The sequence below is a fragment of the Amphibacillus cookii genome, assembly GCF_016908375.1.
GTDB lineage: Bacteria > Bacillota > Bacilli > Bacillales > Amphibacillaceae > Amphibacillus_C > Amphibacillus_C cookii.
The window spans coordinates 461,372-576,714 of sequence record NZ_JAFBDS010000001.1 but is presented as its reverse complement, the minus strand read 5'-3'; the positions used below and the strand labels follow the sequence as shown (position 1 = coordinate 576,714).

Here is a 115,343-nt window from a genome sequence, read left to right as displayed (position 1 = left end):
AAATTGTTCCCGTAAATGCTTGTCCCGTTGTTGTTTCAATTTGGCAATACTCACCTTCAATCGCATTATAACGAAAACCACCGATTAAATCCATTTTCAACCGGCCATTTGCCTTAATCTCTTTAACCATCGCTCCTAATGTGTCAACGTGAGCAGTGAGCATACGATGTTGCGTATCATCTTTACCACGTATAGTAGCGATTAAGCCGCCTTTTCGATTGCGTTTTGTCTGTACACCTAATGAATCAAAGAATTGCTCTACAAATTCAATCACTTTTGTTGTATGGCCAGACGGACTTGGTATACGAACCAATTGCTTAATAAGTTCCACTTTTCGATTTGTCATATGTCTCCTCTTTTCTTATATTAATTTTAGCGTGAAACAGCCATCGTCACAAGACTATGCTATAATAAAACGAATCTTAAATCAGCGGACGAGGGGGCTACAGGATGTAGGTCGTACAGGACGTAGCGGTTTTAGTCTACGATCTTACCCAACCACTGATTGCAGGTTCGTTAAGTGAATCAGGCATTAGCGTCCGTTATTACCCACCTCAATTGATTTGCTCTACGCTCTATTTTGAAGAGGGTTTTACGGACGGTTATCTGTGATAGACACCAAATCTATCATATAGTCAAAAAAACAAACGATGGAAGGAGTGCTATTCTTGAACCAATCACTTGATATCCACTCTACGTGGAAAACAGCCCTTAGTAGCGCTGATTACCAAGAACTAAATGCCCTTTTTTTACACTATCAAAATAACCGACTCCGTTCAACAGCTACAATGACAAGCGACTTAAACATTACATTTCTGCCTTTATTTCGTGCAATAAATCATAAAAACGAGTTATTAGTTACTGCTTTTGTGACAAACAACGCATCACAAATAATTTGCTTTAAGAATGTTGAGATTTTGTATCATGAATCAAATATGGAACCGATCAAGGCTACAGGTACCATTCATAATTTTGATCTCCAACCTTTCAAAACAACCGTTTGGTCATTTATTTTTCCTAACCATTGTATAAAGGAAGCTAAGCGTATTTACTTAATTGATCAAGCCATATAAATAAACGCGCTTTGTTAGTAGTTGGGATTGGCCTTTGTAAAATTTGTTCAGCTGATTGCGTGTACGGTGAGCCATCAAGAAAAGCTGAATCTTTATCTACTAGTGCCTTAATGCTTGTCGCATTTGACTCAAAGTGAAATTGCAAAGCTAATACATGACGGTGGTAGCGAAAACCTTGATTAGGACAAACAGCACTGCTATACAATAGCTCAGCTCCTTTAGGTAACTCAAATTGATCCTGATGCCAGTGAAACACGATCATCTCTTCTCTTAGATCCGTGCTCGTCACCGGAAACCAACCCGCTTCACGATCTTTGCCTTTAAAGATAGTAGCTCCCAATGCTTTGGCGATCTGTTGAGCACCAAGGCAAATACCTAATACAGGAACCCCTTTTTCTATGACTTGCTTGATTAGTAAACGTTCGTGTTCAAGCCAAGCTGGCCCTTGATCATTGGCAGACATAGGCCCTCCTAAAACGATTAAAAAGTTAAGCTCTGATAAATGTGGAAGGGAGACCCCTTGATCCAATCGATGGATAACCATATGATGATGATTCTGATCAACCCAATCTTTGATCACAGCAGGCCCTTCGAAGTCTACATGCTGTAATATATCGATTCTCATTTGATCACCTCTAAAAATAGCTTAGCACATTGTATGATAGGATCAAGCCGATATGTTAGATAACCTAACCCTTCAAGCAAATTCTTAATAATGAGCCAATAGACCTCTTTTCATCGCATAGTTCTCACAATAAAGATAGAAGCCCAATCCTACTCCAACATAGATAAGCGCATTTCCTATCAATAGTGTAAAATCAAGCATAGTGAAATCTGTTAATACATCGCCTTCTATCATAATCGCACGAATCATCGATAATCCTTTAGTTAGCGGCAAAAAAAGAAAGAAAGGTAGGGACGGTAATGCAATAAAGGTCAAACCGGCTAATACAAATTGAAAGATTTGAAGAAAAGCTTGAATTTGTTTAAATATGATTGTTAATCCAGCAATAATAAACGCTAAACCATACATGCTAAGACAAGCAAATAGAAAAATAGGTATAATAGATATAAAATCGACGTTAAGCCATTGATTAGTCGTTATCATCGATAAATACAGAAGAAAAATAACCATAAGAGAATGAAGGATGCTATCAGCCAATAACCGCACGGTTAGAATACGCCAAATACCACTTGGTGACATGCCGAGTTGTTCAAAGGTTCCTCTTGTCGTTTCAGTTATGATTTCATAACCAACGCCGTTAACAATAATCATAGCCAAGTACCAAAAGATATAATTAACCATCGTGTGTTGAACGGCCACCCCCTGTGTAACCGGATTTCCAATCATTTTAATTCCAGCAAATATTGCCATGAAAATAATATAAACCGTGAGTACCATCGCAATCGTATTTGGGGCATAACGCTTAAGTTCAATGGCTTGTTTACGCAAGTTCGCTTGAAACAGATGTATGATTGCCATGGTTATAGCCCTCCTTAACTATTTTCATAAAGATTTCTTCAAAATTAATGGTATTTCGATCGATGCTTTCAACAGGGGTCTGCTCTTGCTTTAAGATATCAAACAACTGATAAATATGCTCGGGACTGGGTAATTCGATATTAATCATCGGTTTTATTTGATTCGTTATGTAATCATAACTCGAAAATGCCGATTCAATAGCCATTTGTTGTGCTTCTGTTAAGGGTTGACCTAATGTGACAGTATAAGCACGTACTTCAAATAATGTTAGTAATCGATCCACACGCTCATTGGTAATCATTTTTCCATTGTTAATAATAATCGTCCGTTCACAAACCGATTGAATAACATCCATATCATGGGAACTAATAATAATGGTACATTGCTCCTTCTCAACAATTTCTTTTAAGATCGTGCGTACTTCATAGCTTGTTTCTACATCCAAACCTAGTGTGGGTTCATCCAGCAAAATAACATCAGTATTCGCTAACATCGCTACCGCAATAGCTAATTTCTGTTGCATACCCCGCGACAGACGATTAACTAATTCATGTTCTTTATCTTTTAATCTAAAGGTATTCAACAATGATTCAATCCGATTCGTCACCGCTTTTTTCGATTGTCCTCTATTCCCTGCAAAATATTCTAAGTTTTCTCTAACCGTTAAGCGCCAATATAAATTACGATTGCCTTCCAGAACGGCACTAATATGTTGGAGTGCCTTTAACCGATGTTTGGCATTATTTATGCCATTAATCGTAATCACACCTTGATCTGGCTTAAGTAACCCACAAATCATCTTAATCGTTGTGGTTTTTCCTGCCCCATTTGGTCCGAGCAGGCCAACAATTTCACCTTTTCCTATCTGAAATGAAATATCATCAACCGCTGTAATGACTTCTTTCTGTTTTCGTTTCATGTACGTCTTTTTCAGATGCGATACATTTATAATCGTTTCCACTCGGTCACCTTCTTTTCATTGATAAAACAAGACTTCAATCCATAGGCTTTCTTGTTCTTCCCCCGAGATTATTAGTTGAATGATTCAGGACATTACTCCACCTAAATCGATCAGCTCAATCCCATTTTGTGGTGGTCGCTTTACCGACGGTTAGCTACTATAAAATTAGCATATATAATTTTATAGCATATGCAAACCGCCCCTTGACTTATTCTCTGTCATCCTTTTGACCGATCATCGAATCTGTCTTAGGCCTGATAATTAATGTGTCGAAGCCAGATAGCAGTAAAAAAATCATTTTTATATACTTCATCCTTAAAATCCGCTATAATTTCTTAGATAAATTAATCTGATTTGATCGGAGGGATAGCTTTGTTTGAGCCTATTCAAGAACCTGTCATCATCTTTGCAATTGCTGTTATTATCTTTTTAGTTACACCTTTTATAATGACCAAACTTAAAATGCCTGGTATTGTGGGACCCATTGTTGCGGGTATTATTATTGGTCCGTACGGCCTAAATATTTTAGCCCGTGATAGCACCATCGAATTACTAGGTACGGTTGGTTTATTGTTTATTATATTTATCGCAGGCCTTGAACTTGACATTGACGGATTCAAAAAATATAAGAATCGCAGCTTATTATTTGGACTATTGTCATTTAACATTCCACTACTTATTGGTTCATTGCTTGGTATAGTTGCTGGGTTTTCAATACCTGCTTCTCTGTTGTTAGGATCAATATTGGGTTCCCACACCTTACTTGCCTACCCGATTGCCAGTAAAATTGGGGTGAATAAAAATAAAGCCGTAATCACCACAATAGGGGGAACGTTAGTAACCGATTCCTTTGCGATGATCTTTTTAGCAGTCATTTCTGGCATGGCGATAGGTGAGGTTAATGCACAATTCTGGTTTGAACTGATTATTTCTACAGCTGTTTATGCGGCTATTATACTTGGAGCTGTTCCTTATTTATCAAAATCGTTTTTTAAAATCTCAGGGATTGATGGAGCCAATGAATTTAACTATGTACTGGTTGTCCTATTTGTTTCAGGATGGATGGCTCTATATGCCGGATTACAACCTATTATTGGGGCATTTCTTGCTGGACTTAGCTTAAACCGCTATATTTTCCAACATGGGTCATTAATGAATCGTATCAACTTTACCGCGAATGCTTTATTTATTCCATTTTTCTTGCTATCGGTTGGGATGTTAATGGATTTATCAGTGCTATTTACCAGTATTGAAGCTTGGCTATTAACCATTGGCATTGTTCTATCTCTACTAGCAGGTAAATATTTAGCGAGTTGGATAACAGCAAAAGTCTATCATTATCACGCTAACGAACGTTATTTAATGTTTGGTTTATCAACTCCACAAGCTGCTGCAACTTTAGCCGCGACCCTTGTTGGATTTGACTTAGGCTTACTCAACCAAGCTACCGTTAACGCGATTATTATTATGATCTTAGTTTCTTGTGTGATTGGTCCTTATCTAACCGAAAAATTCGCTCGAAAATTGGCGCGGTCATCCGCAAAACCTATTGAAGATACAACAGAAAAAAAGCCCGAGCGTATTTTAATTCCTGTTGCCAACCCGGATACAATGGAGGCTTTAATGGATCTTGGTTTTCTTGTCCGCATCGCAAGCAAATCAACCGAACCTATATACCCATTAAAGGTCATTGATAAAGATGCTAAAGTAGCTGAAAGTGATGTTGCGACAGCAGAGAAAATGCTCGGTCACGCAATCTTTTACGCTGCTGGAGCAGAAATTCCGGTTCGACCGCTTACACGCGTTGACCATAGTATCGGCTGGGGCATTGAACGCGCAGTGACTGAAGAACGGATCACAACTATTATAACGGGGTGGAACGGGGCAAAAACAAACACAGAGAAAGTTTTTGGTGGGATCATTGATAATGTTCTTGACCATACTTATATTCGATCAATGATTGTCAAACAAGTCCAACCGATCCAAACGACAGAGCGAATGATTGTCGTCTTACCAAAGGGTATTACCGCTAAACCAGGTTTTAAAGACGCTCTGCAAATTGTTAAGCATATTGTAAAACAATTATCATGTAAATTAATGTTCATTATAATGGATGATGATTTTGAAGCGATGGAAAGCTATATTCGTCAAATCAAACCCCATCACAGCGCATCATTTTCTCATTTTCCGGATTGGGAGATGCTTGAACGCTATTGCTTAAAATTAGGCAGAGATGATCTAGTTGTCGCGATAAGCGCTCGCAAAGGCACCGTTGCTTGGCATCCGAGTCTAGAAGCATTACCACAAAAGTTATCTGAAAAAGTAACTCAAAATTTTATTATTTTCTATCCATACGAAAATAAAGAAATTGATGTACGTGGAGCGCGTGGCACAAGCCTGCCACATATTCATACGGAATGGCCATCCTAAAACGGGAAGATTGATATAAAACGAAACTTCAATCAGTGTTTAATGGGGAGTAGGAGTGGATCAGGTGCGATTTGCTCTCACCTGTGGTAAATTTTTTATCGTTCGTGCGATATTTTCTCTTTTCGTGCGAGCGCATGATTCTTTCATGCGATATTTCTATTTTTCGTGCGAACGCATGAGAAGAAGTGCGTTCGCACGAAAAAAAACTGAGACAGCTATATTCTAAAAAGCAAGCTGTACAACCAAAAACAGAGCCAACATTACAACTGAAAGCAATATTTTTAGCCTTCTAAATGTCGTTTCATACTTCCTTGATTTTAATTCTCCTAACACGCATGTGAGCCATAAAATGATTAATCCAATTGGGATTAACAGATAAACAAAAGGCTCAGGTACAAAAAGTAATATACCAATCCCATATAACAAATTTATTCCTAAAACCACAATACCAGTAAGGATATTCGTTATCATCATAAGTCCCCTTTTCTGCTTTATATTTGGTTAGAAATAGCCAATGATCAACGGTCAATCAATCTTCATCTTTTACATATAGACTTTCAGGGATGGGTTGATTGAGAATTTCTTGCATCATCGCTCGATATTGTTCGATTTGCTTGAGATGGGTATCGAATTGTGCTGTATTGACAAGATAGTCTTTTCCATCATAGATGGCACGAATCTTTTTTTGAAAAATTAGCTGTCTCATTTGTTTCTCTGAACACTCTAAATAATCAGCGGCTTCACTTAACGTCACATACATCGTTCTACACCTCAGTTCAAGTTAAAAGATTTAGGGGGAGCTACTTCAAAAGTCATTACTTCATACTTGGTAGGATGTTTAAATGAAAGCACCGCAGCATGTAACCCTAATCGACCAACCGGATTTGCATTTGCACCATATTTTTTGTCTCCAACGACTGGATGGCCAATCGATGATAGCTGAACGCGTATTTGATTCTTCCTACCTGTCTCCAGATTAATCTTTAATAACGTGTATTTACCCGTTGCATTGATCACCTGATAATGAAGAATTGCCTTTTTCGCTTGATAAGATGAAGAACTAACATACATTAAATGGGTTTTCGTCTCTTTTAACCATGATTTTATCATACCATGGTCCGGCTTTACTTTTCCTTGGACTAAAGCAATATAAGTGCGTTCAATCACTACTTCTTTCCATCTATCTTGAAGCAGGTGTTTGGTTTCTTCATTTTTAGCAAACAGCATTACACCTGACGTGTCACGATCTAACCGATGAACAATAAAAATGCGATTTTTAGGATCAGATTGTTTAACATAAGCCATGACTTCTCTGTAAGCCGTTTGTTGCTTATCTTCTGGCTTACTTGCCATCGTTAATAAACCTGCTTGTTTATTGATAACAATAAGATCATCATCTTCATACAAGACCTTCACACCGCTGAGCTGTGATTTTACTGGGGCTGTCTTTGAAATTTCAACGATTTGGCCTGGAGAAACAACTGCATTATAGCGTGTTTCTTGGTGACCATCAAGGTAGACTTGTCCCCTTGTTAATATCCCCTTAATATGATTCCGCCCTTTATCAACATGTTTTAACAAAAAGGCTAACAGTTCGCTGGACTCTGTTACATTAAACCTGTGTGTCTTCATTTCTAGCCAACTTCCTCATCCTGTATTGTTTTAATTTTGTTGATCAAGCCAGTCTTGTTTGAGCAAACCATAAACGACATGATCAACAAAGTGATCATGCAACCATTCCGCCTCTCGTATGACCCCTTCTTGGACAAAGCCTAACTTTTCAGCGACACCTCGACTCGCTTTATTGAAAAAAGCAGCTCGAATATCAATCCGGTTAAGATCTAATTCAGCAAAACCATAATCAATGATCGCGCGTACAGCTTTTGTCATTATGCCTTTACGGACAAAGGCTTCACCTATCCAATAACCAAATTCTGCTCTCTTATTTGACCAATTGATCTTATTAAAACCGACTAAGCCTGCCACCTGCTCATCCACCACAATAACAGCAACAAACGATTGTTGTTTAGCATTACTAATAACCGTTGACTCTACAAATGCTTTTGTATCGTCCTGTTTTTTGGTATCATCAACAAAGCCTAAAAATGTTCGCAAGTGCTCACGTGAGTGTGTAATCAACTGATACAAACTTTCCGTATCACGATGTTCAAGTGGCTTTAATTTGATTCCGGGTTCAATCTCATAACTAAACATAACGATCTCCTCCAAAGCTTTTTTTTACATTATAATGAACTTTGGCAATTTACGCCATCCTTTTTATAAGATGACTTCAATCAGTGGCGGTTTCGTTATCGTTAGTTGAGTGAAGCAGTAAATTAGCGTCCGTTAGCACCACCTTACTCTATTGTAGTGGATGGCTTTACGGACGCTTATCTGTGCCAGAATTAAATTATTATTCCCCTTTATTTAATAGACGTGGTGCAGACAGCTTAATTCCAATGGCTCCAATTGGCGCTGTTATTATAATAGATAAAACAGCAATTGCTAAAATAACCCCACCCGTTTCTACGCCAGCTGCCAAAGGTAATGATCCTATTGCAGCTTGAACAGTTGCTTTTGGCAGATAGGCAATCATACAAAACAAGCGTTCTTTCGTATTAAAATTAGTGCCGATCGTTGCCAACCAAACACCTAAACTACGCCCGAGCAAACCACAAATAATAATGACAATGCCCAATAGCCCTGCTTCAAGGGCAACACCAATATTCACTTCAGCTCCAACAAGCGTAAACAAAATAATTTGGGCAAACACCCACACCCCTGCTAATTTTTCAGAAAAATGATTAGCAATCGTCGGCTGGCGTTCTAATAAAATAAAGCCTAGCGTCATTACCCCAAGCAGACTAGCTACTCCAATCCATTCTCCGAATTCAAAGTATAAAATCGCTAAGGCAAGCACAAGGAGCAGTTGTTCTGTATACTTTGGTGCGAAACCACGCCACTTGAACAGACCTAGGAGTAAAAGAGCAACAAGGAGGCCACCCAAGACTCCACCACCAATACTGAGTGGTATTTTGGCTAATTCCAGTACAATATTGGTATCACCCGCGGTACCTAAACCTAGGAAGAAAGTGAACAGTGTAATTGCAAACACATCATCAATGGATGTTCCTGCTAACAAAAGGGTTGGGATTTGTTTATCATCTCCATAACCATCTTCTTTTAAGTCTAACATGCTAGGTACCACAACTGCTGGTGAAACAGCAGCTAATACAAAGCCGAGCATCCCTGCTTCTGCAAAGTTAAAACCTAAAATAAAGTACGCTGCTATCGTGACCGTTAACCCTTCAAGAAGACAAGGGATACTACTAATTCGTACAGCAACTCCCCCAACTTGCTTTAATTGATCACGTTTTAAACCGAGTCCGGCGCGTATTAAAATAACAATTAATGCAAATGCACGCCAATCTTGAGAAACGGCTAGTAGCTCTCCGTCAAGCCAGCCAAACACATAAGGACCAAACAACACCCCAACGATCAGCATACCTAGTAACCCAGGCAACCTTAATAACCCTACCAACTTCGCGGCTATGTAACCAAATAATAATAATAACGCTATGCCTTCTAACATTAAGCATCCCTCCAACTCATAGTCTAACCACTGTCATCATCCGCTATTACCCATCCTATATAGTAACGCCACACAAAAAAATAGCTACTACAAAAGACAGGCTTAATAACCCTTTTTTGTAGAAGCTATTGGCTCAATTGCGGTTTGGGAACGTCCCTGGCGAGCTTCACCGCCATTTTTAATTAATTATAGCATAACAGGTTGCTAACCACCCGTCAAATCGATCTATTCTACATCTTTGAGGAGTAGCCATTTATGTTTATGTTGATGATAAAGCATTGCCATCGTGTTAATCGCGCGTTTTATTTGTTCAGTATTACTATACGTATAACAGAGGCGAACATGATTATATTCCTGGTTTTCAAAATAGAAAGATTCACTTGAAAGGATGGCAACACCCTTTTCTAAACAGAGCGTTTGAAGATAGGTCGTGTTAATAGGATTAAGAAAGGTTAGCCAAATAAAAAAGCCTCCTTTAGGGATATAATAGCTTACTTCTGTTCCAAAACATTGATCAATCGTTTCCATCATCACTTGGCAACGTTGGCGGTATAACGTCACAATCTTATCAAGATGTTGCTGAAAATGAACCTGTTCAAAAAAATTAGCGACCACTTCTTGAACAAATACATTTGTTGTCCCATCTGGCTTTAAACTTGTCATTTGGTCAATGACTTCTTGAGCAGCAACTGCCCATCCTAAACGCACACCCGGTGCAACAATTTTAGAAAAAGTGCTTAAATAAATCGTCCTTTCTGGAGCAAAGTGATAAATCGCTGGTTGCTGAATATTCGAGAAGTTTAAATCAACATAAGCATCATCTTCTAAAATAAAAAAATTGTAACGATAAGCCAGTTCCGCTAAATGCTTGCGACGACTGATCGATAAACTAATCCCTGTCGGATTATGATAATTTGGCATAACATAGATCATTTTAGGCAATGGTTCACCACACGAGATAGCTGAAAGCAAGGCCTGTTCAATCCGGTCAACATTAATCCCCTCATCATCAACCTGAAATGTTTTCATATGCACACGAGCCGTTTGAAATATACGAACAGCACCAAAAAAAGTCGGTGCTTCTAGCCAAATGTGATCACCTTCATTGGTCAATGTTCGCACTGCTAAATCAATGGCTTGCATCGATCCATTTGTTACTAACACTTGCTGAGCCTGTACGTTTATTTTACGCAATCGTGATCGATTAACAATCCATTCTGCTAAGCGCGTTTTTCCAGTCGATCCTGTATATTGCAAGGTCTGTTCACCATCTTTAATCATCGCTTTTTCCGTTGCCTCGCGCAACAAATCTGTTGGAAATGTCTCAGGAGCTGGGAAGCCGTAAGCTAATGACAGCATATGTTCAGTTCCTTTATTAAATGCCGAGCCTACAGTGGGTATAGTAGGTGGTACACGCTTTGAATATTCAAATGATCTAGAAACTTCCATGCCAATCACATCCTCTCGTATTATCCATTTAAAAATAAGCCTCAAGCACCTATATTAAGGAGCTTGAGGCTAGACACAAAAATCTTTTTTTGGGATGAGAAAGATTACTCTCTCTTACACTATAACTTGTTTAGAAATGGTTTCAATTGCTTTGTTAAATGATCTAACGTGCTATTTATTAAGTACTTTTTTAATAAAACAGCACAGAAATGTAATAACAAGATTGTTAGCTTTTCTAACGAAAAACTTGGCTTATAAACAGAGTTCGTTGTTCTAACACGTATAGGTTTATAATCGGAACTATTATGAAAACAGAAGAAGTATTTCTTTATCTAGAGCGAATACATGAACTAGTTAGGACGCGAAAGAACTTTTGATAATCACGTCAGGTTTTTCTTTGAGAGAAGAGCGGAAAATGGTAAGATGAGGTTATTCCTTGCAGAAAACGTACGCACTTATAAAGCTTCTGTTACAAGAAACAGAGGTTACTAAACTTTCTGTTTAACCGTTTTTTTAATATGGTTAAATAACACGTGCTTTAATTCCTCTATGACCCTTGATGTGGTATGATCGTGGTAAAATACAGCTAAATGTCCATGTTGTCTGCAACGTTTTCAGGGAATCGTCCGATTATAATTAGATAACATGAACAGATCATTACATGATGATCGACATGCAATAAGAAAGCAGGTGATTCATATCCAAGAAAAGTATAAAAAAAAGTTTCATAAGTTAACCAATCGTGTCGGGGCAGCTATTATGGCAATTGAAGTGTTTTTAGCTATGTTAATTATTATTGCGGTGCTTATCAGTGGAGTCGCTCTTGTTATTTCCGTGGTTCAACAAGGTTCCCTGACGCATTTACTCGATTATGATAATTTCCAAAGTTTACTTTCCTATTTACTTATGCTTATTATAGGTCTAGAGCTTGCTTTAATGCTTATTAAGCATAAACCAAGTAATGTGATAGATGTCATGATTTATGCAATAGCCAGAAAGATGCTTATCTATTCAACGGCAACCATTGAGATGTTAGTAGGTGTCATCGCATTAGGCATTCTATTTATCATAAAGGTTTCATTAAAGAAAGCAAAAGTAGAAGAAGATCAGGATATAGCGAATAATTAGTAGAGCCGAGCATTTTTAATTAAAAGATTGAAGAACATTCATTTGATCGTTAATTACTTAAATCATTATTCGCTATTTTAATTTATCCATAATCATGTTCGAACAGTTGTGCGATTTACAACTAGGTAGATTAAATGCTTTATTTAGTTGCTGAAGTTGTGTTATGATCTATAACCATTCCCTTATAGAAAGTCTTGCGCTTACCACGACGCAATATGGCCATCTGTTCGTGATTCTGTCCCACCTTGTAGTACACCCGTTTTAGGGTCGCGCCAAATAATTTGCCCCCTTCCAAAGCTAATCGATTCTAATGCCACTTCTATTTGGTGGCCTTTGCGGGCAAGTGCTTGAGCGATATCTGTTGGAAAATGCGGTTCAACATGAATCTTTTTTTCTTCAATCCATTGCCATCGTGGAGCGTCTAGTGCAGCCTGTGGATTAAGGTTAAAATCAATCGTATTCATAATCACTTGTAGGTGTCCTTGAGGTTGCATATAGCCCCCCATCACACCAAAAGGACCGACCGCTTGATTGTCTTTCGTTAAAAATCCTGGAATGATGGTATGATAGCTCTTCTTACCACCAGCTAGCGCATTTTGATGATGCGAATCTAATGAAAAATCAGCCCCTCGATTTTGCAGTGAAATGCCCGTACCTTCCACAACAATCCCCGAGCCAAAGCCCATGTAATTACTTTGGATAAATGAAACCATGTTGCCCTCCTGATCAGCTGTAGCTAAATAAACCGTTCCCCCTTGAGGAGGTGTACCCGGTTCTGGCGTTAAAGCTTCTTCTCCAATAAGGCCCCGGCGCTCGATTGCATATGTATCGCTTAATAGCCCATCAATATGAGTCGTCATCTTATCCAGATCGGTAATGTGTTTTTTACCATCGATAAATGCAAGTTTCATTGCTTCAATTTGCTTATGATAACGCTCAACAGAAGAAGGATTGTCAAACGTATAACCTTTTAACATGTTTAAGCCAAGCAGGGCAACGATCCCTTGTCCATTGGGCGGGATCTCCCAAACTTTATAACCACGATAATTAACAGAGATCGGATCGACCCATTCCGGCTGATAACTTGCTAAATCAGCTTGGGTAATAAAACCACCATACCGACTAGCCTCTCCAGCAATTTGTTCAGCTAACTTCCCTCGATAAAAACTCTCTGCCTTTGTTTCTGCAATTTCTCTTAAGGTCTGCGCATGATCCGGTGCACGCCACATTTGACCAATTTGTGGTGGTAATCCATTTGGAGCAAAGGTGTTAAACCAATTGGCATACTCTGCGCCAGTCAGTGTGTCTTTAAAACGACGATACGCACGATTCCACATATCACCTAGTATAGGACTAATCGGATAACCCTCTTCAGCATATCGAATCGCTGGTGCTAATAAATCAGCAAACGGTAAGCGACCAAACGTTTCAGATAGCTTAGCCCAAGCTCCAGGTGCACCTGGAACAGTGACTGGTATCCAGCCATACGTTGGCATTTCATCATGCCCTTTTGCTTTAACCGCTTCTATTGAAATCGATTGAGGTGACTTACCACTTGCATTAAGACCATGTAACTTATTGTTGATCCAGACTAGCGCAAAGGCATCACTACCCATTCCATTTGAAGTGGGTTCAAGGACAGTTAATGCTGCAGCTGTTGCAATTGCAGCATCAACTGCATTTCCACCTTGCTTAAGGATATCTCGACCTATTTCAGCGGCTAAAGGTTGACTTGTTGCAACCATTCCTTTTTTTGCAAATGTCGTCATGCGTTTTGACGGGTTAGGATAATTTAAGTAATCTGTATTATTCACGTTGCTTCACTCCCCAGTATTTTCACTGCGATTTAATGAATCGATTTTAGATGAAATCGATATTATCTTGTTGTAACAACCATTTAGGTAGAACAAATCGTGCCGTTACTAGTGGATCAACGACTTGACAGATTTCTGTCTGACCGATAGCACTAAACAACATCGTTAGTGTTGCAAAGTCAAGTGCCAACTTATCTTTGAGGAGACTAACCATATCTTGAACGGATTGTTGGACGGCTTCATCTAATGTATGTGCAGATGCAATGGTGCTAATAAATTGGTCGTTTTCTAGCGCTGGATTATTTATTGGCTTTGCTTTAATAAGCTCTAAAGTTACTGTCACTTCACCAGCAATTTCAACGCCTGTTACCGATATTTCCCCATCACCCATTGCAGCATGTAAATCTCCTAATGCGAATAAGCCACCTTCGACTTGAACGGGTAAGTATAAGATTGCACCTTCAGTTATCATGGTGTTATCCATATTGCCACCGTGCGAATCTGGAGTGCCACAGGGGATCGGTTCACCTTTAGGTGCGACGCCAATTACACCAATCATCGGACGTAAGGGAAATTGAATTCGCTCATTAAAAATAACCTTATCGTCTTTAATTGGCATGATCTTTGTCATCGGTTGCTTAATTTGATCACCAAGTACACCTGAATTTGGAATAACCGCCATTACCCCTTGATCAGCGAGCTTCATCCGATCGATCGTTACTTTTAGTACATCACCAGCACAAGCGTCTTCTACATAAATGGGGCCCGTTGCCGGATTGACCTGATCCCAATTGAGTTTATCAACACGATCAGTTGGTGATGTCAGTTGATTTTTAAAACAATCGTACGTTTCTATAGTAACCGTCTCACCAGAATGTATCTTTAACACCGGTTGGTGATGTTGATCAAACGTATATATTGGGTTGTGTTTTGCTAAATATGTTGTCACTTTAGATAACCTCCTTTAATCTGCGAAATGGCAAGCCACTTAATAGTTTCTGCACATCGGTTAAAATCTCCTTCCTTGGAACAAAGTTATGGGGTTTCACAATCTTATTCAACATCGTGTCCACCGTCATTGTCATCCGCTAGTTTAAAGAACCAAAAGGATCTTGGAAAATAATTTGAATTTCTTTTCTTAAATCACGCAACTGTTTTGTGTTTAATAGAGTCGTAAACAAAAAAGAGAACATATTAACATGTCCTCTTTAAGTAGTGCTTATATTTACTTTGAACCATCAAATTTCTTTGCATAAGCGAAATAAACAATCGATTGAACTAACCAAATTAGCCCAATCACTAGTATCGGCGCGTTACCCGTATTAAAAATGGTTTTAGTAAAAAAAATAACACCAAATATTACTATTAAAGCAAATTCCATAAATTTAAACGTGTGGTAACCTGTCTTATAAATGATTAATTTTTCCGCTTCATCTAAACTTTCCAATAATTCTTTGTCATATTTAAAGGATATTGGATCACCTTTTTTCATCGGGTCTTTCTTTTGAACCATTCTTACCGCCTTAACTTCATTTAAGGAACTAGCCACGCAGAAAATTACAAAAATAAGAATAGAACCATTTATCGATTGATTACGACCATCAATCGATAAACCAAACAATGTGAAGTTAAATACATAAAACAATCGATTAAATAGCAACGAGCGATAAATCATTTGTTCGACGCGTTTATCGAAGGTATCATCTTCTAAATCAAGATCAGTGTTTATTCTATTCATCCATTTTTTCGCACGCACGCCCAAAAATAAGGCTGGTAAATAAAAGATAATGACTAAACCCACTTGCAGCCAAAAGATTTGTTCAATCAAAACATCTGTATATGGGACAATGATATACCATAAGCTCGCTAAAGCTTCAAACACAAAAACAAGTAGGAAGCCTGCTACCCCACCTAACACTAACCAAAGTAATAATTTCCCGAAATCACGCATCCCCTTCATCATTGTCCTCCTCATAATAAAATATCTCTTCTACTGAAACATCACATGCTTTAGCAATTTTCAATGCCAGTGTGACAGATGGTGAGTAGTCACCGCGTTCAATCAAGCTAATCGTTTGCCGTGAAACCCCTATTCGCTTACCCATTTCAGCTTGATTCAAACCCAGTTTGGCCCGATGTACTTTTAATGTATTTTTCAGCGGCATCGTTATCCTCCTATACCGACAATCATATTGGTCATAATGACAACTTTGTTTGTCAAATTATAGTATAAAAAATGACAAGTATACTTGTCAAATAAAATTTATTTATTACATCACGATTATATTAATGATGGGAGGGTTTCATTCAATTACACTAGCTATGTTTGCCTAATTAAGCGAACGAAACTTTATTTTTCAGTTGTTTTTAGTCTCTTTATAAAGCGAATCACTTCACGTAAAACGATCAAGAAGAAAAGACCAAATAACACTTGATTAATCGTCTCTGTTAAATCACCAATTAGTAAAAAAGCGATTAAACCGAGTAAATAAAAGCCTATCATCGTTCCATGAAAAATCCGCCAATCCATTTTGTTACCCTTCATTTGCTGCATCCTCCGCTCGTTGCTTTTTACGATGCTTCCGTTTGTAAAACCAAAAATAGCCATAATTAATTAATGCGACCACAAGGTAAAGGTAAAACAATTGCGTAATCGTTTCTCGACCTTCTCTATGTAAACCTAGACGTGGTTCAAGTAAAACATATAACGCCGTTCCCGTTAACAAAATAGCAACAACGAGATAAATATAATAAGCATTGGCCTTAAAGAGATGCCACCCTTTTTTTAATAACAACATAATTACGCCATCCTCTATATCATTTGGTAACTAACCTAACATTATAAAACGAACCTTCAATCCATGGGGATGCCTTGATTGTTAGTTGAGTAAATCAAGACATTAGCGTCCGTTATCCCCCCCCTAAATAGATTGATCTCCATCCACTCATTTAGGTGGGGGTTTTATGGCCGATTATCTATGGTAAACTTACAGTGTAGAATTACATTCATTTTATCATATTAGCGATTTGATTCAACTCAAATGCCATTATTTAACCAATTAAAAAAGCCCTGTTTTGGGCTTTTAACTATAAAACGAACTTTCAATCACGGTGGGTGTTGAGTGAATCAGAGCATGAGTGCCCCCACCTTAATAGATTTACCTCTGCTCTCTATTTTGAGCTGAGTATTTTAGAGACGGTTATCTGTAATAAAATAATTATGATGGCGGTAAAGGCGTTTGATAATGTAATATAACCCGTTGCTCACGTAATGTCTCAACAATATCTCGATAACTGAAGACATCTTGACGCTGCATCACTTGAACTTCTGAAAACACTTGACTTGTTATAAATATTTTCCCCTTAGTTTCTTTTATAATTGTTTCTGCAACTTCTCCACTTTGTTTGTCCACTTCATCAATAATTAAATCTTTCAACTCAGTAAACTGATCATGTATTTCTTCTATCGAACGGTCTAAACGTTGCACTTTTTCAAGCATCGTATCATCTTGTAAAAAACGATACTTAGCTGCGATCATATCTATATTATATGTGAGTTGGTCCATCCTAACCTCCCATTTGAAAATCAAATAATTGAGAAACGTTATACTCTTCTTCAAATAGTTCTTCTACTTTTTCACGAACATGCGTTAAATAATTTCGATATACCGTGGTTTGTGCCTTCAGTTCCTTTGTAATCAGCTCATGCTCTGGTAGAGCGGGTGTCGGCATCTCTTCTTGCACATCGATTTTTACTAACTTGCCCAAACCATAAGCATAGTTACGGTTAGCAAAATATAAGCTAAAGTCGTTTTGGAAGAGGGAAGGATTCTCTTCCATATAGTCAATTTGTCGCTGAAGTGCTTGATTTTTTAAATCAAAATCTTCATTAATCTCACCTTCGTATTGGTTACCATACTTTTGAATCGATTCTTCCATTTCCTCCAGTTTCGCTAGTCCCTTTTGATAAAGACGAACGACTGATGTAATGTTCCATTTAATCTCTTGATCTGATGAACGTGACCCACCATAATGAAGGTCACCACCACTATAGCTCACACCAGTTTCTTCAGCTAATTGGTTTAAAATCGGCTCAATCTTGTGACCAGACTCAATCAGGTCGAGTGCGTCTGCTAATTCTTCGTGTATGACGTTTAATGAATCCCAGCTTTCCATAACGTTATCATAGATATCCAGCATAAGAGCAATGGCTATACCTTCTTGATTTGGACCTAAGTTTTCCAAATGGTCAATATTGGTCTCGATCTTCTCTAAATTTAATTTAATTGATTCGATTTCAGTTCGTAGTTTTTCACTTGTTTTTTGATCAATATAGCCATTCTCTAACAACCCATCAATGATCGTATCCGCATTGTCAACGACCACATTGGCAATCGCCAGAAAGCTAGGAATTTTTTCTACAACGGTATTGATCATAGTCATTAAATCATCAAAATTATTCCAGCCGATCGCTACACTTTCTTTCCATCCTTCAGCCTCAATAAATTGATTAATCAGCTCTATATCAATCCCCGTCATGGCTTTGAGAAAACCTTCAGGGCCATTAAGCTGATAATCGTCTCGATATTGGCGAAGGAACTGTTGGATTTTACGAACATCAGCTTCATCAAATTGATCGATAATCGTTCGTAGACCCTTCACTTCTGGATGGGTATCAATCAACATCGCTTCATCAAATCCAAATAAAACAAAGTTACCAATTCCCGAAACCCCATAAAGCGGATCATCTTCAGAAATCCGGTGAATGATATTGTCGGTAACGCCTTTGTTGTCGTAATACTCGATGATCGCACGGCGGAGGTCATTGATGGGGACGGAAGAAAAATTTGCACCGAATTTATTTTCTAAATGTTCACGTAACCGTTGGTCCATCTCTATAATTTGTGTTATTCCCACTTGTGCCCCATTAACACCATAAACCGCTTCAAATATACCTTCTGTAAGCTGTACCATTAAATTATTATTAAAAGCTTTTGAATGGCCTAAGGCAAAAGTTAATAAATCTTCATTATCTGGCACTTTTGAGTTAACTTTGTTAACAAAAACCCTAGTTGCATCTAGTTGTTTTCCATCAATTCCAAGAAAAATATTGAAAAAGTTGTCTAACCAATCTTCGGTTCCGACACTGCCTTGCGAAATAATATGGACTTGGTTGATTTGGTTATCAGGATCAGACACATAAATCGCCGTGCCATCATAACCTGATTGGCGAATATCCTCTGGTAGGTCATCATTATATTTGATTAACTCGCTTGACGGATAAATTTCAATATGATCCGGCAAATATTGGCGTGTTTCTTCAAGATATATTCGGCGTACATCTGCTTCGAAATCTACCTTGGCTTGATCAAGTTTAACTTTGTCAGTCGTATCAAACGCATTCCGGTAAGTATATTCTAGTTCAATGATTCTTAATTTAACAATTTCATTTTCTAAAAGATCCTTACTCATCGCGATCAACTTCCTCTTGATGAATAAAGGTTATTGAATCAATCATTTTCTCGACCTGTTTTTGTTTCGCATTTATCTCTTTCGAACATACATCTTCATCGTCATTAAAACATAAAATAGAGAAATTATAATCAATCGCTAAAAAATCTTTTTCTTTTGATTCTATGTAACCAACATGAGCATATGCTTCTGATATATAACCTTCCTCTTGAAACGTGCGCGGTTCACTTCCAAAAAAAATAATTTCATCTGATGTTTCTCTTCTTCGAAAATCACCTTCAAATCCGGTTCTCCCCCTCACAACAACTAGCATATCATTTAAATCGGCTAAATATGATTGATCTTGTTGATATCTTATCTGCCCCACTACCTTAACGTTGATCTCTTCATTAAAATCCTCAAATGTAAAAGTTTCCACATTTCCTTGATTAGTAATCGATGAAATGTCTTGAAGATATACACCACCTGCTGGAAACAACATCTGAAAACCTTCTACTTTAGATTCCATTAAATAAAAACCTGGCTCAACTTCCTCAGTCGATACGAGAAATGCACGGGTCGCTTCGTCTTGAAATGCGGGAACGTCTGGTAAATCTTCTGGATCGATATCTTTTGGGCGGACATCTTGGTTCATTTGGCAACCTCCTAACAGCAAATAAAATAAACCGATAAAAGCAATCATTTTCTTCATCTTGACCCTCCGTATATCTATGCAAATATAGCTTTCACTTAACATTGATTCTTATATTCTATACTATCGAACACATCAGATACATAGGGATAAAGACTAAATTTGGAAGGCGACAACTAAAAACTAGGTCTTTTTTAACAGGTCAATAAATCTATAAGCCAAATAAGCAATACTTTAAACAGTGATCTAACCAATCTTCCTGACCGACACTGCCTTGTGAAATTATATGGACTTGATTGATCTGATTATCAGAATCAGATAAGTAAATCGCCGTGCCATCATAACCTGATTGGCGAATAGTTTCAGATACGTCATCATTATATTTAATTAATTCACTAGACGGATAAATCTCAATACGATCCGGTAAGTGTTCCCGTGTTTCTTCAAGATAAATCCTACGTACATCTGCTTCAAACTCCGCCTTGGCTTGATCAAGTTTAACTTTATCAGTCGTATCAAACGCATTCCGGTAAGTATATTCTAATTCAATGATTCTTAATTTAACGATTTCATTTTCTAAAAGATCTTTACTCATCGCGATCAACTTCCTCTTGATAAATAAAGGTTATTGAATCGATCATTTTCTCGATCTGTTTTTGTTTCGCATTTATCTCTTTCGAACATATTTCTTCATTGTCATTAAAACATAAAATAAAGAAATTATAATCAATTGCCAAATATTTTTTTTCATTAGATTCTATATAACCAACATACCCGTAAGCTTCTGAAATATGCCCCTCCTCTTCAAAGGTGATAGGCTCTTCTCCATAATATATTACCTTATCGGCTCTCTCTCTTTTCTCAAAATCACCTTCATAACCGTTTCTTCCCCTTATTATATCTATCATGAATTCCGGATCAGATAAATCTGAATTCTCTAAATATGATTGATTTCTATGATATTTAACTTGACCGCTTATCTTAATTTCAATTTCCTCATCAAAATCCTCAAATGTAACAGTTTCCACATTCCCTTGATTCCTAATCGATGAAATATCTTGAAGATATCGACCACCTGCTGGAAACAACATCTGATAACCTTCTAATCTAGACTCCATTAAATAAAAACCCGGCTCAACTTCTTCAGTCGATACGAGAAATTCACGGGTCGCTTCGTCTTGAAATGCGGGAACGTCTGGTAAATCTTCTGGATCGATATCTTTGGGGCGGACATCTTGATTGAACTGACCAGTTGTTAATAACATTAAACAAAAAAGACCTATAATCGTTTGTTTCATAAAATACCTCCATTGCTTTATCTATAAAATGTAAGAAGGATTGCAATACCTCTTACATTTTATAGCATGAGATAATTAAGGAAAATAGGGATAAAGGCCAAAATATCAAAGATACACTACCTGTTATTTTTAATGCTATCATTTAATCAATAAGTAGTCCTCAATATGATGTTCACAACATGTTTGATTCAATCACTGTTTATCATAGATAGCCGTCCGTAAAAAGCCCACCTCAAAATAGAGAACAGAACGCTTCTATTTGGGTGGGAGCTAACGGACGCTAACATCTTAATTCACCTAACGACCAATCCTTTAAGAAAAGAACGATAACATCCCTTAATTGAACGTTCGTTTTATTTTGCTAACATTGCACTCTTTTTTTTAGTTCAATTACGTTTTTGCCAAGATACACTGCCTTACCATCATTCCTGCTTAAAAGTGAAAGGGAGAATTTAAACGGTTTTGCAGATCACTTGTTTTAACTTGTAATAATCGGAATGATTTTTTTCACTGCTTTTCGTTTCCAATGCTTAACGGCATTCGCCGTGACATGGCTATCTTGTCCAATTTGAACTAACGTCTTACCTTGTAAAATTGCACCTTGAAACCAAGTCCATTCCTTGGCTGTTAAACGTGATTTAATTTGGTTAAGAAGAATATAATCATGCTCATAGCCGCTTTCATAATAAATAGCGTTTGATTGTGTTTCATGATAGATTTTCTGGTCTTGTCGCTGTGTTCGGTGGTGTTTTCTAAACAAGTCCAACAAGCGATAACGCATCTTGTTGTAGACATATGTTGAGAATTTCGTTTTTCCTGGTTGATAGTGTATTGAGGCTAACCATAATGTGATGGTTAATTCTTGATAAAATTCATCGTCATGGTCACACACTTGATACTTGTTCAAAAGATGAAAGATCATCGGTTCAAAATCGTTTAATAGTTTGGTAAAGTCTCGCTCCATCATGTGCTCCTAAAAGCAGGTACCTGACATGTTATTCCGCGGTGAAGCTAGTATATCGTTAACTACCCATTAATACATATGATTAAAAGGGCAAGATTGGTAGGCCATTCGCTATCAGATCTTGTCGATTTTGACTTGAATGGTGGCGAATGCTAACGAATCAATCTCCATTACTTACTTTTTCGCTAATCAAGTCGTCGTTTTATTGGATGATTCGCTAAAAGCCCAAAAAAAGAAGACACTAATAGTGCCTTCGCTTGTTAATGATCTGCTTTAATGGTTTGGTAAACGCGACGTTTCCAAGCAAGAAAATCATCGGTCAATAATAACTCAGGCGCTCGTGGTCTTTCAAATTTCGGTTCGAATACAGCTTTTATTCGCGCAGGATTTGTACTTAAAATGACAATGCGATCAGATAAATATAGGGCTTCTTCGATACTATGAGTAATAAATAAAACAGACTTCCGATAGGTTTGCCAAATCGATAATAGCCAATTTTGCATATCTAATCGGGTAAATTCATCTAGTGCTGAGAAAGGTTCATCCAAACAAAGTAAATCCTGTGGACTTAACAAGGCGCGAATAAAAGCCGCCCGTTGTTTCATTCCACCAGAAAGCGCGCTTGGATAGGCATCGGCTACTTCAGTTAAACCCGCTTTCTTCAACATTTGCTCTGCTAAGGCTAAATCAGGCTTGCCTTTTAACTCTGCCCCTAACACGATATTTTCCCTTATCGTGCGCCAAGGAAACAGGGAGGGACTTTGTGGCATATAGCTCATTTGCCCCGCTTGACCAACAATAGACTTATTGTCGATTAAGATATCTCCTTGATCTGGAAGATAGCGTCCTCCGATAAGGTGGAATAAAGTGCTTTTACCACTTCCGGACGGTCCAAGAATCGAGACAAATTCTCCTAATTTGACATCAAAGCAAAGCTGATCAAGTACTATTTTGGAACCAAATGATTTTGATAATTGTTTAATAACTAAGTTACTCATACTCTGCCGATCCTTTCTTTGTCCCTTTCACTAATAGGTGCTCGATCGCTAAAATAATTGTGAAAAAGCATAAGCATAACAACATAATAAATACGATCGCTACAAAGACACGATCTGTTCGAAATGAGGATTGTGCGAGCGTCATATATAAACCAATACCGCGATTAGCACCTAGCCATTCAGAGATTACCGCTCCCATCACACTATATGTCGCCGCAATCTTTACTCCTGAAAATATAGCTGCTAAAGCGTGGGGAAATTCTAACTTAAAGAAAATCTGTTGCTTCGATGCACCAGCCATCTGCATATAATGCATTAACTCGTGATGCGTTTGTGCTAATCCATCTAATGTTGCAATCACAATTGGGAAAAAACAAACCAAAATAATCACTAAAATTTTCGGGAAAATACCGAACCCAAACCAAATCACAAGTAGTGGAGCTAATACGATGATCGGAATGTTTTGCGACATGATTAACAACGGATAAATAGTCGCCCTAATCCGGGGAAACATGTGTAACATAAGAGCAAGCAATAAGCCAAAGCTAACCCCTATGATAAAGCCGATCACCGCCAGTTGTGTCGTTGCAAAGAAATGCTGTTGAAACGTAGGCCAACTTGTGATCATTTCTTTACTAATTAAACTTGGCGCTGGTAATAACCAAGTTGGAATAGCTAACATACGTGTGGCAAGCTCCCAAATCACAAGCAATATGATGATAAATAGGAATGGGGCTAATGATTTTTTTATTGATAAACCCATCAATTCAGCTCCTAACACTCTGATTACTCAGGTAAAAATTGATTCGTAAAAGCTTTACTAACATCTGGATTATGCTCGATTAAACCATTATCATCTAACCAATTCGCATAGTTTTGCCATACCTCTAATTGTTGGATCCCCCACTGATCAGCTTCTGCTTGATACCAGTCAGCCAACCATGCTTGGCTAGCATAAACAAGTTCCTCATCCAAATCAGGGACGGCATCAAGTAAAATACCAGCCGCTTGATCTGGATCTTGAATCGCATCTTGGTAGCCTTTAGCAACTGCTGCGACAAATTTCTCTATCATTTCCGGATCTTCATCAATTAACTTTTCATTCGCGAAAAAGACCGGTGTATAATAATCCAGTTCTTCTGCATAATCGGTTAAATATAAGATATCTAAATCAATGCCGCGCACTTCAGCTTCAATTCCGGTCCATCCGTAGTAAATCCAGGCAAAATCCACTTCGCGCTCTACTGCAGTAAAGAAATCAGCTTGTCCAATGTTGATGATCTCTACTTGATCAATATCCGCTTGATCTCTCATCATCAACGCATCCAACATCGCTTCCTCAATGGGATCACCCCATCCACCATACGTCTTTCCTTCAAAATCACTTGGTGAGGCTATCGATCGATCTACAGGGGCAGCAAAGCCAGATGTATTGTGTTGAATAATCGCTGCAACAGATACAATCGGTACATCTTGGGCACGCGCCAACGTCACCGCTTGTTGTGACCCAATACCAATATCAGCTTGCCCTGAAGCAACCACTTGGTCGGCACCCGTTTGTCCAGGGAGCAATATTTCAACATCTAATCCTTCTGCTTCAAAGTAGCCCTGTTCTTGGGCAACATAAAGCCCTGTATGGTTCGTATTCGGTGTCCAATCAAGCATCACAGACAGTTGTGCACTTGCAGCTGTCTCTTGCGCTTGCTCACAGCCAACTAAGATAAGTAAAAACATCACTAGCCAAATTTTTCTCATAAAAAAAGTCCTCCTTTTTTGGTAGGGAGGAACATAATCGTATCACGACAAAGATAAACAATTGAAAAGCGCCTAAGCAAAGCCTAGGCGCATAAATTATCACATCATAATCGTGTTAACCTATGTTCCCTACGCTGGTCTCAACCAGATCAGGTTCAAAGGGTCAGTATCTTCTATGGATACTATCTCAACCGGCAACACCAGTCCCCCTACATCTTTTTAATTTAATTGTCATATCTATTGTGACTGAAAAAAGAAAAGGATTCAACCCTTTTTTTGAAAACTAAACGGTTTTCATTAGTTTCTGATAGAAAAAGAGTAGCCAAAGTCCACCTGTTAAACCGCCACCAATAAAGAGGAGCAACTTATTTTCAATTAAAAATAAATTTGCAGTCATCCCACTGGTCATCTGATAAATCAACGCGGAGACCCATGTGAATGGTAAGATGTAGGCAAAAATTGTCCATACCGATTCAATCATATAACAAATGATCGGTCCAGCCATGAAAATGGAAATAAGTTTTGCATAGGCCATACCCTCCACTTTATTTTTAGCTAGTACAGCTAAATACATTGTAATTAAGCTGCCGATTAACGAACTTAACATCAGCGCTAAAGCTAATCCCAGCCCATTCACATCATTTGAATGAAAGAAAAACATCGCTTGAAAAAGGGTGACGACAAAGGTTAGTAAGGCCGGAATCGTAATCCGATAAATAAGGTACCCCCATTTTTTAAAAGGGGTGATGGCAAAATAATCTAAGATGCCATCGTCTTTTTCATCAAGTAATAGCAAACCTATTACCATTCCCATCATTAATGGGGTCAGCACGACTACCATCGTTTTAATAAAGTGAAGATGATCAAGTATCGAAAATGTTAAAAATTCATGTAATTGTAAGTCTAACCAAGGCAAACCAAACCTAACTAGTAAATCCATAAAGACCGGAATCAGCAAAACGAGCCCAAGCATAGGATCACGATAAACATTTTTAAGATCTGCTTTTACAAATTCACCCCATTGTTTTTTCATAAAGATAGCTCCTTCCCATCACCTTGGTTCGGTAACATATGACGTTTGAAACGCTGAGAAGTTAAGAAAAAAGCAACCATATTCCAAACAAGTAGCAAACTCGTATGAATCAAGAAGGATTGATTCAAATATGGCCATCCTCCCTGTAAAGCACCTTGCAATAAAAATACCGCTGAATATGTAGGGAACACATGCATGAATGATAGGTCCCATATTTGAAAGTAACTGAACAATGGTAAATATAAACCAATCATTAATAGAATCGCTTGAAACAAAAAATGATTTAGCGTTTGAGCGGTTACCGCTAAGAATAAACCACATAATGTAAAAAAGCAGCTTGTTAATAACAACACACTTACTAATTGCAAATAAGAAGTGGTGGAACCGGTCACTACCATAACAATGATGACACTTGTTAATAGACTAATGAGAAAAAGTGAAAGTAATTTTGAAAAAAGGAACACGTTGATTCGAATGGGTGTAATAAAGATATAGGTTAATAAATGCTGGTTGCGTTCAAGCAATAGGATTGCGCCAACAAAAAAGAAACCCAAAGCTGCTGGATCAGTAAAGACAACCAGTAACGTAAGTGGCACTCTAAATGGATAGGGAAGTAATAATAAAAGGCCAATATATACGAGTGTCACAACAAGGTAGGCATAGTAAAAACCGTGCCTAAATTGAAATTTTATATCTTGGATAAGCAATTTATGAATCATTCCAATCCCCTCCCTGTCACCTCAATAAATAACTGCTCAAGACTTTGTTGTTCTGTTTCTATTGCAGTAATCGTATTCAAACTAAGAATCGCTAAAAAATCGTGATTATCTCCTAGGTTATTAAGTGGGAATGTTTTTGTTTTTTGTGTTCGATCTTGCCGATAAGTGATACGGATAGATTTATCATTTGTCTGATCAAGATCTACTTTCGGTTTAACAACCTCTTTTATTTCACCATCTACAATAAAAGCGACTCGATCACATAAATATTCAGCAACTTGCATGTTATGCGTATTGATGATCAGTGTTTTTCCTTCTGCTTGCTTTTGTTTAATCAAAGTCATGACATCTTTAGTATTAACAGGATCTAAGCCAGCAGTTGGCTCATCTAAAAAAATAAGATCCGGATCATGTAAAAAAGCCCGGCAAATATTTAGGCGCATTTTCATCCCCTTTGAGAGATTGCTAACACGTTGATCCTTAGCTTCAATGAGGTTGACCGCCTCGAGCAAGGTTATTATGTCAATCGTATGGTTTTGGTAAAAGGAACGAAAAAACGTCAAGTTCTCAATGACCGTAAACTTTTGATAAAAGTTGGGCACTTCAAATGATACGCCAAGTTGCTGATAGAAATCTGATGTTAACCGATTCGCATGCTGCCCCATCACCTCAACAGTACCACTATAACCCGGCAACACACCCAATAGAACCTTTTGCAGCGTGCTTTTACCAGCTCCCGAAGGACCTAAAATACCAAATATTTCTCCTTTGTTAACGGAAAAATTAAGATTTGTCAATGAAGGTTTGCTCGCCTTTGGATAAGTAAAGCTCAAATCACAAACATGTATCATTCCTTTTCAATCCCTTCGTTATTTATAAAACGACACTTCACAGCAGGGTGACGTTTCGTCCTTTCCCAATTAGTGCCCGTCTAAATAGATTCTCTAGTATCTATTTTATCGCGGGCGGTTTACGAACGGTTATCTGTGGTAAACAATCGACTTGCTAAACCTTCAATTAATAAATTTAATACCTCATCAAAAACAGCTTCGCCTATTTCTCGCTTATGCGCTAACAGAATAACAATTGAACGCATCGCTGCTGCAATGACGTTCGTCGTTAGTTGTCTATCAATAAGATTGTCATTTTTCCATTGTTCAAATACACGTGCAAAAAACATAGAATCTTTTTGAAAGTGTTCGGTTAAAACTTCACTTGGCAAACGACTTACTAGCGCTTGGAATTGATCTGTAAGCAGAATCTGTTTGACTAGTGGATATCCTTCGATTAAATCAATACCCGTTTTCAGGAGGGTACAGAAAGCCTGTTGATTTATAACGGGGGTACGAGCAAATTCATCTGCTAGTTTGTCATGAATCGCTTGTTCATCTTCCTCTAATAAACTGAAATATAAATGCTCTTTTGAACTGAAAAATTTATAAAATGAGCCTTGGGCGATGCCTGTTTGATCAGTCAAATCTTTTATGCTTGTCTTGTTTATCCCCACTGTTTCAAACAAATGACGACCCGTCTTTTTTAACGCCTGATCAATACGCTCACGTTCTTGCTCTGAAAAGCCTCTAGGTGACATGGTTAAATCCTCATTCCATTTATATGAATACATTATCATTTTATTCATATGTTCATAGATAGTCAATAGTTATATTTAGTGCGTACTGAAAAACGCTCTAATTAATCGTTCTTTTCTCAACCGAGGGTGTTTTATCTTTTAAAGATATTGATATAATATATGAAAAAGACTCCTTAACACCTAAACCTTTATAACAAACCAAGAAAATCATCAAAAAAGATGCGGCGGTGCTTTAACAATCAACGACTCAGTAAAATTAATATTAGGTTCATCTTCTCCACGACGCCAAGACATATTAAAAATTGTTCAATTACCATTTGAGCTCCGTATTCCAGACGTTGACGAATCGCAAGTTCAATTACAAGATCCCATTGAAAAAGTAGCGACACTTGCTAAATTGAAAAACGACGATCTACAAATTTTAGATAAACAAGAAGTTATTTTAACTGCCGATACAGTGGTTTCGTTCAATCATAGGATATTTGAAAAACCAAACAGTAAGACGGAAGCATTCACGATGTTAAAGGCTTTAAGTGGAACCGTACACACGGTTTACACAGGGGTCATGTTACGATCAATGCAGTTTGAAAGTGGCTTTGTAGAAAAAACAGTTGTTGAGTTCTGGCCACTTAACGACCAAGAAATTAATAGCTATCTTGAATCCAATGATGCGTATGATAAAGCAGGGGGCTATGGCATCCAAAGTCTTGGTGCTCAATTTGTTAGGAAAATTGATGGTGATTACTACAATGTGATGGGCTTACCTATATCACATATTTTACAAAAACTAAAAGCCTTCTAGTCCCTTTCCAACATTGGTTATCGCAGATGTGGTGTGCTTCATCTACTGTAAAAGCAAAGTAATAAAGAGAAATGACGAGCGCGTCACTTCTCTTTTCGTTGTTATTGCATTTTTTGTTTTTTTCGATAGTAATAGTAAAGATATAGCCCAAGACCGGCAATCAATATTAAAGCACCTAGCAATAAATAGTTATATAATGATGTGGCGGTAGCTGGTAATATTTCACCTGTAGTCACTATCTGATTATCTTGATTTAAATCCTTGTCATCTGAGATTTTCTCTACGTCTGTTTCTTGATCAGCTGGTGGAGAGTCATTATCTTTTAAGTCATCCTCAAGGTTATTAAGTTCCGTTTCTAGCGCTTGTAAACGGGTTAATAGTTCCGTTATTGATTGATCGAGGTTGTCAATATCGGCATGTAGTTGATCAATATCATGTTCTAAATCCGTTATTAGTTGACGTAAGTGAGTGGTAGGATAACCTTGCTTTTCAAGTTGTTCTAATCTTTCAATTAATTTCCTAATCTGATCGTCTAAATCCTCAATAACCGCTTCCAGATTATCAACAAAAACACCATAAGTCGAAAAACCAGGAACCGTTAACGTGATGATACCTGTCTCAGGGTTTCGTTTGCCACCACGCCGTTCCCATCTATTTGATGCTTGATCTTGATAAAAAATCGAAGCAAAATCAAGGTCCTGATCATAAGCTAATTCAAGGATAAATGCCCCTCGATAGTCTTGATCACCATCAGGAAAAACAAGGTCTACGGTTACCACATCCCCAGCTTTTTTTAGTGGTCTATTTTGCTTAGAAATCGCATCAATTAAATCTTCAATTAATGTAACACGAATCTTAGTACCGCGTGGTAAATCTTCAGGCATTTTAATCGAAATATCTCGATCACGTACAATAACCTTTTGGTTAGCCAAAACAGAAACCGTTTTATTAGCATCGATGACGATTTCTTTCGGTTGTTGTTCTTGGTCTTCGGTCGCTTCTACCAAAGTGAGCACACCAAAAACTGACGGATCTTGGAACGCTTGACCTGTCGTATCATTCCATGTTGCAATGCTTTGACGCGCACCATCCTTAGCATCATTTATTTGCAGATCAAAACCGATCGATTGCTTGACTTCAGGATTAATCGTTCTGAATGGAATCTTCATTTCAACCGTATAGCTATTTCCCTCTCGATCAACACGGGTTGCAGATTCAAATCCTTCACTAATGTGGGTTGGGCTAAACGATGTTTCATTATCAAAGTTTACCCGATATTGACCATCATCCTCTTGATAAAAAGTGGTCTTATGATTATTTTCATCAATAAATACTTCAACCGAATCTTGCTCCCAAGGATGATCACTTGACTTGTCGAATTCAACACCATTGACCTCGAATAATACATATAAATGATCTTGATCCCACAACACCCGAGCGACTCCAGTTGCCCCCTGCCATGCCATTTGATAACGATTGACCGCTAATGGCGGAGCATCCTCCCATATTGGATCGATCTCACCGTCGATAATCGGTGTTCCATAGATTGCTTTACCTTGGTTTGCCTCCGTTTCTTCTACTTCATAAGATTCGATAAATGTATCCGGGTCGATAATCGCATAATAAGCTGGTTTGGCTTGTAAATCTCCGTCAAACACCAGTGGAGTCTGTTCCGATCTCCAACTTGATCCATCATTCAATCCCCAAAACGTCACACGCGAAATATGATTAGCATACTGCTTATAAATTTGAAACAAACGCGCATATAAATAAGCCTGTGCATTTGCTTGTTCATCTGTTAAGACATGATCATTACCTGCCATAATATCAAGTTCGGTCACCCCTATTTCAACCCCAAGTGAAATAAATTTTTCAATAGAGAGGCGAACATTTGCAGGATTTGTATTTAAATTGTAATGTCCTTGCATACCAATACCGTCAATAAGACGATCACCATGATGTGATGCTGCATAATTTTCATTGATTTCTTTAACCATTTGATAAATCGCTTCTGCTTTGTTTTGGTTGTCATCATTATAATCATTGTAGTAAAGCTTAATATCCCAGCCGTTTTCATCGATTACCCTTTTGGCGATAAGAAAAGCTTGTTCAACGTAATCATCACCAATCGCATGGTACCAACCAGATCTTCGTAAAGCCGCACGCCAATCTGAGGGGTTGGACGGATTATCCAGCATGGCTTCATTGACGACATCCCAAGACATTGCGTGTTCCCCGTAATTGATTAATACGTTTTCAATATGTCGTTCCAAGTTGGCCAATGCTTCGGATCGGCTTAATGGTTGACCATCTTGATCTGAATGGAGCCATTCTGGTGATTGTTGATGCCAAACCAGCACATGGCCGTGGAGCAGTAAGTCTTGCTCTACTATTTGTTCAACGAGCTGATTAGAACTTTGAAAATCAAATGCCCTATCGGCATTGTAAGCATAATCCGGTTTCATTACATTTTCAGCAGTGACTAATTGATGATGCATCGTCAAAAGCTCGAGTCTCGACCCTTGTAAATCATTAGCTGATACCGCATTGCCAATTAAAAAGTCATCCTTATAAACGTCTTTAATCGGTGTCAGATCTCTTTCAATATCAATATTCTCCGTGTCAGACCGTTCAATGGTTATATCATCAATGTAAAAAGAGGCTGTACGATGCTCCGAACTTTCGATATAAATGGCGACATACTCATCGGCAGCGCTATTGTAGCGATAACTTCCTTCTAATTGAACCCAACCATCTGACGACTGGATCGTTTTACTATGAATCGTGTGATAGCTAGCCTGATTATCACTTCCGATCTGGGTAGATAATTGAAGTTGTGCATTAGCAGGGCTATCTAGCTTCACCCAGACGGATATATCATATTGGTGTCCAATATCAATATAAGGTTCTATTCGTAAAGCTGGTCCATGCCAATTCTCGGTTCTTTCAGTCACTTTTAATGCGTAACGACCGTCTGGTGTATAGTTTTCTTCATCCGTTACCGTAAGTACTTCTGTATCTCCACGTCTTTCAAAGCCACCAGATGTTTGATCTTCAAAGTCTATAATCGTAAAGTCTTGAGCAGGAGGACGTTGATCTACTCTATCGTCATTATCTGTTGATGACTGTTCAACGACAATATGTCCAATATAAAATGGAACATCAGCCGCTGTCGTGTTAGATTGGATGCGCACAGCAGTGTCTTGGCTACGATCGACTGTATATTGACCCGTTAATGTAAAGCTATAACCTGCCCTTAAGTCTGCTCCAGCAATCCAGTCATAACTATTAATCGCTTGCAGATAAACTTGTGAGTCATCGCTAACTTTCTCATCTTCATCGATAAATCCTAACACCGTTATCGTATATGTGTCACCGTCTTCCATGCCAGCATCGGTAAACTTAATATCAAAACCATCCCAATTATTGAGTCTATCACTAACATAAACAGCTTGATCATTATCGTTACCTTCAAATGCTTTACTCACGACTTCTAAGCTAGCGTCTCCAGCTTGCTCAATAACACCTAAACCATTTGCAAAAGTCTCTTGATAGATGATACTTGGTTGCTCAGCAGTTGTTTGTTCCATTGCTTTGATCAGCTCAAGTCTAAAATTTAAAAAAGGAGTTAGCAATAACAAACAAACAATAAAGTTAATGAATCCTTTTCCTCGACCACTTTTCACTCGAATTATCCTCCTCAATGATTAGATCAGATCAATAAAGCTAACACGCCGACCTCCTCACTCACTGTATTTCAATTACACCTACCATTTTATAAAGCGCTTACATAAAAAGGAACCCCAAGTATTATATATCAACCCTTACAAACTATAACCATTTACAAATGATAGACTTAAAAAGTATAGGCGTGGCATGATTGACACCTATAAAGTCTGAAAGCTACATATACAACCGTGCTTTTCTTCCAAAAATGATCGCTCACCTTCAATAATCACACAGCGAGTAGGAGAGATTGGGACAAAAGCGTCATTAGAAAGGTAAAATCCGAACATAAATATCTGAGAACAGATGACGCTTCGGAAAAATACTTCGCTTTCCGTGGGCACGGCTTCAGCTAACTGTGTGAAGAAAAACGCTTCACACAGTGGATCTTCAGCTCGTGCTATTCCCACAGGAGTCTTCGTATTTTTCCTGCGCTTTGTCCAGATTGTTCAGATTTTCATTACTTCTGTTTAGTTTTGTCCCAGCCTTGACCTCTCACACCACCGTACGTACAGATCCGTATACAGCGGTTCAATTTCATACTAAGCATGTACTTTGTTGTAATGTTCTACACAAGAGATTAGGACGAATTTGGCTAATCTCTTATTCGTAAGTATCCAAGAGTAAGCTGTACGGGTTCCCCCTTTACTTGTATGGCTTGGGATTCCTTCAGATTCCACGTCGCCTTGGACACCCTTGCCTTTAGCTATGTACTTACCGCTACTAGGTCGTACTCGGGACTTTCACCCGTTAGCGTTCGCCCAGCATGGGCGAACAAAAAAAGCGAATGACCATTGATTTGATCATTCACCTCAAATTCTATCCATGTATATTTACTTTTACGTCAGTAGCTACTCCGGTTAAATTCAAGCCATTTAAGCAATGAAGTCGTCAAAATCAGCCACTCACGATCGGTTATTTTCGATTTCTGCCATGCTTTCAATATATGTTTTATTTAATGCTTGTGAGGCTAGACGGTCTGCTTCTTGGTTCAATTTTCTTCCAATGACGTCATAACTAGGCTTTAAATGGCATTGTTCAAGCCGTGCCTCGATTCGATCGATCCACTGATTTAAAACAGGATCTAGGCATGGCCATTCACCTAACAGCTGATTAATTACTACTTTAGCATCACCGCGTATCGTTATATCCTGGTGATGAATCGACATGCTTTCTAATTCACGAATGGCTAATTCTAATGCAGCATACTCGGCTTCATTGTTTGATGTTAATTCACGCACACGTGCATTCTTTCGTAAGCGAAAGCATTTATTATTCTCGTAATAATAAATCACTATGCCAAGCCCAGACATGCCATTTGTATGATCAAAACCACCATCAAAATAAAGGGTGACATCATGAGGATCTTGCTTAAACTTTTCCAAGTATTGCTTTATCTCTTTCAACGTTAAGGTCGTATCATATGGATCTTCAAAATGCAGTGCCTTCACTCGACCTGTTTTGATGAAATCTTCAGCAATGATAATCGCTTCAGAGATGGACAGTTGCTGTGATTGAAAAAGCGTTTCAACATGATTAGGTGTCTGATAATTAACATGTAAAGTTACCTTCAAGTTACTTCTCCTCCACATTTCGTTGAGTGAATCAGGACATGAGCGTCCGTTACCTCCCGCCTTAATAGATCATCACTGCTTCCCTTTGTGCCAGGCGGTTTACCGACGGTTATCTGTGATAAAATCAACAATCCCTTGAGCAGAAATGTTCAAGTCAAGCCGAATATAGTCAAAAACAGTTGGGTCACTAATATCCGATTCCACTTCAACTCTGTTAAATAAAGCCTCAGCAATCGCTTCTGTCTGGTCTTCAACAGATCGCTCTGGATGTGCTTTAATAATTGTTTCACTTATTCTTAAATACCGATTTAACCATTGCGATAATTGATGATAGACATGATCGGGATAATCTGATTTACCATAATGGCCAAAATAGATGGCATCAACATTTAATTCGCGAATCCGTTTCATAGAGGCCAACATCGCATTAGGGTCAAATTGATTCGGTGAGGTTGATGGCAAAATAAGCTCAGTTCCATTTGTCATTGATATCGGATAACGAATCCCTAATGTATCACCTGTGAAAATAGCATTACTTTTACTATCATGGATTGAAAAGTGATGTTTGGCATGTCCTGGCGTATCATAAAAAGTTAAGGTCCGATCGTTACTAATTTCCAAGCGGTCTAGGTCAGCTTTCGCGATTAAATGGTCTGATGGGACCGGTACAATTGGATCAAATAACTGGTCAAATTGATCACCATACACGGCTTTTGCCCCTTGAATTAATTTCGATGGGTCATTCAAATGTCGTTTACCACGTGGATGAACAATGACTTTAGCATTGGGACAAGATTCAAGTAACAAGCCGACACCACCGGCATGATCGAGATGAATATGTGTCACAATAATATAACTAATATCTGCTGGATCAATATTTAAATCGTTAAGTCCTGCTAGTAAATAAGGAATCGAAGGACTGGCACTGGTTTCAATTAGTGTTAGCTTTTCAGCGTGTAATATGTATGAGCCTGTTCGTTCCGGTAAATTTAAATCATTTAAATCGATGATACTGATATCTGGTTGATTCGTCATGATAAACCTCCATCTATTCTTTTAATTAATAGCTTAGCAAATCCATTTTAGAAATGTAAAGGATATCCTTATTTATTTTCCACTTGATTCTTATTCCCTAGTTTAGTTTCTCCATAACCTATTTTTTTATTTTTTAGGAAAAAAGCTAGACGATTTTCAACGAATAAAATGGTAAGCTATTAGCCTGTTAGGGGAGATAATTATGAAAAAAACGGTGATTCTTCTTTTAGTGGCACTTTTCTTAACCGGTTGTGTTTCAAAGGAATCAAGAGCATTTATTCGAGATAAAGAACAAAAAGAGATAATTAGTGATGAGATTGTTCGCCAAGGTCAAGAAACCTTTCACTTGGAAATTGAACCCAATATAAAGAAAATGAAATTTGATTGGGATTCAGGCTTGCCGATGCTTAATGATCAACGCATCGCTGTTCCGGTGACAACAGTCGGTAAACCTGAATTTAGTTTTACTGCTTATGTGTATATTGATGGAAATCCTCGAGAAATTAAGGGAATTAGTCTCGATTACGGAAGAAACGGGTTAGATTATTTAGGTGATTTTCTTATTCAACATATTTATAGTGAAAAGTACCAGCCAGCATTAGAGCAGCTTAAAGCATTTGACCCAAATGTCTCAGTTGAAACAATCTCGATTCGTGCCATTACATCTTATCACCATCAATACAAACAAGAGCAAATTGCATTGTATCGCGTCCTATCAGCTGATTATAATCAAGGAAAGTTTAATAATCCGGCATATTATGATCAATTATTAGCTACTTATCTACCAAAAACAAATGCTTCTGATGAGCCTTACTATCCACGGATAAGCTTAGATGTCGAACAACCCTATGGTAATGACTTTAATATGGAAGAGAAAGTTGCTGACATAATTAACTGTATTCGAACAAGTGACGACATGCCACATGCAGAATATACCATTTCAGCTACCGATCAAAACGATGAGCGTATCTACGAGTTTTTTACAAAAACAGATTAAAAAAAGAAGCCGGAGATCTCTCCCGCTTCTTCATTCTTATTGTACCTTAATTATATTCCATTGCTGATTAAAGCCATGATTTAAATCCCATTGGACGATATTGCCACCATCTTGTACAGAACGATTGTGTGCATCCAAAGCCTTGCCACTAAATCGATTGACTAATGTATAATAACCATCACTGGTTCTTTCAATGGTCCATTGCTGATTCGTTCCACCTAAATGACTCCACTGAACAATATTTCCACCATTTGCTGTATTCCAATCAAACACTTCAAGTGCATGATTACTATTTCGATTAATAAGCTCATAGTACCCTGCATTATTTCTAACCACTCGCCACCGCTGACAAGGATGGAAATTACGTTGCCATTGTTGAACATTATCACCTGGATTTGTTCCAGCATTAACGACTTCTAATAATTTACCGCTATTTCGATTAACAAGCTCATAACTTGCTTGACTATCAAACTGAATCGGATTGGCTAACCTTGTATTATTTGTATTGGTATTGCCACTTCCGCCTTCTATGCTTACTGCCGTACCGTGGGTATCAATTTGATTATCTCTAATCGTATTATTATTTGATCCACCTGTTAATCGAATGCCAGGATTACTAAAGTTAGCAAACGTCTCTATTTTATTTCCGCGAATTTGATTGCCACTGCCTGGAGCTAAACGAATGATAGATTCAATATTTAAATTCGGGTCCAGTTGCTGAATAACATTATCCGTTAATGTATTGTTATCCGACTGAATCAACACACCGTGAATCCTAGAGTTGATGACCGTATTTTTTGATATTGTATTATGTTGAGCACCGGTCAGAACAAAAATACCACGCGGATAATTTTCAATTACATTATACTCAACGGTATTATAGGCACCATCATTTGGAATACGGATGCCACCGTAGCTATCACTTTGTTGTACAGTATTAATCACTTGATTATAGGTAACGGTGGTGCGTGTAGCACGGGATAAGTTAATCCCACTCCCACCAGTTGAATTGGTAATCCGATTACCCGTAATCAAGTTATCATGGACATCACCAACCGGATGATTCTCACTACCAAATGCGATTCCGTGTCCACTTGATTGATCAATAATACTATCCCTAACGGTTGAGTTCTTTAGGCGACGCAACAATAAGCCAATCGTTACATCTCGCACTTCAATCTGCTCTAAAGTTAAATGACTTACGTCTGCATCAATATTCATACCACCTATTTGACCCAATCCTTGGTTTGCTCGATTATTGCGATCACCATCAATCGTCAGGTTTGAAACTGTCGCATTTAAGCGATTCGAACCCCTTGGCAAAATAGGATTACCGACTACATAATTATTGCTTGTGCCTACCTTTTTTAAAACGGTTTGTCCAATGCCATCACCAACGAGATTGACACCCGCATGAAAACGAACAGCCTCATTAATTGCATACGTTCCAGCCGGAATATAAACCGTTCCTTCCACACCACGATCATAAAAATGTCGCATTGCTGCATGTAATGCTTCTGTTTGCGAAGCTTGAACGCCTGGTGTCATACCAAAATCTCTTGCATTAACGACTTCTTGTGCATGAAGATCTACCGTTTTACCGTTAAAAACCATCAGAATAACGAGAACACTTAACACCACCATCACCTTAATACGTTTACTTCGTTGCATTTACCTTTCCTCCTATTCATTTGAATTTAACAATCCCCTCCAAAAATAAGCGCTTACAAAGATAGAAGTTAGAAAAGGAAATATTAAATATATTCCACACATTGTCTAATACTTCCTTTATTTTTCTGAGAAAATGGTTAACGAAACCCTACTAGGAGACACTAATGTGGCGTAAGACTTAAACGAGAAAATTGGCAAACAACATGATCGATTTATTGGTAAAAAAGGAAGAAGTCACATTTCAATATTGGAACATATTAAAAATATTAATAACTATAATAGCAACGATTAAACCGTTAAAAATCCGCTCGTTAAAGTGACTTAACAGTTTTATAAAACAATAGCTAGTCTAGCTATTTTTCGTTACAATATAAGAAAAGTGTTAATTGAAATGTGTGGTGAAGATCGTGTTAAAAATCTTATTAATCGAAGATGATTTTACTTTATGTCAAGAAATTAAAGAGCGCTTATCGACTTGGAATTATGATGTACACACCGTTGAGGACTTCAATCAAGTCATGGAGCGTTTTACCGATGTCAATCCAGACCTTGTTATTATCGATATCCAATTACCACAATTTGATGGGTTTCATTGGTGCCGGATGATCCGCTCGCACTCTAAAGTGCCGATCATCTTCCTATCGTCACGCGATCACCCCACGGATATGGTGATGTCGATGCAGCTTGGCGCAGATGATTACATCCAAAAACCTTTTCATTTTGATGTGTTAATTGCAAAAATCCAAGCAATATTGCGACGTGTTTATAATTATAATGCAGAAACGAATCATATGAAAACATGGCATGGGGCTACGATTGACTTTGAAAGAAATACCATTGAAACTAATGAACACTCAATAGAGTTAACGAAAAACGAAGCGTTTATCTTACACGCCTTACTTAGTAAAAAAAATAAAATTGTAAGTCGGGATCAATTAATAGAAATGTTATGGAAAGATAGTCGATTTATTAGTGATAATACGCTAACAGTAAATGTTAATCGATTAAGATATAAACTTGAATCGATTGCGCTTGATCGATTTATTGAAACAAAAGTAGGGCAGGGTTATATGGCTTTAGGCGAGGAGAATGATTGTGTTTAGAACCTATTTACTAGAACGAAGCAGTTGGATCACATTTATTATCGGATTACAATTTCTTAGTATATTAATCGCTTCGATTGATCCGACACTTTCTTTAGAAGGTATCCTATATGTTGTTTTATTATCATTCATTTTTTTAGTCATATTTATCATTGTCCGTTATCAACGAGAAACCCGTTTTTATAAAAAGTTAAAAGATGGCATCGATGCCCATCATCCCGTTACCCCTTTTCAATCGATTGTTACAGATTACTTAACGACTATTTCAAATCAATATGAACAACATTTATCAACAAATCACATTGAAATCGAACAAGAAAAAGATCAATTATTAGCATGGATTCATGAAGTAAAGACACCTTTAACTGCCCTTCAGCTCGTTATTGATCGTGTTAATGATCGATCAGTGAAACAGAGCTTACATTATGAGTGGTTGCGCCTACACTTATTGCTTGACCAACAGCTACATCTTAGGCGCATGCCTGCTATTGAAAATGATTTGTACATTGAAACCGTTGATCTATCTCCCCTTTTAATAGAAGAAATTAAACCACTCTATACATGGTGTCAGCAAAAAAAGATTGGGTTTGATTTAGACCTCAGCGATTCAGAAGTTATTAGTGATGGGAAATGGCTAGCCTTTATTATCCGGCAAATCGTTATAAATGCGATAAAATATAGTGATAATTCCACAATTGAAATCAAATTGTATCAAGAAGATCAGCATAAGAAGCTCTCCATTCAAGATTACGGTCAAGGAATTGCTTCACAAGATTTACCAAGGATCTTTGATAAAGGCTTTACTTCAACATCAACCCACTCTAACCAAGCCTCAACAGGCATGGGGCTATACTTAGCTAGAAAAGTTGCTTCCTCGCTCCACATAACGATTGATGTGAACGCAACGTTGGATGTAGGAACGAATTTTACGCTAACCTTCCCTAACCGAAATGCGTTTCTGGAGCTATCAAGCATGTGACAAAGATGTCACATGCTTTGTCGTTTTTGTTAGCCAATTCAAACGCATGACTTTCAATAAAAGCTTATACTTTAGTTATTATCACATAGAGGAGTGCAGTAAATTGACAATACTAAAAGCAGAAAAGATCCATAAATCCTATGGAAATAAATTTAATAGACAAGAGGTATTGAAAGGAATAGATCTAGCCATAGAAGAGGGTGAATTCGTTAGTATTATGGGCGCATCTGGCTCAGGAAAAACAACCCTATTAAATGTGCTCTCATCAATAGACAAATTGACAAGTGGTGCATTACAAATCGAAGATCAAGATATGACAAAACTAAAAGAAAAACAACTTGCCATATTTCGCAAACAACATCTCGGCTTTATTTTTCAAGATTATCATTTACTTGATACCTTAACCGTGAAAGAAAATATTCTTTTACCTTTATCAATTGCTGGTCTTTCTAAAAAACAAGCACAAGAAAAATTTGATACACTAGCAAGTCAGCTTGGTTTAAAGGAAATTGCTAACCATTATCCTAACCAAATTTCGGGCGGACAAAAACAGCGTACATCAGCAGCACGCGCCTTCATTCATCAACCTTCTATTATATTTGCAGATGAGCCGACTGGCGCTCTTGATTCAAAGGCCGCAGCTGATTTACTAAACCTATTAAGTGAACTCAATCAACAGCGTAAAGCAACGATTGTCATGGTCACACATGATATGACAGCAGCTAGCTTTTCAAAACGCGTTATCTTTATTAAAGATGGGCAAGTTTATACTCAATTAAATAAAGGCGATCAAAATCGGCAAAGGTTCTATCAAGATATTATGAAGACGCAAGCTGTATTAAGTGGGGTGCCCCATGAGTATTAATCGTTTAATCATTCAGAATTTGAAACAAAATGTTAAAAACTACTATTTATACGTTCTTGCCTTAATATTTAGTGTGGCGCTTTATTTTTCTTTTGTGACATTGCAATATGATCCTTCTATGGATCAAGTAAGTGGATCGATAAAAGGAGAAGCAGGCATTCGGTCAGCTTCCGTTCTCTTGTTTATCATCGTAGCTGTCTTTTTATTATATGCTAACCGTATTTTTATTAAGCGACGTAGTCAAGAAATTGGCCTGTTTCAACTTATTGGGATGAATAAAAAAGAGATCTTTCGAATTTTAACAATTGAAAACAGCATCTTATATTTTAGTTCACTGGCTTTTGGGATAGGCATTGGCTTTATCTCATCTAAGCTGATTATGATGATTTTATTTAAAATTACCGGAGTGGATGACATGGCTTCCCTCCACTTTTCAGCCGAAGCTTTACAACAAACCTTAATCATTTTTTGCATTATCTTTGTATGTATTTGCTTTACCAACTATTTATTTATTCTAAAGAACACGATTCTCCAATTGTTTACCGTATTAAAATCTACAGAACACCGAGTTAAACGCTTTGCTTGGTTGGAAGTGATCATTGGACTATTAGGTTTGCTTAGTATTGGATCCGGTTATTACGTTTCACAACGCCTGTTTGATGGGGATTTTGCAGGTCTGAACCATTTGTTTTTGGCGATGATTTTTATTTTAGCTTCAGTAATTATTGGAACGTATTTCTTTTTCAAGGGAACGGTTAGCTTTATCCTTAATATAATGCGGAAACAACGAAATGGTTATTTAACGATCAATCATGTGTTAAGCCTATCATCACTTATGTTTCGCATGAAATCAAACGCCTTGTTATTAACGATCGTAACCACCGTATCCGCCTTATCGATCGGTTTACTATCACTCAGTTACATTACTTATTATTCAGCTGAACAAATGGCACTGCAAAATGTAGCTGGCGATTTTTCATTTACGACTGAACAAACAGTTGATCTATTTACTCATACTTTGGAAGAAGCTAATATTCCCTTTAATCGAATACAGCGAGATGTTATATATGTAGAAGCGGATGTGGAGAATATTGCAGAAACCGAATTTATTCAACAAAACATCGATGAAATGCCTTTGAACTTACCTGTGATATCAGCAGATCAAGTTGAGGATATTGATATAGCTGAAGGTGAGACCCGTTTTGCTGGTGCAAGTGTGCTAATGGAAACGATGCTAACCCTTAAGGATGATGGAGTTATCTCTTGGGTAACACCTGATGCAACAATAGACCAACATTATACAGGACGAGAAAATAAAGCAATTCTTTCCTATTTATTAACGAATGGTGGCTTACCAGTAGGTATAGTTAATCAAAGCACTTTTGAACAATTACAAGTTCATCAAGATGAGGCTTTACAGGTTGATTATAATGTTTTTTTTGCTGTAAATATTACGGATCGATCACAACTTGACGATGCTAATACGCTTTTCAACCATTTAATTGATGATTTCGAAGCTGAATCTGATCCATTATCCCGTGTCGACATGAGTCAAGGGCAAAAAGAAAGCATGGGACTAGCCATGTTTATTGTTGGCTTTTTAGGCTTAACCTTTCTCATAACATCTGGTTGTATTTTGTACTTTAAGCAGATGGACGAGAGCGAAGATGAGAAGTCAAACTATACGATTTTAAGAAAAATCGGCTATACCAAACATGACTTGATTAAAGGAATCCAAATAAAACAAATCGTTAATTTCGGTATTCCGCTTATCCTTGGATTATCGCATAGTTACTTTGCAGTTAAATCAGGCTGGTTTTTCTTTGGGACAGAGCTTTGGACACCAATGTTAATCGTAATGGTGATCTATACGGTTCTCTATTCAGGCTTTGGTTTGTTATCTGTTAACTACTATAAAGAAGTGATTAATAAATCTTTATAAGATAAAAAGCTTTCGGTTTCTTATACCGAAAGCTTTTTTCATTTAACGGAACGTTGTATTTTTCACTTTCCATTGCTCTAATTTGATAAATAACCAAAAACCATAAATACCTACAGTAATTAAAGTAAGCAACCACCATTTAATCCAATGACCGAATAATCCTACTGCTGTACCATTAAATTGGAGTCGCTTTCCTTCTACTACTGTATGGTTAATTTTCCAACGATAGCGCATGACCAAAGACCATGGATAACAAATACCAAATGTTAACACCGTTACGATTGTCCCTAGAATAACCCAGCCAACATATTCAAAAAGACCTCCATCAAAATATGACTTTTCCACTCTTATCCCTCCTTTAATGTAATCGTATGTTTAGCTCGAGTGATTCCATTAAATGGCGAATCTGAGTATGTTGTAAATGATAAGATAATGTCATAAGATCAAAATCATCAAAATAATCAATCGCACAATTTATTGTCACCAACTCTTTACTTATTTTAGCTAATTTTTCCCCTTCAAGCAATTTCTTTTTGTAGCGATTGTATTTTGAATCAAGCTCCAATAAGGTTTTATATAATTGATCAATAGATTGATAGTCTTGAATAAGAGGTAAGGCTGACTTGGCCCCAACACCAGGTACACCCGGAATATTATCACTAGCATCACCTAATAGGGCTTTAACTTCAATCCACTGATAAGGCTCAATCCCGTACTCTTCTTGAAAATGTTTGTAAGTATAGACGGTTTCCACTCGCTTCTGTGCAATCACTTGTGACGTTTGGCTGTTTAACAATTGCAATAAATCTTTATCATTACTATAAATTAAGCATTGATGATCGGTTTCAGTAGACCATTTATATGCTAATGAACCAATGACATCATCTGCTTCATGTGGAGGGAGTGTTAACTGTGCAACACCTAATTGGTTTAAAACATCAATAAGTGTTTCATACTGTTGGATCAGTGGCTCAGGCAATTCATTTCGACTCGCTTTATAAAAATCATATTTTTTCCGGCGATCCGTTTCTTCCCGTTTCACATCCCAAGCAATCGCTAAATGTGTCGTTTGATGCTGATTAATTAAATTGAATAATTTTTGCATAAATACACGTAATGCGTTAGTATACAAACCATGTGAATTCCGCGATAGTTGATCTGCTGTCTTATTGTACGCTGTTGCAAAGTAGCCACGGCTTAATAAATTAAAGCCGTCAATAACTAATAATTTGTTGTTCTCCATCACCTAACACCTCGTCTATTATGTTTATGATTCCTTTTCAGACTCGTCCTTTTACTCACTTTTCTGAATGATAGTCTGGATCAAACGCAACTTCAATCAGCAAGCGATTTATCAGGGCTATCTGTGATAAAGCTATTAAGTTTCACTGCTGTGATTTTCCGAGGGGTCCGGCCTGTTCATAATCCTATCTCGTTGCAGTTGCTTAGCACTGAGGCTATCCCCACAGACTTTCTTACAATGTATCTTTTTATTATTCAGGTTTCAGTATATCATTTTTAGGTGTGCCGCGGTGAGTTTATCATTTAATGATAACTCAACTTTCGCACACTGAACATAGTCATTCAACCTTCTCATACGTTTAGCACGTTATGTCGTTCCGAAAAGCAAAGGATTCGCTTTTCGCGGAGATGGCTTCAGCTAACTTGAGTCGTAAAGATCACGCCTCAAGTGGATCTTCAGCTCACCCTATTCCCGCAGAAGTCTCACCCCTTGCTTATCTCCACTTAGACAGGTGGTTCATACGGAATGCGTAAACCCAACCGCACGAAATTAAGCGAAGAAGATGTGACACACCTAGAATAAGAAGTTTCTTATTCTGCGATGTCTTCGGTGTAAATCTAACGCCCACAGATTGACATGTCGCTTGATGAGCTTGAACGAAAACCATTAATTAATTAGCTGTTTCAATTTTGCAGGTGAGATAGGTGTAGAATTGCGTGAGAGTAACTCAAGCCACGCTCACGGGTAGGGAGACACTGCGTTTACCAAGATGTCTCCCTTGTGCTTGGGAGAGTGAAAGCGGAACATAGCTCACATGTGCGTCTAAAACAAATACAAATAACCAATTAAAAAACTATCAAGCAGTTTATTAGCTTGATAGTTTTTCGTGCATGATAATTATTAACCTTTCGTTGCACCTGATGCAAGTCCAGAAATTAAATATTTTTGTAAGAACAAATATACCGTTGCTATTGGTACTGCAATCAGGATCGCCCCTGCAGCAAATCGCGTGAAGTTGTTAGAGAACTGATCATTAACAAAATTAAACAAACCAAGTGCTAATGTATAATTCTCTGGACTTCTTAATACAATACGTGGCAGGATAAAATCCATAAACGGGTGCATAAAGTTAAATAGAGCAACCACCGATAAGATCGGTTTAGCTAATGGTAACAGGATCTGAAAGAATATTCTAAAATGCCCTGCACCATCCATCTTTGCTGATTCATCCAATTCTTGCGGCAATGTATCAAAGTAACCCTTAACCAAAAAGGCGTTCATCGGAATATTGTTACCAATATAAATAATAATCAACCCTAACAAACTATCTAATAAACCAATCGTGTTAAGTAAGATATAGAGTGCCACCATCGCCATTAACACTGGAAACATTTGCAGTAGGAGGAAAGCATATAATCCATATTTTCTTCCTCTAAATCGATAACGTGAAAAGGCATAAGCAGTAAAACTGACTAGTAATGTCCCGATCAACGATACAGATAAAGCAACCACTAAAGTATTTTGATACCATAATAAATAGTTACTTCTTGGACTTGTAAACAGCCATTCATAATGTACAAATGACCAATTTTCAGGAATGATCGATGCACCATATAAATTGGAGCTTGGATTTAAAGATATACCGAACGCCCATAATAACGGGTAAAAGATAATGACAAACATAACGGCAATAATTAAGTACATGGCTGCAATTTCTAATCTGTTCTTTGTTTTTCTACCCATAGGTTGTCTTTTAGCCATTAGTAAGTCCCCTCCTCTTTAAAGGAACGCGAACGACGGAATTGGAAAAATGCAAACGTCGCAACGATCAATCCTAAAATTATTGATATGGCAGCAGCCATACTATATTGTGAATTCGTAAAAGTTAAATTGTAAATCCAAGAAATTAAAATATCGGTTCCACCCGCCGTTTGACCACGGACAGCCGGTCCCCCTTCATTGAAGAGGTAAATAATATTAAAGTTATTAAAGTTGAATGTAAATTGAGTAATTAATAATGGACCTGTTGCAAACATGAGGTGTGGAAACGTAATGTTTCTAAATTTCTGCCAACGTGTTGCTCCATCCATATCAGCTGCTTCATACCAATCACCCGATATTCCTTGCAGTACACCAGTAAAAAGGGCATAAATATATGGGAAACCTAACCAGACTTGAATCATAATAAGGGCAATCCTCGTCCAAGTGGGATCGGTTAGCCAAGGGATCGAATTATTAAATAGTGGCTGAATAATATCATTATTTATCGCACCAAAATTATCATTAAATAACGCTGAGAAAATGATGATGGTTACAAATCCTGGTACCGCCCATGGTAAAATAAATACGGTTCGAATAAGCTTTTTACCTTTAAGTCGCTTGTCGTTGGTTAGAACAGCTAAGAACATCGCTAATCCAATTGATAGCGTCGTCGCCATGAACGTCCAAATTAACGTCCATGACAATACACTCATAAAAGTCGTACGCCATTCACTAATCGTAAATAGATTAACGAAATTTTGGAATCCTACCCAATCTAATAGACTTCTTGGCGGAGCATTATATAAGGTGTAATTCGTAAATGCTAAAAATGCCATAAATAATAACGGAAACAATACCACAAATATTAGAAAAATTAAACCTGGACCGACAAGCAAGTATGGAAAACCTGCATCCCAAGCATTTCTAAAGCCTTCAAGAACGCCTGTTACTCTCCAGCCATTCTTAATTTTAATCGCATCACGTTTAGCATCTTGAATGTTAATAAAATAAAAAACTAAGAAGAATGTAAAGAAGATTAGTGATAATATCCCTTCACTTAAAAAGATTCTTGAATCATCGGCACGCTCTACTTCTCCTAATGTAATTAAACCTTGAAGACCTGATGACATAAAGTCATACATAACAATCACAAAAGCAGCAAATAAAATGAAGATCGTTGCACCTTTAATATAGCGTTTATTGTAAATTTGACCTAGACCTGGAATAATGGATAGCAGCATAGCAAATGTGGGGTTATGATTAGAGCCATCTGATCTTTTATGATTATTATTCATCTCTTGACTGTCTTTAGTAGCCATAATAGCCTTTCCCTCCTTCTTTAGAAAAACTCGACTTAACACCAAGTTTTTTTGGGTGAAACTTGTCATTAATACAAAAACAAAAAATCACTCTTTTAGTATTAGCAACAATTATTTCCACCCATAACACTGACATCATCTCACATATCACACGATGGTTTTATCTATACTAAGACTTAAACAGCAGTTACCAAGCACTAATATCTGAACGCTTTATTGTCTAATCTCTAGTGCGTTACTGCGCTTGTTCCGTCAATTGATATTCTTATAAAACGAATCTTCAATCAGTGGGGGTTTTCGTTCACACATGTAAAAGCGCATGCTTTCTTAGTAAATGTACTAGCTTTTCTTATACTTCGTCTTATTAAATTCAACCTCAACACTTAACATTGTTTAGTTAAGATTAACACTTCGATAATAGTAAAAATAGAGGGGATTGAGAAGATAAATTATCTCTCAATCCCTTCTCCAAAAACATTTATTGGCCCATTATCGCAATTTCATCTTCAATGATTTGGACCATCTCATCCAATACCTCTTGAATATCATCACCTTGAGCAATGAAATTCAACGCATCTTCCATCGGTTCCCAAACTTTAGACATTTCAGGGATATTTGGCATTGGGTGTGCTGATAGCGTTTGCTCGAAGATCGGTTCCATTAATTCATCTTCAATTTCAACTTCTGTGTGTGCAGGTAATTCTCCCGCCACTTCATAATAAGTAGTTGAATTTTCTTGATTGGTCAAGAATAAAGCCAACTCAGTTGCCCAGTATTGATGATCAGTATAATAGTTGACTAACCAGCCTTTATTTCCTGAGAACGAATTTAATCTTTCACCATCAACTGTTGGTAATGGTGCAATTTCTAAACTATCACCTAAGGCATCACGATAATCTGGTATCGCCCATGGCCCGTTAATGACTAATCCAACTTGACCATCCATAAATAAACCGTTCATAACATCTAAATCAATACCTTGAGGAATTAACCCTTCTTCAAACCATGAAGCTATTGTTTCTGCACTTTCAACTGTTTCTGGTGCATTTAAACCGATATCTGTTGTATCATATATACCGTTAGCATCTTGTGCAAAAATGTAACCGCCATTACCTGTTAAGAACGGGTAAGTGAAGTAAAGGTCGTATGCATTCATTAAAAATCCATATTGATTACCTTCTGTCAAATCACGAGCAATCTCCATGACTTCATCCATTGTTTCTGGAATATCAGATACTAAATCCGTATTAACAAACATTCCATATGTTTCTACTACAGCAGGGATACCATATTGAATCCCTTCATAGCTAAAAGATTGTAAAGCTTCTTCATTATATTCAGCTAATCTTTCCTGTTGTTCTTCGGTAAACTCCAGTTCTGCTGCTACACCTTGTAAGTGAATATCACCCATCCGGTCATGTGGCTGAAAAAAGAGATCTGGACCTTGACCAGATGGTCCGTCTAAGCCAATCCCATCTAATTGATCTAACATGTTGTATGGTGTAATATTAACCGCTATATCATACTCTGCTTCAAAGCGTTCTGCAATTTCTTCATAAGCATCTAATTGTTGCTCTTCATCATTAACCCACATAGATAGTGATTCAGGCTTTTCTGGAATGTCGCCATTCCCAGTCTCTGCCGTTTCTTCTGTCGTATCATCTGCTGGTGCATTAGATTCTTCTGTTTCACCATCTCCACCACACGCAACTAAAAATATAGATAAAACTAACATAAGCACTGCTGTGAACCAAAAAGATTTACTTTTTAACATTCTTTGTTTCCCCCTCTAAATGAGTGTTTGAAATAAACTTACAATCATTGCAACAATAATAAGTTCGAAAGCGCTCTTATAAATCGCTTTCATTTAACAATTAAATAATAGCTTGGCAGCTTAAACGAAACACTATCATTCAATTGCTTAAATGAATCGTCAATGATTGTAATAACTGTGCTCGCTCCTCATGCGTTCAAAAATGCGAAATCGCTTGCACCGTATTTCGATTCTATTATACTACTGAACCATTTCAATTGACAACCCTTTTTAAGAAAAAAATCATATTTTTTGAAAACGCTTAAACTATTGTTGCGTTAGCATTTAATGATTTAGCTTCTGAGCTGTTTCTTCCAATGAAATGACTTCATTAGATAATAATTCTTGTCTTTGTGTTTGTGTTTCAATAATTCTCGTTACATCTACGCTTTTTTCTTGTAAAACGCTTGCGCTATTAACAAGTTCAGTTACTGAATTCACCACTTCTTCGATCGCACGATTAATTTGTTTGATTGACTCATTAATATCTTGATGTTCACATGTTATCTTAGAATTATCGTCTGAGATTCTTTTAAATAAATGAGCAGATTCTGCTGTCTTCTCTAACGATTCCATACTATGTGATTTAAACTGTTGAAAGGCACGGACAACCTGTTCAACTTCTTGGCTCAACTCCACCAATACATCTTTTGTTTGCTTTGAGAAATCATTGGTTCCCTGCGACAGTTTTCTAATTTCATCAGCAACCACCGCAAAACTTTTACCCTCTTGACCAGCCTTTGCAGCTTCAATTGATGCATTAATCGCCAATAAATTCGTTTGATCCGCAATCTCATCAATACCTTTAATAAACGAAGTAATGTGCTCTAAATATTCTTCAATTACGGATATTCTTTCAGCTGTACTAGACGTTTGATTATTCAAGGAAGTCATTGATGACTCCAGATTATCCATAAGGTCCAAACCATGGTTAGACACATGTTCAAGCTCTCCCAATTGCTCGCTCATATAACCAATAGAAGTTTGGATTTCTTCTGAACTTGCAGAAACTTCTTCTGTTGTAGCTGAAATTGTCCCAGTAAAATCCGTTTGCCTTTCCATTTCAACTGAAAATTGCTCCATCATATCCTCAATTTCCCTCATACCTTTAAATTGCTCGAAAGACTTCTCTGAAGCTGATTGGACAACATTGAGAACATCTTTACTGATCTGTCTATTTTTTATTAAAACACTTTGAAGTTGATCACCCATGTTCGCCAATCGACTGTCAATCTCAGCAAATTCATCCTGCCTCTTTATCTTTATATCATGGTGATAGGACAAATCGCCATCATGGTACGCTTTAATGCGTTTCATAACAAGCCCTACACCACTATTTAAATTTTTCGCAAAAAATATTAAGCTTATCAGTGGAACCATAATAAGGACAGCCAAAGCTAACATAATAACAAACTCAGAACTGGACAAAGACTGTTGTAGTGCATCTGAGACATTATCTCTTTGATCTGCCAAACTGGTTTGAATCCGTTCGTTAACCGAGTTAATCGATTCTTCATTTCTTGTAATAACAGGTACGACACGTGAACGCACACGCTCTGCTTCATCACCAACGAATACTGCTGTAAAGTTTTGTTCATAAATATTTTGATACGTTGTTATTGCATCGTCAAGATGTTGGAAATAGTGATATAGTTGATCATCTTCATTAACCCCTGAAGATAATATATTAAATATTTCCCTTGCATCAGCTAACGATTGTTCTACTTGGTCAATTTGATCTTGATTATAACCAGATGTCGCTAACTGATAATAAATAATACTTGTCTGGTTCAAATGATTGACCAACTCAGAGAAATCTTGTTGTAAGCTTGCCGTTTCTTCTAGAGTTGTACTCTGTTCAGATACGTTCGAACTATATGCATAGATAAATCCGGCAGCGATTATACATGTTAACATAATCACACCAATCAAACCATATAACTTACGAATTAACCCCTTCCCTGTATTCGCTTTCATTTTGTTAAATTTTCTTAGTTTCACCTCTGTCACTTCCCTTCATATCCTAGCTGCTTTCTAATCAACGTAGATAGTGGATTAATTAGTGCAATCGCTTTCGTTCAATTGTTAGTTTACCACGCCCGGCCATTTTTATCTAGTTCTATTAGACGGGATTAGCCCTTCAGGGTAAATGGTAATGACCATCTATTTACGTCGATCAATTATTCTGGATTGTACGGTTAGAGGTGAATCTTACACAATAATATGAGTTATTCCCCCCTTTTGTTCAATTAAAAAAATATTACAAAATAACTAATTTTATTTTGTAAATTAATTTAACTAACTTATGATACAAGTATAATTTATTTTTAAATCATTGCCAATATTAAAATCTTCTTGCAAATATTCATAATCCTAAACTCTTTTTTACAAATTAGTCTTGATCATATTATAAAAGGAAGCTAACCCGTGTCAGCTTCCTTTTATAATTCTCGTATGATTTTCATTTAGTTAATCATTAAAATGATCGGTAACCGCACCTATCGAAGAACAAGAAACATTATGTGCGTACTTACCTAATACACCTTTTTGATGAAGACGTGGTGGGGTCCACTGTTTAAAGCGCATTTCTATTTCATGATCATCGAGATCAACTGAAATATCTTGAAGATCAGAATCAATCGTTACCTCATCACCTTCTTGTAAAATTGCAATTGGCCCTTTATCTTGAGCTTCTGGAGCAATATGGCCCACAACAAGACCGTGGGTACCGCCTGAAAAACGACCATCAGTTAATAACGCAACCTTCTCTCCTAATCCTTTACCCACTAAAATAGCAGAAATCGATAGCATTTCCGGCATACCAGGGCCACCCTTAGGACCTACACCTCGAATCACAAGAACGTCACCTTCGTTAATTTTATTATCCATTACGGCTTGAGTTGCTTCACGTTCATTGTCAAAGACACGTGCTGGACCCGTATGACGCTTTACTTTGACACCTGATACTTTTGCAACCGCGCCCCTTGGTGCTAAGTTACCTTTTAAAATAACAAGAGGTCCTGTCTCTCGATAAGGTTGATCAAACGGGCGAATGATTTGCCCATTATCAGTTAAGTCTGGTGCATCAGCTAGATTTTCTGCCACGGTTTTACCTGTAACTGTTAAGCAATCTCCATGTAAATAACCATGTTCTAATAAGCGCTTCATTACAGCAGAAACACCACCGACTTTATACAAATCCTCCATGACATATTTACCACTCGGTTTTAAATCAGCTAAATGTGGTACTTTCTTTTGTAAGCGGTCAAAGTCATCAATCGTTAGATCGACTTCAGCAGCATGAGCAATCGCTAATAAATGTAAAACAGCATTCGTTGAACCACCGAGTGCCATGACCACCGTAATCGCATTTTCAAAAGCTTTTTTAGTCATAATATCTTTCGGATAGATGCCTTTTTCTAACAAGTGATAAACCGCTTCACCAGCTCGTTCAACATCTTGATATTTATCTTTTGATTCTGCCGGATTAGAGGAACTTCCAGGTAAACTCATCCCCATGGCTTCTACAGCTGAAGCCATTGTATTTGCTGTATACATGCCTCCACAAGATCCGGCACCAGGGCATGCCGCACATTCAATACCATGGAGATCTTCACGGGAAATATCTCCATTGTTATACTTTCCTACCCCTTCAAAGACAGAAACAATGTCAAGCTTCTCTCCATTACGATAGCCAGGGGCAATAGTCCCTCCATAAACAAATACAGATGGCACTTCGGAACGGGAAATGGCAATCATACAACCAGGTATATTTTTATCACAGCCACCAATGGCGACATATCCATCCAAATTCTCCGCACCTACTACCGTCTCTATCGAGTCAGCAATTACGTCTCGACTTGGTAATGAATAGCGCATGCCATCCGTTCCCATCGATATCCCATCAGATACTGTTATCGTATTAAAAATCAAGGGAACACCACCGGCAGTTTTAGCACCATCACGTGCTTTTTCTGCTAATCCATGTAAATGAATATTACAAGGGGTGACCTCACTCCATGTACTAGCAATCCCAATCATTGGTTTTGTAAAACCCTCATCTGTTAACCCAACCGCTCGAAGCATAGCACGATTGGGTGCTCTTTTTTCATCATCAAACACCTTACTTTTAATACGTAGATCTTTAGACATTAGCTTCCCTCCATTCTTTCTTCACTATATCGATAATTCTACATGATTTCAATATTTTTGCTAAATTCAGAAAGTTTTCGTCATACAGGCTAAAATAAAGCGGACCTTCAATCGATGGGCGTTGAGTGGATCAGGATATTAGCGTCCGTTAGCTCCCGCCTATATAGATGAGCTCTGCTCTCTATTTTCTCGCGGGCGTTTTACGAACACTTATCTGTGATAAATATGTTATAGTGAAACACATACCCTTGGAGGTGCATGTAATGATTCGTCGACTTATCTGGTTATTCATTAGTCTATTTCTTTGTTTTCTTATTATACAAGTTGTTCGATTTCATATTGAATTAAGCAATCGTGAAATGCCAGATCAATTGCATCCTACCGTAGAAGAGAAGAAAGATCAATTAATTGATCAAGCTCGCGATAGCGGCATTGATATTGTCATTACCGATGGCTTTCGATCTATAGATGAACAAGATCAGCTTTATCAACAGGGGCGATCGACAGAAGGGTCTGTTGTGACTTATGCACAAGGTGGCGAGTCTTATCACAATTATGGCTTGGCAATTGATTTTGCGCTTAAATCACAGGATGGAGAAATTATTTGGGATATGCAATACGATGGAAATAATAGTGGAGAGCCTGATTGGCTCGAAGTCGTTGATATTGCTAAATCACTTGAATTCACTTGGGGCGGAGATTGGGATCGATTTCCTGATTATCCACATTTACAACTAGACGATGGATTAAGCATTCAACAATTACAACGTGGCTATCGACCTGGTGATGATTTACTAAATTTTATCTTCTTTATCGATGATGGTCACTGATGGTTCGTAGAGTGAATCCAAACATTATCACCCATCTCAATCGATTTGCTCTACGCTCTATTTTGATGGGGGTGTTTTATGAACGGCTATCTGTGATAAAATTGATCTTGTAGCTGTTTAAAAAGAGGTGGTAACCATGTATTTTTATGATCGATTAAAAGAGAATCAGTATTTATTAAACGAGACAGAACAAATGATTTTAGATTATTTGTTGGAGCATTCAGCTAAAATAAAAGATTTAACTGTTCGAGAAGTTGCTAAAACACACTATACAGCACCAAATACCATTATTCGCTTATGTCAGAAACTCGGATTTAAAGGATTTACTGATTTTAAAGAAGGATTATATGCTGCAGAACAAGCCAAAAAGGATTGGGTTGAAATCACTTCTTTAGACGAGCAAATTGTTAAAACGAAACAATTAGTTAACCCTAAAGTTATTGATCAGATTATCAACTGTATACATCATGCTGAAAAAATTTTATTTTTTGCGGTAGGACTATCACGTTTCCCTGCTCAAGAATTAGATGCACGTCTGCAATTGATAGGTAAAAATAGTCATATCTTTGTCGATCCACATGTTATGAAGCATAATGCAAGTCTCTTATCTAACAAAGATTTAGCTATTGCAATTAGCAACAGTGGGACAACAGATAATGTCCTTGCTGCAACTACTATTGCTAATGTAGCAGGTGCAAAAACGCTAAGTATAACCGGTTTCTCTACTAATCCATTGGCTAAGCAAACACATTACCAATTATATGGTTTTACGACTAACATCCGTGTAAGTGGGATTGATGCAGCTGACCGCTTTAGTATTCACTATCTTATTAATTTATTATTTAACGAATATTTGAGAAAATATCATACTTAAAACGAAGCTTCAATCACGGGTTGGCGTTTTCCTTCACTGATTGGTAGTTGAATAAATCAGTGCATGAACAGCAGTTAATTCTTACCTAATAGAAGTGTTGTGACGGACGTTTTACGACCGTTATCTGGGATAAACATAATGAAGAGGTTGGGACAAAAGTAAAAGACATAAGATCAAATACGAATGATACCAAAGAGCAGTGGAAATATGCGACACTCTAGCGGGAACAGCACGAGCTGAAGATCCATTCAGTAAAGCGCTTTCGGCTTTACTGAATTAGCTGAAGCCGTGCCCGCAGAAAGGGAGTATATTTCCTCTGCGGGTATGTGATAAACCTAGACATGCTAACATCATTCGTATTTGGAGAGCATATTTTTGTTATGTCCCGGCCTCTTTGCCATCCTTTTCTCTATTTTAATACTGGCCAATACCCTTTATTTGCTTCAATTAATGCATCTAACACTTGTCGAGCTTTTTTAGCATCAACAACCGTGCGATTTAGGGTTAATGCTTGAAGAGCTTTTGTATACGATCCTTCAATATAAGATTCAACTGTTAATTTTTCAAAAGCATGTTGTCCTTCAATTAAACCTTTATAAAAAGTATCAATCTTACCGACCGCATAAGGTGCTGGTCCATTTTTGCCTAGTGAAGCAGCGACTTCAATCATGACATCATCAGGCAGATTTGCGACAATACCATTGTTTCTCACAATCACTACATATGTCTTACGCAAATGATTGGCAATTGATGCAGCCACTTCTACCATCATATCACCGTGTGCATCATTGTGAACAACACTAGAGTCTTGAGCTGTTCCATTATCAACAATGCGTTTACATTCTGCAAACACTTTTTTCTCACGGCCTTGACGAACTTCATCTGTACGCGTATGGTTTGGATCAAGCTTCGTCTGCTTATATTGAGGATAGAGATAATACTGTAAATACGTATTCGGTAAGTATTCTGGAAAATCACGCAACATATCCTCTACCATCGCATACGTATCTAACCATGATTGATCCCGTTGCTCCGCATCGACTGGGCGAAAACCACCATTTAACACAATATCTTTAATTTTAGGTGCCACATCTGTACCGTGCTCATCATAAATCGCTGTAAACCAGCCGAAATGATTCAAACCAAAATATGTCGGCTCCAATTTATTCACATCATGATTAATTAATTTTGCATATGAACGCATTAAGTTAACCGGTTGATCACAAATGTTAAGAATTCGATCATCTTCAGGAAAAATTTTATCTAATGCTAACCCGACAATAGCTGCAGGATTGGTATAATTTAAAATCCAGGCATCAGGACTTAAGCGTCGCACATCTTTTACCATTTCCACCATATCACGAATCGATCGCAAACCATAAGCAAAGCCACCCGGCCCACAGGTTTCTTGCCCAATTAAGCCCATGCTAAGTGGAATTTTCTCATCTTGTTCACGCATGGTAAAACCACCTGTACGCATTTGACAGAACACAAAATCAACATCTTTATAAGCCACTTCTTTATCCGTTGTGTATTCTACCTCAACTTCTGGTGCTTCTTCTTTAAACAATATTTTCGCAAACGCTCCAATAACATTTTGACGTTCTGCATCTATATCGTAAAGGACAACACGATTTAACGCGAATTGATCTAAATGTGTGGTCATCGCTTTCAAAATACCTGGTGTCCAAGTTGACCCTCCACCAACTAATACAATATTATTTTTCTTCATTTCCTGGCACCCCTTTCACTTTATCAGCAATCCCTTCTACTTGTGGTCCATATATGACTTGTAAATGTGTATCATCTATTTTGACAACACCTGCTGCTCCTGTTTCCTTTAAGGCTTTTTCGTCAGCAATATTTGCATCTTTTAAAACAAGACGAAGGCGTGTAAAACAATTCTCAATTTCTTCAATGTTATTAACGCCACCTAAAGCATGAACAATCGTCTCACCGATGTTACCATCATCATTGATAACCACATCTTGTCCCTCATCTAATTGTTCACGACCTGGTGTCTGCACATTTTTCTTCTCAATAATATATTTAAAGAAATAATAATAAGCAAAGGCGTAACCTAGCCCAACAATAACAGCAAAGAACCAATTGGTTTCGGTTCCTTGTAGAACACCAAATACCGTTAAATCAATCACACCACCTTGAACATTTCCAATAACGACATTAAATAAATCCATTAACATAAAAGATAATCCTGACATTAAAGCATGGAAAACAAATAGTATCGGTGAAACAAAAATAAATGAAAATTCAATCGGTTCAGTTATTCCCGTTGTGAATGAAGCCAATAAGGCGGCATACAATAAACCTTTGACACGCTTTTGTTCACCACTTCTCGCTGTTCTAATAATAGCGAGCCCAGCAGCTGGAAGACCAAATACCATAAATGGCACCTTACCTTGTGCTAAAAATCGTGTAGCCGAAGCCATTAAGTCAAAATCAAGAACATCTTGTGCAAGTGCTGTGTTAAAGATATTCAACGCACCGACAATTTGTTCACCTTCAATCATGGCAATGCCACCAATCGGTGTAAATCGAACGAGTTGATTTAAAATATGATGAAGACCCGTTGGAATTAATAAACGTTCCAGAAAACCAAATAAAAATGTTCCAAATATACCTGAATCTGCGATGATATTACCCAGTGCTTCAATTGCTGCTCCAAACAGTGGCCATACGTAATACATGATTAAACCTAGCAAAGGAACAACAACGGTCGTAATAATTGGAATAAATCGTTTACCACCAAAGAAACTAATGGCTACAGGTAATTCAATGTTATAGAATTTATTATGCAACGCTGCAACCAAGCCCCCTACTAAGATTCCAGCAAAGACATTCATTCTTAATGTAAAAATGCCAAGTACGGTCTCATACTGAGCATTCACTTGCGTGGCTTCTAGCTCTGTCATCCCTTGCCCCATTAAGTAATCAATTGAAGTCGTTTCTACCGTATATCCATTGAGAGCTAATATATAGTTCAACGTCATATGAAAAATAATAAATCCAATCACTGCAGAAAATGCTGAAGTCGGCTTCTCTTTTCTCGCCATTCCTATCGCTATTGACACCGCAAACAAAATAGGTAGATTTCCAAATAATGCTCCTGCTAATGCTCGAACAAAGCCAATAACATTTTGTACACTCGTAAATGAAACAAACGTCTCACCTACAATATCTGGATTTTGCAAGATTGAAGCTAATCCTAAGAAGATACCTGCTGCAGCTATAATTGAAATCGGCATCATTAATGATTTCCCTAACTTCTGAAAAAAATCTTTCATTGTTCAATCCCTCCCCTGTTGTTTTATTAATTTAAATATAATTGACAAAGAAACCGATTACAATGCCGTTGACTTTGTTCTAAACAAGATCGTAGGATAAGGACATGTACACAAATTTGTGTCCTTGTACACCGTTTGGTTGATACGTAATTAAACGAAGTAATAGCAACTATTCATCGACGGTTGGGTTACCAATCCGCGAATAGTTACCAGACTCATCAAGTGCAAACAGGCGTTCAGCAGTTCAGTATCGCGAAAAACATATGAAGTGGTTTAATAAATAGGTTTTAACACAAATAATTAAGCTGTCTAGTGGAAATCCACACTTTTTTAAATGGTGTAAATAAATCTAAATTGGGTATACAAAGAATAGACTAATGAAGAGCTGATTTTATGAGATAAAATTTTAAAAATGAACCCAAGGAGCCAAGATATGCAAACCTCATCGTTAAAAAATCAAGTAGCAATTGTTACAGGTGCAAGCTCAGGGATTGGCAAAGCAACCGCATTAAAATTTGCCGCTGAAGGGGCAAAAGTGGGATTAATCGATATAAAAAAAGAAGATGCAGAGCACGTGAAAAAGAAAATTATTAAACATGATGGGGAAGCAATGATTGCAGAAGCCGATATTCGTGACCCCGAACAGGTTGAGCAAGCTATAAAATCGATTGTTGAACATTTCGGTAAACTTGATATCGTGTTTGCCAACGCAGGTATAAATGGTAAGGTTACACCCATTGAAGATATTACCCCCGAAGAATGGGACCAAACACTAGAAACCAATTTAAAAGGGACCTTTCTAACAACCAAATATGCGATTCCATATCTAAAAAAACGTGGGGGTAGTATGGTGATCACAAGTTCCATTAATGGAACGAGAAAGTTTTCTGCGATTGGTATGTCTGCCTATAGTTCAAGCAAAGCAGCACAAATGGCATTTGGTAAAATGGCCGCTCTAGAACTTACAGAATATCATATTCGTGTCAACATCGTATGTCCTGGTCTAATTGAAACGAATATTGGTAAAAATACATTTAAAGAAGAAGAAAATTTAGAAAAAGTAAAGATACCTGTAGAATACCCAGAAGGAGATCAACCGCTAGAAGGAAAAGGAGGAAAGCCAGAACAAGTCGCTGACCTCGTTCATTTCCTTGTCTCTGATGCATCAGCACATATTACAGGAACTGAGGTTTATATTGATGGTGCTTCAACCTTACTTTGATCCACCCAAAGAGGCCAGGGCATAACAAAAATATGTTCTGTAAATACGAATGATCCAGCCACTAAAAACGGATCATTCGTATTTGAACTTATTACTTTTATTGTTGTCCCAGCCCCAAAAAACAAAGGTGATAAGCTCCGCCTCAACTCACTGCAATTTTTTAGAAAAATTTAATTGCCATGACACACCAAAACGATCATTAAACCAAACGAACTTCTCACTAAATCCATATTGATCAAGAGGCATCAATATTTCTCCATCAGTTATTAACTTATGATAAACACGCTCTAATTCTTCAAGCGAATCGCATTCGACAAAAAGTGAAGTTGATGGTGTAAAATCAAATTGATGTTCAACAATACTATCGGTACAGATGATCGTTTGTCCGTGAATGGTGAAAACTGCTTGTTGAACTTTGTCTATTTTGCCTATTTCATTGTGACCATAACGTTGTAATTCATTAATCTCAGCGTCATCAAAACTATCAACATACAATCGCATTGCCTCTTCTGCTTGGCCAGTAAACATTAAAAATGGTCTTACCGTTGTCACAGCTATTCCCTCCCCTATTGTTTTAAAACCTATTTGATTTACCATTTACGTTTGAATCTATTCATCTAAAGTGCTATCCATTCTATATTATAGCGTATTTCTAGTTATTTTTAAGCAACTTTTCTATTATAAATAAGCACTTTAAGAAACGAAGGTTTAACACCTTTTATTTTAGGTTAGTAATGAACTATAGGAAGCTATTATTAAATAAAGGAGTAGATGCAACGTATGGATTTAAATAAAGAAATAAAGCGATTAGAACGCATATATCTAGAGAAACCAAAGCGTGTATTTACAATGTATTTAAACACAGATCCCGCAGATCCCGATCAACAAGGTGGCGAATGGAAAATTCATTTAAAAAATGGCTTGCAACGTTTTGAAAAATATTTAGAAAATGAAGGTGATAAAGAAGAATTGGAGAATTTCTGTAAAATAAAGAGTGACGTTGAAGACTACATGGCAGAACACGAACTTGAATTAGCAAAAAGTGTTATTATATTTGCGACGCCTGATCACTCGACTTGGTTTGCCGAGCGGTTTCAGGTTCCCGTACAAACCGAATTCTTTTGGGAAGAAATAGCAAAAGTTGATCAACTTATTCAATTGCATCAAAATTTTCCGAAAACAGGTATAATACTCACCCAAAAAGAGGCGATTAAAATTGTTGAAACTGAACTGGGGCGCCCTATAAATACTTACTTCTATGCGTTAGACTTGGATACAGAAGACTGGCGACAACATACTGGCCCTCATCGTGCCCGAGCTACCGTCGGCTCTGGTGGTAAAAGTACCAAGCGCGAGCAATTTATTGCAAGATTTGAAGCCAATCGCCATCGCTGGTACAAACAGATTGCACCAAAGCTAGATAAACTAGCAAAAGACCACAACTGGGAATATATATATTTAATTGGAAGTAGTGAAGAAACACAAGAACTAGCCGGTGAAATGAATAAATCTGTTAATGCTTTCCTCGATAAAAATATGCTTGACAGTAAAGAAACAGAGATTATAAAAGCAATAGATTAAAGGTGCAATGCGCTTTTCCGAATCTATTCAAATGAGATAAATACATGGTATTCGTTACTTTTAAAACGATAGAATCAAAATACGTTTAGAAAAAATGAAGACGAATGATCAATGGCGGATAACCCAATGATCATTCGTCTTTCTATAAAACAAGCCTTATTTTGAAGTGTTTTACGGACGGTTATCTGTGATAAATTCAACAGCTAACGTGGCCCTCGCCTCTTGATACGTCTCAGCTTGAATGTCCTTGACCACGCGATATTCTCCAGGTTCAAGATCAGCTATCTCTATCGACTGTTGATGTGAGTCTCCAGGGCCTAATATAATGGCAATCTCAATAAAAGCAAGATCGAGTGGAACAACCTTCCAATCATCATCTATTTTCTGCTCAATGGAATAATGCATTCCCAGTATGAGCTGGGTAGGCCCATAATTTTTAACGGTTAAGGTCGCTTCTTCATCTTGATGATAGTGCGATTGATCCAAGGACATTTCCACGTTCATTTCATCTGATACCACCACAATGAAACCTAATAACGTATCTTCAACTTCATCATCTTCATTTAACACCTCTGCACTTAATACATACAGCACATTTTCTTCACTAGGAAGATTGTCCTCTAATATTAGCTCTTCTTCAGCCACTTCATCTATATGCACAGTTTCATCAATCAACAGATCGGTTGTATTAAAGTCTTGATCAACTTTAGTAAGACGGACACGAATATTTTGGTTAAATGATATATTTTCATCTTGATGACTGACTAAATGGACGTTGATTGCTGACTCAGGGGCCTGATAGCCTGTTGTTAGCCCATAACCAAACTCACCTTCACCATCAAGCATAAACCATTTACCTGTTGGTGTATTGAAGTTCGTCATTTCAGCTAAATATGCCTGATCTTGAAATGCATGTTTAAAATCGAGATGTTGAAATTTATCATCTTCTTGTGCCTCACCTACCCTACTCGGTAGTTCCCCTTTTCCCTCTTGCCAATTCTGATGATCATCACCACCTTGACTTGAATCTGCCTGTCCACAGGCAACTAATAATAGCAGTAAAAGCAAATACATCAATCTGTTCTTAAACATCAGCTGTACACTCCCTTTAATTATCAGTCGTCTCTCGGTCGAGTGGGTTACAGTTAACGGTACCCTAATTCTAGAATTTTCATACTATATAATTGTGGTTAAATATATAAACGAGGTATATACTGCTGTTTATAATACTTTTTCAAAGTTAATATGTTATGTCATTATTAGACTTACATAATCAAGTCGTTTCTTATAACGAACCTTCAATTCCGTTGTCTCACGCCTAAATGGATGATCTCTGTTCTCTCTTTTGAAACGGGCGTTTCATAGACGGGTATCTATGATAAACTTAAAATATATGCAAAACAAGAATAATGGGGTGAAGAAAATGATAGTAACTGTTAAACCATTAAATGAAAAGCAAGAACAGACACTCGACAAACCTCAGTCTGTTGAGGTGAAGTATCAATTCACAAACTTTTACAGTATCGATACTATGGAACGGGTTAAAGCTTTTAACTATGTAAGGATGACCACTTCGGATCATTAATGAATGGGACATGACTTTCTAACATGCCCGTAATACGGCGGACTCGAAGGACTTCGCCTGCTAAGAAGCGATTGAGATCAAATACGACTGGTCTTTGATTTGCACCAAGACCAATCCACCCCTTACCTTGGCTAGGTTGATATAAACTGGTATGCAATGTGCCCGACCAAGCTTGATACTTATTAGAAAAAACCGCATGAGAACGATGATTAAATATTTGATACGCCTGGTTAGCTTTCAGACGGGATGGCAAATGTCGATTGATTCGGTCCATACGTCTAATCGATTCATCGTTACGATAACGATTTTCTTGGGTTAAATATTCAAAATGATTGGTGCATACATTCGCCATTCTTGTCAAAACAGTGCGCGGACTCGCTTCGACAATTACCGATTGACCTGAACGGTCCATTAATACATAAGAAAATGACGTACGGTGGGGAATAGCTTTTAATAGCTTCACTCCTTCTTCAACTGTCGCACAATATTCTAATAACATGCGCCCAATCATATTACAAATGAATCCATCACCAGAACCAATCCGATTAGTAAAGTTATATCCCATCACTAATCCTTTCTCATTTATCCCGTCTATTCGACCGGTTATTTGCATGGATGGTCCCATTGAAGCATAGCCCCCATCAGTAGGCTGATAAAGAACATAGCGCCCTTCATAGCCATTTGGATGACTGTCATAGTTTCTCACAAAATATTGGTCGCCTGTCATTATAGAACAGCCACTCTTGCCAACCTCTAAATAATAACCAGCAAAGGAACGGACAGCCTCTTGTTGTGACATCTTTAGAGCGTTTGCCAACCCTTCGATTTCAAAACGGAGCTTTGGAGCAAAATGATCTAATAATTGTAAGCCTTTTTCTATATCAATTGAAAAATGTGTCTTATATCTTTTAGCATGTAATTTGTCTCGATTTTGCATTATTGGCGATTCCCTTAACTTAACACCTTGTTGATACCCAAATTGTCCATGTGTTCCCCGAAACGAGATCACCTCAGAAAAGACCTTCACTTTTCATCTCACCCCCTAAATATTATATCTACTTTAAAGAAAATCATTATTAATATGCAAATAATTAGCTTATTTATATTTACAAGCGATGCCCATTGATTATATACATACATCCGCTACCATTAAATAATTTGTAATAATATAAAACGAACCTGCAATCAGCGGTCATTTTCGTTCTTCTTCCACTGATTGCAGGTTCGTTGAGTGAATCAGGACGTTATCACCCACCTCAATCGATTTGCTCTACGCTCTATTTTTAGGGGTGTGTTTACGGACGGTTATCTGTGATAAATTTTTATAAGTATAATAAGGTTGTGGGGTTGATATTTACCAATTTTTATTTCTTAATTGACAACTTAATTATTTATTTTTCCATTTTTTATTGACGTTACATACATTTGTATATATAATGAAAAAACATTGATTAAATTAAACTTAAAAAGGAGGTCATGATGATGTTGTTAACTATTATGCAACCCAAATTTGGACTAAAACAAAATATATCGTGGCCTCGTTTTGTCATAAATGATTGAAATAGATAAATATCTATTAATTATTTCATTTATTTTCAGACTTTAATTAAGAAGAATTTGTTCAATTTGTATCTAAATGGATCAGAATATTTTCTTTTAATTAAGGTGAAAGCACTATTTAAAGAGGTCACTATTATAAATGTGACCTCTTTTTGTGTTCCTTTTTAGGATAAATATGCCTTTAGCATCTACCGGTATATTCAATAGCGCATATGTCACAGACATATGCGCTATTTTATTTGATCAATGTTAACCATTTAAACATGAGGAGGATTTTAAAAAATGAATAATGGGAAATGTATGCAATCGGCAAGAGGATTTAATCGGTTATGGAGTGGTTAGCTTACAATATTGGGAGTTTTTGAAAGGAGTTTAACAACGTGTTTTCAATTTTTTATAAATTAGCATGGTTTTTTAAAGACCATTGGGTGCGATATACGATTGCGATTATCGCTTTAATTACAGTCAGCTTTATTGAACTTATCCCACCAAGGTTGGTGGGAATGACGATTGATCTTATTCAATTTAATGAATTAACACGAGAAAAATTAATGATGATCATTTTTATTTTCGTGATTCTTATGGTGTTGAACTATACGATTATGTTTATTTGGGATTATAACTTGTTTGGAGGAGCTATTTTACTTGAACGGCAAATACGGTCAAGGTTAATGGAACATTTCTTGAAAATGAGCCCGAAATTTTACAGTAAAAATCGCACTGGGGATTTAATGGCGCGCTCGACAAATGATTTGAAAGCCATCATGACGACTTCTGGTTTTGGTATTCTAACCCTTGTTGATTCCACGGTTTTCATGTCATTCATCGTCTTAATGATGGGTTTTTCAATAAATTGGAATTTGACGATAGCAGCCCTTATTCCAATGCCAATCATGGCTGTGATTGTTTACAAATATGGTCAGGTCATTCATCAACGATTTACCGATGCACAGGATGCATTTAGTGAACTAAATAATTACACACTGGAATCGATTCGAGGCGTCCGTGTTATTCGTGCCTTCGTTCAAGAACAACGTGATCAGCAACGCTTCTCCGCGATGACTGAAACGGTGTTTCAAAAGAACAAAGCTGTTGCTCAAATGGAAGCTTACTTTGAACCAACCGTCAAAATACTTGTTGGGTTATCTTATACCATTGGCTTAGGCTATGGAACATTAATGGTCATGAATCACCAAATATCGATTGGTGATCTCGTTTCTTTTAATGTTTATCTGGGGATGATGATTTGGCCGATGTTTGCAATCGGCGAATTAATCAACATTATGCAACGCGGGAATGCATCCCTGGATCGCGTTGAAGCTATATTCAAGCAAAAACCAGATGTCGTTGATCCTGATCAACCTGTTCAGATTTCAAAGCTTGAAAATATCATTTTTAAGGATGTTGATTTTTCTTACCCTGAAAGTGATGACATCCAATTGAAACACATTAATTTAACGATTAAAAGCGGGCAAACCATCGGCATCGTTGGAAAAACAGGTGCAGGTAAAACGACGCTATTTAAGCAGCTGTTAAGAGAGTATCCGCCACCATTTGGACAATTAACCATTAACGGCCATCCCATTAACGCGTTCAGCCTAGACGATACAAGGAGTTGGATCGGTTATGTTCCACAGGAGCATATTTTATTCTCTAAAACGGTAAAAGAAAACCTTGTCTTCGGATGTGGTGAAAAGTCACTTGAGCAGATTAATCATGTATTAGCCTCTACGTCATTAAAAAGTGATATTGATGCATTACCTGAAGGGTTAGACACAGTAGTCGGAGAAAGTGGTGTCACACTTTCAGGTGGGCAGAAACAAAGAATTTCTTTAGCTCGCGCCCTATTAATGGACCCTGAAATCATTATTTTGGATGATTCTTTATCAGCAGTAGATGGAAAAACAGAAACGACCATCATTAATCATCTAAAACAAGAACGAGCTGGAAAAACGACTTTAATTGCGGCACATCGATTGTCTGCGGTTAAACACGCTGATCAAATTATCGTTATCGATAAAGGCCGTATCATCGAACACGGGACGCATCAGCAGTTAATTGAAAAAGGTGGATGGTATAAAGAACAATTTGACATACAACAAATGGAGAGGAAGGTGAGAGCGTGAAAACCTCAACAGAAAAACAATTATTCAACTATGCACTGTCTAATAAAAAAATCATTTCTTTTGCTTTGATTTGTTTAATTGTTGCTGTATCCCTTGAGTTAACTGGTCCATTTATTGCTAAAACGGTTATTGATCATCATATTGTTGGGATAGAAACAGAATGGGCTCAGTTACCATCAGATCAAGATGGTGCCGTCTCTTACCAACAAAAATATTTTAAAAGAGCAGATCGTGTGACGGATCAAGATCAAGTGGTTGCCTATTACACGTTAATCCAATCTGAGCGGAACTATTATTTTATTGAGGGACAGTTACCATTAAATAGTGAGGTGGAATTAAACCAAGATCAGCAATTATCCGTTACAGTAAACGGTCAATCAGAGATTATCTCAGGTAACCCATTAACTACTGATGATCTTTATCAATTTTTTCAACCTGAAGTCACGCCGATTATGAGACTTATCGCTATTTATCTAGGACTGATTATTATTGCAGCGTTTTTTCAATACTTTAAGACATATCTCTTACAAGTCCATGCTAATAAAATTATTCAACAAATGCGTCAAGATGTATTTAAGAAAATTGAAACATTGCCGATGCAATATTTTGTTGATCGACCAGCTGGTAAAATTTTAGCGCGCATTACAAATGATACAGAAGCGATTAAAGAATTATATGTAAAAGTGCTCGAAACATTTATTAATGGGTTTATTTATATGATCGGGATTTTTATTGCTTTATATTTATTAAACCCAACCCTTGCATCTGTTTGTTTAATCTTGATTCCACTTCTGTTTCTATGGATGAAGTTTTACAAAAAGTATGCAGGACATTATAATCGCTTGATTCGCTCGGTCAACAGTGATATTAATGGATCGATTAATGAATCGATCCAAACGATGCCAATTATTCAAGCCTTTCGACAAACGAAAGGTCGACAAACGGAGTTCGAACAATTAAATGGGCGCCATTTTCATTATCAAAAAAAAATGATTGCTTTATCTGCCTTAACATCCTATAATCTCGTCACGGTGTTAAGAAGCATTGCTTTTATCGGATTTATCTGGTTCTTTGGTAATGGTGTCCTTACAGTAGAAGGCTTTATTTCAACTGGAGTTCTCTATGCTTTTGCTGATTACTTAACGCGATTATTTGAACCGATGAGTCAAATTGTTAATCAGTTACCACAGTTAGAGCAGGCTAGAGCATCAGCAGAGCGCGTCTTCGAATTATTAAATGCAGAAGGGGAGTCAATTGGAGATCACAATCTTGATCCGGTCAAGGGAAAGGTCGAGTTTGACGACGTGAGTTTTGCTTATGAGAAAGAAAACTATATTTTAAATCATGTGAGTTTTCTAGCCACCCCAGGACAAACAGTCGCTTTTGTCGGTCATACGGGTTCAGGAAAAAGTTCTATTATGAATCTCTTATTCCGCTTTTATGATCCACAAAAAGGTAAGATTAAAATTGACGGCGTGGATACTTCAACTTTAGATCGTCAACAGTTAAGGCAGCAGATCGGGATTGTTTTACAAGATCCATTTATTTTTAGCGGAACCATCATTTCAAATATTACTTTGAACGATGAAAACATTAGCCGCGAACAAGCCATTGCAGCCTTAAAAGCAGTTGGTGCGGATCAATTTATTGAAAAACTGCCAAAACAATATGATCAACCCGTTATTGAGAATGGCAATGCATTTTCAACCGGTCAAAGACAACTCTTATCTTTTGCTCGCGCGTTAGCTTTCGATCCCGCTGTATTAATTTTAGATGAAGCGACCGCCAATATCGATTCAGAAACAGAAAGACTAATTCAACAAGCAATGAGCGTGCTAGCAAAAGGAAGAACGATGCTCATTATCGCCCACCGTCTTTCAACAATTCAACATGCTGATCAAATTATGGTCTTAGAAAAAGGACATATCATTGAACGTGGTACCCATGATCAATTAGTTGAACAAGACGGAAACTATTACCAAATGTATAAAATGCAACAGGATAGCGTAACAGAAAAAATCATTTCGTAACGATTAATTAATCCTTAACCTTACAAGCAGCCCCTTGATTATTTATCAGGGGGCCTGTTTGGGAAAGGGTAAGGATTTATCTTTTATAAACGAACCTTCAATCCGTCGGCGGAGGGCTACAGGACGTAGGTCATGCAGACGTGGGCCTACAGGATGTAGGTTATGCAGACGTTGCCACAGGACGTGGCGATCTTAGTCTGTAATCCTTTTTAAAAATGTGGCGGTTTTAGTCTGCGATCTTCTGTTTTCAATGATGGGAAGTTGAGTGAGTCTGCTATCCCCCACCTAACTTTGGGTGGGTATTTTACGGCCGGTTGGTTATCTATGATAAAAAAATCGTGCTCCAATCTAGCTCGTCACTATTCAGAGACCACAAAATGGTAAATCTTTTCTTTCTCAACTGCAATTTCATAGTGGTTATCTGATATTCTCTTAAGTAAAGCGGGTTGATTTTCTATATATGGATTTGTGCCAAGCGGAAGCCCCAAATGACAAACACCATCAACAGAAGGCTTCAATTTTAGCCATGACAACTTATGATTATCCCATTTCATTTCTATTTGATAACCACCTCTTGCCCGTAAACCTTTCACATAGCCACGCGCCCATGCTTTTGGTAGTGCTGGGAGGATTTTAATCAGCCCTTGATGGCTTTGCACTAACATTTCAACCATTCCTGCAATACCACCAAAATTCCCATCAATTTGAAAAGGCGGATGATTATCAAATAAATTAGGTAAGGTAGATGATTTCAATAACTCAATAATATTTTGATAGGCTTTTTCTCCTTCAGCTAATCGCGCCCACATATTTATTATCCAAGCACGACTCCACCCTGTGTGACCTCCTCCATGTTTTAAGCGTCTCACTAACGTCGTTTTAGCCGCCTTTGCCCATTGTGGTGTTAACGCCGTTGAAATTTGTTGACCAGGATAAAGCGCAAACAGATGTGAGATGTGTCGATGTCCAGGGTCAACTTCCTCGTAATCTTCTATCCATTCTTGAATTTGACCATATTTCCCGAGTTTAATCTGTGGCAATTTAGCTCGTAATTCTTGTAAACTATTTCTAAATGTTAGATCACAATCCAGTTGTTCACTTGCCTGGATACAGACACTAAACAAAGCGTAAATAATCTGACTATCCATTGCTGGCCCCTCACAGAGATGGCCTTTTATACCATCAGGTAAAATATACATATTTTCTGGTGAAACAGATGGTGTCGTGACTAATGCGCCGGTTTGATTTTCCACAAGAAAATCTACAAAAAACTGTGCTGCCTCTCTTAACGTATCGTATACTTCTGCTAAAAAAGAGTGATCTTGATTAAACTGATAATGCTCCCAAAGATGGAGACATAACCAAGCCGCACCCATCGGCCAATAACTTGCCGGTAGATGTATATCTTGTGGAGCCGTATCAGCCCAAATATCTGTATTATGATGAGCAACAAATCCTCTACAACCATACATTTTTTTGGCGGTTATCTTTCCATTTTGACGTAAACGTTTAATATGATCAAATAAAGGAAGATGGCACTCAGGTAAATTACATAGTTCCGCTGGCCAGTAATTCATTTCCGTATTAATGTTAATCGTAAACTTACTATCCCACGCTGGTGTCATTTGATCATTCCAAATCCCTTGTAAATTAGCTGGTAATGTCCCTGGACGACTCGAGGAAATCATTAAGTAGCGACCATAATTAAAATACAATTCAAATAAACCCAAATCTTCTTCACCAGCTTTTATACGCTTTAATCTTTGATCAACAGGTAATTGCCTTTTCGCACCGTTATTTTCAAGTTTAACTGTAACGCGATCAAATAAAGAACAGTAATCATTGAGATGATTATTTTTCAAAATATGATAAGGTTTTTGAGTCAATTGATCAATAGTATCACGACAGTGTTGTTCTGGATCTTTATGATAAAAGGAAGTAGTTGCCGTTAGAATAAGTGTAACCACATCAGCCCCTTTAACACAGAGACGATTACCAATCGCTTTAATACGTCCTCCCTCTTGAATCACTTTTAACTCACTGTGAAAACGAACCCCTTCTTCTCCACCCGTTTTTCCCGCCATCACCAGTTGATCGTCACTTCTAGCGTCAAGCCGATCTAAATACCTCGTCCCACCTCGATCCAATGTGCAAGTAAAAGTCATTGCTTTATTTTGGGAGGCCGTCAGCCTCACTACCATTACTTGATCAGGATAACTACAAAAATACTCTCTTTGGTAATCAATCTCATCACTTAGAAAATCAACTTCTACCAGACCCGTATTTAAATCTAGTTTTCTTTGATAGTTTTCATAAGTCGTCTGATCAAAATCAATCAATAAATCGCCTAACGTCTGGTAGTGACGTTGAGATTCAGGTACACCTGACAAGCTAAGTTTTGCTAAATCTTCAGCTTCTGGAACTTTACCTTCTTTCAGCAAACGTCGAATTTCTGGTAAATACTTAAAAGCATCCGGATTATTTCGATCTCTTGGTCCACCGTACCACACTGAGTCTTGATTTAATTGAATTCTTTCCTGATTAACCTTGCCAAAGACCATCCCACCTAAACTGCCATTACCTATAGGTAATGCTTCATTCCACTCTTTAGCAGGCTGCTTGTACCACATAACCTTTTCAGAATTAGAAGTCATTGTTTCACCCTTCCCCCACATTTATATAGCGCTTACATTTTAAAATATCCTTATTTATATAATAATAAAAGATATATTCGCGTCTGCATACCCAATAAAATATAGGCCATACTTAGAGATTTAATTTACATGCTTATCTTAGTGTATCTTTTTTAGTGAACTTATAAAACGAAACTTCACCTAGTTGGCGTTTTCGTTCTTCGCCCACTGATCGCAGGTTCGTTGAGTAAATCCGGACATTCGCGTCCGTTATCACCCACCTCAATCGATTTGCGCTACTTTCTATTTTGAGGTGAACGTTTTACGGACGGTTAGCTGCGATAAAATAGAATAACCTGTTCCATATATTAATGGAACAGGCAAAAATAACATGGCAATCGATTGAGCTTAAAGTGCTTCGTGATTATAGCTTATCAAACGATACATCTTTTCTCGACCATGTAAGATGTGATCATCCATTTTTGCAGGGTCAATAGCAAAGGTAATCACGTCTCTCCCTAGAGCCTCACCAGAGTGTTCATCAATTGGGGTTATGTTAAATGATACAAATATTTTTTCACGATCGACTAACATCTCAGATAATGAAGTAACCTGATAATCATTAATTGATGATTTAGGTAAGTTCACAACGACCTCTTCTCCATAATGTGATGTAGTTGCTTGAACAAGGGGCTCATAAAGGATTTCTTCTAATGGAATAGCATCTACGTTTAACGTCTTAGCGGTTACTTCATTTAGATAGGCTTGAACACACAAGAAAAGGAGCACTGACACTATGACCATAACACGTTTCATTTGTATATCCCTCCAATTGTAATAAGTCACCATTTTCACTTATACTACTTCTTATTATATATAATTATTTGGTAGCCGTTAATAGTAAAATAATAGTTTATTACTAAATAGTATGAACTAAAAAGTTAGGATAATACGTTAACAAAACGAAACTGGTTGTATACTATTTGACGTTGGTGAAGGGAATTCTCCATTTCATGCGTTTGTGAAATGGGGGTAGACTTTCGCTAACGTCTTTTCTATTTCTCTAAAAATAGAAATGGGTTCGGTCATCCAGTGATTCGCTTTCCGCAGGCACGGCTTCAGCTCGTGCTATTCCTGCCGGAGTCTCATCACTTCCTGACCGAACCCGTATGAATTCACGTGTAGATAGACATTCAAATTAAGTTAAGATCTATTGAATCGAAATCAGTCCAAAATGCACCTAACCAAACAAACATTCAAGCAGCATAATCCGACTTGAATATTTGTGAAATTCATCTATAAAATTGCCGGCAAAAATTCTCACCAACATCATTTGACAAAGAACCACGAAACTTCAATCAGTGGGATTTTTGTCCTTTCCCGCTGATTGAAGTTTCGTTGAGTGAATCAAGACATTCGCGTCCGTTTGCGCCTACCTAAATGATTTACCTTTGACCTGGCGGTTTACATACGGTTATCTTTGATAAAACGCGATATTTAATAACTATATTTAACAAGAAAACATGACTTACTCCTTCTATAATACGCTAAAGGAAAAACTGAAAAAATATTCCTGCTGCTACAGCTGAGCCAATTACCCCTGCTACATTAGGACCCATTGCATGCATAAGTAGAAAGTTTGAAGGATTTGCTCTTGCTCCTTCTTTTTGCACCACACGAGCCGCCATTGGTACAGCAGAAACCCCTGCAGCACCAATCATTGGATTGATTTTACCTTTTGTTAACTTGCACATAAGTTTACCGAACAACACACCTCCGGCTGTTCCAGTTGCGAACGCAACTAAGCCCAAAGCAACAATTTTTAACGTTTCAATGGTTAAAAAAAGATCAGCCTCAGCTTTTGCTCCAACTGTGACCCCTAACAAGATCGTAATAATATACATTAAAGCCCCTTGTAAAGTTTCTGTTAATTTCGGAACCCTTCCACTCTCTTTAATTAAGTTCCCTAGCATCAGCATGCCAACAAGAGGTGCTGATGAAGGAAGAATTAAGAGTACTAACATCGTCGTTACAATAGGAAAAATTATTTTTTCTTTTTTAGAAACAGGGCGCAACTGTTCCATCTTGATTTTTCGTTCCTTTTCTGTCGTTAATAAACGGATAATAGGTGGCTGTATAACTGGAACCAACGCCATGTATGAGTATGCTGCTAAAGCAATTGTAGAAAGCAGGTGTGGAGCAAGTTGACTTGATAGAAAAATCGCTGTTGGACCATCCGCACCTCCAATTATACCGATTGATGCTGCTTCACTTCCCGACATATTAAGAAGTAAAGCGCCAAAAAACGCACCAAAGATACCAATTTGTGCAGCCCCACCTAATATCAGTGTTTTTGGATTAGCGATTACTGGGCCAAAATCTGTACCTGCACCCAAACATAGAAAGATTAGAGGAGGATAAATACCTAAGTCCGTTCCTTGATATAAATAGTATAATAATCCTCCCGTGTCTCTCCCATTCGCCTCCATCATTAAATTTGTAAAAGGTAAGTTAACTAGAAGCATACCAAACGCAATTGGAATGAGTAAATAAGGTTCATAGCCTTTATTAATAGCCAAATATAAGAATACACATGCAATAACAATCATAATTATATGTTTATAGGTTAAGCCTGCAAAACCCGAGTTAGCAAGCAGGTCTAACAATATACTCCCCATTATGTTAATCTCCTTCTTTTAAAGTGTAAATAGTATATCTCCTGCTTCTACGGTTTGATCTTTTGTTACATGCACGTTCTGAATAATACCATCCATTTGTGCTACGATTTCATTCTCCATTTTCATTGCTTCTAGTATACATAAAATCTCTCCCTTTTTAACGTGGTCGCCTTTTGCAACTTTTAAATCAAATACAACACCTGGCATTGGAGCATGTATCTTTTCACCATCTGTTTCTTCATTATTAGTCGAAGAAACAGTTTTTTCACTGCACTGTTTATGATCATCTGCTGATGGCTCATTACGTTCTTCTACTTTAACTTGATATAACTGCCCATTTACTGTAATCTCGTAAGTTTTCAATTTAAAGTCCCCCTAATTTATCCTTTGTACAGAATGAATTTTATAGTTCTTGTTTTGTTGATTTTGATTGATCATAATCAATGATGCAAGACAAGCAACCATCTGTTCTTTTTCATCATTAGCTTTAGGTGATTGATCTGCAATCTGTAGTTGGCTAGTATTCTCTCTAAAAACTAAGCTAAAGAGATTTAAGACCAATTGAATAAGCATCAGCACAGTTATAACAATCAACAAACTTGAAATAGTAATCTGTATGCCTTCCAACAAGGTGAAATCACTCATTTAAACATCCCCTTATGACCATACGGCATTTATTTTTATAGTGGTGTTTTTCTCATCATTCTTGGACCCTATCTTATTCGCTGTTGCCTTATTTTCCAAAAATGCCTTCCCTACTTTCGGAAACATTGCATAAGTTAAAACAGCTTCATCACTTTGAGCTAATTGACCAAGCTCTAACTTCATATTATTAAATTCTGGTTCTATCAAGTCTGCTGGACGTACATGAATAACTTGTTTGTCTCCTATTATTTTTTTTCTAATTTCATCAGATATAGGAACAGTAGATTTTCCATAAGCTCCCCGAACATATTCTTTTATTTCATTTGGCACCATTTTATAACGTTCTCCAGTGATCACATTAAAAACAGCTTGAGTGCCTACCATTTGACTCATAGGTGTAACTAGTGGTGGTAATCCTAGTTCTTTACGGACCCTAGGCACTTCTTCCAATACTTCCTGATATTTATCTTCTGCCCCTGCATCCTTCAATTGGGCATAAAGATTTGACAGCATGCCACCTGGAACTTGATAAAGTAATGTTTTTGGTGTTGTTGCTAGCATTTTAGCGTCTAACATACCATTTTCTAAATACGTTTCCTTGATCTTTTCAAAATAATCGGATACTTCTTCTAAACAGCCCATATTTAAATTTGTATAAAATGCTTCTGATTCGTCTAATACAATTACCATTGCTTCTGTAGCAGGTTGACTTACCCCTTCCGAAAAGGGAGCGATGGCGGTATCAATCATATCTGCACCAGCCTTTATTGCAGCGAGATAGGTCATTTGTGATATACCACTTGTAGCATGGGTATGGACTTCAATAGGTAAATCGACATTCCTTTTCAACGATGAAACCAACTCACCTGCTATTTGAGGTGTTAAGATACCAGCCATATCTTTAATACAAAGTGAATCGGCGCCTATATTTTCCAAATCCACAGCTAACCTTGTGAAATAGTCAATATTATGAACAGGGCTAATGGTATAACAAAGGGTTGCTTGAGCATGTGCTTGATACTTTTTCACAGCACTTAAGGCGGTTTCCATATTTCTTATATCATTTAGTGCATCAAAGACACGTACTATATCAATGCCATTATGAATCGATCGTTCAATAAACTTTTCGACAATATCATCTGCATAATGGCGATAACCTAATAAATTTTGTCCGCGTAGAAGCATTTGAAGTTTAGTATTTTTAGCACGTTTCTTAATTTCTTTTAAGCGTTGCCAAGGATCTTCATTTAAAAAGCGAATGGCAGCATCAAATGTTGCACCACCCCAACATTCTATTGCATGATAACCAACACTATCCATTGTTTTTATAATAGGTAACATCTCAGCGGTTGTTAGTCTAGTCGCCATTAAACTCTGATGACCATCTCGTAAGACGGTTTCTGTTATTTTTATTTGTCGCATAAGTAGCTCCCTTATCTATTTTTTCTAATGTTTATCGTTACACTATCCCTATGACAAGCATTACTACTAATAAGACTAAGCTTATCCCCCATAACCATACGAAGTTCTTCTTAATATGGTCTTGAATACTCACTTCAGCTAAACCACAAGCTAAATAGGTTACAGCAATAGCAGGGGAAATCATTAAGCCGATATTCTCAGTCGTAAGTAGAACCCGTGCAACATCTATAGCTGCAACGCCATAATTATTAGCAACCTCAATAATAATAGGCATCATACCAAAATAAAAACTGTCAGTACCTAAAAACAGGATAAGTGGTACAGAAAAAATCGATACAACAATATGAATATACGGTCCTACTGCATCGGGTAAAGCTAAAATAATAGAATTAGCCATCGATTCAATCATGCCAGTACCTTGGATAACACCCAGGAAAACCCCTACAGCAAATAAAATCATAATCATTGGCATAGCTGAAGCACCATAGTTTTTAAGCAACTTAGATTGTACTTTTGAATCTTTAACATTGACAATTAGTGCTATTGAAAAAGCAATCATAAACATCAGCTGGACAGGTAAAAGATCTATTACTAATAAAGCAATCGTTGCTAGTACAAGACAAACATCAAAGATTAAGACCCCTTTACTTACTTGTATCGTTGCGCCACGATCACTCGAATTTGACTTAATGGATTCAAATTCTTCGTTCGACATACCTGCTCCACGTTTTTTTTCAATATATGACATAATAAAGGCAAGGGCATATGATAACGCCACTGCTGCAAATTGCATTGAAATAATACCTGACCATATCACATTTACACTCTCATTAATGACAGTACCTGCACGTATGGTTGGTCCTCCCCATGGCATGACGTTCATCGCTCCGACGGAACTCGCAACAAGTAAAACTAATGTTGTAGGTCTAATTTTCATTTTTTTATATATTGGCAACATCGGCGGAATCGTAACAAGTGCCGTAGAAGCGCCCGCACCATCTAGATGTCCTATTATCGCAATGGTTACTGTAACTAACATCACACCTAAAACACTATTTCCCATCACACGAAAAAGCGGACGAATAATGATATCAAATGCACCAACATCATTCATAAGACCAAAGAATGCAATTGAAAAAGCAAATAAAGATGCAGTCGCCACCATTGAGGCAATACCATCTGTTACAAATCCTCCAATTTCAGCCAAGGTAAAGCCTGCTAAAATAGCTGCAATGATAGGTAAACAGGAAAAAGCGACGATCGGATTTGTTTTACCAGATATCAATAAATAGACAATTCCCAATATTAATAAGAAACCAATAGCTGTTATATATGTCATACTATATCTCCTTTAGATGTTTTTATAGCAAGCTAATATTTCTTTACATCTCCTTTATTATTTTTTCTATCTCTTTATAAAGGTCTTTAATCGGATGTGATTGTGCTCTTGCACAAACCTTGGCTTCTTGGTCACATAAATAACATTTCCGCATCGCATACCCTAGTTCTGTCCGCGAAATGGAGCGATATGTAATCGGATCAATCACATCAACATCTAGTAACCTCCCAAAACTTGTTGTCTCTTCGAAGTGAATGGTTCTTTTTTTTATTTCTTTTGGTGATAGTGAACAAATCACACCATGATATTCAGGACCTGTACTCAAATCACGTTGATTATATTCATCAATCATTTTAGAGCTTGTTTTTAATACAGCTTTCAAAGCAGCTATACTCGTATCAAATAATTCTATTAACATGGGGTTATTTTTAATCGCTCCAGGGATGTTTAATTTAATCGATATCACTGAGATACCATATTGATCAAGCAGATGATTGATTAATATGCTTCGTTCCTCCCGACGCGCTAATATAGCCTTTAATGATTGACTTCCCTCATTTGAAAACATTAGCAAACCTCCAGCACAACTTGGCTATTGCTTGACTTGTAATACTTTATCAATAAGTGTTCCATCTCGATATTCAACAAGAGCTACCACTTTATCTTCATATTCAATTGGCTTAGGCGTTCCCGTAATTTCATAAGCTTTCTCTTGCAAGGCATCAATAGTAAAAATCGGGATGCCTTGATCACTTAAACTTGCAATAAGATCTCTACGTTTAGGATTAATTGCTATTCCTATTTCAGTCACAATCACATCAACACTTTCTCCTGGTGTAATTACCGTGTTGACACGATCAACAATCGTTGGGATTCTACCTCGGACTAGGGGAGCAGAAATAATTGTCATTTTTGCGTTGGCTGCATCACAGTGACCGCCTATTGCACCGCGTAACACGCCATCAGAACCTGTCATAACGTTTACATTAAATTGATTATCCACTTCTAACGCAGATAAAATAACAACATCTAATTGATTGACAGCAGCTCCTTTATTATGAGGATCAGCGTAATAGGAAGCACTGATTTCAATTTGTCTCTCTTGTTGTCCTAGACTTATCGCAGCTTCTTTGTCAAAATCTTGCACATCTAATATAGTGTCAACTAAATTTTCTTCTAACAAAGTCAACATGGGTTTCGTTATACCACCTAAAGCAAAACTTGCTTTAATACTATTATTCTTCATTTCTTCTGCTAGAAATCTCGTTACAGCTAGTGCAGCTCCTCCTGTGCCTGTTTGAAATGAAAAACCATTTTTGAAATAGACTGATTTCGTAATCACTTCTTTAACTAACTCCGCTATTTGAAGTTCTTTTGGGTTCGTTGTAAAGCGAGTTGCACCAATGCCAATCCCTTCAGAATCACCTATTTTATCCAATTTAACAATGTAATCGACATCTGTTTGGGCAATACTTATTGGTGTATTCGGATATGGAAGAATCGTATCGGTCAATAAAACAACTTGATCAGCATATTTGGCATCCATTTGAGCGTATCCTAATGAGCCACAAATCGTTTTACCTTTTACACCATTCGCATTTCCATAAAGATCTGTACTCGGTACACCTAAGAAAGCCACATCAATCTTTATATCTCCAGCTTCAATTGCACGTGCTCTTCCACCGTGTGACCGCAGGCGAACAGGTTCTTTCATGACCCCATTAGAAATGGCTTCTCCCAATTCTCCACGCAAGCCACTAGTGGTCATATTTGTGATGACGCCTGTTTTTATATGATGCACTAATGGAGCATGTACGTTCGTTAAGGAGCTTGGTGCAATTGTTAAATTTTTTATTCCTTTCTTTGCAATGGCATCCATTACGAGATTAATAATGTAATCCCCTTCTCTAAAATGATGATGAAAAGAAATCGTCATATTATCACATAAATTAAGCTTATTGATTACTTCTTCAATTGAAGCTACCAATTTCTCTTCTCCAAGTTTGATTGGCCTTACTTTAGGTGCCGCACGTTGCACAACTTTACAGTCAGTATTAACACCGGCAAAAAGCTTGTTATTGCCTCTTACTTCTTCGGGTATCTCTCGTTTCACTTTATTCATCAACTTGCATTGACCTCCTCGTTTATGAATGATTGGCTAGTGAAAGTACATATTTCGCTCGTTCCACAATCGGCTTATCAATCATTTTTCCATTTAAAGCAATCACTCCTGATTTCTTTTCGTTTGCTTCTTCAATAGCATTAATGACATCTAGTGCATGATTAATTTCTTTTTTTGTTGGGCGATAAATTTCATTAACTATTTTAATTTGACGTGGATTGATAATCGATTTACCGTCAAAGCCAAGTTGATGAATTAACTCCACTTCCGCTTTAAAACCCTCTTCATTATCTAAATCGGTATAAATCGTATCAAATGCCATAATGCCAACAGACCTTGCCGCATGAATAATCATACTTCTAGCAAAAAGCAATTCATTACCATTAGGATAACGCCTGGTTTTCATATTGGTCACATAATCTTCTGCACCTAAAGCAATTCCAATTAAACGTTTACTGGATTCTGCAATTTCCAGTGCATTTAACGTTCCTTTTGCACTTTCAATAGCTGCCATCATTTTAGTAGAACCTACTTCTCTACCTAATTTTCTTTCGTAGGATTCAATCACTTCCTCAACATCTTTAATATCTTTTGCTGTCTCTGTTTTAGGTAAGCGAATGACATCTACATCCGCAGCAATCATCGCTTCGATATCGTCAAACCCAAACCCTGAATTAAGAGAATTAATCCGAACAATCAATTCTTTTTCACCATAATCTACCATTTTAAGTGCATGGTAAACTAACAATCTAGCTGAATCCTTTTCAAAAGGTGAGACAGCATCTTCTAAATCAAACATAATCGAATCTGATGCATAAATACTTGCATCTCTAATCATCGCTGGATGGTTACCTGGAACGAACATCATTGTTCTTCTTAGATTTGTCATCACTTGATCACTCCCCACTCAACACGCTGATTTCCTTCGATACTTCGATAAATAGCTGTTTCCATTCTCGCTCGAATTGTACAATCTAGAGCACCATTATCAACGACCAAAACCTTAGCATGTTCTATCATTTTATCGCTTAGAATTTTTCTGATTAACATATCAATGTGTTCTCCAAACTGCTTCTGCACACTACTACGAATATCAATATCAATTCCTTGTTTATTAGGCCCTAAAATAATTTGAATATCACTTGATTCCAAAGTACCTGATGTAGACTGATTAATTATTTCCAAATTGATTCACTTCCATTTTTTGTTTTTTATAAGTTTTTAAGTACTTTAATGTTGTACGTGGTACATAATTTCCTAATAATTCTACATTATTAGTCTCAATAAGGTCTCTAACTTTTGTCGCACTAATAATGTCACCGTTACTTGCTGTTAATCTTGGAATTTCTACTAATTGAACAGTGGGATAAAGTACCTCCTTTAAAACACGATTATAAATTTTAGTTGTAGGTGAAAAAGGCTCTTCTCCTACAAAACGGTACTTTATCCCAAGGGCCGATGCGATATAATGTTCGAAGATACTAGCATCTAACCGTGCATGCTCTGTCGTAATATCTGCTTTTTTATTTATAAAATAAGAAGGAAATGTTGTATTCGAAACGATATAATTTCCAGCGCTATGTAATTTGACATTCTTTAACGACGTTAAACCCTGTTTTACTAATTCATATCGGATCGAAAATGGGAACAAAGATTCTTCTTCCTCAACGACAAAAATGTGAACAAAATCACATAAAGATGCTGCATACTGTACTAAATATAAGTGACCTTTCGTAAATGGATTAGCATTCATAACAATGCTCCCAATCACATGACCTTCTTGATAATGCATCTTTAAGTTATGTTTATAATATTCAACCCCATAAACACCTCTTTCTAATAAACACAAACGATTGGTGCAAACTACTTTTTTAAAACCAAGATCAATAAATTTCCCGATTACATCTGGTTTCGTATAAACAAAATAGTGATAAATGTCTTTTTGACTTAATTCAGTAACAATTTCGTTTACAATTTTGTTTAGTAAGCATTGCCCACGGTGTCCTTTATCTACTGCGACACACTTAATGATGTTTTTATGAAATGACCCTGTCGCAACTAACTTTTCCCCCTCATAGATTCCCAAGGTATCTGTCACTACTTCATCCGACTGCATACCATGGTTATCCAGAAATGCTTTCCAAACTTCATAAACGTCTTTACGTGCTAAATTTAATCGAACCACTTCTAATTGCTCCATACATGCCTCCTTTCTTCAATATCATTAACGATTCATTGAAGGTATACATCTACTTTTCTCGTTACGACATTCGTTAAATGAATACGCTTTCCACGAGTCGATGCTATTTTATCACAGCTGTTTTCCAAGACAATACAAAATAGTGTTTTTTAGGTGTGCTTCGTGTTTTTACAGTGTACTTTGTGTTTTTTATCTGTTTTTAATGTTTTATAGGTGTTTTTTGTATAATTCACTCATTCATTTTTTCTAAATATGCTATTATTTAGTTAAGTTTTTCCTCTGTTATATCATCTATCATCAAAACGAAAAAAGGAGATTACATATGGACGATTACATTGATGACATCATTAAACAAGTTGATCTTTCAAATCCTCGATCCCTAAACGAAAGTGTTTATCAAGGTTTTAAAAAATCAATTATTGATGGTATTATCCCAGTTGGAGAAAGGTTGAATGAAAAGGAACTATCAAGAAGGCTAAACATCAGCAGAACACCTGTAAGAGAAGCTACCAAACACCTCATTGAAGATAAGCTTGTCGAATATATCCCTAAGCGAGGAGTCATCGTTAAAAAAATTTCTAAAGATGACGTCATAGAAATCTATAAATTACGGAAAAATTTAGATTCTCTTGCGGCCATTGAAGCGATGAAACATATGACAGCAAGCGATTATCAAGAATTTTATAAAATACTAGATGATACCGAAAAGCTTTGGTTAAACGATAAAATTGATGAAACCATTCAAATGTTTAAAGTTTTTAATGAAAAAGTATACTTAAAAAGTGAAATGCCACGCTTGAAAGCAATAATCTCTGAATTAAGAGAATACCTGAAACGATTTCGCATTATATCACTTCAAGATCCAGAACGATGCAAACGCGCACTTTTTGAACATAGAAAAATGATTATTTTGATGGAAAAAGGACAAAAAGAAAATTTGGTTGAGCTCATACATAAACATCTCAATTTTAGTGAAAAACATATTATCATCGCATTAGAAAATCAAATGAAAGGATTAAAACAACCACATGTTAAGTCATAGTCTTTTTCATCAGCTAGCTAAAACGGCACAACAAGCCATTTTATATGAAGTCAGTATTCAACCAAAACCCGGATTAGTTGATCCTAATCATTCAGGCGCCCATTCAGATATGGATTTCTTCACCTTTTTATCAAGTGCAACAAGCTTGTATGAAGGTCTATTTCAATTTGCTTATAATGGTTATTATTTCGAAGGATCCAGTGATGAACACTTTCAAAGTTTAAGAGGATTGGGTATGAATTGCGAAGATAAAATGTTTCGTGCTACAAATGGCATTAACACACATAAAGGTGTGATTTTCTCTTTTGCAACTATTGTTGCCGCTACGGCTAAGGTATTGAAACAAAAAAAAATAAACCTACATGAATACAGTCGTGACGACACCACTCATATTCTCGCTGAAGTAAGATGCTTAACTGAAAATTTAATTACAAATGATCTAGAAAATTTACCATCGACTACACAGCTAACAAATGGAGAAAAACTTTATAAAGACTATGGGATATTAGGGATACGTGGTGAAGTAGCCAAAGGTTTCCCCATTGTTGCTAATCATGCGCTCCCTTATTTAAGGGAGGAAAAATCACTAGATATTAACACGCAATTGCTTTATACATTACTTATCATTATGAAGCACGCAGAAGACAGTAACATCGTCAATCGAGGTAACTTAGATACATTAAAATATGTACAAACACAAGCCGATTATTTATTGACTCATTGTAATAACAAACAGTTATTATATAAGGGATTAAGCAATCTTAATCATGACTTCATTCAGAAAAACCTTAGCCCTGGTGGTTCTGCTGATCTCTTATGTGTTACCATCTATTTCGCCTTGCTTGAAAATCTAATCCATTAGTCCAAAATCTTAAGTTGAGCGATGACTACTCATTCCTTTAGATAACAATTAGACGTCTGAATAGTCATGTGAATTATGAAATGGGTTAAAGTATAAAACGAACTTTCATCAGTGCACGTTTTCGTTCTCCCGCTGATTTGTCGTTGAGTGAATCAGGCCATTAGCATCCATTAGCTCTCGGGTAAACCGCTGTTCTCTTTTCTGTGTTTTGAGGCCGACATTTTACGGAATTTAAAAGTCATCAAATATCCTACATTCGAGAAAAGATTTTAGATGTGCTGACTTTAATCTATTTAAATCTAAAAAATAATGGGCTAAAACTTTAGTTCAACGATCGGTTAAAAATCAAGTTTTTTAGGATATACATATATTAATGGGAGGGTTTGCATGAAAGAAGCAAATGGACCATTTGTCATTTCAATTGCTGCTGTTTCTGGTGGCGGAAAAACAGCCGTAACAACACATTTAGTTAAGAAATTACAAAATTCTAAAGTACTGCATTTTGATAATTACGATTTCAATGGCCCTGATGATATTATATCTTGGGTCGATAATGGTGCTAACTATAACGAATGGGACTTAACTCCTTTGATAAGAGATTTACAAAAATTATTCAAGGAAAATCTTGATTATATAATAATAGACTATCCATTTGCCTATAAAAATGCTCAGATTAGTAAACTAATCGATGTTGCTATATTTTTGGATACTCCTTTAGATATTGCATTAGCAAGGCGAGTAACTAGAGATTTCATGAAAAGTTCTCTTGCCGATATATTAGCTGAAATGAAAAACTACATTTCACAAGGCAGGCGGGGGTATACTGAAATGATCAAAATTATTAAACCGAATTCAGACTTTATTATAGATGGAACTTTATCAGTAGATGAGATTTCAAGTACAATTGTTGAAATAATTGAGGAGAGGAAGGACAGAATTATTTAGAGGGGAAATTCTAAAAATGTACGGATTATCCATGCAAGGATTGTCACAAAAAGTATGAAGTTATTCTAAATACTTTAACAGATGTTCCTTAAGGAGGTCATGAATTAATAGTTGATTCATGACCATTGCCTATTGTTGAATATGACCACCCCCATTTACTTTTACTCTGAAGATGTTCTGGAACTCAGTATCGAGGATTTAGACATTATCACGAGATAAGCGATGTCTTAAAAGAGGAGATAGAAACTACTGAAAACTATACAAAGATTCATTGGGTACCTGATAGCTTGCAAGCAAAAAAATGCCATTCAAAAACCAAGTAACAAATAAAGAGTTGCTTATCAAGAGGGAAGGTCCTTTCAGATGGGGAAAGAATCAAGAAACCGTCAAAAACAAATTAAAACCATCCTTAAACAAAGAATTAGATGAAATGATTGAATCAGGGCTCATAAAGTTTTTTCAAAAGCCTGGTGGTTCGCGTAAAGAATGGATTATAAGTGTACAGGCTATGGAGAAGTGGTTTGGTGAGAAATGAAAAGATATGCAATACCAAATTATTAATTTGTAATAGCATTTTAAAAAGGAGTTAAGCAGATGAAAAGTGTTTTATTAAAGGTTTATGAACTTATGATGATCGTCCTCGTATTTATTGTTTTGACAATTTTAATAATAGAATTCACATTTGATTTAAATGATACTACATCTCGACTTCTTTCAATAATTGATTTTATAATTCTGATGTTATTTACGGTCGATTATGTTATTCGTTTATTTATGTCAAAAGATAAATATTTTTTTATTCGTACTAATAAGGCTGATTTAGTAGCTATTATTCCATTTTCATCTTTTTTCCGAGTGTTTCGTCTTGCAAGGATTGCTAGACTTGCAAGATTAAGTAGAATTAATCGTGTAATTCGAATTGGAGTTTGGCTAACTAGATTCAAAGAAAAGATACATCTCTTCATAAAAACAAATGGTTTTATCTACATGATTATTATTACAATTATAATGATTTTAGCAGGAGCTATTGGAGGATATTTATTAGAAGGAATGAGTATTTCTGACGGGATTTGGTGGTCTTTTGTCACAACAACAACGGTTGGCTACGGAGATATTTCACCAGAAAGTATTGGTGGAAGAATCCTTGCTGGATTACTTATGCTTATTGGTATTGGTTTTATTGGGATGCTCACGGGTACGATTGCTACTTTTTTTATCAACGGAATAGATAAACCCAAACCATATAAAAAAGAAGCACTAGATAGAATTAAAAATAAACTCGATAACTTTGATGACTTGAGCGAAGATGAAATCCGGGATATGTTCAAAGTATTGATAACGTTAAAGAAAGATGAGATCCAACTATAAAAAATAAACTTGATCAAATTATCTTAATCATAGCCCCCACCACTTGGTAGTGCCCCAAGAAGTGAGGGCTATTTTTAAAAAATAGTGGCTGTAAATAAAATGCGCGCTTCAACGCTTGCTAATCGAAAAAACACCTATGATAAGCGAATTGTTCCTTACATTGGTCACATAAGGGTTAAGAACATTAACCCCGATAACATCCATCTTTAAAAAACGACAAAATACAATTCCAAGAACCAAAAACAAAGAACACGAAAAGACAAATAGCCCTAACATCTGGAAAAATGTTAGAGTTAAAAAAGAGGGTGAGACAAAACGAAACAGCAGTAATGAAAATCCGAACAAACTGGACAAAGCGCAGGAAAAATACGAAGACTCCTGTGGGAATAGCACGAGCTGAAGATCCACTGTGTGAAGCGTCCTTCTTCACACAGTTAGCTGAAGCCGTGCCCACGGAAAGCGAAGTATTTTTCCGAAGCGTCATCTGTCCTCAGATATTCATGTTCGGATTTTACCATTCTCAATGACGCTTTTGTCCCAACCTCATTCCGAATTAGTAATTACCACACAACTAGGTACACTATATAGCCCTAGAAACCTATTACGCAATTTCAATATGATTTCAGGAAAAGCTGGTGTATCAAAAATAAGATTCCACGATCTACGACACACGCATGCTACTCTATTGTTAAAATTAGGCGAAAACCCTAAAGTAGTTAGCGAACGTTTAGGACATAGCCGTGTATCCATCACATTAGACACATATAGTCATGTCTTGCCGGACATGCAAGAGAGTACAGCTGAGAGGTTCTCTGCTTTTTTACATGGTCAAAAAGTGGTAATTCTGATAATGGCGAAACGCCTAAGGCTAAAACCTTTGGCGCTCTAATGACTTCGACTGGGCTCGAACCAGCGACCCCCACCCTGTCAAGGTGATGCTCTCCCAACTGAGCTACGAAGTCGAAATATTAATCATGTGTTTTTAATATAATCGAAACGCTGTCTGCCGTCAAGGAATTTATTCTTAAATATAATTATCTTTCAGTTAACAATTTTTCTGTTTTTTTGATATGATAGAGAAAGATAATTGTGAGTGTTTTTTATCATTACAGTATTTTTTAAAATAGATATTTAAAACATTTAAATTAAAGAGGACATTTTTCATATCAACAAGCGTTCGTGAATCTGTTGACATATCACTTCATCATTAGATAACTATTTAAATGTCTGCTTTTAAATTTGAAGAAAATAAATTCCAGAAAATGAGGATAGATATATGCAACCGAAAAAATTACCTATTGATTATACCATAGTGTTTTTACTATGCTGTTTTTTTATATTTAGTTTATTAGCAATTTATAGTGGTTCAGGCCAATATGCCAGTGGAGATCCTACCTTTTATGTAAAGCGACAAATTGTTTTTTATGTTATTGGTTTTATATTGATGGCTGTGATTGCATATTTTGATTTTGAACTAATTGAAAAATGGACATTAGCGCTTTATAGTGCCGGATTAATTCTGTTAATAGCCGTTCGATTTATTGGAATTGAGAAAAATGGTGCAATACGCTGGATAAATCTTGGCTTTATGGAGTTGCAACCTTCAGAAGTTATGAAGATTTTTCTTGTTTTACATGTGGCTGCACTTCTAACCCGATTGGGAAAGTATCGACTCAGCTTTAGGGAAAGCATACCCGTAACGCTAAAAATCTGGATGTATACCTTGCCACCAACTTTTTTAATCTTAAAACAACCTGACTTGGGTACAGCACTTATGATCCTTTTTGCTGTCTTTGCGTTAATATTTGCTTCAAGCATTTCAATCAAAATGTTTATGCTTTTATTTTCGCTTGGATTAACAGGTCTTGGGACTTTAATTTTCTTGTACCTTTATAACTTTGACCTTTTTAACCGTCTTATTGCTGACCACCAATTAGCTAGAATCTATGGTTGGTTAAATCCAATTGAATACTCACAAGGTTTTGGTTATCAACTACAACAAGCCATGCTTGGTATTGGTTCAGGACAGTTATCTGGTACGGGATTCAATCAAGGCTATCAAGTGCAGAGTGGCCGAATTCCAGAGGCACACACTGATTTTATCTTTTCTGTCATTGGGGAAGATTTTGGTTTCTTAGGAACAAGTATTTTAGTTATCTTGTTTTTCGTCTTAATTTATCGGATCATTACCATCGCTTTTCATGCTAGCTCATTATTTGGTGTTTATATTTGTATTGGCGTCATCGGACTATTTGCTTTTCAAATTTTCCAAAACATTGGTATGACAATTGGTTTAATGCCAATTACCGGTCTGGCTTTGCCGTTTATCAGCTATGGTGGTAGTGCGTTGTTAACGAACATGATGGCGATTGGATTAGTGACAAGCGTGCATCTGAGAACAAAAGAGTATATGTTTAGCAGCGACGAAACGATTGAATAAGGAGTCTTAATCTATGAAAAATCGCTTAAAAAGATTTGATTATGGTTTAATTATTGTAATAATGGCCATAAGTATATTTGGTTTAGTGATGGTATATAGCTCAAGCTATACGCTCTCAACACTTCAACATGGGCATGGTTACTTCTTTTTCATGAGGCAATTACAATTGTTTGGGGTCGGACTGTTTATTTTCGTGATCATATCGTTTATTTCATTAAAAACATTAGGAAAGTTAAGTCCAATGCTTATATTACTATCAGTTATCCTGCTTGGTTTGGTGCTTGTGCCTGGTATCGGCTTAGTCAGAAACCAAGCTCAGCGATGGCTAGGTTTTGGCCCCCTTGTCTTTCAGCCATCAGAAATTGTTAAAGTATTTATGATCATTTATTTTGCATATATTTATGCAAAGAAACAACCATATATTGATCAATTTAAGAAAGGCGTCTTGCCACCGCTTGTCATTTTAGCTGTCGTATTCTTATTGATCTTAGAACAACCTGATTTAGGAACAGCTACACATATTCTATTAATTTGTGGTTTAATTGTCGTTTTTAGTGGTGTGAGATTTCACCATATTTTTCTCTTAGCGACTATTGCTGCTAGTGGTATTACTTTTTTTGCGATCTCACAGCCTTACCGTATGCAGCGACTGACTTCCTTCTTAAATACTTTTGATGATCCTAGCGGTGATGGTTACCAACTGATTAATTCATATGTATCCATAGCTACAAGTGGGCTTTTTGGAAATGGATTAGGTAATAGTGTACAAAAACTTGGTTATTTACCTGAAGCACACACGGACTTTATTATGGCTGTAATTGTTGAAGAGCTCGGCATAATAGGTGTACTAACTGTCATCGGTGGTTACATATTTATCTTATATCGTGGCATCCAAATATCGAAAGAAGTGGACAGCATGTATTTAAAATTGTTAGCTCTTGGTGTGACCTTTCAAATTACGTTACAAGCTATTTTTAATCTCGGTGCAGTGAGTGGTATGCTACCCATTACTGGTATACCATTACCTTTTATCAGCTATGGTGGAACATCATTGATTTTCACCCTACTCTCTGCTGGTATTCTCGTTAATGTGTCAGGAAGACGCCCATTGCCTGATGCACAAAAGCTTTCGTAAAAATTATGTTTATGAAAGCTTTTTTAACAAGTCATATAAAACAAATCTGCAATCAGTGGACGGAGGGCTACAGGACGTGGCGGTCTTAGTCTGTAATCCTTCTAAAAGATGTGGAGGTTTTATTCTACGATCTTATCCTCCCATTGATTGATCGTTGAGTGAATTAAGAATATTACCGCCCGTTATCGCCCACCGAAATAGTTTTACCTCTGCTTCCTATTTTGAACCAGGCGTTTTACGGACGGTTAGCTGTAATAAATAATGGCTTGTTAAGATATTGTGACCAAGTTGACATAATAGAACCATTCTTTAGTAACTACCCCAACCTTCTCCTTAAATAACCAACTGGTATATGTTACTAAACAACCGTTGAACCCAGATAGCTTATGACTTCTTAATATTTTCCTTATTTTTCACAATGAAATGTTATGTTACAACTGTTAGCCTTTTGAATAGAGTTATAAACTCAAATTCTAGGAGGTTATCATATATGAAAAAAATCATCTTTTTTACTAGTTTATTCCTAATAGTGGCTTTTAGCCCAATTCAATCTAAAGCAGCGACACATACGGTTGAGCATGGTGAATCCTTGTGGCAAATTGCTAATCGATACGGCATATCTATTAATCAAATCATTTCAGAGAACCAGCTTTCAAGTTCAGTCATCCATCCTGGGCAGAGTCTAAACATTGATGCTTCAATAACCCGTACAGAAAAAGAGCTTCTTGCAAGACTTGTCCATGCGGAAGCTAGAGGAGAGTCCTATCCAGGTAAAGTAGCCGTAGCAACGGTTGTCTTAAATAGAGTGGATCACCCTGACTTTCCAAATACCATTGAGGGTGTTATATATCAACGTTCTGCCGGTGGTTTTTATGCCTTTACACCTGTTCAGAATGGGGCAATTAATCGGGAAGCAAATCAGGAAGCGCTCCAGGCTGTTAATGAAGCAATTGCCTTCCGCGGGCAAGGGAGTGGCTCTCTTTATTTCTATAATCCTCGAACAGCTACAAATGACTGGATTCGCAGCCGTGAAGTAACTATAATTATTGGAAATCACCATTTCGCTAAATAGTTTATAAAGCAAACCTTCAATCAGTTGGCATTTTACGGACGATTAGCTATGATAAAATAATTTCATCGCTGATTATTCTTCACCAACGCTATGTAACAAAGAACCAAAAAAAGAGGCGTTCTTTTCATCTCGATGAAAAGAACGCCTCTTCTGCTATTTAATTAATCATTCACATCGTATTTTTCAATTAAACTACTTAACCCTTGGTTCAAGTGTGTAAGTTGTTCTGCAGATTGGGCAACATTACCAATCACACGAACTTGTTCATCAATTGAAGAGGTAATTTCTTCAACAGATGCTGCTGTTTCTTCTGACACACTAGAGGCACTCTCTATCGCCGCACTCATTTCTTTATTATGATTATTGATTGTATCGATTTCTTGCTTCACTAAGTCTAAAGATGCAACAATGTCTTTAACAGAAAGGGATAATTGACCAAATTTACTTTGGGTACTGATAACATCAGTACTTAACTCTTCTGCTGTCTTCATCGTGCCTTCTACGGTTTTCACTGTACTGGCTGTTTCATTAACAATCGCAGAAACCACTGATTGCACTTGATGGGTAGCACCTTTTGATTGCTCAGCTAATTTTCTAATTTCCTCAGCAACGACTGAGAACCCTTTACCGTGCTCGCCAGCACGTGCTGCCTCAATACTGGCGTTTAACGCTAATAAATTGGTCTCTTCGGCTATATTCTCAATCGTATCCATCACTTTCGTAATTTCTTTCACTTTATCACTTAAAGCTTTAATCTCATTGCTAACTTGCTGTGATGCAGTTAAAGATTCAGCATTAGAAGCTTGAAGTCTTTCAATAATTTCGCTTCCTTCTGTTGAAACGGTTGCCGTCTTAGTTGTTAATGTGCTCATCTTCTCATTTTGCGTTGTCATCGCGGTGATTGCTTGTGTTAACAGGTCTACTCGTGAGTTAATATCTTCAAGGTCATTTGCCTGCTCTTGTGTCCCTTTGGCAATCTCGTTAATTGCTTCTCCAACTTCTTGACTACTAGCAGACGTTTCTTCTGATATGGCTGATAAGTCTGTTGCTGAATCAAGCAAATGTGCACTTGTTTTTTGAACATTATTAACTAAAGTTTTTAACTCAATCGACATTTTATTAAAAGCTGTAGCTAATTGTCCAATTTCATCACTTGATTCCTTTAGATCCGTTTGATAGATCTTACCTTCTGCGATATTATTTGACACGTTCGCTACATTTTTTAACACCTTAATTTTAGAACGTGTTAAGAAATAAAAGACTAATGTACTTAAAATGACTAGTACCAAAGTTGAAATGACAATAAAAATAAGTAGCGTATGCAAATCTTCATAAAATTCATCTTGAAAAACAACCATACCTACTGTCCAATCCCATGGTTCAAAATACTGCATATAAGCGGTTTTGTCTCGATATGAACCATCGTCTTGTAAATCTGCATAGATCACATACTGATCTTCAATATGACTAGATTGTCCGGCTTCAACCATCGTTGCACGATTATCTCTCGTATGCTCATTAGGCGGCTCTTGACCGACACGACTCGGGTGTATTTGCAACACATAATCCTGATCATATGCTAACAAATAACCATCTTGTTTGTACGAAAAATGAGAGGCTAAATAATCATAAGTACCTTCTTCATTTATGGGACCACTTAAAACTAACCGTGCTTGTTCCTGTGCTTCCTCCAATGATAACGTTCCTGATTCGACATTTTCATTCAAAAGCTCAAGTGATGCTAACGAACCGTCCACAATACTCTTTAAATCACGTTCACCAGCCTCCAGTAACTGACTTCTTGCTATAAAATAACTTGTTGTTCCAATTAATGCCCCAGTAATTAGAATGATAATAGTGACAAGTAACAACAATTTTGCTGAAATCGAATGAAACATATTTTTAATTTTCGACATTGCTTTTCCCCCTTTTAAGAAACTTACACTTTATTTATCGACAAATATCTACAAAATTCAATCCATTTTTCTAAAATCCATATTATGATATAATAACGTTTAAAAAAGACTGGAGTTTTTATGATGGACGTCATTGAAGCATTGACAGCAACAACAAAGCAAGATGCGTTTACTATTCGCAAACAGGTTTTTATTAATGAGCAGGGGGTTGATCCCCAAATAGAACATGATCAATATGATCAAGATGCGATCCATATCGTTGGCTATTTAGATCAACAGCCAATAGCCACAGCCAGAATACGTCTGATCGATAACAAAGCAAAGATTCAACGCGTAGCGATCTTAAAAGCTTATCGTAAACGCGGTTATGGTAAACAACTTATGTTAGCATTAGAAGCCATTGTAACATCACACGGTATTGATATCGCCACTTTACACGCTCAAACCCATGCGCTGTCTTTCTATCAATCTGTTGGCTATCAAGTGATGTCTGAGCCTTTTTATCATCAATCCGGTATTGAGCATGTCGAAATGGAAAAACCACTTAGGTAACGTATAAATCCTCCCAATCTCGGCGAAGCTGTTTTTAACAACAGGGGGGGATCGGCATGCATTTCGGTTCAATATTTATAGAAACAATTTTTGGGTTTATCGTCTTATTTACGATGACGAAAGTACTTGGTAAAACACAAATTAGACAGCTTACTGCGTTTGACTTTATTTCTGCTCTGATTCTTGGTGAATTGGTCGGTAATGCTTTGTATGACGACCAGGTAGGTATTAAAGAAATTGGTTTTGCTGTGATACTTTGGGGAAGTTTGATGTATATAACTGAATTTATTAGTCAACGTTACAAAAGATCAAGAGCACTTATTGAAGGAAAACCAGCACTGGTGATCAGTAAAGGGCACTTACAACGTGATGTAATGAAGAAAAACAAACTGGACATGAATCAACTGTTGCATCTCCTTCGTCTTAAAGATGTATTCTCTGTTCAAGATGTTGATTACGCAATCTTAGAAACAGATGGAACCGTTTCTGTTTTAAAGAAGACAATGGCACAACCGCTGAATAGGCTTGATTTAAATTTAGCACCTGAGAAGATTGTTCTACCTATTACCTTAATTAATGACGGTGAGATCATTTATGATAATTTAAGCGAAATAGATCGAGATCAAAAATGGCTTGTCCAACAATTAAAGCAACAAAATATCGATTCATATGACAAGATATTTTACGCCGAATATCAAGAAAATAAGCCACTTTACATCCAAACCATGTAACAGTGGCTTATTTTTTTATACATATAAATTAACTTGCCCGCCAATACCCGTTAGCTGAGCATATATTTGTGAAGGTCCGGACGAGATGTCCACCAATGGTTGGCTACTTGAATTTTCACTTTTATCACGTTCTAAATCAGTAAAATCTTCTTGTGCTGTCCCTTGGTTTGTTTGTATATTATCATGTGTTTCAAGTCGTATGGGATAAGGACGCTCGATTGGCATTGGATCTTGATCTGGTTGCGTCACACGTTCTTGATAATACTTTGCTTGATAATTTTCAATTGGTAGTATATAACCCATGGATCATCCCTCCTTTACTTCATATATACCCGCTTTACACAGCTTTTAATCCTTTATTCTTCCCATAGCCTAAAGGCATCTGCAAATGCTCTCATTTCCCGCTCCAATTGATCAACATATGGTACAACTTTTTGCTCTGGTCTCCTAAAGTAATGCTCATTTTTAACTAAATGTTTTTCTATAATAGCTAAATTTTTTATAAATTGAGAGTGATTTATCATATTAGATCACTATAGCCATGAGAATGGGCGACGACGTTCTGGTTGAGGTTGAGACTGTTCATTTTCTGATTCAGATTCTCCCTCTTGTTTAGGTGTTTCTTGATCTTCAGTTTCAGCAGCTTCTGACTGTGTAGGCATTGGTGGCCTGCGCCCAAAAAAAGGATCAAATGGTGGGCGTCTTTCTTGACCAGTCGGTTCAAAATGAACATGGTCTGCTTGAATAATTAGATCATTTACTTTGATTACTTTCTTTTCTTTTTCTTCAGCCATCTTATCTATCACTCCTTTTATTCACGAGAATGAAGTCGATATTAGTCTATGCTCATTCACCTAATTGGTGCTACAAAATTGAAACTTCCATATGATTGTTGGATCGAAAACGATAGCCTGAAAAGAACAGATTCACTAAAGCCAAACAAGTGGAGCAGATATTATTATTATTTCAATTTTAAATTTTTCTCCTTTTACTTGATTATATTATAAAACGAACCTTGAATCAGGACATTAGCCCGTTATCACCCACCTCAATCGATTTGCTCTACTCTCTATTTTGAGGGGATAATTTATGGTCGATTATCTGTATGAGCTGAAATGTGACGCTTACTAATAGCATGCTACTATTCTTAATTTGATGCATATCTATACATACAGAATAAAATTACCATACCGCCCACACTGCAACGTTGATTGAACATATTCTATAAGTGACGATTCGGTCAGCCAATATTATGGAAAGGAGATATGCATTATGTCTTGTGGAGGTAAATATGATACTGGCAATTGTGTTGCAGATATTTTAAGAGAGATTGCCGATGCTCAAGACCAGCTAGTTGATTGTACCTGTGATTCTAGTTGTGAACAGTCGATTGCGGACTTGTTAGGGGAAGTGTCTCCAGTTAGCGATCTTGATACTGTACCCGTTATTTTATACTGCAAAGACTGTAAACCATTCAAAGGTTACGGTGCGCGCATTAATCAAATTCAGAATGTATTTGGTAGCTTTTATTTCCGTGTAAAAAGTATTGACAAGGATAATTGTGCGGTATTAGAGTTGCTAAGAGACCCAAGCTCACAAAAACATGATCCTAAGTCCCCAGTTGAACAAGAAACAAACAAATTAAGAGGAACAGGTGTCTGTATCACTGTTAACCTTGAATGTTTCTGTCATATTACTTGTTTACCAGCAATCAATGCGCTATAATTCAAAACTAAACGAGGCTCATTTTTGAGCCTCGTTAGTTATTAAATCCGATTAACTTAATATCCTCTATATCCTTAACTTGAAATTGACGATGTTTTGGTGGTAATTTTGCTTCAAAGTATACTTGATCATCCTCGACTTTTGTAATGTTCCCTTTATGTGATTCACCTGCGAGTTTCACTTGGCAATTAAGCCGTGGCAGAAACGATGAGGGTTGACTAAGATATGTTAGTTTATCTTCAATCGTCATTTCTTTAAACTTTGTTGGTTTCATGTCCTTTTTTTCATCTGTTAAAGTTTGGTCCTCTACCTCGTCCACTTCAAGTTCTGTGGTAGATGGTATATTTTGATCGCGCTCAATTAATATGGGACGTCCTTGTCTTCGTGGCTTAGGCTCAACTGGATACGTCGTCCCCTTAGTTGAATAATACTCTTTTTGCATTGGAGCAATCGGTGCTTTTAAATCTGGTTGAGCGATATACATCATCGGGCGATGTTTCATAAGCATTCCTCCTCTCACACCTTACTATATGATCAAAGGAATGATATCGTGACATTATCCTACTTAATTTTAAGACAGCCCTAATATGCTATAGCCAGAATCAACATGGATGATTTCACCTGTTACACCGCGTGATAAATCACTTAGTAAATAATAGGCTGTTGAACCTACTTCCTCTTGCGTTACCGTTCGTCGAAGGGGAGCTTTTTCTTCAATATCTTTTAAGATGGAATTGAAATCTCCCACACCTTTAGCTGAAAGTGTTCGAATCGGACCTGCTGAAATCGCATTAACTCGAATATCTTTTTGACCTAAATCATTTGCTAAATATTTCATACTTGCATCTAAACTCGCTTTAGCTACACCCATGACATTATAATTTTGAACCACGCGCTCCCCACCTAAATACGTTAAAGTAATGATACTTCCACCGTCTGTCATTAAAGGTGTAGCTTCTCTTGCAACAGCTACTAAAGAATATGCGCTTATATTATGTGCAAGTAAATAGCCATCACGGGAGGTCTCGATAAATTCACCTTTCAAGTCTTCCTTCTGTGCAAAAGCAATACAATGTGCCACACCATGAATGACGGTAACATCTTTCTTAATTGTTTGAAATGTTTCAGCTACTGCTTCATCACTTGTAACATCACATTGATAAAATAATGCATCTTGTCGATCTAGAGATGCCGCTAAATCTTTAACGGGTTTTTCAAATCGTTCATTGGCATAGGTGAAAATTAATCGTGCACCAGCTTGGTCCAATGCTTTAGCAATTCCCCAAGCAATACTACGCTTATTTGCAACACCCATTACTACATATGTTTTACCTTCTAATGAGAAATTCATGCTATTAGCCCCCTGAATGAATTATAACTTGTTATTAGTACCTGATACTATTTTAGCTGATCTATATATTAAACTCAACTATTTTTTAAAATTATAGTTTTTCTCATTAGCTTACTCACTAACGACTACCTTCACTAGGGTTTCCGCAAACCTTGTCATGATACGGACTTATTTTCCAAGTAATAAAATCAACAACCACAATTAGCTATGAAAATAGCCGATCACTTGCTTTTTTATTCTCCCGCTACTTTCAATTCATTTGTCCTTTAATACATGGAAAAACGAATTCATGTTAGACTATCTTTATATATTTTTTCAGAAGGTCTAAGTTAAGTATGAAGATAGACGTTATAGGAGATGTACATGGTTGTTATAAAGAGTTAAATCAACTTATTGGTAAACTGGGGTACTTATTAGAAAATGGATCCTATATTCATCCAAAACAGAGACGGCTAGTTTTTCTTGGCGACATCACCGATAGAGGACCCGATTCATTAAAAACGATTGAACTTGTATATAAATTAGTGCATCAAGATAACATTGCAGATTATGTACCTGGTAACCATTGCAATAAGCTTTATCGTTATTTCCTAGGAAATAACGTGCAAATTCGACACGGTTTAGAGACAACTGTTGAAGAACTTGAAGCATATTCAGCCCGTGAACAAGATCTTATTCGAGCAAAGTTCATTCAATTGTATGAGCAGGCTGAATTATACTTGCAAATAAAACCCTTAAATGCAGTAGTTGCACATGCGGGTATTAAAACCGAATATATCGGTAAAAGTGACAAAAAAGTACGTACATTTGTTTTCTATGGAGATATTACTGGTGAGAAATTAGCTGATGGTCGCCCAGTAAGACTAGATTGGGCCAAGCATTATAACGGAGATACTTGGATCATCTATGGGCATACCCCTGTTCTAGAACCGCGTTTTATAAATAAAACCGTCAATATTGACTTAGGATGTGTCTTCGGAAATAAACTTGCTGCTTTTCAATTACCAGAAGAAAACATCGTAACCGTTGCATCGCAACAGCCTTATGTGGAAGAGAAATTTACTTCTTATACTTAATTGAGCCGGAGACAACATAATACACCTACTTCAGTGTGCACAATGATAATAAGACGAATGACTATTACATCATTCGTCTTAACTTCCCATTTTCACTTTTAGATAAGGCCAGCTTAATTAGGTTGTAAAAACATAAAAGAAAAATACTGATGACTTGCAAGTCGTTATATATCCATAAGTTACATTAGCTTATTGTTACACGGGCGATCTACTATACTTAATAAATCAGCAGGCCAATCCGATTCCAATTGTATCCTTGTTTTAGTGATTGGATGTATAAAGGAAAGATAAACACAATGTAATGCTTGCCGATCTACGAGTGTAGTTGACCCACCATACAATTCATCACCAACGAGTGGATGCCCGATATGAGCAAAATGAACGCGAATTTGGTGTGTACGACCTGTTTCAAGCTTTACATCGACAATTGAACCCCATTTGACACTTCGAAGTACTTGATAATGTGTCACGGCTGGCTTGCCATCTTCTGAAACAATCCGTTCAATAATTGAATCAGGCTTTCTGGCAATCGGCGCATTAATTACCCCGTCTGTTTTTTCGGGTTTTCCTTCTATCACTGCTTGATAACGACGTTCAATTTTTTGTTGATGAAAAAAACTATGACAAAATCGTTGTTTGGCTATGAGCATCAATCCTGATGTATCGCGATCAAGTCGTGTAACGACATGCACGGTATAATCAAGACCTAAATGATCGTAGTGCGCAATCAGACCGTTAGCAACTGTTTTGGATCGATGATGTGCTGAAGGGATCGTTGCCATTTTAGCTGGTTTATTAATAACGATAAGAAAGTCATCCTCATATACAATATCCAAGTGAATTGGCTCTGGAATTAACCGTGGTCCTCTTTCTTCTTTAGGAAAATCAAGTTCGATTTGGTCACCAGCTCTTAAACGTTCTCTTACATTTACTATCTGTCCATTAAGTAGAATTTTACCTCCATCATATTTTAAGACTTTGATCATATGACGTGACAATCCGACGTGTTCTCTTAGAAATTCACGAAGTATCATTTGATTCTCAGCTTCTGTTATTTGCCATTTCACTGTTATACGACACCTTTCTTCAACTCAGTAGCATTCATCTGAAATAAACGAATCATGTACTCTTTTCCAAAAAGGAAAGGGTCTAAATCGGGCAAACCTGATACGTTCTTTCGCCACTGAGCACTCAAGCGCTGTCACATTTTCAACACTTTTGGTAATATGGTCAATTGTCATAATAAAACTTTGTTCTTTATCCACTGGTTTAAATTGACAAACATGGTGACTAGGTAAGATTAAAGGTGATCCAATCGTTCGATAAACTCGATTATTTATTGAAGACATCTCAGTAATTTGCATCGCTGACAACGATGGATGAATGATCGCTCCGCCTAAAGCTTTATTATATGCCGTACTACCCGATGGCGTAGAGACACAAAGACCATCACCACGAAACCGTTCAAAATGTTTACCTTTTATCGTCACATCAAGTACAACAGAGCCCTCAACTTTTTTTATTGTTGTTTCATTAAGCGCTAAAAAACGCTCAGCTTCTTCTTTGTTCTCATAGAAAATCTTCAGTGATAGTAAGGGATACTCAACAATTTCAAACTTTTGCTTAGCAATTTCAATGACAAGCTTTTCAACTTCTTCCGGTAACCAATCGGCATAGAAGCCGAGGTGCCCCGTATGAACACCAATAAAAGCTGTCTGTTTTAGACGATGAAAGTAATGATGTACCGCATGAAGAAATGTCCCATCTCCTCCTACAGAAATGACAAAATCTGGCTCTTTCATATTTCGTTCTAAATCAAAATCCAATAAATATTGTTCCATGATCGCCTTAATTCGATCCGACTTTTGGTCACCTTTTGATGTTACCGCAAATTTCATATTGCTTAGCTTCCCCCTTTTTTGTGTGCTTTACTTTTAAGTTGGTGAAAGATCCACTGTGCCTCTTGGACTTCATCTTTAATTTGAGACATTTCTTCATCTAACTGAAAAGCCGCTTCAGCTGCTCGTTTCAGCCTTGCCTTTATCTCTGTTGGAATTTGACCACTATACTTATAATTTAAAGAATGTTCATTAGTTGCCCAAAAATTCATGGCTAAAGTTCGAATTTGAATTTCAGCGAGAACTTGTTTCTTTCCATGGATAGTAGCTACAGGATAACGAATAATAACATGATATGATCGGTATCCACTTTCTTTCTTGTTTTTTATGTAATCTTTTTCTTCAAAAATATTAAAATCATGGCGAGACCTCAATAAATGTACTATTGAATAAATATCCCCAACAAATTGGCACACAACTCTTACCCCTGCAATATCTTGAATCACTTCCTCAATTTGATTTTTTGAAATGCCCTTTCGTGTGGCCTTATCTAGAATGCTGGAGACAGGTTTCACACGTCCCGTCACTAATTCAATTGGTGAATGCTTTGCCTCAATTTCATACTGCGCGCGCATGCCACGCAACTTAACCTTTAATTCCTCAACAACTTGTGTATAAGGAACCAAAAAAGTCGTCCAATTATCCTGTGTTTCCACAATAGCACCGCCTTTAATTATCTAAATACATGTAAACAGGAGAAAATATTACCCTCAATATCGGAACTAAATAAATTTTCATTAGCTTCTTAATAACTTTATCGTAATATATTTGTCATTTTTAACTTAGCATTGTCCATATTATTATATTGTATCATAAGCAAAATTATTTTCGACAGCCTATTTCTCGACTTTTGATTCATAAATAGACTATACTTGATAAAGATAATTTAATGAAGGAGTCCTTTTAATATGAACCAGGAAATTGAAATTGAATGTAAATTGTTATTAACTGAAGAAGAATACCGTTCGCTATTAGATTATCTTAATTGTTCAACAGTGCCTCCTAAGAAACAAATTAATTATTATTTCGAAACGCCCCATTTTGATTTAAAAAACAAGGGGGCTGCATTAAGGATTCGCTACAAAGATGATCAGTTTACGCTTACATTAAAGCAACCTCATCCTGACGGTTTACTCGAGACACATGACTATTTATCAAAAAAGCAAGCTGAGAATTGGTTAAACAATCAGCCAACTAGCACTCAAGCCATTGAAGACCAACTGATCGAGCTGGGCGTTCACCTTGATCAACTCCACTATGGTGGTGCTTTAGTGACTGAGCGTATCGAAATCGAATTTCGTGGTGCGTTAGTGGTTGCTGACATGAGTACTTACAATCACAAAATCGATTATGAATTAGAGGTGGAAGCTCAAACCCGCCAAAAGGCAGAAGCTGTAATGGAAGAATTAATCAATACTTTATCGTTGAAGACAAAACCAACACCAAACAAAATTGAACGTTTCTACCAATCCTTACAGCTTTAACTTGAACAGAGACCTATAGAAACCACCTGCTAAGACTTATCAGTTGCCGAAATGTGTTTGTCACTGATACAATTAATACAGCAAACAAGCCAATTAGCTTTTCATCACAACACTGACTTAGAAAGGAGAATCGATGTGAGCTATAAACAGACTGGGCCCTTTATCCAATCTGATGGACCATCAAAGGCACAGTACAGCTACTTTGATCTTCTCACAAAACCAATTGAAATTTATTTATTTACTGATCCGCTTTGTCCAGAATCTTGGGCATTGGATCCTATTATAAAAAAAATGCAACTCGAATATGGACGTTTCTTTTCAATAAGACCCATATTAACTGGAAAGCTATCTAAAATAAATCAGCAAACAGCACACCCTCCTGTTAAATTGAAGCAGTGGTGGGAAAAAACAGCTCATCAAACAGGGATGTGTTGCGATGGTGATCTTTGGTTAGAGGCTCCATTGAGCACACCATCTAGCATATCAACAGCTATTAAAGCCGCCGAGCTCCAAGGAATAAAAGCTGGAAGGTATTATTTACGTAAGATTCAAGAAAATCTATTTTTGAATAAAACAGATATTTCAACAGATGATCAATTAATTAGAATCGCTCAAGAAGTTAACTTAGATCTTGACGAATTTAGAAGAGACTTACATTCCAATTCTGCTCAAAAAGCACTGCAATGTGATTTGAAATTGACAAAAGAAATGGATGTAGACCAAATACCTTCACTTGTTTTCTTTAACGAAACAGTTGAAGATGAAGGGCTAAAATTAACGGGCACATACAGTTATGATATATACGTTAAAGTATTAAAACAATTATTGCAAAAAGAAGTTCAGCCTTTTGAGAAGCCCAAACTAGAGGACTTTATTTCACATTTTCACTTTGTTAGCTCGTATGAAATAGCTGTTATTTATGAATGGTCTATAGAAAGAGCTTGTAAAGAAATGAAGAAATTACAATTAAAGCAATTAGTATCCTGTGTACCTGTCAAACATGGTGTTTTTTGGCGTTACAATCGAACAGAGTCTTGATCCTAAGGATCAAGACTCTGTCTTTTTATAATTAGGCTCTGTTAAAGTCTGTTGTTGATAATTTTATTTACAGGAAGTAGAGTTTATTACTTTAATTTCTTTAATTAATGAGTTAAAGTGGGTATAACTGTATATAGTGGAGGGATTTAGGGTGGCAACAATTGAGGACTTTTTGAAATTGGATATCCGTATTGGTACTGTTATTAAAGCAGAACCTTTTCCAGAAGCACGAAAACCTGCAATAAAATTAGAAATTGATTTTGGAGAAATTGGCATTAGACAATCTTCAGCTCAAATCACACAAAGATACAAACCAGAACAACTTATTGGAAGTCAAGTGGTTGCAGTAGTAAACTTCCCTCATAGACGTATAGCAGGTTTTAAATCTGAGGTATTAGTAATTGGAGGAGTCCCTGAAGAAGGTGACGTGGTACTTTTAAAGCCAGATGAACCTGTTAAAAATGGAACACCAATAGCATAGAAATTCCGTAAATAACAGTTAGATAAAGCATCTAATTATAATACATATTATTCTATAAGGTTGGGATAGCTTTGGAGAAACACGAATATGAGTGGGTTAAACAAACAAGACAGATTTTATTAGACCAGTGTAAAGAATTAAATGAAAGTGATTTAAAAAAGGAGTTAGGGTTTGGTTTTCAAAATATTAGAGAATCTTTAGTTCATATGGCAGGTTGTTATCATGCGTGGTTGGGTTCTTTTTTACTTTCAGAAACAACGTCACCGCTATTAACAAAGGAAACAATAAATAAGATGGAGGTAAACGATATTCAACGCTACTTTCAACAAGCTGATATATATGTAGCTGCTGTTTTTGAACAATTTGTCGATAAATTTAACGATATTATCGAAAAGGAGCTTCCCTGGAAAGTAGGCAGTGGGGCTGTCAGAAAAACACCACACCAATTGCTATTGCATTCTATTACACATGAATTTCATCATAAAGGGCAAATTGTAGCCATGTTACGTTTACTTGGCTACACACCTGAAAATACAGATGTATTGGGGCTACCTGAAAAAGAATTCACTAAAAATTGATAAAGAGTTATTGAAGTAACGGGGTGCGTTAGTTTAACAAGCAAATATTATAAAACGTAAATTCCTGATTTATGGGAGTTCCGTTTTGTAAGTAACAGCAACATTAAACTTTAACAGAGCCTATAATTAAATAAAAAAGAGCATATCATTAAGATATACTCTGACCATGACTCTCATTAGTCATGGGGGGATGGGAGAAAGTTTCAGATCAAACAAAGGGGTTTTGTTTGTTAAACATCTCACAAACATAATATAACAATTTTTCTATCTTCTCGCAAGTCTTCACTTCATTCGTTCACAAAAATGTCATACTTATAATTAAAGCTAAATCAACATAATATCTAATAGTTATAAAGAAGTGAGAGGATGAAAGCAATGAAGAAAACATTACAACTGTTGTTTATCTTAATCGTTTTATCCCTTACATTTATCTTGAATTTATTCGGGTTAATGCGATTATTACCCATGATACTGACGCTACCCATTTTCTTTATCACCATTTATTTATCACTATCTTTCTTTTTTTATCGTAACACTTTTCGAGGATTTAAATAATGAGACTCAACTTTTCACACTGAAAATAGGCATTCAACCTTCTCATACGTTTAGCACGTTATGTCGTTCCGAAAACAAGGGATTCGCTTTTCGCGCGATCGCAACTAGCTTTCATGCGAATTTCTCACTTTTCGTGCGATCGCGGATTTATGCGATTTCCTGAGTACGAAATAAAGCACTATTTAGCAGGTGAGATATCTGTAGACTCCGGTGAGAGTAGCGGAACATAGCTCACCTGCGCGTCTAAAACGAAAGGTTTATAATCAATCGAAAATCTATATTCAAAGTCAACGCTTGTATTTAATATTATACTATCTCGGCTGAACCTAAAAATTCAGATAGAAAGTTGAGTAATGATATAAATAACGCCTCTACTCATTCACAACGGATTGAGTAAGAGGCATACAAAAAAGTCTATGACACAAACCAAAAGCCCACACTTCCAGCTTGTATTCAAATTAAGATAAGTTTTTAAATAATGTTTCCATTTCCTCAAGTTTATGCTCGAAAATATCAAGTGCTTGCATGATTGGGTCTTTCTTCGTCATATCTACTCCAGCTTTTTTTAATACTTCAATAGGGTCATCACTACTTCCCGCTTTTAGGAAGCCAAAGTAGCGTTCAACTGCGGGTTGTCCCTCAGTAAGTATCTGTGCAGCTAGAGATTGAGCGGCTGCATAACCTGTAGCATACTGGTATACATAATAATTGAAATAGAAATGAGGAATTCGCGCCCACTCAAAACCAATTTCTTGATCGTGAATGACAGCATCTCCAAAATACTTCTTGTTTAAATTGTAATACAATTCTGTTAATTTATCAGCTGTTAAGGCTTCTCCCTCTTGATCAAGTGTATGGATCTTATGTTCAAATTCAGCAAACATCGTTTGTCGAAAGACGGTCCCTCGAAATCCATCAAGAAAATGATTGAGTAAATAAAGTTTTTGTTTAGTATCCGTCGTTTGATTAACTAGATATTCATTTAAAAGCGCTTCGTTACAAGTAGATGCAACCTCTGCAACAAAAATCGAATAGTTACCATAGCGATAAGGCTGATGCTCTCTTGTGTAATAACTGTGTAACGAATGCCCGAACTCATGTGCAAGTGTAAAGACATTATTTAAATTATCTTGCCAGTTCATTAAAATATAGGGATTGGTTCCATAAGCACCAGAAGAATACGCACCACTTCGTTTACCCTTATTTTCTTCAACATCAACCCAACGGTTATTAAAACCTTCCTTTAGTCGAGTAATGTAGGCCTCACCTAATGGTGCAAGACCGTTTATTAAGTGCTCTTGAGCCTTTTCATAAGAGTATGTCATGGTTACATCTTCAACTAAGGGCGTGTACATATCGTACATGTGGAGTTCATTCAAATCCAACATTTGCTTTCTCAAGTCAACATAGCGATGCAAAAGGTCCAGCCTTTCATTAACAGCATCGACAAGGTTATCATAAACGGTTTCAGGGATATTGTTTTGATTTAACGCTGCTTCGCGCGCTGAATGGTAATTCCTTATCTTAGCATTAAAGTTATCCTTTTTAATCTGTCCAGATAATGTTGATGCAAATGTATTAATAAATTTCTGATATGTTCCATACATTGCTTTAAAAGCATCATGTCTTACTGATTGTTTCGTTGATTCTAGAAAATTTATATAACGACCATGGGTTAATTCCATCCGCTTTCCTTCTCCATCTTCAACGACCGGAAAGGTTAGATCCGCGTTATTTAACATGCCGAAAGTCTGTGAAGGGTTATTAATCACTTCGCTTGCTTGAGCTAGTAATGCTTCTTCTCGCTCCGATAAAATGTGAGCACGTTGTCGTGTTATTTCATCTATTGCTTTTTTATACATTTTCAATTCCTGCTTCTCTTCGATAAAACCTTCAAGACAATCAGGATCAATTTGTAATATTTCTGGAACAATAAAACTCATGGTACTAGCTGTTTGTGTATAAAGCATTTGAGCTTGTGCATTTAATCCTTGGTAATATGAATTGGTGGTATCTTGATCATAACGCATGTGCGCATATGTATAGAGCTTACCTACCCGTTCTGATACTTGATCTTCTAATTTCAGCAATTGATAGAGATCATCTGCTGATTCATCTAACCTCCCTTGGTATTGCTTAAACTTATCCAGTTCGTTTAAAACCGACATACGCTCTTCTTCCCATAACGCATCGGTTTCGAAGATATCTTCTAATCGCCATGTCCTTTCTTCTCTGACCTGATCACGTGTTTGTAACTTCCCTGTTTCTGTAGTCAAAATCATTGCCCTCCTTATTGTTTTTCTTTTACATACATTCTACACAGTTGTCACAAATCCTTTAGTTACTCCTTTGAAATATATCATGATTATAGAGTTATGTCACAATATTCACATTTTGCTTCGCATATATCTCTTTAGTTTTATGTGGAGACGCTGATCATTATGCAAAGATTGTTCCACGCATTTATAACGCCCGATTTGCTTTGTTAACATGTAATAATTACCATTATAAGTTATTAAGTTACTCATAATAAAGTAATTTAAATACGTCCGAATCGGATTGACATCTTTGAGAATAAGTGGATAATCACGAGAGGATTGTAAATAAGGTTTAGCAAAATGAGCTAACTCCTGATCGGTAAAGTTTATTTGTTTATTGAAAAAATCGTAGCATAGCCGCGCTTGCCAATCCCACACCGATCCTTTTACTAGCCATTGACTGCTAACTGGTAAACCAACCCAACTCGAAAGTTGCGACGGATTCAACTGATTTAAATATAACCATTGATAAAAGGCGGACTCTCTACCATAACCAAGTTTTGGAGATGATAAACGAAACCTCTTTTTCTCAATTAACCACTGATTGGGAACAGGATCAATAACACCTTGTTTAAATAAATGAGGAAATTGTAATTGCGAGAGTTTTAAAAAGTGGAATTTTCCAAGCGCTCGGTAAGAGGTAACAAAGCTAATCAAATCAAAGGATGCTATTTTATTTGTATGTGGACAATAGAAAAGAAGCCTAGCGAAATCATTGGAGGGGTACTGATGCAAATAATGTTGAAGAGTTGGTGTTAGCTTTAAGATGGTTTTACCCTGACGATTCATTTGACCACTACCAAGTATCCAAATAGGGATGATCCCAACAGATTGATAGCCTTTTGTTCTCTTGATAATCTCTTGAGTCGTTATTTTTGCGCATTGATACTCTATCGCTATCATTCGATTACCATAATTCATTAGTAGATCAGCACGCTGCTTAATTTGCTTTAAATACACCTCTATATCTACTATATAACCCTGCTTCTTTAACCAATTAAAAAGTTGTAACTTACCTTGCTCATGATATATTCCTTCTCCTCCAACATGGTTGGGACAACCTGCTGTTTTAATATGGGAAAAATGAGGAATTCGTTTAGTGCCTAGTCTAAGTCTAACTTGCTCCTTGCAAACCGGACAAATAAACCTCTGTGATGTTTGTTTTAATTGGTTAATATCATTTGCTGATATTATGGCCGGAATAACACGCTTTCCCTGTTCATTTATAGCTTGTAACATGATTCACCACCTTTATTCATTATAATTAACTTCGACAAAGATCAGCAATTTCCTCTTTTTTAGAGATTTTAATGAGAAAATTGAGCCTGGAACAAAACAAACGACTTCCATTTAGAATACGCCCGCGGAAATCAATCGTCTGCAACTAGAGTACCTATATAAATACTTTATTATAGAACGAACCTTCAATCAGCGGGCGGAGGGCTACAGGACGTGGCGGTCTTAGTCTGTCATCCTTCTTAAAGATGTGACGGTTTTAGTCTGCGATCTTACCCACCCACTGATGGTTCATTGAGTGAATCAGGATAAAAAAATAAACAACGAACTATAATTGGTTAAGCACCTATTATAGTTCGGTTGTTATATTGACGAATTGACTTATTTACTTTTGATCCGATCTCAATTTTCGCTGTATTTATAACTAAAAATTTCTCCGCTTCCCACAACTGATATTAAAAAAAAGCACGCACTCGACAGTGCCGAGTCGTGCTTATCGGTTAAAATGTTTTTTGACCTGTGCTAAAGCATCTTCAGCAAAAATGAGATTTCCATATTCTAAAATGACTGGAACCGCAAGCTTCACCCGCTTACCAAATTCAAAGATGACGCTAAGCAAATCATCTTGGACATGCTCGTCATGTGTTTCATCATTAAATTTCAAAATCATCATGTATTGGTTTTGATAGTGGTATATTTCATTTTCAATACCATCTGTATCTTCAATAGCATGACTTAGTTGAATAATATCTTCAAACTCCTCAAATGCAACCGTATGATGGACAAGACGTCCAAGTTCCTCTTCTGTCTCTTCAGCATCATCTTCTTCATTATCCGTTTGTCCAAATTTAGAATCTAGTAAATCTTCTAATTTATCATCGAAATGTTTCTCAAGGCCTGGAGAATCAATAGGCAACTCCAAGTTCTGTCCATCTTTAGATAATTGGGCTTTAGTCACTGTAATTTCTAAGCCTTTTTCAAGCGCTTGTACTTGAATCCATAAGGGACCTTCCATATCAAAGGATTCTTCATCTCCGGCTTCATCCATTACTTGCCAAAAAAGTTGTTCACTGCGCTCCCGATTATACCAAATCTCTTCACGGTTAAAACCGCGATCTTCGATGTCCATATAAGATATATAGAACTTAACTGTATTATCATTAATGCGTTCTATTTCCATCCTGTCTCTCTCCCTTCGAAAAGGTATTCCAGCAACATGATTGTCTATATCATACTTTACCCTTGTTTAGCTTCGGTTAAGCATTAATTATACAACTATACTGATTCCCTATTTTAACGTATTTCTGTGATCTTGTCACCCATTTCTATTAAGAAAAAAAGATAAAACGCATCCTAACTAAAAGGTTGCGTTTTACATAAAATTTTTTATTTAGTTAACCATCTTTTGTGCTTCACGTAGTTGAAAAGTTCTTACCTTTCTTGGTAAAAATCGTCTAATCTCATCTTCATTATAGCCTACCTGTAGGCGTTTTTCATCAATAATAATCGGGCGTCTCAATATTCCTGGATTATCTTGGATGAGATTAATCAAATCTTTAAGTGGCATTTGCTCAATATCAACTTCTAATTGTTGAAATACCTTAGAACGAGTTGAAATAATTTCGTCCGTGCCGTCTTCAGTCATACGTAAAATTTCCTTGATCTCATCAAGGGACAACGTATCGGAGAAGATATTTCTCTCATGATAAGCAATATCATGCTCTTCTAACCATGACTTTGCTTTCCGACAAGATGTACAGCTTGGTGAGGTATAAAGTGTTACCATATTACTTCACTCCTCAAATAAATTATATTGTAATACATTTACAGTTGATTAAACATGTTATTAGATTAAAATAACTTTAATTTAATAACCTTCTCTTTCAGTATACTATACCTCGTATCATTTCGATAGGTATTTGTGAAATTTTACTTACATTTTACACAAATATACCGTTAATTAAACCGTTAGACTTTATATTCCCTAACACCATTTAATTAAACCATTTTCTAAAAAATTTTTTTAGTTTCTCAACTAAAGTTATTATAAAGCATTTTAATTGAAAAATAAAACGAAACTTCAATTAATGGGGGGACTTTTTATTACTGGTTGTTAGTTGAGTGAAACAGGACATTAGCGCCCGTTAGCTTCCGCCTAAATAGATGCGCTCTGTCACTATTTTGAGGCGGGCGGTTTACGGACGGTTATCTGTGATAAAGTTTTTTCTAATTACTGTTTCTCTTTTAAATTTTTGAAAATATCCTTCGTTTTACGAGACTGATCATAAGATAGTACTTCTTCTACACCTTGATACGCCTGACCATATAGTTCTTCATCTTTATATGTATGAATGTCTTCATACATATGCTTCATTTGCTGATAAATAGTCTCTTCATCTTGATTGGATGGTGACCAATACAATATTTCTAACGCGCTTTCTTGATTCGTAGCTAATGAACGCCTGTTATAGCCTATGGATGTAGCGTGTTTAAAACCTTCTCTTTGATAAAAATGGAGACGTTTTGCTGTATCCGTGTCACTATAATCTACGGGCTCCACTTCTAAAATGATTGGCTTATCTTTGTTTTTTAATTTATTAATTAATTGATGGCCCAGACCTTTTCCTCTAGAGCTTGTTGCCACATACAAGTAATCAATAAAAAGAAAGCTATCAAATTCAGCATACATCATCACATGTTCTGGTCCTTCATCTTTGTAGTAAACATCACTTCTTTCTTGCAACAATGCTTCCATATGTTCTTTAGATTTCATTTCATGTATGGGAAAATACTCATTTAACTTTTCAAACCAATCCATTCATTGACACCCTTTCATTTAACAAACTTCCATTAATAGTATAACGGAAGTTGAGACAGTTGTGAATTCATCTCATGGTACATCTACTATCATTGTCCTAAGCCTCAACTTTTTATGCCTTGATTCAATTAATCAGAGCTATCTTTTGTCGATCACTAATTTAAAGTTTACAAAATCTGATGGGAGCAATAGTTAGAAATGCGCCTGATATCTATAATTATTCCCCAAAAAAGTGCCGATACCAAAAGTGAGTATCAGCACAAAGGATCCAGCTTAAAATTAAAATTTAATCAAGTGGTGTATAATCAACGTCTTCTGTATAAACATTTCCAGCATTCCACAATAAAAATTCGTCAATTCCGTTTTCGTTTAATGCTCTTATTTGAGCCTCGACTTCCTCTACCCCATAAGTAAATGTCTCACCACTATATAACCATGGGGCATCAAAATCCTGAATCCACGGGCGTGATAATGGTGGATTGTCTAATTCCGCTAAAATATCGTTTTCTAATTTACTATAGGCATCCACTAATCGATAAGGCTCTTTATCAGGGAAATCAATACCAAAGTGTGGTGTCCAATGACTTGGATAAATCATAGACGAAATGACATCAACATTATCAGCAATACGCGAAAAGTTCTGCCCTATTCCCGGTGTCTCTTCAACGGTTGCAGCATAACCAAAAATATCGACCGAAACATCAACACCATACACTTCTAGTTCTTCACGCGCATACGCAACGAAATCAGTTACAGCTTCCACACGTTTTTGCACACCATCGATATCAACATCCGCATACTCACCTTGAGAGTAATCAAGATTTTCATCTCTTCTTTCAAAGCCTTCGGGATATCGCACATAATCGAATTGAATATCTTGAAATCCTAGCTCTGCAGCCATTTTAGCTATATCTAAATTGTATTCCCACACTTCTTTTTCGTAAGGATTAACAAAAGCCTCTCCTCTATTATTCACCCATACTTCCCCGTCCTCTTGAAAAGACAGCTCTGGACGTGCCTCCGCCAATACGCTATCTTTAAAAACAACAATTCTGGCAATCGGATAGATATCATTTTCTTCTAAAATTTCCATCATCGCTTCCGGATCATCAATATAAGGTTTTGAAATATCATAATATGGAGAATCTTGCTCGGGTCTAAATGTTAAATGACCATGATCATCCTTAATATCAATAACCATTGCATTTAATTCGGTAGTATTCACAAACTCCAATAATGAATCAAAGCGAGAACCGCCAGCTGAGTGTCCAGTCAAATAGATACCTCTAACCGCTTCTGGATAAGAAAATTGGTATCCAGAATTATATGTAAATCGGGCTAAACGCTTAATAGGATCTGACACTGCAAACTGAACTTCTTTCTTATAATGTCTTTGAGCCATCAATGTATCTTGATTCACTTCTTCCGCTGACACGGTTGAGCTATTCACTGGCCACGCAAATAAAAGAACGAGGATAAATAACCAACCAAATTCTTGGTGCTTTAGCATATTTCAACCTCCATGCATGTTTTAAAACTTATGTCTTTAACTTGTCACTTTACGTCTATTATATAAGAGATTTATTGACAATGATATGAAAATCGCCAAAATCCATCAAATGTCGCATATTCACTCCCCTTACCTTTTTTACTTAATCGTTTTATTCAAAATAGCTTTACCCTTTTTTCGTTTTGTTTAATCTTAATTGAATGTGTTAACTTTAGTTGCGTCAAATTGACATTGTGCTATAATAAATTAAAATTTAAAAATTTGCTATGAAAAGGTTAAAGAATCATATCCAATGGTTTAAAAGAGAGTCTGGATGGTGGAAACAGACATCAAGATATGAGGGAATTGGGACCTTGGAGCATGTATACGATTGTATACCGTTTAATTAGGCGATAACTAATGATAAAGTGATCTCATAATTCCGAGATAATCAGGGTGGCACCACGGTCCATTCGTCCCTGAGAATAGTCGGTTTATGAGTTTTTTTAATCGTTAAGAAAGAAGAGAGTTCTAACAAGACTGTGGCGTTTAGTTTTAGCCTTTCATCTCTCACTTTTCCTCTATCAATTAAAAACTTAACAGTGCTTATCGTGTACCTTTATCTTAGTTTTAATACGCACTTATCTATCGTTGCAATAGTAAAGGAAGGATGATTAAAATGAAAACAATATTTTCAGGAATTCAACCAAGTGGAAGTTTAACTCTAGGGAATTACCTAGGAGCAATGAAACAATTTGTCGAACTGCAAGAAGATTATCATTGTTATTTTTGCATTGTTGATGAACACGCGATAACCGTTCCACAAGATCGCTTAAAGTTAAGGGATAATATTCGCTCATTGGCTGCATTATATCTAGCAAGTGGTATCAATCCTGAAAAGGCGACCTTATTTATTCAATCTGAAGTACCTGCCCACACACAATTAGGGTGGATGATACAGACACAAAGTTATATTGGCGAATTGGAACGCATGACTCAATTCAAGGATAAGTCTACAGGTAAAGAAGCAGTATCATCTGCATTATTGACTTATCCCCCATTAATGACAGCAGATATTTTATTGTACAATACCGATCTTGTTCCAGTTGGTAATGATCAAAAGCAACACATTGAGTTAACACGTGATCTGGCTGAACGTTTCAATCGTAAATTTAATGATATTTTTACCATACCGGAGATTAAAGTTTCTGAAGTTGGCGCACGAATCATGTCACTGCAGGAACCTACTAAAAAAATGAGTAAGTCTGATGATAATCAAAAGGCAACTATTTTTATGCTAGATGAACCAAAGCAAATTGAGAAAAAGATTAAAAGTGCAGTCACTGATTCAGAAGGAATTGTTCGTTTTGATCCTGAGCAAAAACCAGGTATTAGTAACCTGATGACCATTATGGCTAGCTGTACTAATCAATCACTTGAAACGATTGAATCAAAGTATAAAGGTATTGGCTATGGTCAATTCAAACAAGATACCGCTAACGCCGTTATTGATCTCCTTACGCCCATTCAGACCCGTTACCAAGACATTGTCGATTCAATGGAGCTCGATGATATTCTTGATAAAGGTGCTGAAAAAGCCAGCTTCGTTGCCAACAAAACGTTGGCTAAGGCTAAAAAAGCGATGGGGTTAGGTAGAGTTAAAAAGAGAAAATAGGCCATTAAATAACCTCTACCGTAAAAGCACAACTCAACTTTTACGGTAGAGGTTTTATCGTTCATATTTGGTTGTGAGAATACGAGGAATGAAATGGATTAAGTAATTATTTGACCCTTTTCAAAACCGTCGATTCTATCCCGCCATTGGCTTGGTTCCATAATTGTTCAAACAAAGGATTTCCTTTAATAATCGCACGACAAAAATGTTCATGTTTGACTGACCAACCATCCTGTATATGATGGTACAACCGGTTCCAGGTGACTTCAAAGGAGAGTTTCTTTACCTCGGTATAGCAATCCGGTTCCCATTCTATCAACCAATAATGCACTTCATCAAGGTTATGTCCTTGTTTTAAGCCGTCTAATGCAAGCATTGTTAAATGTTTTAGCTCCCTTTCTCTCCTTACCAGCCCAATCATCGCTTTAGGCGGTAGCGAAAATAAGTGATACTCTTTTTCTGGCCAATCTCTTTTTAAAGAAAAATATTGACGTGAACGCTGTTGGACTAACTGCAGTACTTTACGTTCTTGTCGTGGAATAAGCCGGCTTTTTTTCAAAGGTATTTGGTAACCCATTGTATCAAAAGCAATGATGCCGCTCCCATCTGTAACAATCGCAGCATGACGAACCGGATCACCCTTGACAATCGTTTGATTCTGAATTAAATCCAACATTTTTTTAGGGAGATCGTCAAGATCATTTTCTATGTAATTAAAAAGTCGTGTCTCAATATACAGAACAGGAATCAGATCAACAAGCTCAATATCATCTAATTTTCGCCATTCATAAAATGGACAAACATTGTAGCCATTCTCTTCACCTTCAAACCAATTCACCCAAACATCATGCATGACCATCATTTATTTTCCCTCACTTTAAAGATTTAACAGACAGTATCACCATCTTAGGAAAAATTATTCATTTAAGTCGTCGGACTATTTTAGGAAAGCCAAAGAACATCAATACCATTCCAATAAAAAATAATTGACACTCCTTACGTGAAAAAACAAAGAACCAATAGCTTGTCCAACCTAATCCTGCTGGTATAAGGTTCATATATAAAATCATCATCGTACCACCCGCCACTGTTAGTCCAAATCCAATTAGGAATAACACACCCACCCCTCCGTCAGCTTGTCCGATTACTTATATTCTATGTGTTTGCATATAAAAAAAGACCTTAGACAATAATGCGTCAAGGTCTTAGTCTTAATTCAAATCTATTTGGTTTTCAGTTTTCAGGAAAATTTCTTGAAAATTAAGCTCGCATTATGCCCACCAAAACCTAAAGAATTGGAAAGGACGACATCAACATTAGCGTGACGCGCTTTGTTTGGTACATAATCCAAGTCACATTCCGGATCAGCTGTTTGATAATTGATTGTCGGTGGTATGACACCTGTTTCAATTGCTTTAATTGAGGCGATCGCTTCCACACCACCAGCAGCACCTAACAAATGACCCGTCATTGATTTTGTCGAAGAAATCATCAAATCTTTAGCATGATCGCCGAAGACGGCTTTAACGGCTGCGGTTTCAAATTTATCATTAAATGGCGTGCTTGTACCATGTGCATTAATATAATCGATTGCATCGATCGCTAGACCCGCATCATCAATCGCTTGTCTCATGGCACGCTGTGCGCCTTCGCCCTCTGGAGCAGGTGCAGTAATATGGTGCGCATCACCTGTTGATCCATAGCCAATAATCTCAGCATAAATATGTGCGCCTCGGGCTTGAGCAGAATCAAGTGATTCAATCACAAGAATACCTGCACCTTCGCCCATAACAAAACCATCTCTATCTTGATCAAATGGTCGACTTGCTGTATTTGGATCATCATTGAATGACAGTGCTTTCGCTGTAGAAAACCCAGCAAACGCCATATTCGTTAATGGCGCTTCTGCCCCACCAGTAATCATGACATCGGCATCGCCACGTTCAATGACTTTGTAAGCATCGCCAATTGAATTCGTTCCTGTCGCACATGCTGTAACTGTACAAGAATTAATCCCTTTAGCACCGAGTAAG

General features: G+C 36.9%; 109 protein-coding genes, 1 tRNA gene, 2 riboswitches and 1 other annotated feature (2 of these 113 running past the window's edge). Of the genes, 35 read left to right on the top strand and 75 right to left on the bottom strand.

Going from position 1 to position 115,343, the window contains the following annotated elements:
• A protein-coding gene (locus JOE23_RS02545) for a M42 family metallopeptidase (RefSeq protein WP_204435715.1) crosses the window boundary here: on the bottom strand, positions 1-346 show its beginning. Its footprint begins 692 nt before the window's first position; the window shows 346 of its 1,038 coding nt (coding positions 1-346); its start codon is at positions 344-346; the stop codon falls past the left edge of the window.
• Positions 347-668: 322 nt separating this feature from the next.
• Here JOE23_RS02545 and JOE23_RS02540 point away from each other — a divergent pair, with 322 nt between their 5' ends.
• Complete coding sequence (locus JOE23_RS02540; protein WP_204435714.1) at positions 669-1,073, top strand: SLAP domain-containing protein; 405 nt, start codon at positions 669-671, stop codon at positions 1,071-1,073.
• Here JOE23_RS02540 and JOE23_RS02535 read toward each other — a convergent pair.
• From JOE23_RS02535 to JOE23_RS02525, 3 genes are all read right to left on the bottom strand, one after another.
• On the bottom strand, positions 1,039-1,698 hold the full coding sequence (locus JOE23_RS02535) for a type 1 glutamine amidotransferase (protein WP_204435713.1): 660 nt from the start codon (positions 1,696-1,698) through the stop codon (positions 1,039-1,041). The two genes, JOE23_RS02540 and JOE23_RS02535, sit on opposite strands and share 35 nt — an antisense overlap.
• Positions 1,699-1,782: 84 nt before the next feature.
• On the bottom strand, positions 1,783-2,556 hold the full coding sequence (locus JOE23_RS02530) for a YhgE/Pip domain-containing protein (RefSeq protein ID WP_204435712.1): 774 nt from the start codon (positions 2,554-2,556) through the stop codon (positions 1,783-1,785).
• Entirely contained in the window at positions 2,519-3,517 is a 999-nt protein-coding gene (locus tag JOE23_RS02525) for an ATP-binding cassette domain-containing protein (protein WP_204435711.1), read from the bottom strand. The genes JOE23_RS02530 and JOE23_RS02525 overlap by 38 nt, the downstream gene beginning before the upstream one ends.
• A gap of 372 nt (positions 3,518-3,889) precedes the next feature.
• Here JOE23_RS02525 and JOE23_RS02520 point away from each other — a divergent pair, with 372 nt between their 5' ends.
• Positions 3,890-5,947: a cation:proton antiporter domain-containing protein gene (locus JOE23_RS02520; protein ID WP_204435710.1), complete on the top strand. Its 2,058-nt coding sequence runs from the start codon at positions 3,890-3,892 to the stop codon at positions 5,945-5,947.
• A gap of 222 nt (positions 5,948-6,169) precedes the next feature.
• Here the strand turns inward: JOE23_RS02520 and JOE23_RS02515 are convergent, their stop codons facing one another.
• The 6 genes from JOE23_RS02515 to JOE23_RS02490 all read right to left on the bottom strand — a co-directional run bounded on the left by JOE23_RS02515 (position 6,170) and on the right by JOE23_RS02490 (position 10,988).
• Positions 6,170-6,418 carry a hypothetical protein gene (locus JOE23_RS02515; protein WP_204435709.1) on the bottom strand — a complete coding sequence of 83 codons (249 nt, stop codon included), beginning with the start codon at positions 6,416-6,418 and terminating at the stop codon, positions 6,170-6,172.
• A 58-nt stretch (positions 6,419-6,476) separates the two neighbouring features.
• Positions 6,477-6,707, bottom strand: coding sequence for an excisionase family DNA-binding protein (locus tag JOE23_RS02510; RefSeq protein WP_204435708.1), 231 nt, complete (start codon positions 6,705-6,707; stop codon positions 6,477-6,479).
• A gap of 11 nt (positions 6,708-6,718) precedes the next feature.
• Positions 6,719-7,579, bottom strand: coding sequence for an RluA family pseudouridine synthase (locus JOE23_RS02505; RefSeq protein ID WP_204435707.1), 861 nt, complete (start codon positions 7,577-7,579; stop codon positions 6,719-6,721).
• Positions 7,580-7,609: 30 nt separating this feature from the next.
• Positions 7,610-8,161, bottom strand: a complete 552-nt coding sequence (locus tag JOE23_RS02500) for a GNAT family N-acetyltransferase (RefSeq protein ID WP_204435706.1) — start codon at positions 8,159-8,161, stop codon at positions 7,610-7,612.
• Between the two features lie 199 nt (positions 8,162-8,360).
• Positions 8,361-9,539: a cation:proton antiporter domain-containing protein gene (locus JOE23_RS02495; RefSeq protein ID WP_204435705.1), complete on the bottom strand. Its 1,179-nt coding sequence runs from the start codon at positions 9,537-9,539 to the stop codon at positions 8,361-8,363.
• Between the two features lie 112 nt (positions 9,540-9,651).
• Positions 9,652-9,722: riboswitch (Fluoride riboswitch) on the bottom strand.
• 42 nt (positions 9,723-9,764) lie between these two features.
• The gene (locus JOE23_RS02490; RefSeq protein ID WP_204435704.1) at positions 9,765-10,988 is read right to left on the bottom strand and encodes an aminotransferase-like domain-containing protein; all 1,224 of its coding nucleotides are present in this window, start codon (positions 10,986-10,988) and stop codon (positions 9,765-9,767) included.
• A 645-nt stretch (positions 10,989-11,633) separates the two neighbouring features.
• Between JOE23_RS02490 and JOE23_RS02485 the strand changes: the two genes are divergently transcribed.
• Positions 11,634-12,116: a phosphate-starvation-inducible PsiE family protein gene (locus JOE23_RS02485; protein WP_239585205.1), complete on the top strand. Its 483-nt coding sequence runs from the start codon at positions 11,634-11,636 to the stop codon at positions 12,114-12,116.
• 200 nt (positions 12,117-12,316) lie between these two features.
• Here JOE23_RS02485 and JOE23_RS02480 read toward each other — a convergent pair whose 3' ends face one another.
• The 19 genes from JOE23_RS02480 to JOE23_RS02390 all read right to left on the bottom strand — a co-directional run bounded on the left by JOE23_RS02480 (position 12,317) and on the right by JOE23_RS02390 (position 28,391).
• On the bottom strand, positions 12,317-13,885 hold the full coding sequence (locus JOE23_RS02480) for a gamma-glutamyltransferase family protein (protein WP_204435828.1): 1,569 nt from the start codon (positions 13,883-13,885) through the stop codon (positions 12,317-12,319).
• Between the two features lie 91 nt (positions 13,886-13,976).
• Entirely contained in the window at positions 13,977-14,879 is a 903-nt protein-coding gene (locus JOE23_RS02475; protein WP_204435703.1) for an acetamidase/formamidase family protein, read from the bottom strand.
• A gap of 276 nt (positions 14,880-15,155) precedes the next feature.
• On the bottom strand, positions 15,156-15,890 hold the full coding sequence (locus JOE23_RS02470) for a DUF3169 family protein (RefSeq protein WP_204435702.1): 735 nt from the start codon (positions 15,888-15,890) through the stop codon (positions 15,156-15,158).
• Positions 15,874-16,095 carry a helix-turn-helix transcriptional regulator gene (locus JOE23_RS02465; RefSeq protein WP_204435701.1) on the bottom strand — a complete coding sequence of 74 codons (222 nt, stop codon included), beginning with the start codon at positions 16,093-16,095 and terminating at the stop codon, positions 15,874-15,876. Before JOE23_RS02465 ends, JOE23_RS02470 begins: the two co-directional genes overlap by 17 nt.
• 185 nt (positions 16,096-16,280) lie before the next feature.
• Entirely contained in the window at positions 16,281-16,475 is a 195-nt protein-coding gene (locus JOE23_RS02460) for a hypothetical protein (protein ID WP_204435700.1), read from the bottom strand.
• Positions 16,465-16,728, bottom strand: a complete 264-nt coding sequence (locus JOE23_RS02455; RefSeq protein ID WP_204435699.1) for a hypothetical protein — start codon at positions 16,726-16,728, stop codon at positions 16,465-16,467. The genes JOE23_RS02460 and JOE23_RS02455 overlap by 11 nt, the downstream gene beginning before the upstream one ends.
• 420 nt (positions 16,729-17,148) lie before the next feature.
• A complete protein-coding gene (locus JOE23_RS02450) occupies positions 17,149-17,496 on the bottom strand; it encodes a hypothetical protein (RefSeq protein WP_204435698.1) in 348 nt (115 codons plus the stop codon).
• A gap of 1 nt (position 17,497) precedes the next feature.
• Positions 17,498-19,402: a DUF6792 domain-containing protein gene (locus JOE23_RS02445; protein ID WP_204435697.1), complete on the bottom strand. Its 1,905-nt coding sequence runs from the start codon at positions 19,400-19,402 to the stop codon at positions 17,498-17,500.
• Complete coding sequence (locus JOE23_RS02440; RefSeq protein WP_204435696.1) at positions 19,395-20,093, bottom strand: hypothetical protein; 699 nt, start codon at positions 20,091-20,093, stop codon at positions 19,395-19,397. Before JOE23_RS02440 ends, JOE23_RS02445 begins: the two co-directional genes overlap by 8 nt.
• Before the next feature lie 151 nt (positions 20,094-20,244).
• The gene (locus JOE23_RS02435; protein ID WP_204435695.1) at positions 20,245-20,628 is read right to left on the bottom strand and encodes a DUF6792 domain-containing protein; all 384 of its coding nucleotides are present in this window, start codon (positions 20,626-20,628) and stop codon (positions 20,245-20,247) included.
• Entirely contained in the window at positions 20,621-21,331 is a 711-nt protein-coding gene (locus JOE23_RS02430; RefSeq protein WP_204435694.1) for a hypothetical protein, read from the bottom strand. Before JOE23_RS02430 ends, JOE23_RS02435 begins: the two co-directional genes overlap by 8 nt.
• A 478-nt stretch (positions 21,332-21,809) precedes the next feature.
• A complete protein-coding gene (locus JOE23_RS02425) occupies positions 21,810-22,295 on the bottom strand; it encodes a sigma-70 family RNA polymerase sigma factor (protein WP_204435693.1) in 486 nt (161 codons plus the stop codon).
• Positions 22,296-22,555: 260 nt separating this feature from the next.
• Positions 22,556-23,293 (bottom strand): ABC transporter ATP-binding protein, encoded by a 738-nt coding sequence (locus JOE23_RS02420; RefSeq protein ID WP_204435692.1) that lies wholly within the window; start codon positions 23,291-23,293, stop codon positions 22,556-22,558.
• Positions 23,286-24,056 carry an ABC transporter permease gene (locus JOE23_RS02415; protein ID WP_204435691.1) on the bottom strand — a complete coding sequence of 257 codons (771 nt, stop codon included), beginning with the start codon at positions 24,054-24,056 and terminating at the stop codon, positions 23,286-23,288. Before JOE23_RS02415 ends, JOE23_RS02420 begins: the two co-directional genes overlap by 8 nt.
• A 23-nt stretch (positions 24,057-24,079) precedes the next feature.
• A complete protein-coding gene (locus JOE23_RS02410) occupies positions 24,080-25,048 on the bottom strand; it encodes an ABC transporter substrate-binding protein (protein WP_204435690.1) in 969 nt (322 codons plus the stop codon).
• 109 nt (positions 25,049-25,157) lie between these two features.
• Positions 25,158-25,269: riboswitch (TPP riboswitch) on the bottom strand.
• Between the two features lie 62 nt (positions 25,270-25,331).
• Positions 25,332-26,081, bottom strand: coding sequence for a hypothetical protein (locus tag JOE23_RS02405; RefSeq protein WP_204435689.1), 750 nt, complete (start codon positions 26,079-26,081; stop codon positions 25,332-25,334).
• Positions 26,078-26,800 carry a fluoroquinolone export ABC transporter permease subunit gene (locus tag JOE23_RS02400; RefSeq protein ID WP_204435688.1) on the bottom strand — a complete coding sequence of 241 codons (723 nt, stop codon included), beginning with the start codon at positions 26,798-26,800 and terminating at the stop codon, positions 26,078-26,080. Before JOE23_RS02400 ends, JOE23_RS02405 begins: the two co-directional genes overlap by 4 nt.
• Positions 26,797-27,651 carry an ABC transporter ATP-binding protein gene (locus tag JOE23_RS02395; RefSeq protein ID WP_204435687.1) on the bottom strand — a complete coding sequence of 285 codons (855 nt, stop codon included), beginning with the start codon at positions 27,649-27,651 and terminating at the stop codon, positions 26,797-26,799. The genes JOE23_RS02400 and JOE23_RS02395 overlap by 4 nt, the downstream gene beginning before the upstream one ends.
• A gap of 119 nt (positions 27,652-27,770) precedes the next feature.
• Positions 27,771-28,391: a TetR/AcrR family transcriptional regulator gene (locus tag JOE23_RS02390; RefSeq protein ID WP_204435686.1), complete on the bottom strand. Its 621-nt coding sequence runs from the start codon at positions 28,389-28,391 to the stop codon at positions 27,771-27,773.
• 190 nt (positions 28,392-28,581) lie between these two features.
• Here JOE23_RS02390 and JOE23_RS02385 point away from each other — a divergent pair, with 190 nt between their 5' ends.
• Positions 28,582-29,193, top strand: coding sequence for a Maf family protein (locus JOE23_RS02385; RefSeq protein WP_338021883.1), 612 nt, complete (start codon positions 28,582-28,584; stop codon positions 29,191-29,193).
• 101 nt (positions 29,194-29,294) lie between these two features.
• Here the strand turns inward: JOE23_RS02385 and JOE23_RS02380 are convergent, their stop codons facing one another.
• The 3 genes from JOE23_RS02380 to JOE23_RS02370 form a co-directional block, all read right to left on the bottom strand.
• On the bottom strand, positions 29,295-32,879 hold the full coding sequence (locus JOE23_RS02380) for an endo-1,4-beta-xylanase (protein ID WP_204435685.1): 3,585 nt from the start codon (positions 32,877-32,879) through the stop codon (positions 29,295-29,297).
• A 945-nt stretch (positions 32,880-33,824) separates the two neighbouring features.
• A complete protein-coding gene (locus tag JOE23_RS02375) occupies positions 33,825-34,493 on the bottom strand; it encodes a reverse transcriptase-like protein (RefSeq protein ID WP_204435684.1) in 669 nt (222 codons plus the stop codon).
• Positions 34,494-34,592: 99 nt separating this feature from the next.
• Complete coding sequence (locus JOE23_RS02370) at positions 34,593-35,528, bottom strand: MBL fold metallo-hydrolase (protein ID WP_204435683.1); 936 nt, start codon at positions 35,526-35,528, stop codon at positions 34,593-34,595.
• Positions 35,529-35,730: 202 nt separating this feature from the next.
• On the opposite strand from JOE23_RS02370, the gene JOE23_RS02365 reads away from it, so the two are divergent.
• Positions 35,731-36,525: a putative periplasmic lipoprotein gene (locus JOE23_RS02365; RefSeq protein ID WP_204435682.1), complete on the top strand. Its 795-nt coding sequence runs from the start codon at positions 35,731-35,733 to the stop codon at positions 36,523-36,525.
• A gap of 36 nt (positions 36,526-36,561) precedes the next feature.
• Here JOE23_RS02365 and JOE23_RS02360 read toward each other — a convergent pair whose 3' ends face one another.
• Entirely contained in the window at positions 36,562-38,196 is a 1,635-nt protein-coding gene (locus tag JOE23_RS02360) for an RICIN domain-containing protein (protein ID WP_204435681.1), read from the bottom strand.
• A 407-nt stretch (positions 38,197-38,603) separates the two neighbouring features.
• On the opposite strand from JOE23_RS02360, the gene JOE23_RS02355 reads away from it, so the two are divergent.
• From JOE23_RS02355 to JOE23_RS02340, 4 genes are all read left to right on the top strand, one after another.
• Positions 38,604-39,299 (top strand): response regulator, encoded by a 696-nt coding sequence (locus tag JOE23_RS02355; RefSeq protein WP_204435680.1) that lies wholly within the window; start codon positions 38,604-38,606, stop codon positions 39,297-39,299.
• Complete coding sequence (locus tag JOE23_RS02350) at positions 39,292-40,278, top strand: ATP-binding protein (protein WP_204435679.1); 987 nt, start codon at positions 39,292-39,294, stop codon at positions 40,276-40,278. Before JOE23_RS02355 ends, JOE23_RS02350 begins: the two co-directional genes overlap by 8 nt.
• A 103-nt stretch (positions 40,279-40,381) precedes the next feature.
• Complete coding sequence (locus JOE23_RS02345; protein ID WP_204435678.1) at positions 40,382-41,143, top strand: ABC transporter ATP-binding protein; 762 nt, start codon at positions 40,382-40,384, stop codon at positions 41,141-41,143.
• Positions 41,133-43,085 carry an FtsX-like permease family protein gene (locus JOE23_RS02340; protein ID WP_204435677.1) on the top strand — a complete coding sequence of 651 codons (1,953 nt, stop codon included), beginning with the start codon at positions 41,133-41,135 and terminating at the stop codon, positions 43,083-43,085. The genes JOE23_RS02345 and JOE23_RS02340 overlap by 11 nt, the downstream gene beginning before the upstream one ends.
• A gap of 42 nt (positions 43,086-43,127) precedes the next feature.
• On the opposite strand, the gene JOE23_RS02335 is transcribed toward JOE23_RS02340, so the two are convergent.
• The 7 genes from JOE23_RS02335 to ilvD all read right to left on the bottom strand — a co-directional run bounded on the left by JOE23_RS02335 (position 43,128) and on the right by ilvD (position 53,373).
• The gene (locus JOE23_RS02335; protein ID WP_204435826.1) at positions 43,128-43,448 is read right to left on the bottom strand and encodes a YjgN family protein; all 321 of its coding nucleotides are present in this window, start codon (positions 43,446-43,448) and stop codon (positions 43,128-43,130) included.
• Positions 43,444-44,328, bottom strand: coding sequence for a 5'-3' exonuclease (locus tag JOE23_RS02330; protein ID WP_204435676.1), 885 nt, complete (start codon positions 44,326-44,328; stop codon positions 43,444-43,446). The genes JOE23_RS02335 and JOE23_RS02330 overlap by 5 nt, the downstream gene beginning before the upstream one ends.
• 900 nt (positions 44,329-45,228) lie before the next feature.
• Entirely contained in the window at positions 45,229-46,071 is an 843-nt protein-coding gene (locus JOE23_RS02325) for a sugar ABC transporter permease (RefSeq protein WP_204435825.1), read from the bottom strand.
• A gap of 17 nt (positions 46,072-46,088) precedes the next feature.
• Complete coding sequence (locus tag JOE23_RS02320) at positions 46,089-47,408, bottom strand: sugar ABC transporter permease (protein WP_275581437.1); 1,320 nt, start codon at positions 47,406-47,408, stop codon at positions 46,089-46,091.
• Between the two features lie 478 nt (positions 47,409-47,886).
• Positions 47,887-49,182: a sugar ABC transporter substrate-binding protein gene (locus JOE23_RS02315; protein WP_204435675.1), complete on the bottom strand. Its 1,296-nt coding sequence runs from the start codon at positions 49,180-49,182 to the stop codon at positions 47,887-47,889.
• Between the two features lie 324 nt (positions 49,183-49,506).
• Positions 49,507-51,222: a methyl-accepting chemotaxis protein gene (locus JOE23_RS02310; protein ID WP_338021878.1), complete on the bottom strand. Its 1,716-nt coding sequence runs from the start codon at positions 51,220-51,222 to the stop codon at positions 49,507-49,509.
• Between the two features lie 468 nt (positions 51,223-51,690).
• On the bottom strand, positions 51,691-53,373 hold the full coding sequence (gene ilvD / locus JOE23_RS02305; RefSeq protein WP_204435673.1) for a dihydroxy-acid dehydratase: 1,683 nt from the start codon (positions 53,371-53,373) through the stop codon (positions 51,691-51,693).
• Positions 53,374-53,636: 263 nt separating this feature from the next.
• Between ilvD and JOE23_RS02300 the strand changes: the two genes are divergently transcribed.
• Both JOE23_RS02300 and JOE23_RS02295 read left to right on the top strand, forming a co-directional pair.
• The gene (locus JOE23_RS02300) at positions 53,637-54,203 is read left to right on the top strand and encodes a M15 family metallopeptidase (protein ID WP_204435672.1); all 567 of its coding nucleotides are present in this window, start codon (positions 53,637-53,639) and stop codon (positions 54,201-54,203) included.
• Positions 54,204-54,339: 136 nt separating this feature from the next.
• Positions 54,340-55,077, top strand: a complete 738-nt coding sequence (locus JOE23_RS02295) for a MurR/RpiR family transcriptional regulator (protein WP_204435671.1) — start codon at positions 54,340-54,342, stop codon at positions 55,075-55,077.
• Between the two features lie 409 nt (positions 55,078-55,486).
• Here the strand turns inward: JOE23_RS02295 and JOE23_RS02290 are convergent, their stop codons facing one another.
• Positions 55,487-56,809 (bottom strand): family 4 glycosyl hydrolase, encoded by a 1,323-nt coding sequence (locus JOE23_RS02290; RefSeq protein WP_204435670.1) that lies wholly within the window; start codon positions 56,807-56,809, stop codon positions 55,487-55,489.
• A complete protein-coding gene (locus JOE23_RS02285; RefSeq protein ID WP_204435669.1) occupies positions 56,796-58,382 on the bottom strand; it encodes a PTS transporter subunit EIIC in 1,587 nt (528 codons plus the stop codon). The genes JOE23_RS02290 and JOE23_RS02285 overlap by 14 nt, the downstream gene beginning before the upstream one ends.
• Positions 58,383-58,815: 433 nt before the next feature.
• On the opposite strand from JOE23_RS02285, the gene JOE23_RS02280 reads away from it, so the two are divergent.
• Entirely contained in the window at positions 58,816-59,604 is a 789-nt protein-coding gene (locus JOE23_RS02280; protein ID WP_204435668.1) for an SDR family oxidoreductase, read from the top strand.
• Positions 59,605-59,751: 147 nt separating this feature from the next.
• Here the strand turns inward: JOE23_RS02280 and JOE23_RS02275 are convergent, their stop codons facing one another.
• Positions 59,752-60,156 carry a VOC family protein gene (locus JOE23_RS02275; RefSeq protein WP_204435667.1) on the bottom strand — a complete coding sequence of 135 codons (405 nt, stop codon included), beginning with the start codon at positions 60,154-60,156 and terminating at the stop codon, positions 59,752-59,754.
• Positions 60,157-60,384: 228 nt separating this feature from the next.
• Here JOE23_RS02275 and JOE23_RS02270 point away from each other — a divergent pair, with 228 nt between their 5' ends.
• Entirely contained in the window at positions 60,385-61,185 is an 801-nt protein-coding gene (locus tag JOE23_RS02270; protein WP_204435666.1) for a VLRF1 family aeRF1-type release factor, read from the top strand.
• A 171-nt stretch (positions 61,186-61,356) separates the two neighbouring features.
• Here the strand turns inward: JOE23_RS02270 and JOE23_RS02265 are convergent, their stop codons facing one another.
• Together JOE23_RS02265 and JOE23_RS02260 are read right to left on the bottom strand one after the other, a co-directional pair.
• Positions 61,357-62,277, bottom strand: a complete 921-nt coding sequence (locus JOE23_RS02265) for an immunoglobulin-like domain-containing protein (RefSeq protein WP_204435665.1) — start codon at positions 62,275-62,277, stop codon at positions 61,357-61,359.
• A 458-nt stretch (positions 62,278-62,735) separates the two neighbouring features.
• Positions 62,736-63,797 carry a C45 family autoproteolytic acyltransferase/hydrolase gene (locus JOE23_RS02260; RefSeq protein ID WP_204435664.1) on the bottom strand — a complete coding sequence of 354 codons (1,062 nt, stop codon included), beginning with the start codon at positions 63,795-63,797 and terminating at the stop codon, positions 62,736-62,738.
• 913 nt (positions 63,798-64,710) lie between these two features.
• Here JOE23_RS02260 and JOE23_RS02255 point away from each other — a divergent pair.
• Positions 64,711-66,456 carry an ABC transporter transmembrane domain-containing protein gene (locus JOE23_RS02255; protein ID WP_204435663.1) on the top strand — a complete coding sequence of 582 codons (1,746 nt, stop codon included), beginning with the start codon at positions 64,711-64,713 and terminating at the stop codon, positions 66,454-66,456.
• Positions 66,453-68,486: an ABC transporter transmembrane domain-containing protein gene (locus JOE23_RS02250; RefSeq protein WP_204435662.1), complete on the top strand. Its 2,034-nt coding sequence runs from the start codon at positions 66,453-66,455 to the stop codon at positions 68,484-68,486. The genes JOE23_RS02255 and JOE23_RS02250 overlap by 4 nt, the downstream gene beginning before the upstream one ends.
• A 359-nt stretch (positions 68,487-68,845) precedes the next feature.
• On the opposite strand, the gene JOE23_RS02245 is transcribed toward JOE23_RS02250, so the two are convergent.
• The 12 genes from JOE23_RS02245 to citC all read right to left on the bottom strand — a co-directional run bounded on the left by JOE23_RS02245 (position 68,846) and on the right by citC (position 81,525).
• Positions 68,846-71,140, bottom strand: a complete 2,295-nt coding sequence (locus JOE23_RS02245) for a glycoside hydrolase family 95 protein (RefSeq protein ID WP_204435661.1) — start codon at positions 71,138-71,140, stop codon at positions 68,846-68,848.
• A 387-nt stretch (positions 71,141-71,527) separates the two neighbouring features.
• Positions 71,528-71,935, bottom strand: a complete 408-nt coding sequence (locus JOE23_RS02240; RefSeq protein WP_204435660.1) for a hypothetical protein — start codon at positions 71,933-71,935, stop codon at positions 71,528-71,530.
• Positions 71,936-72,666: 731 nt separating this feature from the next.
• Positions 72,667-73,797 carry a sodium ion-translocating decarboxylase subunit beta gene (locus tag JOE23_RS02235; protein WP_204435659.1) on the bottom strand — a complete coding sequence of 377 codons (1,131 nt, stop codon included), beginning with the start codon at positions 73,795-73,797 and terminating at the stop codon, positions 72,667-72,669.
• A gap of 18 nt (positions 73,798-73,815) precedes the next feature.
• Positions 73,816-74,160, bottom strand: coding sequence for a biotin/lipoyl-containing protein (locus tag JOE23_RS02230; RefSeq protein ID WP_204435658.1), 345 nt, complete (start codon positions 74,158-74,160; stop codon positions 73,816-73,818).
• 12 nt (positions 74,161-74,172) lie between these two features.
• A complete protein-coding gene (locus JOE23_RS02225; RefSeq protein WP_204435657.1) occupies positions 74,173-74,442 on the bottom strand; it encodes a hypothetical protein in 270 nt (89 codons plus the stop codon).
• 12 nt (positions 74,443-74,454) lie between these two features.
• A complete protein-coding gene (locus JOE23_RS02220; protein WP_204435656.1) occupies positions 74,455-75,864 on the bottom strand; it encodes an oxaloacetate decarboxylase subunit alpha in 1,410 nt (469 codons plus the stop codon).
• A gap of 37 nt (positions 75,865-75,901) precedes the next feature.
• Positions 75,902-77,203 (bottom strand): SLC13 family permease, encoded by a 1,302-nt coding sequence (locus tag JOE23_RS02215; RefSeq protein ID WP_204435655.1) that lies wholly within the window; start codon positions 77,201-77,203, stop codon positions 75,902-75,904.
• A gap of 43 nt (positions 77,204-77,246) precedes the next feature.
• Positions 77,247-77,771, bottom strand: coding sequence for a citrate lyase holo-[acyl-carrier protein] synthase (gene citX / locus JOE23_RS02210; RefSeq protein ID WP_204435654.1), 525 nt, complete (start codon positions 77,769-77,771; stop codon positions 77,247-77,249).
• A 24-nt stretch (positions 77,772-77,795) separates the two neighbouring features.
• Positions 77,796-79,325, bottom strand: coding sequence for a citrate lyase subunit alpha (gene citF, locus JOE23_RS02205; RefSeq protein WP_239585203.1), 1,530 nt, complete (start codon positions 79,323-79,325; stop codon positions 77,796-77,798).
• Between the two features lie 22 nt (positions 79,326-79,347).
• A complete protein-coding gene (citE, locus tag JOE23_RS02200; protein WP_204435652.1) occupies positions 79,348-80,214 on the bottom strand; it encodes a citrate (pro-3S)-lyase subunit beta in 867 nt (288 codons plus the stop codon).
• Positions 80,214-80,510 (bottom strand): citrate lyase acyl carrier protein, encoded by a 297-nt coding sequence (gene citD / locus JOE23_RS02195; protein ID WP_204435651.1) that lies wholly within the window; start codon positions 80,508-80,510, stop codon positions 80,214-80,216. Before citD ends, citE begins: the two co-directional genes overlap by 1 nt.
• A complete protein-coding gene (gene citC, locus JOE23_RS02190) occupies positions 80,497-81,525 on the bottom strand; it encodes a [citrate (pro-3S)-lyase] ligase (RefSeq protein ID WP_204435650.1) in 1,029 nt (342 codons plus the stop codon). The genes citD and citC overlap by 14 nt, the downstream gene beginning before the upstream one ends.
• 322 nt (positions 81,526-81,847) lie before the next feature.
• Between citC and JOE23_RS02185 the strand changes: the two genes are divergently transcribed.
• The 7 genes from JOE23_RS02185 (at position 81,848) to JOE23_RS02155 (ending at position 86,631) form a co-directional block, all read left to right on the top strand.
• On the top strand, positions 81,848-82,567 hold the full coding sequence (locus JOE23_RS02185; RefSeq protein WP_204435649.1) for a GntR family transcriptional regulator: 720 nt from the start codon (positions 81,848-81,850) through the stop codon (positions 82,565-82,567).
• Positions 82,554-83,429, top strand: a complete 876-nt coding sequence (gene citG, locus JOE23_RS02180; protein ID WP_204435648.1) for a triphosphoribosyl-dephospho-CoA synthase CitG — start codon at positions 82,554-82,556, stop codon at positions 83,427-83,429. Before JOE23_RS02185 ends, citG begins: the two co-directional genes overlap by 14 nt.
• A gap of 387 nt (positions 83,430-83,816) precedes the next feature.
• Positions 83,817-84,374, top strand: a complete 558-nt coding sequence (locus JOE23_RS02175) for a nucleoside/nucleotide kinase family protein (RefSeq protein WP_204435647.1) — start codon at positions 83,817-83,819, stop codon at positions 84,372-84,374.
• A gap of 301 nt (positions 84,375-84,675) precedes the next feature.
• Entirely contained in the window at positions 84,676-84,909 is a 234-nt protein-coding gene (locus JOE23_RS02170) for a DNA-binding protein (RefSeq protein ID WP_204435646.1), read from the top strand.
• 59 nt (positions 84,910-84,968) lie between these two features.
• The gene (locus JOE23_RS02165) at positions 84,969-85,742 is read left to right on the top strand and encodes a potassium channel family protein (RefSeq protein ID WP_204435645.1); all 774 of its coding nucleotides are present in this window, start codon (positions 84,969-84,971) and stop codon (positions 85,740-85,742) included.
• A 99-nt stretch (positions 85,743-85,841) separates the two neighbouring features.
• Positions 85,842-85,952 (top strand): tyrosine-type recombinase/integrase, encoded by a 111-nt coding sequence (locus JOE23_RS18225; protein ID WP_204435644.1) that lies wholly within the window; start codon positions 85,842-85,844, stop codon positions 85,950-85,952.
• A 313-nt stretch (positions 85,953-86,265) separates the two neighbouring features.
• Complete coding sequence (locus JOE23_RS02155; protein WP_204435643.1) at positions 86,266-86,631, top strand: tyrosine-type recombinase/integrase; 366 nt, start codon at positions 86,266-86,268, stop codon at positions 86,629-86,631.
• On the opposite strand, the gene JOE23_RS02150 is transcribed toward JOE23_RS02155, so the two are convergent.
• Positions 86,632-86,704 (bottom strand) — tRNA-Val (locus tag JOE23_RS02150). It abuts the gene before it with no gap.
• A 314-nt stretch (positions 86,705-87,018) separates the two neighbouring features.
• Here JOE23_RS02150 and rodA point away from each other — a divergent pair.
• From rodA to JOE23_RS02135, 3 genes are all read left to right on the top strand, one after another.
• Entirely contained in the window at positions 87,019-88,182 is a 1,164-nt protein-coding gene (gene rodA / locus JOE23_RS02145; protein WP_204435642.1) for a rod shape-determining protein RodA, read from the top strand.
• Positions 88,183-88,195: 13 nt separating this feature from the next.
• On the top strand, positions 88,196-89,317 hold the full coding sequence (ftsW, locus tag JOE23_RS02140; protein WP_204435641.1) for a putative lipid II flippase FtsW: 1,122 nt from the start codon (positions 88,196-88,198) through the stop codon (positions 89,315-89,317).
• Between the two features lie 490 nt (positions 89,318-89,807).
• Positions 89,808-90,389, top strand: coding sequence for a cell wall hydrolase (locus JOE23_RS02135; protein ID WP_204435640.1), 582 nt, complete (start codon positions 89,808-89,810; stop codon positions 90,387-90,389).
• Positions 90,390-90,550: 161 nt separating this feature from the next.
• On the opposite strand, the gene JOE23_RS02130 is transcribed toward JOE23_RS02135, so the two are convergent.
• Entirely contained in the window at positions 90,551-92,305 is a 1,755-nt protein-coding gene (locus JOE23_RS02130; RefSeq protein ID WP_204435639.1) for a methyl-accepting chemotaxis protein, read from the bottom strand.
• A 123-nt stretch (positions 92,306-92,428) separates the two neighbouring features.
• Between JOE23_RS02130 and JOE23_RS02125 the strand changes: the two genes are divergently transcribed.
• The gene (locus tag JOE23_RS02125) at positions 92,429-92,857 is read left to right on the top strand and encodes a GNAT family N-acetyltransferase (protein ID WP_204435638.1); all 429 of its coding nucleotides are present in this window, start codon (positions 92,429-92,431) and stop codon (positions 92,855-92,857) included.
• A gap of 56 nt (positions 92,858-92,913) precedes the next feature.
• Positions 92,914-93,588, top strand: coding sequence for a DUF421 domain-containing protein (locus JOE23_RS02120; RefSeq protein WP_204435637.1), 675 nt, complete (start codon positions 92,914-92,916; stop codon positions 93,586-93,588).
• Positions 93,589-93,603: 15 nt separating this feature from the next.
• Here the strand turns inward: JOE23_RS02120 and JOE23_RS02115 are convergent, their stop codons facing one another.
• Both JOE23_RS02115 and JOE23_RS02110 read right to left on the bottom strand, forming a co-directional pair.
• Positions 93,604-93,891, bottom strand: a complete 288-nt coding sequence (locus JOE23_RS02115; RefSeq protein WP_204435636.1) for a hypothetical protein — start codon at positions 93,889-93,891, stop codon at positions 93,604-93,606.
• Positions 93,892-94,121: 230 nt separating this feature from the next.
• Positions 94,122-94,382, bottom strand: coding sequence for a hypothetical protein (locus JOE23_RS02110; RefSeq protein ID WP_204435635.1), 261 nt, complete (start codon positions 94,380-94,382; stop codon positions 94,122-94,124).
• 478 nt (positions 94,383-94,860) lie between these two features.
• Here JOE23_RS02110 and JOE23_RS02105 point away from each other — a divergent pair, with 478 nt between their 5' ends.
• Positions 94,861-95,313 carry a CotY/CotZ family spore coat protein gene (locus tag JOE23_RS02105; RefSeq protein ID WP_204435634.1) on the top strand — a complete coding sequence of 151 codons (453 nt, stop codon included), beginning with the start codon at positions 94,861-94,863 and terminating at the stop codon, positions 95,311-95,313.
• Between the two features lie 34 nt (positions 95,314-95,347).
• On the opposite strand, the gene JOE23_RS02100 is transcribed toward JOE23_RS02105, so the two are convergent.
• Both JOE23_RS02100 and fabI read right to left on the bottom strand, forming a co-directional pair.
• Entirely contained in the window at positions 95,348-95,815 is a 468-nt protein-coding gene (locus JOE23_RS02100; protein ID WP_204435633.1) for a CotO family spore coat protein, read from the bottom strand.
• Between the two features lie 69 nt (positions 95,816-95,884).
• Positions 95,885-96,664, bottom strand: a complete 780-nt coding sequence (fabI, locus tag JOE23_RS02095) for an enoyl-ACP reductase FabI (protein WP_204435632.1) — start codon at positions 96,662-96,664, stop codon at positions 95,885-95,887.
• Positions 96,665-96,999: 335 nt separating this feature from the next.
• On the opposite strand from fabI, the gene prpE reads away from it, so the two are divergent.
• Complete coding sequence (gene prpE / locus JOE23_RS02090; protein ID WP_204435631.1) at positions 97,000-97,740, top strand: bis(5'-nucleosyl)-tetraphosphatase PrpE; 741 nt, start codon at positions 97,000-97,002, stop codon at positions 97,738-97,740.
• Between the two features lie 179 nt (positions 97,741-97,919).
• On the opposite strand, the gene JOE23_RS02085 is transcribed toward prpE, so the two are convergent.
• Genes JOE23_RS02085 through yjbM form a run of 3 tightly spaced genes read right to left on the bottom strand, consistent with a single transcriptional unit; the run spans position 97,920 to position 100,294 of the window.
• Positions 97,920-98,807, bottom strand: coding sequence for an RluA family pseudouridine synthase (locus JOE23_RS02085; protein WP_204435630.1), 888 nt, complete (start codon positions 98,805-98,807; stop codon positions 97,920-97,922).
• A 24-nt stretch (positions 98,808-98,831) separates the two neighbouring features.
• Positions 98,832-99,638 carry an NAD kinase gene (locus JOE23_RS02080; RefSeq protein ID WP_204435629.1) on the bottom strand — a complete coding sequence of 269 codons (807 nt, stop codon included), beginning with the start codon at positions 99,636-99,638 and terminating at the stop codon, positions 98,832-98,834.
• A gap of 5 nt (positions 99,639-99,643) precedes the next feature.
• Positions 99,644-100,294: a GTP diphosphokinase gene (gene yjbM, locus JOE23_RS02075; protein ID WP_204435628.1), complete on the bottom strand. Its 651-nt coding sequence runs from the start codon at positions 100,292-100,294 to the stop codon at positions 99,644-99,646.
• Between the two features lie 252 nt (positions 100,295-100,546).
• On the opposite strand from yjbM, the gene JOE23_RS02070 reads away from it, so the two are divergent.
• The 5 genes from JOE23_RS02070 (at position 100,547) to JOE23_RS02050 (ending at position 103,774) form a co-directional block, all read left to right on the top strand.
• On the top strand, positions 100,547-101,122 hold the full coding sequence (locus tag JOE23_RS02070; RefSeq protein WP_204435627.1) for a CYTH domain-containing protein: 576 nt from the start codon (positions 100,547-100,549) through the stop codon (positions 101,120-101,122).
• Positions 101,123-101,257: 135 nt separating this feature from the next.
• The gene (locus tag JOE23_RS02065; protein ID WP_338021876.1) at positions 101,258-102,160 is read left to right on the top strand and encodes a ClpXP adapter SpxH family protein; all 903 of its coding nucleotides are present in this window, start codon (positions 101,258-101,260) and stop codon (positions 102,158-102,160) included.
• Positions 102,161-102,311: 151 nt separating this feature from the next.
• Complete coding sequence (gene csaA / locus JOE23_RS02060; protein ID WP_204435626.1) at positions 102,312-102,641, top strand: chaperone CsaA; 330 nt, start codon at positions 102,312-102,314, stop codon at positions 102,639-102,641.
• A gap of 71 nt (positions 102,642-102,712) precedes the next feature.
• Complete coding sequence (locus JOE23_RS02055) at positions 102,713-103,219, top strand: DinB family protein (RefSeq protein WP_204435625.1); 507 nt, start codon at positions 102,713-102,715, stop codon at positions 103,217-103,219.
• 375 nt (positions 103,220-103,594) lie between these two features.
• Positions 103,595-103,774, top strand: coding sequence for a hypothetical protein (locus tag JOE23_RS02050; RefSeq protein WP_204435624.1), 180 nt, complete (start codon positions 103,595-103,597; stop codon positions 103,772-103,774).
• 458 nt (positions 103,775-104,232) lie between these two features.
• Here JOE23_RS02050 and pepF read toward each other — a convergent pair whose 3' ends face one another.
• From pepF to JOE23_RS02020, 6 genes are all read right to left on the bottom strand, one after another.
• The gene (gene pepF, locus JOE23_RS02045; RefSeq protein ID WP_204435623.1) at positions 104,233-106,056 is read right to left on the bottom strand and encodes an oligoendopeptidase F; all 1,824 of its coding nucleotides are present in this window, start codon (positions 106,054-106,056) and stop codon (positions 104,233-104,235) included.
• A gap of 105 nt (positions 106,057-106,161) precedes the next feature.
• Positions 106,162-107,331 carry a competence protein CoiA gene (locus JOE23_RS02040; RefSeq protein WP_204435622.1) on the bottom strand — a complete coding sequence of 390 codons (1,170 nt, stop codon included), beginning with the start codon at positions 107,329-107,331 and terminating at the stop codon, positions 106,162-106,164.
• 490 nt (positions 107,332-107,821) lie between these two features.
• Entirely contained in the window at positions 107,822-108,508 is a 687-nt protein-coding gene (gene mecA, locus JOE23_RS02035; RefSeq protein WP_204435621.1) for an adaptor protein MecA, read from the bottom strand.
• Positions 108,509-108,718: 210 nt separating this feature from the next.
• Positions 108,719-109,114 carry a transcriptional regulator SpxA gene (spxA, locus tag JOE23_RS02030; RefSeq protein WP_017470555.1) on the bottom strand — a complete coding sequence of 132 codons (396 nt, stop codon included), beginning with the start codon at positions 109,112-109,114 and terminating at the stop codon, positions 108,719-108,721.
• A gap of 444 nt (positions 109,115-109,558) precedes the next feature.
• Positions 109,559-110,146: a GNAT family N-acetyltransferase gene (locus JOE23_RS02025; RefSeq protein ID WP_204435620.1), complete on the bottom strand. Its 588-nt coding sequence runs from the start codon at positions 110,144-110,146 to the stop codon at positions 109,559-109,561.
• 286 nt (positions 110,147-110,432) lie between these two features.
• Complete coding sequence (locus JOE23_RS02020) at positions 110,433-111,656, bottom strand: putative glycoside hydrolase (RefSeq protein WP_204435619.1); 1,224 nt, start codon at positions 111,654-111,656, stop codon at positions 110,433-110,435.
• 257 nt (positions 111,657-111,913) lie between these two features.
• Positions 111,914-112,119, top strand: a binding site (T-box leader).
• Between the two features lie 195 nt (positions 112,120-112,314).
• On the opposite strand from JOE23_RS02020, the gene trpS reads away from it, so the two are divergent.
• Positions 112,315-113,310 (top strand): tryptophan--tRNA ligase, encoded by a 996-nt coding sequence (gene trpS, locus JOE23_RS02015; protein ID WP_204435618.1) that lies wholly within the window; start codon positions 112,315-112,317, stop codon positions 113,308-113,310.
• Between the two features lie 106 nt (positions 113,311-113,416).
• Here trpS and JOE23_RS02010 read toward each other — a convergent pair whose 3' ends face one another.
• The 3 genes from JOE23_RS02010 to fabF all read right to left on the bottom strand — a co-directional run.
• On the bottom strand, positions 113,417-114,172 hold the full coding sequence (locus JOE23_RS02010; protein WP_204435617.1) for a DUF3603 family protein: 756 nt from the start codon (positions 114,170-114,172) through the stop codon (positions 113,417-113,419).
• 58 nt (positions 114,173-114,230) lie between these two features.
• Entirely contained in the window at positions 114,231-114,428 is a 198-nt protein-coding gene (locus tag JOE23_RS02005) for a YuzI family membrane protein (RefSeq protein WP_204435616.1), read from the bottom strand.
• Between the two features lie 122 nt (positions 114,429-114,550).
• Positions 114,551-115,343, bottom strand: the 3' portion of a protein-coding gene (gene fabF / locus JOE23_RS02000; protein WP_204435615.1) for a beta-ketoacyl-ACP synthase II. The gene runs 446 nt beyond the window's last position; the window shows 793 of its 1,239 coding nt (coding positions 447-1,239); its start codon lies beyond the right edge, outside the window; its stop codon occupies positions 114,551-114,553.

Bases quoted from the DNA above. Each gene is read 5' to 3' on its own strand.
- JOE23_RS02285 (WP_204435669.1), bottom strand. From the start codon at position 58,382: ATGAAAGATTTTTTTCAGAAGTTAGGGAAATCATTAATGATGCCGATT.
- citX (WP_204435654.1), bottom strand. From the start codon at position 77,771: ATGTTTTCAAATGAGGGAAGTCAATCATTAAAGGCTATATTAGCGCGT.
- JOE23_RS02225 (WP_204435657.1), bottom strand. From the start codon at position 74,442: ATGAGTGATTTCACCTTGTTGGAAGGCATACAGATTACTATTTCAAGT.
- JOE23_RS02430 (WP_204435694.1), bottom strand. From the start codon at position 21,331: ATGAAACAAACGATTATAGGTCTTTTTTGTTTAATGTTATTAACAACT.
- JOE23_RS02025 (WP_204435620.1), bottom strand. From the start codon at position 110,146: ATGGATTGGTTTGAAAAGTTAAATGAGTATTTTCCCATACATGAAATG.
- JOE23_RS02460 (WP_204435700.1), bottom strand. From the start codon at position 16,475: ATGAAGGGTAACAAAATGGATTGGCGGATTTTTCATGGAACGATGATA.
- JOE23_RS02395 (WP_204435687.1), bottom strand. From the start codon at position 27,651: ATGATACATGTTTGTGATTTGAGCTTTACTTATCCAAAGGCGAGCAAA.
- JOE23_RS02040 (WP_204435622.1), bottom strand. From the start codon at position 107,331: ATGTTACAAGCTATAAATGAACAGGGAAAGCGTGTTATTCCGGCCATA.
- JOE23_RS02130 (WP_204435639.1), bottom strand. From the start codon at position 92,305: ATGTCGAAAATTAAAAATATGTTTCATTCGATTTCAGCAAAATTGTTG.
- JOE23_RS02135 (WP_204435640.1), top strand. From the start codon at position 89,808: ATGAAAAAAATCATCTTTTTTACTAGTTTATTCCTAATAGTGGCTTTT.
- ftsW (WP_204435641.1), top strand. From the start codon at position 88,196: ATGAAAAATCGCTTAAAAAGATTTGATTATGGTTTAATTATTGTAATA.
- JOE23_RS02370 (WP_204435683.1), bottom strand. From the start codon at position 35,528: ATGACGAATCAACCAGATATCAGTATCATCGATTTAAATGATTTAAAT.
- JOE23_RS02010 (WP_204435617.1), bottom strand. From the start codon at position 114,172: ATGATGGTCATGCATGATGTTTGGGTGAATTGGTTTGAAGGTGAAGAG.
- JOE23_RS02485 (WP_239585205.1), top strand. From the start codon at position 11,634: ATGAACAGATCATTACATGATGATCGACATGCAATAAGAAAGCAGGTG.
- JOE23_RS02270 (WP_204435666.1), top strand. From the start codon at position 60,385: ATGGATTTAAATAAAGAAATAAAGCGATTAGAACGCATATATCTAGAG.
- pepF (WP_204435623.1), bottom strand. From the start codon at position 106,056: ATGATTTTGACTACAGAAACAGGGAAGTTACAAACACGTGATCAGGTC.
- JOE23_RS02320 (WP_275581437.1), bottom strand. From the start codon at position 47,408: ATGGCTACTAAAGACAGTCAAGAGATGAATAATAATCATAAAAGATCA.
- JOE23_RS02240 (WP_204435660.1), bottom strand. From the start codon at position 71,935: ATGAAACGTGTTATGGTCATAGTGTCAGTGCTCCTTTTCTTGTGTGTT.
- JOE23_RS02100 (WP_204435633.1), bottom strand. From the start codon at position 95,815: ATGAAACATCGCCCGATGATGTATATCGCTCAACCAGATTTAAAAGCA.
- JOE23_RS02445 (WP_204435697.1), bottom strand. From the start codon at position 19,402: ATGAGTAAGGATCTTTTAGAAAATGAAATTGTTAAATTAAGAATCATT.
- JOE23_RS02080 (WP_204435629.1), bottom strand. From the start codon at position 99,638: ATGAAATTTGCGGTAACATCAAAAGGTGACCAAAAGTCGGATCGAATT.
- JOE23_RS02235 (WP_204435659.1), bottom strand. From the start codon at position 73,797: ATGGGGAGTATATTGTTAGACCTGCTTGCTAACTCGGGTTTTGCAGGC.
- JOE23_RS02450 (WP_204435698.1), bottom strand. From the start codon at position 17,496: ATGGACCAACTCACATATAATATAGATATGATCGCAGCTAAGTATCGT.
- JOE23_RS02265 (WP_204435665.1), bottom strand. From the start codon at position 62,277: ATGTTTAAGAACAGATTGATGTATTTGCTTTTACTGCTATTATTAGTT.
- JOE23_RS02490 (WP_204435704.1), bottom strand. From the start codon at position 10,988: ATGGAAGTTTCTAGATCATTTGAATATTCAAAGCGTGTACCACCTACT.
- prpE (WP_204435631.1), top strand. From the start codon at position 97,000: ATGAAGATAGACGTTATAGGAGATGTACATGGTTGTTATAAAGAGTTA.
- JOE23_RS02125 (WP_204435638.1), top strand. From the start codon at position 92,429: ATGGACGTCATTGAAGCATTGACAGCAACAACAAAGCAAGATGCGTTT.
- JOE23_RS02280 (WP_204435668.1), top strand. From the start codon at position 58,816: ATGCAAACCTCATCGTTAAAAAATCAAGTAGCAATTGTTACAGGTGCA.
- JOE23_RS02290 (WP_204435670.1), bottom strand. From the start codon at position 56,809: ATGAAGAAAAATAATATTGTATTAGTTGGTGGAGGGTCAACTTGGACA.
- JOE23_RS02295 (WP_204435671.1), top strand. From the start codon at position 54,340: ATGTATTTTTATGATCGATTAAAAGAGAATCAGTATTTATTAAACGAG.
- JOE23_RS02390 (WP_204435686.1), bottom strand. From the start codon at position 28,391: ATGTCACCTAGAGGCTTTTCAGAGCAAGAACGTGAGCGTATTGATCAG.
- JOE23_RS02420 (WP_204435692.1), bottom strand. From the start codon at position 23,293: ATGAGTAACTTAGTTATTAAACAATTATCAAAATCATTTGGTTCCAAA.
- JOE23_RS02020 (WP_204435619.1), bottom strand. From the start codon at position 111,656: ATGCTAAAGCACCAAGAATTTGGTTGGTTATTTATCCTCGTTCTTTTA.
- JOE23_RS02400 (WP_204435688.1), bottom strand. From the start codon at position 26,800: ATGATTCATAAATTGCTTATCCAAGATATAAAATTTCAATTTAGGCAC.
- JOE23_RS02410 (WP_204435690.1), bottom strand. From the start codon at position 25,048: ATGAGAAAAATTTGGCTAGTGATGTTTTTACTTATCTTAGTTGGCTGT.
- JOE23_RS02515 (WP_204435709.1), bottom strand. From the start codon at position 6,418: ATGATAACGAATATCCTTACTGGTATTGTGGTTTTAGGAATAAATTTG.
- JOE23_RS02300 (WP_204435672.1), top strand. From the start codon at position 53,637: ATGATTCGTCGACTTATCTGGTTATTCATTAGTCTATTTCTTTGTTTT.
- JOE23_RS02510 (WP_204435708.1), bottom strand. From the start codon at position 6,707: ATGTATGTGACGTTAAGTGAAGCCGCTGATTATTTAGAGTGTTCAGAG.
- rodA (WP_204435642.1), top strand. From the start codon at position 87,019: ATGCAACCGAAAAAATTACCTATTGATTATACCATAGTGTTTTTACTA.
- fabI (WP_204435632.1), bottom strand. From the start codon at position 96,664: ATGAATTTCTCATTAGAAGGTAAAACATATGTAGTAATGGGTGTTGCA.
- JOE23_RS02175 (WP_204435647.1), top strand. From the start codon at position 83,817: ATGAAAGAAGCAAATGGACCATTTGTCATTTCAATTGCTGCTGTTTCT.
- JOE23_RS02495 (WP_204435705.1), bottom strand. From the start codon at position 9,539: ATGTTAGAAGGCATAGCGTTATTATTATTATTTGGTTACATAGCCGCG.
- citG (WP_204435648.1), top strand. From the start codon at position 82,554: ATGTTAAGTCATAGTCTTTTTCATCAGCTAGCTAAAACGGCACAACAA.
- JOE23_RS02470 (WP_204435702.1), bottom strand. From the start codon at position 15,890: ATGAAGGGGATGCGTGATTTCGGGAAATTATTACTTTGGTTAGTGTTA.
- JOE23_RS02330 (WP_204435676.1), bottom strand. From the start codon at position 44,328: ATGGAGAACAACAAATTATTAGTTATTGACGGCTTTAATTTATTAAGC.
- JOE23_RS02415 (WP_204435691.1), bottom strand. From the start codon at position 24,056: ATGGGTTTATCAATAAAAAAATCATTAGCCCCATTCCTATTTATCATC.
- JOE23_RS02530 (WP_204435712.1), bottom strand. From the start codon at position 2,556: ATGGCAATCATACATCTGTTTCAAGCGAACTTGCGTAAACAAGCCATT.
- JOE23_RS02155 (WP_204435643.1), top strand. From the start codon at position 86,266: ATGACGCTTTTGTCCCAACCTCATTCCGAATTAGTAATTACCACACAA.
- JOE23_RS02050 (WP_204435624.1), top strand. From the start codon at position 103,595: ATGAAGAAAACATTACAACTGTTGTTTATCTTAATCGTTTTATCCCTT.
- JOE23_RS18225 (WP_204435644.1), top strand. From the start codon at position 85,842: ATGCGCGCTTCAACGCTTGCTAATCGAAAAAACACCTATGATAAGCGA.
- JOE23_RS02220 (WP_204435656.1), bottom strand. From the start codon at position 75,864: ATGCGACAAATAAAAATAACAGAAACCGTCTTACGAGATGGTCATCAG.
- JOE23_RS02105 (WP_204435634.1), top strand. From the start codon at position 94,861: ATGTCTTGTGGAGGTAAATATGATACTGGCAATTGTGTTGCAGATATT.
- JOE23_RS02455 (WP_204435699.1), bottom strand. From the start codon at position 16,728: ATGTTGTTATTAAAAAAAGGGTGGCATCTCTTTAAGGCCAATGCTTAT.
- JOE23_RS02245 (WP_204435661.1), bottom strand. From the start codon at position 71,140: ATGACTTCTAATTCTGAAAAGGTTATGTGGTACAAGCAGCCTGCTAAA.
- citF (WP_239585203.1), bottom strand. From the start codon at position 79,325: ATGAATAAAGTGAAACGAGAGATACCCGAAGAAGTAAGAGGCAATAAC.
- JOE23_RS02340 (WP_204435677.1), top strand. From the start codon at position 41,133: ATGAGTATTAATCGTTTAATCATTCAGAATTTGAAACAAAATGTTAAA.
- JOE23_RS02325 (WP_204435825.1), bottom strand. From the start codon at position 46,071: ATGGGTAGAAAAACAAAGAACAGATTAGAAATTGCAGCCATGTACTTA.
- JOE23_RS02500 (WP_204435706.1), bottom strand. From the start codon at position 8,161: ATGTTTAGTTATGAGATTGAACCCGGAATCAAATTAAAGCCACTTGAA.
- JOE23_RS02110 (WP_204435635.1), bottom strand. From the start codon at position 94,382: ATGGCTGAAGAAAAAGAAAAGAAAGTAATCAAAGTAAATGATCTAATT.
- JOE23_RS02170 (WP_204435646.1), top strand. From the start codon at position 84,676: ATGCCATTCAAAAACCAAGTAACAAATAAAGAGTTGCTTATCAAGAGG.
- JOE23_RS02115 (WP_204435636.1), bottom strand. From the start codon at position 93,891: ATGGGTTATATACTACCAATTGAAAATTATCAAGCAAAGTATTATCAA.
- citE (WP_204435652.1), bottom strand. From the start codon at position 80,214: ATGACAAATCTAAGAAGAACAATGATGTTCGTTCCAGGTAACCATCCA.
- ilvD (WP_204435673.1), bottom strand. From the start codon at position 53,373: ATGTCTAAAGATCTACGTATTAAAAGTAAGGTGTTTGATGATGAAAAA.
- JOE23_RS02070 (WP_204435627.1), top strand. From the start codon at position 100,547: ATGAACCAGGAAATTGAAATTGAATGTAAATTGTTATTAACTGAAGAA.
- JOE23_RS02215 (WP_204435655.1), bottom strand. From the start codon at position 77,203: ATGACATATATAACAGCTATTGGTTTCTTATTAATATTGGGAATTGTC.
- JOE23_RS02120 (WP_204435637.1), top strand. From the start codon at position 92,914: ATGCATTTCGGTTCAATATTTATAGAAACAATTTTTGGGTTTATCGTC.
- JOE23_RS02505 (WP_204435707.1), bottom strand. From the start codon at position 7,579: ATGAAGACACACAGGTTTAATGTAACAGAGTCCAGCGAACTGTTAGCC.
- mecA (WP_204435621.1), bottom strand. From the start codon at position 108,508: ATGGAAATAGAACGCATTAATGATAATACAGTTAAGTTCTATATATCT.
- trpS (WP_204435618.1), top strand. From the start codon at position 112,315: ATGAAAACAATATTTTCAGGAATTCAACCAAGTGGAAGTTTAACTCTA.
- JOE23_RS02165 (WP_204435645.1), top strand. From the start codon at position 84,969: ATGAAAAGTGTTTTATTAAAGGTTTATGAACTTATGATGATCGTCCTC.
- JOE23_RS02435 (WP_204435695.1), bottom strand. From the start codon at position 20,628: ATGAGTAAAGATCTTTTAGAAAATGAAATCGTTAAATTAAGAATCATT.
- spxA (WP_017470555.1), bottom strand. From the start codon at position 109,114: ATGGTAACACTTTATACCTCACCAAGCTGTACATCTTGTCGGAAAGCA.
- JOE23_RS02425 (WP_204435693.1), bottom strand. From the start codon at position 22,295: ATGGAGCGAGACTTTACCAAACTATTAAACGATTTTGAACCGATGATC.
- JOE23_RS02440 (WP_204435696.1), bottom strand. From the start codon at position 20,093: ATGAAGAAAATGATTGCTTTTATCGGTTTATTTTATTTGCTGTTAGGA.
- JOE23_RS02405 (WP_204435689.1), bottom strand. From the start codon at position 26,081: ATGAAAAAACAATGGGGTGAATTTGTAAAAGCAGATCTTAAAAATGTT.
- JOE23_RS02465 (WP_204435701.1), bottom strand. From the start codon at position 16,095: ATGCCGCTGAAAAATACATTAAAAGTACATCGGGCCAAACTGGGTTTG.
- JOE23_RS02185 (WP_204435649.1), top strand. From the start codon at position 81,848: ATGGACGATTACATTGATGACATCATTAAACAAGTTGATCTTTCAAAT.
- JOE23_RS02360 (WP_204435681.1), bottom strand. From the start codon at position 38,196: ATGCAACGAAGTAAACGTATTAAGGTGATGGTGGTGTTAAGTGTTCTC.
- JOE23_RS02365 (WP_204435682.1), top strand. From the start codon at position 35,731: ATGAAAAAAACGGTGATTCTTCTTTTAGTGGCACTTTTCTTAACCGGT.
- citC (WP_204435650.1), bottom strand. From the start codon at position 81,525: ATGGAGCAATTAGAAGTGGTTCGATTAAATTTAGCACGTAAAGACGTT.
- JOE23_RS02315 (WP_204435675.1), bottom strand. From the start codon at position 49,182: ATGTTAAAAAGTAAATCTTTTTGGTTCACAGCAGTGCTTATGTTAGTT.
- JOE23_RS02535 (WP_204435713.1), bottom strand. From the start codon at position 1,698: ATGAGAATCGATATATTACAGCATGTAGACTTCGAAGGGCCTGCTGTG.
- JOE23_RS02480 (WP_204435828.1), bottom strand. From the start codon at position 13,885: ATGACGACATTTGCAAAAAAAGGAATGGTTGCAACAAGTCAACCTTTA.